We start from the raw sequence: 114,189 nt of genomic DNA, 5'->3' as shown, positions 1-114,189 counted from the left end.
GCGCAGGGCGAGGATGAAGTCCGGGGTGGGCATGGCCTCGACCCTAACCACCGGGAACCCGTGCTCCGCACCCCTGCTAGCGTCGTGCACAGCTGTCCCACCCCACCGACGTGAAGGGCCCACCGTGAGCACTACCCCCGTCAAGGTCGCCGTCACCGGCGCCGCAGGCCAGATCGGCTACAGCCTCCTCTTCCGCATCGCGAGCGGCTCTCTGTTCGGCCCGGACACCCCGGTCGAGCTCCGACTGCTCGAGATCACCCCCGCGCTCAAGGCGCTCGAGGGTGTCGTCATGGAGCTCGACGACTGCGCGTTCCCGACGCTCGCCAAGGTCGAGATCGGTGACGACGCCGAGAAGATCTTCGACGGCGTCAACCACGCCCTCCTCGTCGGCGCCCGCCCGCGCGGCCCCGGTATGGAGCGTGGTGACCTCCTCGAGGCCAACGGCGGCATCTTCGCCCCGCAGGGCAAGGCCCTGAACAAGGTGGCCGCGGACGACATCCGTGTCACCGTGACCGGCAACCCGGCCAACACCAACGCCCTCATCGCGATGAGCAACGCGCCCGACATCGGTAGGGAGCGCTTCTCCGCGCTGACCCGTCTGGACCACAACCGCGCCATCTCGCAGCTGTCGGCCAAGCTCGGCGTGCCGGTGACCGAGATCAGGAAGATGACGATCTGGGGCAACCACTCCGCGACCCAGTACCCCGACCTGTTCCACGCCGAGGTCTCCGGCCGGAACGCCGCCGAGGCCGTGGGCGACCAGGAGTGGCTGGCCGGCACGTTCATCCCGACCGTCGCCAAGCGCGGCGCCGCGATCATCGAGGCCCGGGGCGCGTCCTCGGCCGCCTCCGCCGCGAGCGCCACCGTCGACCACGCCCGCGACTGGACGCTCGGCACCCCGGACGGCGACTGGGTGTCGATGTCGGTCTGCTCCGACGGCTCCTACGGGGTCCCGGAGGGCCTGATCTCCTCGTTCCCCGTGACCGTCAAGGACGGCCAGTGGTCGATCGTCCAGGGCCTGGAGATCGACGAGTTCTCCCGCGGCAAGATCGATGCGTCGGTCAAGGAGCTCGAGGAGGAGCGCGAGGCCGTCAAGGGCCTGGGCCTCATCGGCTGACGCACTCCCCTCACAGCACGGCGAACGGCCGGTCCCGGGTCACCCGGGACCGGCCGCTGCGTGTCTGCGCACGCGGCACCTGGACACGGTGACCGGACGGCCACGGCCCGATCAGCCGCGGGGGCGAAGGTCCAGGCTCGCGGTGATCACGGCCAGGGTCACCCCGAGCAGCGCCATCGTCGCGACGTCGACGACGCGGGAGCGCACGACCAGGCCGCCGCTGAGCGCGGTCGGCAGGACCGCCCGGATCAGGGCAGCCATCAGCAGCCCCCCGGCGAGCACGAACCCGGCCAGTCGGACGTGACCTGCTGCGAAGGCCACCACCCCCAGCGCGAGGACCGGCGTGGCGACCCACCACCAGCCCAACCGGGGGATGACCACGAGGTCAGGCCGTGGCCGTGGCCGCGAGCCGGCGTTCGGCCGCACCCACGATGTTGGACAGCAGCAGGGCTCGCGTCATCGGACCGACACCACCGGGGTTGGGGCTGATCCAGCCGGCCACCTCCGCGACGTCGGGGGCGACGTCCCCGGCGATCTTCCCGTCGACCCGGCTGACGCCGACGTCGAGCACCGCGGCACCGGGCTTGACCATGTCCTTGGTGACGATTCCGGGCACACCGGCCGCGGCGATGACGATGTCGGCCCGGATGACCTCGGCGGCGAGGTCACGGGTGCCGGTGTGGCAGAGCGTGACGGTGGCGTTCTCGCTCTTGCGGGTGAGGATGAGCCCGAGCGGTCGCCCGACGGTGAGCCCGCGGCCGATGACCACGACGTTGGCACCGGCGATGGTCACGTCGTGGCGGCGCAGCAGCTCGATGCAGCCCATCGGCGTGCAGGGCAGCGGGGCCGGCTTGCCCAGGGCGAGCCAGCCGAGGTTGGTCGGGTGCAGCCCGTCCACGTCCTTCTCGGGCGACACCCGCGACAGCAGGGCCATCTCGTCCAGGCCCGTGGGCTGCTGCACGAGGAACCCCGTGCAGTCGGGGTCGGCGTTGAGCTCGTCGATGACCGCCTCGACCTCGACCTGCGTCGCGGTGGCGGGGAGGTCGCGACGGATGCTCGTGATGCCGATCTCGGCGCAGTCCTTGTGCTTGGCGTTGACGTACCAGTGGCTGCCGGGGTCGTCGCCGACGAGCACGGTGCCCAGTCCGGGGACCACTCCGTGCTCGCGCAGGACGTCCACCCTGCCGCGCAGCTCCTCCTTGATCGTCGCGAGTACTGCCTTGCCGTCCAGGATGCGCGCGCTCACGGTCCCGTATCCTGCCACGCCGGTCCGAGCGGTCCCCGGACCACCCACGGCTCAGCCCGCGGCCGGGGTGGGCAGCGCGTCGGCGAGGGCGTCGAGCGCCTGCGTGAAGCACTGCGCGGGCGGGGTGACCAGCCCGGCCCCGACCTGACCCGTCCCGGCGACCCGGCCCGCCATACCGGTGTTGATCTGCGGGAGGATCCCGGTCCGCACCACCGCGGTGACGTCGATGGCGGTGGGAGTTCCGCGGAACTCCAGGATCGGCACCTGGTATGCCGTGTGCTCACCGACCGTGATGTCGTACATGGTGCGCGTGGTCCTGAGGGCGAACGGGACGTCGCCGCCCACGAACTTCACGATGGCCGGGGCTGCCGCCATCGCGAACCCCCCGATCCCCGCGGTCTCGGTGATCGCGGAGTCGCCGATATCGGGGTTTGCGTCGTCCGGGCCGTACGAGCCGAGGAACAGCCCTTCCGGGGTGTTCGCCGGACCGGTGAACCAGCGGTCGCCGGTCCCGGCCGTGCGGATGCCGAAGTCGGTGCCGTTGCGCGCCATCGTCGTCACCACGGTCGACCCCGGGATTCCTTCCGCCGCAAGGGTCGACAGCTTGCACGCCGGCATGCCGAGGTTGAGGAAGAAGTGCTCGTTGGCACCGGAGAACCGCACCGCCTCCGCGATGTCGGTGGACGACCCGTCGGCCGTGATGAGGGACGGCAGGAGCTCACGCAGCAGCATGAGCGAGCCGGCACGGTTGCGGTTGTGCCCCTCGTCGCCCATCTGGAGCATCTGGGCGATGATCGCCTTGATGTCGATCGGCCCGGCAGCCCGCACGGCCTGCTGGAGCAGCGGGCCGAGGACGGAGTTCATCCAGTGCAGGCGGTCGACGACCTCCGGGCCGTACGCGCCGTACCGGAGGACCTTGCCGAGGCCTTCGTTGAGCGAGCACCAGGACGTGTGGTCGTGCACCTCGTCGCGCAGCTCGTACAGCCACATCGACGGTGAGATGACTCCGGCCATCGGGCCCACCGCATCGCGGTGGTGGCAGGGCTCGAGCGCCACGTGGCCGGCGGCGAGGGCCGTCTCCGCGGCTTCCGGGGTGTCGGCCATCCCCTCGAAGAGCATCGCCCCGATCAGGGCACCGCGCATCGGGCCCGAGGCACGTTCCCACTCCAGCGGCGGGCCGGCGTGCAGGAAGGTGCCGCGCTCCAGCCCGAGCACCTCGTGGGCCGGTCGGACGTCGACGAGGTCGGCACCCGCTGCGATCATCCGTTGCAGGGCAAGGGCATTCGCATCACGTCGGCGGCGGTCAGCCATCACTCGGATGAGGGGGTCGACGGAGCCGTCCGGCGGTGGCTGCCACTGCGCCTCCCCCACGACGACGGCCTGGTCGCGCAAGGCGTCGCTGAGCAACCCCGCGCCGGCGGTCGCGACGACCGGGTCGGTGGTCAGCAACCCGTGCAGGTCGACGTGCCCGGCCATGTCAGGCCTCCTCGGTGGTCGGCAGGAGGGACACGGCGCGCCTCGTGGCAGCCGCGTTGGAGAGGAACACCGCCGCACCGGCCGACCGCAGCGCCTCGGCGCAGCGGGTCAGCCCCTGCGGGTCGCCGTCGGTGCCGGTGAGCGACACGACGACCGGGAGGTCGCGGCCCGAGGCTGCGGCCGAGGCGCGGGCCGAGCGCACGGCCTCGGCGAGCTCCTCCGCAGGGTCGGGGTGGGCCCCGTGCCCCAGGACGAGGTCGAGCAGCAGCACGCCGCAACCCGCGTCAGCGGCCTCGGTGTGGATGCGTTCGAGCCGCAGGCTGGGATCGATCATCGGGTGGGCGCGCCCGCGCGTCAGCCCGTCGTCACCGAAGTCGAGCACGACGTGCCCGTCGGCGCGCAGGTCGTCACCCACCGCGAGCTCGGGTCGCAGGGGGATGTTGGAACGGATGTCGCCCCGGCCGTCCCCCAGCTCCTCCCCCGCGACGAGCATCGCCTCGTCGGCGAGCGTGCCGCCGCAGAACAGCCCGCGCAGGGACCCCCGGGCCACGGGCTGTTGCGGGACGTCCCACACCGGCCACGTGGGTACCGACCTGCCAAGGGCGGCGAGCACGTTCTCGACCGAGGTGGTGAGGTCGGGCCGACCGGCCCCCAGCGTCGCCCAGTGGACCTGGGTGCCGAGCCCGGCGGCATAGGCCTCGAGGTCGGCGAGCACCTCCGGGGCCGGCGGCTTGGAGACGACGACGATGGTGTCCGTCCCCTCGTCGGCGGCGAGGGCGGCGAGCGCCTGCCGGGTGGACCGCCCGGCGACGCGGGACGACAGGTCGCGCCCTCCGACGCCCAGGCAGTGGCTCACCCCGACACCGGCGGCGTCGAGGAGGGCCATCACCTGCTGGGCGCCTGTCCCGGAGGCGGCGACCAGCCCGACCCGTTCGGGCGAGACGACGTTGGCGAACCCGAGGGCCACGCCACCGACCACGGCGGTGCCGCAGTCCGGACCCATCACGAGCACGCCACGGTCGGCCGCTGCGTCCTTGAGGAGCACCTCCGTGTCGACGTCGACGTTGTCGGAGAACAGCATCACGCTCACCCCGCGGTCGATGGCGTCGAACGCCTCCACCGCCGCGTGACGACCGGGGACGGAGACGAGGGCGAGGTTCGCACCGACCGCGTCGATGGCGCGACCCAGGGTCCGTGGTGGCGGGGCGTCGCCGAACCCTCCTGCCGACGTCCCGGCCGACCGGAGGGCTGCGAGGGCGTCGTCGACGGCGGCCCGCCCGGTGGCCACCCCCGTCTCGTCGGCAGCGCGCAGGGCGACGACGAGGTCGTTCGGTGAGGCGGTCGGGACGTCGAAACCCATGCCGCGCAGCACCTCGAGGTTCAGCTCGGTCGCCATCGCGACCTGGGCCGCGTCGACGCCCGGGGCCGCCGCCGCCGTGCGCGAGACCTGCATGAGGCTGACCGAGTCGACGTAAACCCCGGTCCTCAGCTCGACGTGATCGGTCACGAGGTCACTCCTGGGGTCGTCGGAAGGTGGTGGGCGCCCACCGTGGGCAGCCCCAGCACGCGACTGCTCCGGTCACCTCCGCAAGTGCTGTCCGCCGCCGCCAGCGCCCCCGCGAGCCCGGCGAGCAGGTCGGCACCCGAGCTGTGGCCGATGGCCCGCACCTCCAGGGCTGCGGGAACGACGTCGGGTTCGCTCTCGCGGCCACCGGCGAGCGCCGCGGCGAGGCGGACGACGGCCGGCACGGCATACCCGTCGGCGGCTTCGGTGAGCAGGGCGGCGGAGACGGCGGTCGTGGCGCCGAGACGGGGTCGGACCGTCGTCCACAGGTGCCGGCGCGCGTCCTCGGCGCCCGCGAGGCGCAGGGCGAGGAGCACGCCGCACAGGACGTCGTCACCGCTGGGGGTCAACCCCTGCCCCACTCCCACCGTGTGACCGACGACGTCGACCAACGACTCGCCCCTCAGGGCCGTCGCGGCGAGGTGCCTCGCCGGCACCGCCCACCCGGGGGAGGCGAGCCGCCCGAGGGAGCCGGTCGCCGCAACCCCCGGGAGGTGGCCGGACGTCGGCACGCGGACCGGCCGCCAGACGCGGGCTCGTCGGATCGTCGCGCCGGGAAGGCGGATCTCCCCGTCGCCCACACCCACCCGGTCGCCGGGCTGGACCCCCCAGCCGAGCCGGGACGACCCGGGGGCGAGCACCACGGCGTTGGGCAGGCGCAGCCCCGACTGGGCCACCACGGGCAGGATCCCCTCGATGGTGCCGTCGGGCCGGCTGCGGTCGAACCGCAGGTAGAACGCGAGCGGGTGGACCGCGACGACGGTGGCACTCCTCGGACACCGGGCCAGCATCCCCACGGACCGTTCGGAGACCGCGGCCGGCCAGGTGGGGGCTCCCCCCTCGGCGGGCGCACGGCTGCTCCTGGTGGCACGGTCCATCGTGCCGGCGAGAGGCGTCCCGGAGGGCGTCACGGGTGCTGCACCTCCTCGGCGTCGGGTCACGCAGGACTGACGAGAGAGCCGCGCGGGTTCCGTGGACAGGGGACCACGAGCCCCGCGCGGCTTCGAGCAGCGACGCTACCCAGTGGGACTACAGTCCCCTCATGGTGAATGTTGCCAATGATCCCGGCGTCCTTGACGCGGAGTTGCCAGCCGCCCAGGCGCTGGCGGCAACACCCCTGCCCACCCGCGAGCTCGTCACTGGTGTGCCGCTCAGCAGGGTCCTGCTCCTGCCGGCGCTGGCCGGGGCCAGGGTGCACGCGACGGCCGACCAGCTGGGGACCGTCGTCACACGGGCGTCGGTGCACGACACGCAGGCGGGCTCGCGACCCGGCTCCCGACCCGACTCCGGGCGCGAGCTCAGTCCCGACCACCACGTGGTCTGCCTCGACCCCGCCAAGCTCGCGCCCGGCACCGACGTCCGGGGCCTGGTCGACACCCTGGTCGCCGGTGGCGCAGCCGCCCTCGTCGTGACCCGCACCGGCGGCACGGACGGCACCGACTGGCGCAGCACCGGGGCTGCGGCCGGCCTCCCCGTCGTGCTGGTCCGCGGTGCCAGCCCCGAGCTCGTCGTCACCGAGGTCCTCGGGGCGCTGCTCGACCAGCAGTCCGGAATCCTCGCCCGGGTCGACGAGGCCCACCAGATCCTCGTCGGGATCGTGCTCGCGGGAGGCGGCCTCGAGGACCTGTGCGAGCGCCTGGCCGGGTTCCTCGGTGGGGCCACGATGGTGACGACGACCGACGGGCGGGTGCTCGCCCGCGCCGGTTCGGAGGCCGACCTCGAGGCGGCTGTGGCGCTGGACTGCTTCGACCGGACGGGGCGGCTGGTCACCGAACGCGAACCCGTCGGCATCCGCGACCCCCGCGCCGACAACGCCGGCCGCGCCCTCGTCCGGATCGTGGCGGGACAGCTCGACCACGGGCTGCTCTCGGCGTTCGTCGTGGACCGGGCCCTGACCGCCGACGACGTCCACCTGCTCGAGCGCGCCGCCACCGTGGCGGCCCTGGCCATCACCAAGGACCAGGCGGTGTCGGCGGTCGAGGGCAAGTACCGCGCGGAGTTCCTCCGCGACGCGCTCTCCGGACGAGCGGGCGCGCCCGCCGAGGCGATCGCGCACGCAGCAGCCCTCGGGTGGGACATCGACCGCCGGCTCGTCGTCGTCGTGGCCGAGACCGACGAGGACGACGCCCACACGACGCGCTCCCCCGAGGAGGTGAGCTCGCTGCAGCAACGCTTCGCCCGGGCCTGGAGCCAGGCGATGGCGGTGCGCGACCCGCGCGCCCCGGTGGTGGGGTTCAGCCAGGAGGTCGTCGCCCTGCACGCCGTCCCGGCAGACGCCGACACCGATGCCGTCATGCGCGCCGTGGGCGAGGTCGTCCGGATCGTGCGCGGCGACGGCGGAGGGGGGCGTCGCACGTTCTCGACCGGGGTGTCGCGGCCGATCGACTCCCTCGCCGGTCTCCCCGCGGCATACGACGAGGCGCTCAGTGCCGTGAGCGTGGGGCGGCAGCTGCACGGAGCCTCCGCCCTGACCCACTTCGACGGGCTCGGCGTGTTCCGGCTGCTGTCGCTGATCCCGGACAGCGCGGACCTGCGCCGGTTCGTCGAGGAGTCGCTGGGGCCGCTCGCGAACGACGACCTCCCCGAGCACGCGGACCTGCGCACCACCCTGAGCGTGCTGATCGACACGAACATGAACGTCGCCGAGACCGCCCGCATGCTGTTCTTCCACTACAACACGTTGCGCTACCGCATCGCCAAGCTCGAGAAGATGCTCGGCCCGTTCACCTCCGACCCGCAGCTGCGACTCAAGCTGGCCCTGGCCCTGAAGGTCCACCAGATGCGCGGCATCTGAGCGCTGGAGGCGAGTGCACGACCTGCCGAACCCGTGCCCGCCCCCGATGGCAACTGTTGCCCAATGCACGGCCCGCGCGTCCCGCTAGTTTTCGCATGTCCCGGGGTGCCCGGGTCGTAGGGTCGCCGCACCGCGTGACGTTCGACCTGGGGCAGCGCTGCTCCCTCCCCCCACCCGGCGCGGCAGTCGACAAGGAGTCCTCATGGCATTGGGCTGGAAACTTCACGGTGACGGTCGCACGATGGGGCCCGACGACGTCGTCGCCCCCGACGAGCGGCTCTCCTGGGGCAAGACCATCGGGCTCGGCGCCCAGCACGTCGTCGCGATGTTCGGGGCGACGTTCGTCTTCCCCCTGATCATGGGCCTCAACGCCCAGCTGGCGATCATGATGAGCGGCATCGCGACGATCGCGTTCCTGCTCATCGTCCAGGGCAAGGTGCCGTCCTACCTCGGCACCTCGGCGTCCTTCGTCGGCGGTGTCGCGGCGATCCGCGCGCAGGGCGGCGACTCGGCCGAGGTGACCGGGGCGATCCTCGTCGCCGGTGTCGTCCTCGCCCTCGTCGGCGTGCTCATCCACTTCGCCGGCTCACGGGTGGTGCACAAGGTGCTGCCACCGGTCGTCACCGGTGCGGTGGTCATGCTCATCGGGTTCAACCTCGCCCCGGTGGTGGCCACGATCTACTGGCCCCAGGACCAGTGGGTCGCCCTGCTCGTCATGGTGTTCACCATCGTGTGCGCGGTGGCCGTCCGTGGCTTCGTCGGCCGCATCGCCATCTTCCTCGCACTGATCTTCGGCTACGTCCTCTCGTGGATCTTCGACAAGGCCTTCGGCCAGATCACCGCCTACGACGCGGGCGCCGGCAAGATCACGACCCACTTCCGCACCAACTTCGACGGCGTCAAGGCTGCCGACTGGATCGGGTTCCCGCCCCACACCGAGCTCGTCGCCGGCAAGGAGGTCGTCGGCTGGCACGCGCCGAGCTTCTCGGTCGCCGCGATCCTGCTCGTCCTCCCGGCCGTCATCGCCCTGATCGCGGAGAACACCGGCCACGTCAAGGCGGTCGCCGAGATGACCAAGACCGACCTCGACCCCGTCATGGGTCGCGCCATCGCCGCGGACGGCATCGGCACGGTGCTCGCCTCCTCGGTCGGCGGCTCCCCCACGACGACGTACGCCGAGAACATCGGTGTCATGGCCGCCACGCGCGTCTACTCGACAGCGGCCTACTACGTCGCCGCGGTCGTGGCCATCCTGTTCGGTCTCTCACCGAAGTTCGGCGCCCTCGTCGCCTCCACCCCCGGTGGCGTCCTCGGCGGGATCACCGTGGTCCTCTACGGCATGATCGGCCTGCTCGGCGCCAAGATCTGGAAGGAGAACGGTGTCGACTTCGGCAACCCGATCAACCTCGTCCCGGTCGCGGCCGGCATCGTCATCGGCATCGGCAACGTCTCGCTGAAGTTCACCGACGACTTCTCGCTCAGCGGCATCGCCCTCGGCACGATCGTCGCCGTCGGCGCGTACCACCTCGCCAAGTCCCTGGCCCCCTCCGACCTGCGAGCGAAGGCAGAGGGCTCTGTGCTCACCGTGGGCAGGGAGACGTATGGCGACGGTGAGGACGACCTCCGACCTCGCCGCTGACCCGTCCTTCCCACCCGCCCACCGAACAGGCAGGATCAGTCCGTGAAGCCCGCTCCGTTCGTGCACCACGCACCTCGCACCGTCGAGGAGGCCGTCGCGGTGCTCGGGCGGGTGGGCCACGACGGGAAGGTCCTCGCCGGTGGGCAGAGCCTGATCCCGATCCTCAACATGCGGCTGGCCTCCCCGGCCCACCTCGTCGACATCAACCGCGTGACCGGCCTCGACGCCGTCACCGTCACCGACGAGGTGGTCCGGGTCGGGGCCCTGGTGCGGCACGCAGGACTCGAGGCCCACGAGGGCGCATATGCCGCGTCGCCGCTGCTGCGCCGCGCCCTGCGGCACGTGGCCCACCCGGCCATCCGCAACCGCGGGACCACGGTGGGATCCATCGCCCACGCGGACGCTGCAGGCGAGATGCCGGCCATCCTCGCGCTGACCGGTGGCGTGGTCGAGGCCGTCGGGCCTGCCGGGGCGCGCGAGATCCCTTGGCACGACTTCTTCCTCGGCGCGCTCGAGACGTCCCTGGAACCCGACGAGCTGGCAGTGGCCGTGCGCTTCCCGAGACTGCCTGCTGCCACTGGGACGGCGTTCGCCGAACGCGCCCGTCGGCACGGCGACTACGCCATCGCCGGAGCGGCCGCCTCGGTCGCCGTGGCGGACGGGGTGGTCACGTCGGCGAGGCTGTCGTTCGTGTCCGTCACCGAGGTGCCCGGGGTGGTCGACGTGACAGAGGCCGTCCAGGGCCAGTCCCCCGAGGGGATCGACTGGTCCCTGTGCGACGACCTGATCCGCGACCACCTCTCACCGGAGGCCGACATCCACGCCACGGCGGAGTACCGCACCATGCTCGCCACCCGACTCGCCCACCTCACCCTGGCCGAGGCCGCCAGCGACTCGATCGCTTCCAGCGCAGGAGGATCCGCCGCATGAGCGAGCCCGTCCCCGAGGAGCTGCTCGACGTCACCGTCACGGTCAACGACGTCCCGCGTCACGCCCGGGTGCCGGCCCGACGGTTGCTGTCCGACTTCCTGCGGCACGACCTCGGCCTCACCGGCACCCACGTCGGGTGCGAGCACGGGGTCTGCGGCGCCTGCACCGTCCTGGTCGACGGCGCCCCGGTGCGCGCGTGCCTGATGTTCGCGGTGAGCGCCCAGGCCCATGCGGTCACCACCATCGAAGGCCTCGGCACCATCGACGCCATGGGCCCGGTGCAGCAGGCGTTCACCGAGTGCCACGGCCTGCAGTGCGGCTTCTGCACCCCCGGCTTCGTCACGACGATCACGGCCTACCTCGAGGAGAACCCCGACCCGACGCAGGACGAGGCCCGCGAGGCGATCTCGGGCAACCTGTGCCGCTGCACCGGCTACCAGAACATCGTCAAGTCCGTCCTGCGCGCTGCCGAGATCAAGGCGGCCGGTTCGTGACCACCCAGATGTTCGGCGCCCCGGTCAGGCGTCGGGAGGACCCGCGCCTGGTGACCGGCGGTGGCAAGTTCCTCGACGACCTCGGACGCGGCGCCCTCGCGGCTGCCTTCGTCCGCAGTCCGCACGCCCACGCCAAGGTCGTCGACATCGACGTCACCGATGCCCTCGACGTCGAGGGGCTGGTCGCGATCTACACGCACGAGGACCTCCCCGGCCGGGTCGGCGAACCCCTGCCGCTGCTCATCCCCCACCCCACGCTGACCCACGGCCGCACCCAGCACGCCCTGGCCAGGGACGAGGTCAACCACGTCGGCGAACCAGTCGTCATGGTCGTCGCCCGCGACCGCTACCTCGCCGAGGACGCCTGCGCCCGGATCCGCGTCGACTACGAGCCGCTCCCCCCTGTCGTCGGCATCGAGGCCGCCCGCACCGCCGACCTGCTCGTCCACGACGACGTCCCCGGCAACATCGCGGCCCACATGCTCCAGGAGGTCGGTGACGTCGAGGCCGCCATCGCCGGCGCGCCGCACGTGCTCGAGCTGGACCTCGCCATCGAGCGCAGCGCCTGCATGCCCATGGAGGGCAAGGGGGTCTACGCCCGCTGGGACGCCGACCGCGACGAGCTGCGCATCTACTCCTCCACCCAGACCTCCACCGGGGTGCGCGCAGCCGTCGCCGCCAAGCTCGGTATGCCGCTCGCCAAGGTCGAGTGCATCGCCCCCGACGTGGGTGGTGGGTTCGGGGTCAAGATCAACCACCCGTGGCCCGAGGAGGTCCTCGTCCCCTGGGTCGCGAAGACCCTCGGGGTCGAGGTGAAGTGGGTCGAGGACCGCCGCGAGCACTTCATCTCCTCGGCGCACGAACGAGGCCAGCTCCAGCAGGTGCGGGTCGGCTTCGACGACGACGGCCGGCTCCTCGGACTGGACGTGAAGTTCTGGCACGACAACGGGGCGTACACGCCATACGGGATCATCGTCCCGATCATCACCTCCACCCAGCTGCTCGGCCCCTACAAGCCGGGGACGTACCGCTGCGAGTTCTGGTCGCTCTACACGAACACCGTCCTCGTCACGCCGTACCGCGGCGCCGGCCGGCCGCAGGGGTGCTTCGCCATGGAGCGCACCATGGACGCGATCGCCGACGAGCTCGGGCTGGACCGGGCCGAGGTGCGGTCGCGCAACTTCATCCAGCCGAGCGAGATGCCGTTCGACCACGGTTTGCTGTTCCAGGACGGCCGTCCGCTGAAGTACGACTCCGGCGACTTCCCCGCGTCGCTGGACAAGCTCAAGGCGCTCGTCGGGTGGGACGACTTCGCCGAGTACCGCGAGCGGGCGCAGGTCGAGGGCCGCAAGGTGGGCCTCGGGATCGGTTGCTACGTCGAGGGAACCGGCGTCGGCCCCTACGAGGGCGGCCACATCCAGATCGAGACCAGCGGCCGGGTCAACGTGTCCACCGGACTCACGTCGCAGGGCCAGGGACACGAGACGGCATTCGCGCAGGTGGTGGCGCAGGAGCTCGGGGTGCCGATCGAGGACGTGTTCGTCACGACGGGTGACACGCGCCGGATGCCCTACGCCGTCGGCACTTTCGCGTCCCGGGCGGCGGTGATGAGCGGCAACGCGATCGCCCTCGCTGCCCGCAACGTGCGGGCGAAGGCGCTGCGGATCGCGGCCGACGCGCTCGAGGTGTCGGCCGACGACCTCGAGATCGTCGACGGCATCATCCGCGTCAAGGGCGCGCCCGACACCGCGATGTCGCTCGGCACGGTGTCGGTGATGAGCAACCCGCTGCGCTACGCCTTCGACGAGGCGGCGAAGGCGGCGACCCAGTTCGCCGGCAGCAACGACCCCGACAAGCCTCCCGTGGCGGACGACGACGAACCCGGCCTGGAGGGTCGCGACTTCTACTCCCCGACGCAGGCGACGTTCGCCAACGGCATGCACGCGGCGATCGTCGAGACCGACCCGGTCACCGCCGAGATCCGCATCCTGCGCTACTGCGTCATCCACGACTGCGGCACGATGATCAACCCGATGATCGTCGAGGGACAGGTCCACGGCGGTGTCGCCCAGGGCGTGGGCGGCGCGCTCTACGAACGGATGGTCTACGACGAGTCGGGGCAGCTGCTCAACGCGTCGTTCATGGACTTCCTCATGCCGTACGCCTCCGAGATCCCCCACATCGAGACCGACCACCTCGAGACGCCGTCGCCGCTGAACCCGTTGGGGATCAAGGGTGCCGGCGAGGCCGGCTGCATCCCGGTCAGCGCCGTGATCGCGTCGGCCGTCTCCGACGCCGAGGGCTTCGCGATCACCTCGATGCCGATCTCACCGGTCGAGCTCTGGGAGCTGCGCCAGCGCCACGCGGCCGGCGAGATCCCCTCCCTGCGCGACCACGCGCCATACCCCTCCGGTGGCTCCGCGCAGCCCGACGACCTGACCGGCCCCACGACGAGGAAGTCCTGATGAAGATCTCCGGCACGGCCGCCCTGACCTCCAGCCCGCAGCAGGTGTGGGACGCCTTCCACGACCCGGCCGTCCTGGCCAGGTGCCTCCCCGGGTGCGAGTCGCTGACCCAGGTCGGCGAGGACGAGTACGCCATGACCGTCACGGCAGGGGTCGCGGCGATCAAGGGCACGTACGACGGTCGCGTCGCGCTCAAGGACCCGCAGCCTCCGGGCCAGTTCACGATGAAGGCGACCGGTGCCGGCGGACCGGGCACGGTCGACGCCGACGTGGTCGTGCGGCTCGTCGCCGCAGCCGGAGGAGGCACCGACCTCTCGTACGACGCGGACGCGGCCGTGGGCGGTGTGATCGGCGGGGTGGGTCAGCGGATGCTCGCCGGTGTGACCCGCAAGATGGCCGGGCAGTTCTTCGCCGCCGTCGACGCCGACATCGCCGGGGTCCGCCCCGAGCCCATCGAGTCCCCCGTGCTCACCCGCGCGCCCGGCGCACCGGCCGGTTCGCCGGTCTACGCGGGCGTCGCTGCGACCCCCGCCGCCTCCCTGGGCCGGCCCGGCTCATCGGTGGCCGGCAACCGCGACTGGGCGTATGGCGTGCTCGCGGGTGGGGCGGCGGCCCTCGCCGGGGTTATCGTCGGGTGGAACCTAGGGAGGCGACACTGATGCGCGCATTCACCGCCGCGGCCGTCCAGATCGCACCGGTCGCCGGGCCGCTGTCACCGGAGGTCGTCCGCAAGAACCTCGACAAGTGCGTCGACTTCACCCGCCGCTGCGTCGACGCCACCGGTGCCGAGCTCGTCGTGCTGCCCGAGACGGCGACGACCGGGTTCACGCCCGACTGCTCGACCGAGGAGCTGTGGGACCTGGTCTCCGAGGTCCCCGGACCCGTGACCGAACCCGTGCAGCAGGTCGCCCGCGACCTCGGCGCGCACGTCTGCCTGGGCACCTACGAACGCGGCCCCGAGCGCGGGACCGTCTACAACGCCTCGGTGCTCATCGACCCGAGTGGCGACGTGGTCGGCGTCTACCGCAAGACCCACCCGTTCTGCACCGAGCACGTCGACGGCGGCGGCTGGGTCACGCCCGGCGACACGGTCACGGTCGTCGACACCCCGCTCGGGAAGATCGGCATGATCGTCTGCTTCGACGGCGACTACCCGGAGCTCTCGCGGATCCAGGCCGTCCAGGGCGCCGAGGTCATCCTGCGTCCCTCCGCCCTGCTCCGGTCCGCCGACATCTGGGAGCTCACGTCGCGGGCCCGGGCCTACGACAACCACGTCTTCGTCGTCGGGGCCAACGCCACCGGCGTCGACGCGGCCGGCGTCCTCTACTTCGGCAACTCCCACATCGTCACGCCCGTCGGCCACATCGTCGCCAAGGCCGCCTCCCACGAGGGCTGGGTGTCGGCCCTGCTCGACCCGTCGACGGCGCTCGGGTCGTTGACGCCGGGCTCGAACATCGGCCAGGGGTTCGACCACCTGCGCGACCGCAACCTCGACCTCATCCGCAACCACCGCGACGACCTCGAACGCCCCGCGCAGTCCTCGTTCCCCCACTGACGGCGAGCGTCCGCCACCGCCACCCCTACCCCGCCCGCCACCCCTACCCCGCCCGCCACCCCCGCACTCCACCCCGCCCGCCACCCCGGCCCTCCACCCCGCCTTTGGGTGCCCAGACGGTCGGAATTCCGCCCGTCTGGGCACCCAAAGCTCCGCGGGCCAGATCCTTTCGCCTGCCGCTGACTCGCGGCAGACTGCCCGGCATGGACTGGACCCTGGAAGTCGTCATCCTGCCCGTGAGAGACCTCGACTCGGCGGTGGAGTTCTACCGCGACAAGGTCGGCTTCGACCTCGACCACCGCACCACGAACGAGCACATGGACGTCGCCCAGCTGACGCCTCGCGGGTCTGGCTGCTCGATCGTCGTCGGCACCCTTCCCTCCCAGCAGGAGATGGCGGCGGGCTCGATGCGCGGCCTGCAGCTCGTCGTCGCGGATGCGGACGCCGCGCGCGAGGAGCTCGTCAGCCGTGGTGTCGAGTGCAGCGAGGTGACGGTGTTCGACGAGCGTGACGGCGGGACGTTCTTCGGGTTCGCCGACCCGGACGGCAACACCTGGGCGGTGCAACAGCTCAAGGTCCGCGGCGAGAAGCCGTTGATCCCGCTCGACCACCGGGGCCGGTTCGGCGCCGACGCCTGACCCACCTCTCGCTTTGGGTGCCCCGACGGTCGGAAATCCGTCCGCCTGGGCACCCACAGCGCGCGCGGCGTCCGCGGGTTAGCCTCGGTGGGTGCCCCTGCCGACCAGCTCGCCCTCTGCCCAGCACGTCGACGCCCGCGGCGTCCTCGCCCTCGTCGACGCCCTCGAGGCCGGTGGGCACGACCCGCACAGCCTCCTCATCGCTAGGCACGGCCACGTCATCGCCCGCGGCTGGTGGGCGCCCTACGCCGCCGAGCGCAACCAGCTCGTCTACTCCCTGAGCAAGTCGTTCACGGCCGCCACCGTCGGGCTGCTCGTCGACGCCGGTCGGGTCTCGTTGGACGACAAGGTGTTCGACCTCATCCCGGCGTCCGAGATCCCGGCCGGGGCGGAGGTCCACGAACGCTTCGCGCGCCTCACCCTCGGCCACTGCCTGACCATGGCGACGGGCCACGAGGTCGACGCCTGGACCCCCGCCGTCCTCCGAGGGGCCCACACCCCCGCCGGGGACGGCACCGACCCCACCCTCGGCGCCATCCTGGCCAACCCCCCGGAGCAGGAGCCCGGCACGGTGTGGGCCTACAACCAGGTCGCGACCTACCTCGCCGGTGCCGTGGTCCGGGCGGTCACCGGCGAAGGGCTCCTGGAGTTCGCGCGGCCGCGCCTGCTGGACCCGCTCGGCGCCCGCGGCGTCCGCTGGCACCGCACCGCCACGGGTCGCGAGCTCGCCTTCTCCGGCATCCACGTCGGCACCGAGGCGATCCTCGCCCTGGCCCAGACCCACCTCGACCACGGTGCGTGGCTGGGCGAGCCGCTCCTCGCCCCCGAGTGGGTCGCGCGGGCCACCGCGCCGACCGGCCTGCCGAACACGGAGGCCGACCCCAACCCCGACTGGGCCCAGGGCTACGGCTGCTCCTTCTGGATCGCCCGCCACGGCTACCGCGGCGACGGCGCCTACGGCCAGTACGCGATCGTCCTCCCCGAGCAGGACATCGCCATCGCCATCACCTCCGAGGCCGTCGACATGCAGGCCGTCCTCGACGTCGTCTGGGAGCACCTGCTGCCGGCGGTCGACCGCCGAGGCGACGCCGCTGCCGACGCCGAGCTCGTCGAGCGGCTCGGGGGCCTACGCGTCCCCACCCTCGCGTCGACGGGCACCGGTCCGGAGGAGGCGTCCTGGACCAGGTCCCCCGACAGCACCCTCCCCGAGGCGTATGCCGCGGTGAGCCTCACGCGCGCCGGCGCGGCATACGAGCTGGTCCTGGAGCACGACGGCACCAAGGTGCCGTTGGCGGTGGGCGACGGTGAGTGGGTCGAGTCGTTGCTTGCGGTCCAGGGGGCCGAGCTGCCGGTCATGGCCGCCGGCGGGTGGCAGGAGGACGGGACGTTCGCCGCCGACCTGCGGCTCATCGAGACCCCCCACTCGGTGCAGGTCCGCACGCGCCCCGACGGCACCGTGGTGCTGGGCTGGCGCGAGGTGCCGCTGCACGGACCGGACCCGGTTCACACCGCCGTGCGCGGTCCCGCCCTGCCTGCACAGTCCTGAGCACGGTGGTTGGCAACTTGTGCCAACGCATCGACTCCCACGGCTCGGTTGAATCGTCCCGTGACGACACAGCCCACTCGACGCATCCGGATCGGCATCGACACAGGCGGCACGTTCACCGACGTCGTGGCCTTCGACGAGGACTCCGGCGAGCTCGTCACCACCAAGACACCGTCGACCCCGGCGAACCCCGCTGACGGGTTCATCACCGGCGTCCACAAGGTGCTCGGCCTCATGGGGGCGAGCGGGAGCGACATCACCGCGGTCTGCCACGGCACGACCGTCGCGACCAACCAGCTGCTCGAGGGCAAGGTCGAGTCGCTGGGGTTCATCACGACCGAGGGCTACGAGTTCATCCTCGAGATCGCCCGGCAGGCCGTCCCCGACGGCTACGGCAACTCCTACTTCTGGGTGAAGCCCCCACGCATCGTCCCGGTCGACCTCGTCCGGACGGTCGACGGTCGGATCGACTTCGAGGGCAACGAGATCCGTCCCTTCGACGAGGAGTCTGCGGTCGCGGCTGCCCGTTGGTTCAGGGACCGCGGAATCACGACCATCGGCGTCTGCCTGCTGCACTCGTACGCCGACGACAGCCACGAGCTGGCCGTCCGTGAGGTGCTGCGCCGCGAGCACCCCGACGCGGTCGTCTCCATCTCGAGCGAGGTGCTGCGCGAGTACCGCGAGTACGAGCGCTCCATGACCACGCTCGTCGACGCGGCGGTGAAGCCGAAGGTGTCGCGCTACGTCGCCAACATCCACTCCAGGCTCGACCAGATCGCGCCCGGCGTGGCCTTCTCCATCATGAAGTCCAACGGCGGCGTGCTGTCGGCCGACGAGGTCGTCAACCAGCCGATCACGACGGTGCTCTCGGGACCGGCTGCAGGCGCGCTCGGCGCCGGGCTCATCGCCCAGCGGGCCGGGTTCCCGAAGGTGCTGACCTGCGACGGCGGTGGCACGTCCACCGACGTGAGCGTCGTCCTCGACGGCGAGCCCACCCTCACGACCGAGGGCACGATCGGCGCGTACCCCAGCAAGATCCCCATGATCGACGTCGTCACCGTCGGTGCCGGCGGCGGCTCCATCGCCTGGGTCACCCCGGAGGGAACGCTCAAGGTGGGGCCCCAGTCGGCCGGCGCCGACCCGGGTCCCCTCTGCTACGCCAAGGGGGGCACCGAGCCGACGATCACGGACGCCCACGTCGTCCTGGGCCGGATCCCCCCGCACCTGCTCGGGGGCGAGATCGCACTGGACGTCGACGCCGCCCGCCGGGGGATCGACGAGCTGGCCGGACGCCTGGGGCTGGACCCGGTTCGGTGCGCCACCGGCATCCTGGAGATCTCCGCGTGGAACCAGGCCAACGCGCTGCGCCAGGTGTCGGTCAAGCGCGGTCTCGACGTGCGCGACTTCATGCTGACGACGTTCGGGGGTTCGGGCTCGCTGCTGGCCTGCCGGCTCGTCGACATCCTCGACCTCGCAGGGGTCGTTGTCCCGCAGAATCCCGGCAACGTCTCGGCGTTCGGCCTGCTCACCGTCGACGTGAAGAACGACTACGTGCAGACCGCTGTAGCCCGGCACGACGCCCTCGACCACGCAGCGGTCCAGAAGACGTTCGACTCGCTCACCGACCGGGCCGCGAACGCCCTTGACGGAGAAGGCTTCCCGCGTTCGGCGCACCGGTACACCCGCACCGTCGACCTGCGCTACTTCGGCCAGGCGTTCGAGGTCCGCGTGACCGCACCGGACGGCACTGTCGACGCCGCGTATGCCGCCGCGGTCGCCGACCGCTTCCACGCCGAGCACCGTGCGTTGTACGGCTACGACTTCCGCGACGACCCGACCCAGCAGGTCGAGTGGGTGAACCTGCGCGTGACGGGCGTCGGCCCGATCACCCGACCGGAGCTGCGCGACCTCCCCACCCGCTCAGCCGAGGATGACGCGGCCAGGCAACGCCCGCAACGACCGGTCTGCTTCGACGCGGACGAAGGCCATGTCGACACCCCGGTCATCTGGCGACCGGACCTGCGGGCCGGCGACACGTTCGACGGACCCGCGATCGTCGAGGAGTTCGGCTCCACGGTCCCGGTCCACCCCGGCTTCACCGTCCGTGTCGACGCGATCGGCAACCTCGTGATCACCCGTGCCACCACCGGAGGCGACCGATGAACCCTGCTGGCCTGCCCACGGCATACGAGCACGGTGGGCGGCTCACCCCGCTCGGAAGCACCGTCGACCCCATCCTGGTCGAGATCGTCCAGGGCACCCTGGCCAGCGTCGAGATGGAGGTGGAGACCTCGATCGCGCGCACCAGCCGTTCCCCCATGATCCGCGACGCGCACGACTTCCGAGCCGGCATCCACGACCGGCAGCTGCGCAAGCTCACCGGCCGCTCGTACTCCGCGCTGGTGCACCCGATCGTCCGTGACTTCCCCTTGGCCGAGATGGCCGAGGGTGATGTCTTCTTCCACAACGACGTCTACGAGTCCGAGGGGGGCATCGGCCACCTGCCGGACCTCTGCGTGACGGTGCCGGTGTTCGCTGACGGCGAGGTCGTGGCGTTCGTCCAGGCGTTCGGCCACCACGACGACATCGGTGGCGCGGTGCCCGGCTCGATGCCGAGCAACGCCACGAGCGTGCACGAGGAAGGCCTCGCAGTTCCGCCGATCAAGCTGTGGGACAAGGGAGTTCCGAACAAGGCAGCTCTGCGGATCATGACCCGCAACTCGCGGATGCCCGACTCCCTCGCGGCCGACCTCGACGCCGAGTGCTCGGCCTGCCTCATGGGCGCGCGACGTCTCGGCGAGCTGTTCGCGCGGTACGGGCGGGCCGACGTGGAGGCGGCGTTCGACGCCATCCTCGACGCGACGACGGAGACGTACCGTCGCGAGATCCTGTCGAAGATCCCCGACGGCACCTACGTCTGGGAGGACTACGCCGAGCACGACGGCGTCGACGAGCCCCGGCTGCACACCCAGCGGATCACGCTGACCAAGGTGAGCGATGCGCCCGCCGACCCCGAGAACGGTCGCCCTGCCGGCCCGCGCCTCATCATCGACTTCACCGGCACCGCACCCCAGGCCAAGGGACCGATCAACCACTGCGGCGACTACGTCGGCGGCAACTTCCTGAAGAAGTGGCTCGCTCCGATCCTGCGCAACCTCGCCGACACCCCGGAGCGGATGGCCGAGCTCGACGTGAACGAGGGCGTGGTGCCGCTGATCGAGATGCGCTTCCCCGACAAGGGCACGTTGCTGACACCCATCTTCCCGGCCCCCACCAACGCCCGGACGTTCGTCATCCTGCGGCTGCTCGGGGTGCTGGCCGGTGTGGTCGCCAAGGCCGTGGACGGCAAGATGCCCGCCGACCAGGAGACGATCCGCTACACCGGCGTCTACGGCAAGGACCGCGACGGCAACGACTACCTCATGCGCGAGGTCCTCGGTGGCGGCTCGGGTGGGCGCTACTACGCCGACGGCGAGGACACGATCCACGTCGTCCCCGACTCGCGCAACCTCCCGACCGAGTTCACCGAGAGCCGGTTCCCCTTCATCGTCGAGCGGCTCGGCCTCGCCGTCGACTCCGGCGGCGCCGGGCGCTACCGCGGCGGCCTCGGGTACGAGAAGCAGATCCGGCTGCTCAAGGACGCCCACTTCATGTCCATCGCCGACCGCTCGATCCTCGCCTGCTGGGGGGTCAAGGGCGGCAAGGCCGGTATGTCGTTCAACGTCACCGTCGACCTCGGCGGCCCCGACGAGCGCGAGGTCGACGCGCTGGCCGATGCCGAGCCGATCAGGGCAGGGCAGGTGGTCCGCATCCGCACCACCGGCGGCGGTGGCTGGGGCGACCCGCTGGAGCGCCCCTACGAGGACGTCGAGCGCGACCTGCGGTGGGGGAAGGTCTCGTTCGAGGGCGCGCGTCGTGACTACGGCGTGGTCGCGACGGGTTCGAAGGACGAGCCGGTGGTCGACGCGGCCTCGTCCGACGCGCTGCGCGCGGAGCTGAGGGCGGCCCGCCCCGAGGCGGAGGCGTTCTTCGACCGGGGACCGGGGTACGCGCGGCTGGCCGACGGCCGGACCACCGCTGAGGTCGACTGGCTCTGAGTCCCACCCCGGACGGGGTGCCGTGACCCGCTCGGCGGAGTTGGCCGAATCCCTTGCGACATCGAGGCATCGGCCATTACCTTGTGTCGCATGGTACCCGGCGACGATGGGATCCTGACGCACCTACGACGGGGTGCGTTGGAGTACTGCGTGCTCGCCATGCTCGCCGAGCAGGAGCTCTACGGCCTCGACATCGCCCGCCGTCTCACGGCCGACGGGGTCCTGCTGGCCAGCGAGGGAACGCTCTACCCACTGCTAGCCCGGCTGCGCAAGGCAGGCCTGGTCGACACCAGCTGGCAGGAGTCCGTCGAAGGACCTCCGCGCCGCTACTACGCGCTGACGGCCGACGGCACCGAGTCCCTCGCCGCCTTCAAGCGCACCTGGAAACCGTTCAGGGACGCGGTCGACACCGCACTCCAAGGGGGCGTCACATGAGCTCGTCCACGACCCACCCGTTGACCGAGGCGTGGCTGCGCGACCTCGAGCTGTTGCTGCACGGCATCGATCCCGGCGAGCGCGCCGAGGTCCTCGCCGGGGTCCGTGAGCACCTCGACGGCTCCCTGCCACCCGGTGCCAGCGACGACGACGTACGGCGCGTGCTCACCGACCTCGGCAGCCCCCAGTCCGTCGCCGACGAGGCATGGGCCGGCCGCGCCATACCGAGGCCGGGGGCATCCATCCGATCGACCTGGCTGGGCATCGCCGCTTCGTGCGTCAACGGACTGGGTATCGCCCTGGTGACCCTCTGGTCGTGGAGCCTCGCGGCACCCTTCGAGATCATCGCGCTGGGCACGCTCCTCGTCATCCCTTGGGGCATCGCTGTCGTCCTGTCGATGCTCGCGCCGGGATGGACCACGCGGCAGCGAGTGACCTCTGCACTCCTCTTCCCAGCCACGACTGTCGGCTACGCCGCTGTCGGCGAGGTGGCCGTGAGGATCTTCGGTCCCAGCCGGTTGAACCTCATCCCCATGGTCGTCGTGCTGGGTGTCGCCGTCTGGGTCCTCGTCGGTCTGGTGAGGGCCGTCACCCGAGTCGCTCGGTGAGGGAGACGACGATGCCCTCCGGGCCTCGGACGTACGCCATCAGCCAGGTGTCCTCGTAGCGTCCGACACCTCCGACCAGTCCGTACCCCTCCGCGGCCAACCGGTCGACGATCGACTGGAGGTCCTCGACGACGAAGCAGACGTTGCGCAGGCCGAGCTCGGTGGCCATCGCGTTCGGCGAGCCGGGCGTGTGGTCGGGCCGGACGAACCGCGCGAGCTCGAGGGCGGTGCCACCCCCGGGCGGCCTCAGCATCGCGACCTCGGTGCGCGAGCCAGGGATCCCGCACACGGTGTCGAGGAACTCGCCCTCGACGAACGTGCGCCCCTCGAGCTCGAGCCCCAGGCCGACGAAGAAGTCCACTGCGGTGTCGAGGTCGGCGACGGTGACACCGACGTGGTCGAAGCTCTTGAGCTGGGTCATGACGATCATCCTCCAACGGACTGGTGGTCGACGGCGGGTGCCGCCGCGCACCCCTGGAACGGAGCGGGCACGTCGTTCTCGACATCCCACCGGGCCGCACGTCCACGTCCGGTGTGGCAACCTGCAGAGGTGACTCTTCCCCGCCCCGAGATCGACCCCGACGGCCTGCTCGAGTACTCGGTGGTCTTCACCGACCGATCCCTGAACCACATGTCGAAGCGGTTCGTCGGCGTGATGCAGGACATCATCGACGTGCTGCGCACGACCTACTCCGCGCACACCGTGGCCGTGGTCCCGGGCGGCGGCACCTACGCGATGGAGGCCGTCGCACGCCAGCTGGCCACGGGCCGCCGGTGCCTCGTCGTGCGCAACGGCCTGTTCTCGTACCGGTGGTCACAGATCCTCGACGCCGGCTCCGTCGCCAGCGAGACGACCGTGTGCCGCGCGCGTCCGGCCTCGGACGAACCGCAGGCCCCGTGGACGCCGGCCCCCGTCGCCGAGGTGGTGGCCGCCATCGAGCGGGACCGACCCGAGGTGGTCTTTGCGGCGCACGTCGAGACCGCGGCCGGCATCCTGTTGCCCGACGAGTACGTCCGGGCCGTCGCGGACGCGACCCACGCGGTGGGCGGGCTGTTCGTGCTCGACTGCATCGCCTCCGGCGCGCTCTGGGCCGACATGACCGACCTGCACGTCGACGTGCTGCTCAGCGCGCCGCAGAAGGGGTGGAGCGGTTCGCCGTGCGCGGGGTTCGTCATGCTGTCGGAGGCCGGGCGTGAACGGGTGATGGCGACGACGTCGACCAGCTTCGCGGTCGACCTCCAGAAGTGGCTCACGATCAGCGAGGCGTACCTGCAGGGACAGACGCCGTACCACGCGACCATGCCCACCGACTCCCTCGCGCGCGACGCCGCCATCATGCTCGAGACCCGGTCGCTGGGGCTGGACTCCCTCAAGCAGGCGCAGAGATCGCTCGGCAGCAGAGTGCGTGCGCTGATGACCGAGCGCGGGTTCCCTTCTGTCGCAGCAGAAGGCTTCGCCGCGTCGAGCGTCGTGGTGTCGTTCACGGACGATCCCGAGGTCAAGACCGGGGCGAAGTTCAAGCAGGGCGGCATGCAGGTCGCGGCGGGCGTGCCGCTGATGTGTGGCGAACGCGACGACTTCTCGACGTTCCGCCTCGGGTTGTTCGGCCTCGACAAGCTGACCGACGTCGAGGGCGCCGTCGCCCGCCTCGAGGCCCACCTGGGGGCCTGAACGGGTGGTCCGGTCCCGGGTCACCCCTTGCGCGTGAAGGTGAGGTGGGTGACGCCGCTCGGGCTGGAGACGGACTCGATGGCGAAGGTGTCCTCGAGCGACTCCAGGCCGTCCCAGAGACGTACCCCGCGACCCAGGAGGACCGGCACCTGCACGACGTGCATGTGGTCGACCAGCCCCGCCGCGAGGAACTCGCGGACCACGGTCGGACCGCCACCGATGCGGACGTCGGACTCCCCGGCGGCCTTCCGCGCGACTGCCAGCGCCTCCGCCGGTGTGGCCTCCAGGAAGTGGAAGGTGGTCCCACCCTCCATCTCGAGCGATGGACGCGGGCGGTGGGTCAGGACGTAGGTGGGCGTGTGGAACGGCGGGTGGGGGCCCCACCAGCCCGTCCAGTCAGGATCGTCCTGCCAACCGGGCGGGCCGAACTTGTTGGCACCCATGATCTCCGCCCCGATGCCGGGGCCGTGGAGCTGCGCGAAGGCGTTGTCCACGCCCTCACCGCCGCTCTCGTCCCACCACCTGGTCGCGAACATCCACGCGTGGAGGCGTTGCCCCGCATGACCGAAGGGCGACTCGAGCGTCTGGGGCTCACCGGTGGCGAAGCCATCGAGGGAGATGGCAAAGTTGTGGATGCGAGTGCGTGACATCGGAACCTCCTCGTTGTGCGCCAACTCTAGGGAGCCGCTGTCGGTCAGGCCCACCCTTCGGGTCCTCGGCGCATGACCCGGCAGCGAGCGATGAGTTCGATGTCACCGCGCGGTCATAGTGTGCAGAGCACGGTGCCGGCCGCACCCTGACCCCGAGGAGCTGAAGGGCATGGTGACATCCACGGACACCGGTGACCAGGGAACGTCCGCACCGTCGCCGGTGACGGTCGCGCCGGTCCTGGCGGCCGAGCTGCTCGCCGAGGACGGACGCATGCCGGTCTACGTCCACGTCATCGACCACCCCGAGGGGCGCGTGCTGGTCGACACCGGGATGACCCGGCTGCACCCTGCGGTGGCCGACATGGATCCGCGTGTCTTCCCCCTGGACAGCCAGCCCGACTTCGACGTCGCGGGCATCGACATGGTCGTCAACACGCACCTGCACTTCGACCACTGTGGTGGCAACCACCTCTTCCCCGACCGGCCGACCTACGTCCAGAGGCGCGAGCTCGACGACGCCCTGGGTCAGGACGACTACACGATCCGGGACTGGGTCCAGGCGCCGGGCGTCCAGTACGTCCCCGTCGACGGACCGCACGAGCTGCTCCCCGGGATCCGGCTCGTCCCGGCGCCCGGCCACACCCCCGGTTCGCAGGTCGTCGTCGTCGAGGCGGGCGGTCGCTCGGTCGTCATCGCCGGTGACACGGCCGTCTTCTTCTCCGAGCTCGACGAGCCGCGCACCGAGGGCCAACGGCTGATCCGCGACCTCGACCCCGACGAGGTCTGGCTCTCGCACGAGCACGAGCCGTGGCGGCCCCCGACCGAGTGACCTCCCACGACGGCTGGGGCCCTGACAGGATGGCGCGGTGAGCGCACCACTGGAGGACATCACCGTCGTCGACCTGTCCCGCGCCCTGGCCGGCCCGCACGCGGCGATGATGCTGGGAGACATGGGAGCCCGCGTCATCAAGGTCGAGTCACCGGGCAGCGGTGACGACACCCGCGGCTGGGGACCACCCTTCGTCGGGCCGGAGGACGACCCGGTCTCGACCTACTACCTCAGCGCCAACCGCAACAAGGAGTCGATCACCCTCGACCTCAAGTCCGACGACGGCCGCGACGTGCTCACCCGCCTGGTCAGGGCGTCGGACGTCCTCGTGGAGAACTTCCGCCCCGGCGTCCTCGACCGCCTCGGCTTCACCGTCGAACGCCTGCACGAGCTCAACCCCCGCCTCGTCGTGCTGTCGATCAGCGGCTTCGGCCACGACGGTCCGCAGGGCGGCCGCGCCGGGTACGACCAGATCGCCCAGGGCGAGGCCGGTCTCATGTCCGTCACAGGTCCCGACGCCGACACCCCGCAGCGGGTCGGCGTGCCGATCGGTGACCTGCTCGCGGGCATGTACGGCGCGTACGGCGTCGTCGCAGCCCTGCACGAGCGCGACCGGACCGGCCGCGGCCGGGTGGTCCGAACCAGCCTGCTCGCCGCGGTCGTCGGCGCGCACGCCTTCCACGGCTCGGCCTACACGGTCGCCGGCCACGTGGGCCGCGCGCAGGGCAACCACCACCCGAGCCTGTCCCCCTACGGCCTCTTCCACTGCAAGGACGGCGACATCCAGGTCGCGTGCGGCAGCGAGTCGTTGTGGGTCAAGCTGGCCCGGGCGTTCGACATCGACCCGGCCGCTCCCGGCATGAGCACCAACCGCGAGCGCACGGTCAACCGCGACCAGGTCACCGCCACCCTCAACGCAGCGTTCGCCGACCACCCACTCGACGAGCTGCTCCCCCGGCTCGCGTCGCTCGGCATCCCCGCCGGCGAGGTGCGCACGATCGACCGCGTGTACGACTGGGACCAGACCCGCTCGCAGGGACTGGTCATCGAGGTCGACCACCCCGTCCTCGGCCCCATCGAGCTCCCCGGTCCGCCGATCCGCTTCGACGACAACGGGTATGCCGGTGGGCGGGCCGAGCACCTCCCCCCGCCGACGTTGGGCCAGCACGACGAATCCATCCGGAACTGGCTCGACGAGCTCGGCTGACGCGCCATACTCCCGCCATGGGGGCAACGATCCACGAGCCCGTGGGGACTGCGGCGAGGGCACCGCGTGCTCCTCGCCGATGGGGCCTTGCGGCCCTCGGGCTGCTGACGGTCGCGAGCATCGGCTTGTCGGCGCTGGGGATCGGGACCGGTGACGGACCACTCGGGCCCCCGCCGGGGTACGGCGTGGGGGTCTCGCGCGACGTCGGCTCGGAGGTGACGGAGGGTTCGACGTTCCTCGTGAACCACGGCTGGTTCACCGCTCACCTCGAGAGCGCCCGTCCCGTCTCCGTGGGGGACGAGGCCGCCGGGCTGACGGTCACCGCGGTCGAGGTCGCGCCGGCACCCCCCTCGGGAATCGGCATGGTCGATGGCGACGGGTACGAGTACGTGGCGAAGGGTGTGCGCAGCAGCCCCGCGGGGTACGCCGTGCTGCCTGAGCGACGGGTGGGCAAGGACGCCGGGTACGTCGAGGTGCTCGTCCGTGCCAAGGTGACCAGGCCAGGAACGTGGCACTACCGGGGTTACGAGATCGTCTACCGATCCGGATTCGTCAAGCACCGCATGACCGTCGGCGCAGACTTCTGGGTGTGCACGCCGTCCGGCACGCAGTGCCCACCGGGGTCGGACTGAACCGATCGCCAACCTCCGCGACACGGCGGGGCACCGATGAGTTCCGGGCTGCCCGCGGGTCTGTAGTCAGCACCGGCAGTCAACACACCACGGAGGCAGTATGAAGCTCTTGCTCACCTCGGGTGGGGTCACCAACCCCAGCATCCGCGCGGCCCTGCTGGACCAGCTCGGCAAGCCGATCGAGGAGTGCCACGCCCTCTGCGTACCGACGGCGCAGTGGGGCCACCCGATGTGCGGACCCGGGTCCGTGCAGGGCTTCATCGCTGCCGGCCCCACGTGGCGCAGCCACACCGGTCTCGGCTGGGCCTCGCTCGGGGTCCTCGAGCTCACCGCCCTCCCCAGCATCGGCCGCGAGCGATGGGAACCCTGGGTCCGCGGGGCCGATGTCCTCCTCGTCGACGGTGGGGACGCGACGTACCTCGCCCACTGGATGCGCGAGTCCGGCCTCGCCGACCTGCTCCCGTCGCTGACCGACACGGTCTGGGTCGGGGTGAGCGCGGGCAGCATGGTCATGACGCCACGCATCGGCGACTACTTCGTCGAGTGGGCAGGGGCACCCGACGACAGTGCGCTCGGCGTCGTCGACTTCTCGATCTTCCCGCACCTCAACCTCTTCGCGACCAACACCCCGGCTCACGCCGACCGCTGGGCGGCCGACCTCGGCGCCCCCGCCTACGCGATCGACGAGCAGACCGCCATCGCGGTCGTTGACGGCCGGGTCGAGGTCGTCTCCGAGGGTGACTGGACGGGTTACGGGCTCTAGCTGGACTCGAGGTACCGCTCGTGCCAGCCGGCGGTCAGCGACTGCGCGACCTCGTCGACGGTGGGCACCTGCCGCCAAGGCTTCCCGTGGGCGCGGAGGGTCGCCACGCTCTCGTCCAGCCGGTCCCGGCAGCGCTGCACGGCCTCCACCCGCTCCTCCTCGGGCCCACCCACGGCCCCGGTCCAGATCGCGCGCCCGGCCATGAAGCCGCACGCCCCTGCGCGGGCGACGATCTCGAGCTGCCGCCGGAAGACGTCATACGTGCCCGATCCGGACAGCATGACCCACGGGGTCCCGGCGCAGGCGGCATCGATCGCCCGCGCCGCGTCGGTGCCGGACTGCTCCCCCGTCACGCCCTCGGGTCCGATGACGAGGTCGCCCGGGAACTCCGACTTCAGCACGTCGATGCCGAGGCCGACGAACTCGCGCGCAGCGTCCACGAGGGTCTCCTGCCGCTCTGCCCTGGCGGCTTCACTCGCGGGGTCCTGACCTTCGGCGGGGTACCACAGCGGCTCGACCACCAGCGGGATCTGGTGGCGTTCGCAGTCAGCAACCAGACGGGACACCACCGCGCGGATCTCGTCGGCGTCGTCCGCATCGGGACGCCACCAGACGACCATCTTCACCGCGTCCGCGCCGAGGGTCTTGATCTTCTCGACGGTCCACCGGTCACGGACCGCCGTGGCGGTCCCGAACCCCCCATCGGGCTGGTAGCTGAGCGACTCGATGCCGGTGATGATCCCCGTGCCGGCCGGGATCACTCCCGTCGCGATGCCCTGCGCCAGGGACCAGAGCGGGTCGACGAGGAAGGCGCTCGCGTGCGGCGCCAGGGCCGCGATCAGCTCGAGCTTGCTCCGTGTCGCCTGGGCCGACGTCACCCGGCGCCAGTCGGGGTCGAGCATGGCGAGGTAGTTCTCGGGGTGGTCGATGGCCAGGGTCGCGATGAAACCGTCGTCCGTCGAGATCCGGGTCAGCGACCGGACCTTGCCGAGGCTTGCGGGGCCGCTCAACCAGTCAGTCATGCTCGCAGCGTAGTGACAACGGCCGGGCCTCAAGGGACGATGGGCGACCCGGTCATGGTTCGGCCGGGCCGACTCAGAGGGGAGGGCGCTGTGGCCCGTGTCGCCGTCGCCGGGCACCTGTGCCTCGACCTGACACCCGAGCTGCTCGGGGGCGAGGTCATCGACCCGGGCCACCTGCTCGAGGTGGGCGCCCTCTCGGTGCGGCTGGGAGGCAGCGTCGCCAACACCGGTGGCGACCTCGCCGACCTCGGGACACCCGTCGACGTCTTCGCCACCGTCGGCGACGACGACCTCGGCGTCCTGCTTCGCCGGATGGTGGCCGAACGGCCGGGCATGACGCCACGGCTGCGTCAGGTCGACGGCGCAGCCTCCTCCTACAGCCTGGTGTTCGAGTCCCCGGGAACCGACCGGACCTTCTGGCACCACGTCGGCACCAACGCCCACTTCGACGGCAGCGAGGTCACCCTCGACGACGACCTCGACCTGCTCCACCTCGGCTATCCCAACCTCCTGCCCGCCCTCCTCACCGACGGTGCGACCCCCATGCGTGAGCTCCTGGCTCGCGTGCGGCGGACCGGCGTCACGACCTCGGTGGACCTCGCGGTCATCGACCCCCGTTCCCCCACCGGCGCCCTGGACTGGGAGGAGATCCTGCGCCGGACCGTCGGCGAGGTCGACGTCATCACCCCGAGCATCGACGACCTGACCTCCGCGCTGCCCGGGCTCGCGGGGTCGGCGGCCCCGGACGACGCGTGCGTCGAACGCCTGGCGCTGACGCTGCTCGACTGGGGGGCCGCGGTCGTGGCCGTGTCCGCGGGCGCCCGCGGCGTGTTCCTGTGCACCGGGGACACGGCTCGCCTGCACGCCGCCGGCCGGGCCCTGCCCGATCCTGACCGCTGGGTGGGCGTGCGCGAGTGGGTCGCCCCGTATGCCGTGACCCGCCTCGCCACGACCACGGGCGCCGGGGACGCAGCGACCGCAGGCCTGCTCCACGGGCTGCTGACCGGTCTGGCGCCCCGGCAGGCGGGAGGCCTCGCCATGGCGTGCGCTGCCGCGGTGGTGTCCGGACGGCGGCCGACCCCGGAGGCCCTCGCCGACATCGACCCCGCACTCGTCGGGGGCACCGATGACTTCCGGGCGGAGCGCCGGTCAGCACCGGCATGACAGCCACCTACACCTTCGACATCTTCACGAGCCTCGACGGCAACGCCTCCTACGGACCACCCGGCGACTGGGGCGGCTACTGGGGCAAGCAGGGTCCCGAGTTCCTCGAGCACCGTTTCCAGACCTACGCGGCCGCGCAGCGCATGGTCTTCGGCGCCACCACCTTCGGCCAGTTCCAGCAGATGCTGCCGATCATGGGCGACGAGCGCGATCCCTGGCTCGACCGGATGGTCGCGCTGCCCACGACCGTGATCTCCTCGACGATGCAGGACCCCTCGACTGGCCGGACGCCTCGGTCGCCGGCGGGGACGCCGTGGACACCGTGCGGCGCCTCAAGGAGGAGTCGGACGTGCCGCTCCGTTCGCACGGCAGCGTCTCCCTGAACCGCGCCCTGATGGCGGCCGGGCTCGTCGACATGGTCCAGGTGACCGTCTTCCCCGTCGTGGCAGCCCAGACGGGGGACGAGCCGGTCTTCGCCGGCGCCGGGGACTTCGACCTCGAGCTGCTCAGCACCCGCACGCTCGACGGCCGGACCCAGGAGCTGGTCTACCGGCCCACGCTGCGCACCTGGCCGACCGGATGACCGGACGGAGACAGACCGACGGCCCACGTCCTGGCGAGAGGAGGTGGGCCGTCGGCGTCCTGAGCGTACCGCCGAGGTGGACTCAGGCGGTGCGGCGGGGGGTCGCGTGACGCAGCTTGCGGCGCAGGCGCTTGCCCACGGCCTCGGCAGCGATGCCGACGCGGGTGCGGCCCTCCTGCTTGTTCGGCAGGGACAGCACGACGACCTGCTTCCACGCGGAGGCGACCTGCTTCGGCAGCGGACCCGTGGTGTAGGTCAGGCCGTAGCGCTCGCAGATCTCCTGGATGCGCGGGGCGATCTCGATGTAGCGGTTGCTCGGCAGGTCCGGGAACAGGTGGTGCTCGATCTGGTGCGACAGGTTGCCGGTCATGAGGTGCATGGCCTTGCTGCCGCTGATGTTGGCGGAGCCGAGCATCTGGCGCAGGTACCACTCGCCGCGGGTCTCACCCTCGATGGAGGACTTGGCGAAGGTCTCGACGCCCTCGGGGAAGTGGCCGCACATGATGACCGAGTGGGTCCAGACGTTACGGACCGTGTTGGCGACGAAGTTCGCACCGATGGTGTGGAAGAACGACGGGCCCGACAGCAGCGGGTGGATCAGGTAGTCGCGACGGGCCTGGCGGCCGATCTTCTTGAGCACCTTGGCGCCGTCGTTGCGGAAGTCCTCCTTGGACTTGCCCCGACCCTTGACGTACGCGCCGACCTCGAGGTCGTACGCGGCGATGCCGTACTCGAAGAACAGCATGTTCGTGAAGTTGTAGATCGGCTGGCCGAGGTAGGCGGGGACCCACTTCTGGTCCTCGTCGACGCGCATGATGCCGTAGCCGAGGTCGTTGTCACGGCCGATGACGTTGGTGAAGGTGTGGTGGAGCTGGTTGTGCGAGTGCTTCCAGAACTCCGACGGGGAGGCGTTGTCCCACTCCCACTCCTGGCTGTGGATCCGCGGGTCGCGCATCCAGTCCCACTGGCCGTGCATGATGTTGTGGCCGAGCTCCATGTTCTCGAGGATCTTCGCCACGGACAGGCCGGCGGTGCCGACGAACCACGCCGGCGGGAAGATCGAGAACAGCAGGACCGCGCGGCTGCTCATCTCCAGCCCGCGCTGCCACTTGAGGACCTTGCGGATGTATGCCGCGTCGCGGGTGCCGCGCGAGTCGAGGATCTCCTGGCGCAGGGCGTCGAGCTCGTTGCCGAGGGCCTCGATGTCCTCCGGCGTCAGGTGCGCGGCCGGGTCCGGCTTCCCGGACGGCTTCGGCGCGTGGGTGCGCTCGGTGGTGACGACGTTGAGGCGGCTGTTCACCGCCTTGGTCTGCTTCGGGGCGCTGGGCGTCCCGGCGAGCGACCCGTCGATGGTCAGGTCGAAGTTGTCGGTCTCACGGTTCTGGGCAATGGCAGCCACTGTTCGCTCCTAGAGGTCGATCTCGCAGGCGCCGGCGGCTGCCGACACGCAGGTCTGGATGCGGACGTCGTCGTCCGGTGTGGCCACGGTGAGCTCGCCGTTGCGCAGGTCGCGCACGGCTCCCTCACGCAGCGGGAGTACGCAGCCGAAGCAGATGCCCATGCGGCACCCGGAAGGCATGAGGACGCCGGCTTCCTCGCCGGCGTCGAGGATCGGGGTGGCGCCGTCGGACTCGATGACGGTGCCGTTCCTGCGGAAGGTGACCGTGCCACCTTCGCCCTCGGAGATGATCACGGGGCGGAAGCGCTCGGTGTGGATGCGGTCGGCGAGGCCGGCCTCGGCCCAGTGGGCCTCCATCGCGTCGAGCATGCCGGTGGGGCCGCAGCACCAGGTCTCGCGCTCGCGCCAGTCCGGGACGAGGCGGTCGAGGTCGGTGGGGCTGAGCAGGCCGTCGGTGTCGGTGTGCAGCTCGACGAGCTGCAGCGACTCGGCGTCGGCCCACGCGCGCAGCTCGTCACCGAAGATGACGTCGTCGCGGGTCGGGGCCGAGTGGACCATGACCGCGTCGGGCAGCTCCGCGAGGTGGTTGCGCAGCATGCCCATCACCGGGGTGATGCCGCTACCGGCGGTGAGGAACAGTGCCTTGCGCGGCGTCTGGGCCGGCAGCGTGAACTCGCCGGTCGCCTGGTCGAGGTGGATGAGCGTCCCGGGCACGAGCTCGCGGACGACGTGGTTGCTGACCTTGCCGCCGTCGATCGCCTTGACCGTGATCGCCACGGCACCGTCGGGGTCGCCGACGAGCGAGGTGAGCGAGTACGCGCGCCAGTTGCGGACGCCGTTCACGTCGACGCCGATGCGGATGTACTGGCCGGGCACGTGGCCCTTCCAGCCGCGACCGGGCTTGATCCGCACCGTGGCGGCGTCGCGGGTCTCGGCCGTGACGGACAGGACGCGTCCGCGCAGGTCGGCGCCGCTGCGCATCGGGGCGATGAGGTCGAGGTACTCGGCGGGCACGACAGGCGTCGTCACAGCCTGGGCCACCCGGGTCAGGGTGTCGCGCAGCGAGCGCCGGGGTGGGGCGCCCTGAGCCGTGCGGGGAGGGAGGACTGCGGTCATGGTTCCATCATGGCGTCATGAGGGTCTAAAATCCTGACCCAGAAGCGTGAGTTCTCCGATGAGAGTTGTTCGCAGATGACAAAGATTGACGAAAATCCCCACGAATCGCCCACGGTGACTGCCGATCGAGCGGCAGCCCTCACACTGTCACCCGAGGTGCAGACCGCGTTGCGGTCGCACCTGCCCTCCGTGGCCGAGCACGCCGTCGCCGCCATCATCGTCGAGGTTCCTGTGTATGCCGCGGCGCGCAGCTTCATGGTCGACAACATCGAGGCGGCCGTACAGATGGCCCTGGGCAGCTTCCTCACGCTGGCCGCCCGGTCCGGGGACGCCTCCACGCCGCTTCGCCCCGCCCAGCGTGGCTCCTACGAGCTCGGTCGGGGCGAGGCCCGCAGCGGCCGCAGCGTGGACGCGCTGCTGTCCGCCTACCGCGTCGGCGCCCGCGTCTCGTGGCGCCAGCTGTCCGCCGTCGCGGTCGAGGCGGGGATGGACGCCGGCCAGCTCGCGCAGTTCGCCGAGCTCGTCTTCGCCTACATCGACGAGCTGTCGGCGGCCAGCGTCGCCGGCCACGCGGACGAGCTCGAGACCTCCGAACGCCTCCAGCGCCAGCACCGCGACCGGCTCGCCCTCGAGCTGCTGCGGGGCGCGTCCGAGGAGGTCCTCCTGCGCCGGGTCGACCGTGCGCGCTGGGACAAGCCGGCCACGATCACCGCCGTGCTGACCCGCGAGACCGACCTGCACGGCATACGCGGGCTCGTGGACCCACGCTCCCTCGTCCTGGCCGAGGACCTGCCCGACGTCGCCGCCGAGGAGAACGTCGCCGTCGTCCTGGTCCCGGACCTCTCCCCCGGCGGCCGGACCAAGCTGCTGCGGTCGATCGGCACGAGGGACGCTGTTGTCGGGCCGACCCGGCCGTGGCTGCAGACGGTCGGCTCCTACCAGCGCGCCCTGCGGGCCCACCGGCTCGTGCGGGGGCACGACCGCGCTGAGCGTGCGGCCTACGACACCGAGGCGCACCTGGCCGACCTCGTGCGGGCCGCGGACCCCGAGGCCCTCGCCGACCTCCGGCGCACGGCGCTCGCCCCGCTCGACGACCTCACCCCCGTGGCCCGCGAGAAGCTCGAGGAGACCTTGCGGTTGTGGCTGCTGCACCGCGGCCGGCGCGAGGCCGTGGCGGAGGCCTTGTTCGTGCACCAGCAGACCGTGCGGTACCGCGTGGGCCAGCTGCGCGACCTGTTCGGCGACGACCTCGACGATCCCGAGGTGGTGCGCGACCTCGTCGTGGCGCTCGGATGAGGAGGCGGTCGCGGGGAGGCACGGCGAGCAGATCTGCCAACCGCACCCCGGCTGTTGGGCAGGTCCTGCCAACGTCAGCGCGCACTCCGCCTCCCTAGGCTCACCGCACGACGACTGTGGGGAGGTGGCATGCGGGTCCTGATCGCGCTGGGTGGCAACGCCATGACCGGCCCCGACGGCAGCGCCACGCCGCAGGCCCAGCGCGAGGCGATCGCCCTCGCGATGGCACGGGTCGCCGAGGTCGTGGCCGACGGCCACGAGGTCGTCGTCACCCACGGCAACGGCCCCCAGGTCGGCAACCTCCTCGTCAAGAACGAGCTCGCGGCCCACGTAGTCCCGCCCGTCCCGCTCGACTGGTGCGGCGCCCAGACGCAGGGAACCATCGGGTTCACCGCGCTCGACACCCTCGAGGCCGCGTTCGCCGCGCGAGGGCTCTCGCGCCGGGCAGCCGCCGTCGTCTCCCGCACGCTCGTGGACCCCGACGACCCCGGGTTCACCACACCCACCAAGCCGGTGGGCCGGTTCCTCCCCCACGACCAGGCCCTGCCGCTGATCGAGCACGGCGAGACCTGGCAGGACCGCGGCGACAAGGGGTGGCGCCGCATGGTCGCCTCCCCCGAACCCCTCGAGGTCCTCGACACCCACACCGTCCTCACCCTCCTCGCCGCGGGCTACGTCGTCGTCGCGGCCGGTGGCGGCGGCATACCGGTCGTCCGGCAACCCGACGGATCGGTCCACGGCGTCGAGGCCGTCGTCGACAAGGACCTCACCGCCGCGGTCCTCGCCCGGGCGATCGGCGCGGACGTGCTCGTCATCGCCACCGACGTCGAGCACGCCGTCCTCGGGTACGGCTCGGCGTCCGCCCGCGAGCTCGGTCGGGTGCAGCTCGCCGAGATGGAGGGGTATGCCGCGGCGGGCGAGTTCGCTTCCGGCTCGATGGGTCCCAAGGTGGAGGCGGCGCTCCGGTTCGTCCGGGGCGGTGGTCGTCGCAGCGTCATCACCGCCCTCGACCGGATCGCCAAGGCCGTCTCCGGCGAGGTCGGCACCGTCATCGAACCCGCGCCAGCCGCAACGTCCCCAGCTGCTCCCCCTGCAACCCCCGCAACTCCAACCGGAAGGTGAGTCACGTGCCCGAAGCCATCGAGGTCCGCAAGGTGCCGCTCCACAGCGTCTCCGACGCCAGCGAGCTGGCGAAGCTCATCGACGACGGCGTCATCGAGGCCGGTCGCGTCGTCGCCGTCATCGGCAAGACCGAGGGGAACGGTGGCGTCAACGACTACACGCGGATCATCGCCGACCGGGCGTTCCGCGAGGTGCTGGTGGCGAAGGGCGCCGATCCGGCCAAGGTCAAGGAGGTGCCGATCGTCTGGTCCGGTGGCACCGACGGCGTCATCAGCCCGCACGCGACGATCTTCGCCACGGTCCCGGCCGACCGGGCCGAGCAGTCCGACGAGCCGCGGCTCACGGTCGGGTTCGCGATGAGCGAGGTGCTGCTCCCCGAGGACATCGGCCGCACCGCCATGGTCACCAAGGTCGCCGACGCGGTGAAGGTCGCCATGGAGCGCGCCGGCATCACCGACACGGCCGACGTCCACTACGTGCAGACCAAGACGCCGTTGCTGACGATCGACACCATCCGCGACGCCAAGAGCCGCGGCCACGACGTCTTCACCGAGGACACGCTGACGTCCATGGACGTGTCGAACGGCGGCACGGCCCTCGGGATCGCGGTCGCCCTCGGCGAGATCGAGATGCCCCGTGACGAGGACGTGCTCCGCGACCGGAGCCTGTTCTCCTCCGTCGCCTCCTGCTCCTCCGGCGTCGAGCTCGACCGCGCCCAGGTCGTGGTCGTGGGGAACACCCGGGGCATCGGCGGCCGCTACCGCATCGGCCACTCGGTGATGCGCGACGCCCTCGACGCCGACGGCATCTGGGAGGCGATCAAGGACGCAGGCCTCGACCTGCCGGACCGACCGCACTCGACGGACCTGCAGGGCCGCCTGGTCAACGTGTTCCTCAAGTGCGAGACCAGCCAGGACGGGGCGGTCCGCGGTCGCCGCAACGCCATGCTCGACGACTCCGACGTGCACTGGCACCGCCAGATCAAGGCCGCCGTCGGTGGCGTCACCGCGTCGGTGACCGGTGACCCGGCCGTGTTCGTGTCCGTCTCGGCCGCCCACCAGGGCCCCGACGGTGGTGGTCCCGTGGCCGCGATCGTCGACCTCGGGTCAGGCGACCCGACCGGCTACCGCGGGCCGCAGCCCGCCTGACGGTCAGAAGCCGCTGTTGCCGTACCCACCACCGTTGAACCCGGTGGCCGCCTGGTCCGACTCCGCCTGGGCCCGCCCCGGGGTATGGCGCGGGGTCGGGTCACCGCCCCACTTCCGGTCGTAGAGCCACGCCAGTCCCAGGACGACGACGAGCACTGACCCGATCACGATCCACATCATCATGACGCCACCCCTCCGGTGCCCGGGCGGCGTGCCCGGTGCGCCAACGGTCCCACGCCGGACCGCCGGAACGCCAGAGAAGTCGACAACCGCACACCGCGGGCCGTGGGGCCCGCGGTGTGCCGGTGTCAGTGGGCGAAGTGACGGGTGCCGGTGAAGTACATCGTCACGCCGGCGGCCTTGGCGGCCTCGACGACCTCGGCGTCCCGCATGGAACCACCCGGGGCGACCACCGCGCGGACCCCCGCGTCGAGCAGCACCTGGAGGCCGTCGGCGAACGGGAAGAAGGCGTCCGACGAGGCCACGGCTCCGCGCGCCCGATCTGACCCGGCCCGCGACACCGCGAGGTGGCAGGAGTCGACGCGGTTGACCTGGCCCATGCCGATGCCGACTGCCGCGCCGTCCTTGGCGAGCAGGATCGCGTTGGACTTCACCGCGCGCACCGAGCGCCACGCGAACGCCAGGTCGGCCAGCATCGCCTCGTCGGCAGCGTCACCGGAGACGAGGGTCCAGCGCGACGGGTCGTCGCCGCCGGGCTTGTCGCCCTCGACGACGGCGTCGACCTTGTCGACGGTCTGCAGGAGCAGGCCGCCGCTGATCGGCCGCATCTCGATGGCGTCGGCGTTGCGCGAGGCCTCGGCGGGCAGGCGCAGGATGCGGATGTTCTTCTTGCCCTGGAGCACCTCGAGCGCGTCGGCGTCGAAGTCGGGCGCGATGATGACCTCGGTGAACACGTCCTTCACCTGGTCGGCCATCGCGAGGTTCACGGTGCGGTTGGCGGCGATGATGCCCCCGAAGGCGGACACGGGGTCGGTGGCGTGCGCGGCGGCATACGCGGCCTCGATGGAGGAACCCACGGCGATGCCGCAGGGGTTGGCGTGCTTGACGATCGCCACGGTCGGCTGGTCGCCGTGGTCGTGCGCGGCGCGCACGGCGGCGTCGGTGTCGACGTAGTTGTTGTAGGACATCTCCTTGCCGTGCAGCTGCTCGGCGGAGGCGACGCCGCCGCGCCAGTGGCGGTAGATCGCGGCCTTCTGGTGCGGGTTCTCGCCGTAGCGCAGCACGGCTGCGCGCGTGAAGGTCGCACCGGTCCACGCGGGGAAGCCGGTGCCGTCGGAGGTGTCGGTGTAGACGTTGCCCATCCAGTTGGCGACGGCGTTGTCGTAGTCGGCGGTGTGCACGAAGGCCTGTGCTGCCAACAGCTTCCGCTCACCCAGCGTGAAGCCGCCGGCCTCGACGGCAGCCAGCACCGCGCCATACGCGGCGGGGTCGGTGACCACGGCGACGCTCGGGTGGTTCTTGGCCGCGGCGCGCACCATCGACGGTCCGCCGATGTCGATCTGCTCGATGACCTCGTCCGGGGAGGCGCCCGAGGCGACGGTCTCGCGGAACGGGTAGAGGTTCACGACGACGAGCTCGAACGGCTCGACCCCGAGCTCCTCGAGCTGACGGACGTGGTCGTCCTTGCGCGTGTCGGCGAGGATGCCGGCGTGCACGCGCGGGTGCAGGGTCTTGACCCGACCCTCGAGGCACTCTGGGAACCCGGTCAGGTCGGCGACCTCCGTCACGGGGATGCCGAGCGACTCGATGAGCTTGGCCGAACCACCCGTCGAGACGAGGGCGACGCCGGCAGCGTGCAGACCGCGGGCCAGCTCCTCCAGCCCGGTCTTGTCGTAGACGGAGACGAGCGCCCGGCGGACCGGGCGGCGTCCTGCGTCGTCAGCGGGCTTCGGGCTGGACTGCTGGGTCACGGAATGCTGACCTTCCCATCGGTGACGGTGATTCCCTCGCGGGCCGCGCGGCCCACGATGTTGACGAGCAACGGGTGCTCGACGGCTTTGATGCGTTCGTGCAGGGTGTCCTCGGTGTCGCCGGGCTGCACCTCGACGGTGGACTGCGCGATCACCGGACCGGTGTCGACGCCGGCGTCGACGACGTGGACCGTGCAGCCGGTGACCGTGGCCCCGGCGGCGAGCGCGTCACGCACGGCGTGGGCCCCCGGGAACGCCGGCAGCAGCGCCGGGTGGGTGTTGAGGACGACGTGGTCGCCCAGCACCCGCGGCCCGAGGATCTTCATGAACCCCGCCGAGACGACGAAGGCCGGTTCGTGGTCGGCGATCCGCTCGGCCAGGGCTGCGTCCCAGTCGGCGCGATCGTCGTGGTCCTCGACGCGGACGACGAACGTCGGGATGCCCGCGGCGGCAGCCTTGTGCAGGCCCGAGATCCCCGCCCGGTCGGCCCCCACCGCCAGGATGCGGACCCCGTAGGCCGGGTCGGCCGTGGCGTCGATGAGCGCCTGGAGGTTCGTGCCCGACCCGGAGATGAGGACGACGATGCCCGTGGGCTGCGTCGTCCCGTCCGCGGTCACGCGGGAGACGATACCGACCGTCGCGCGGACCCAGGCACCCGCGTCCACGCGCCGGGTCAGGGGGCGGCGGACCGCCGGGTCAGGGGGCGGCGGAGCGCAGCTTCTCCAGCAGCGGGCCGGCTGCCTCGTCGAGGAACCTCTGCTGCCCCTCGTCCCCCACCTGCACCAGCGCGATGTCGGTGAACCCGGCGTCCCAGTAGGCGGAGACTGCTTCGACGATGGCGTCGAGGTCCGGCCCGCACGGGATGTTCTCGGCGACCTGCTCGGGGGTGATGAACTGCGACGCCCCCGCGAAGCCGGCCGGCGTCGGCAGGTCCGCGTTCACCGACCAGCCGCCGGCGAACCAGCGGAACTGCTCGTGTGCCCGAGCCTTGGCCCGCTCGGCGTCGGTGTCCCACGAGATGGGGATCTGCCCGATGGCGCGGGCCGAGGACGAACGGGCGCCCTCGGCGTCGCCGCTGCTCTCGGCCGCACCCCGTGCGTCGAGGAACCCCTTGACGAGGTCGGCGTCCGGCTCCACGGCGATGACGTGGTCGGCCAGCGGGCCGAACCGGGCGAACGACTTCTCGCCGGAGACGGCCACACCGATCGGGACACCCCCGTCGGGGCAGTCCCAGATGCGGGCCGAGTCGACCCGGAAGTACTCGCCCTGCCAGGTCACGAGCTTCCCGGTGTGCAGCTCCCGGATGATGTGGATGGCCTCCTCGAGCATGTCCTGACGGACACCCACCATGGGCCACCCCTCACCGACGACGTGCTCGTTGAGGTTCTCGCCGCTGCCGAGACCGAGGGTGAACCGCCCCTCGCTGAGGAGCTGCAGGGTGGCCGCCTTCTGGGCGACCACCGCGGGCTCGTAGCGGATCGTGGGGCAGGTCACGTAGGTCATCAGCTCGAGCCGCTTCGTCGCCTGTGCGACCGCGCCGAGCACCGTCCAGGCGTAGGGCGCATGCCCCTGCTCGGTGAGCCACGGGGAGTAGTGGTCGCTGCTCACGGCGAAGTCGAATCCGCTGCGCTCGGCGTCGACGGCGTAGCCGACCAGCTCGCGCGGGCCGGACTGCTCGGTCATCAGGGTGTAGCCGAATCGGGTCATGCCACCACCGTCACACGGGTCGGCGAGGGCCACCACCCGGGCGGAGGGCTCGGCTCGCAAAGCGGGTGTCCTACGTCAACCCGGGTCATATTTCTGCTGGTGTCACCGAACGACACCGCTTTGCGGGACAGGCGGGGACGGGCGCGGACGGGCGCGGACGGGACAGGCGCGGGCGAGGAGGTATGCGGTGCGGCCGGGCGCTGCTGGTCAGCGCCGGAGCTTCCAGCGGTCCCAGGCCAGCACCACGGCAGCGCCGGCGACGAGCTCGACGAGCAGCGCCAGGGTCATCGCCCCGGCCGGGGCGCCGATCGCGGACAACCGCTGCTGGCCTAGGGAGGCGCCCCCGACGACGTCGAGCAGGCCGATCAGGCCCGCCGCGAGGACGACGGCGACACCGGCGACCGTGAGCTTGGTGCGTTCGGTGGACAACCGGGCCACGGAACGCAGCGCGCGCCACCCCACGAACGCCCCGATGGCGACCGGTACGAGCACGATCGCCGGCAGCCAGCCGGGGAACGCGCCGGGCGCCGGCAGCGCCCCGAACACCGGGACCATCGGCAGCAACGACGTGCGGGACCCGGTCCAGGTCGCCGAGGCCCCGTCGACCGCCGAGAAGCCGGTGCCCGCCATGAAGGACAGGGCCCAGAGGCCGAGGTTGGGCAGGACGAACAGCTGTGCCAGGGCGAGCACGGCCCCGCCGATCAGCCCGGGGGCCAGGGCACCCTGGAGGTTGCCGACGCTCGCGTGGTGCACGGCGACCGAGCCGATGCAGACGGCGACACCTGCGCCGAGGAGGGCGCCAGCGCCCTCGACACCCGGGCGCAGGGCGCGGCGGACCGCCTCGGGCAGCCAGGTCGGGCGCCGCAGGCGGTCCCCCGCGAGCTCGGGTCGCCGGCGGAGCAGCCTGGTCAGGGCCAGCGCGGCCGAGGCCAGCGGGACGACGACGACGGGCACGACCAGCGTCCAGAGCACCGGGCGTGGCCCCGCAGCGAGGGCGACGAGGGACCACAGGGCCGCGGCGACGGCATACCCGAGGGCCCACGCCCCCAGCCCGAACGCGAGGGGACGGTGCAGGAGGTCCCCGGCGAGGGCGACCGTGCGGTCCTCCGCGCTGTCACGGACCGCGCGGACGGCGGCCCAGGCCCCGCCGACCACGGCGAGGGCCAGGAAGAGGAGGGGGACGACCGTCACGGTCGTGGCCCCGAGGTCGAGGTGGGCGCCGGTGCCGAGGAGCCACAGGCTCGCCCCCACCCCCAGCGAGGTGGTCCAGGCGACGGTGCTCTCCGAGGCGGCCACCCACACCAGCAGGGCCGGGAGCACGAACACCAGGGCCGAGGCGGAGGCGGCGCCCGCTCCGGCGAGCAGGGTGCGCTGGTGCGCCCTCGGGTCGGGCTCGCCCGATGTCGACGTCGCCCCGCGCAGCAGTTCCATCACAGTCATGTCCGACCCATCGTCGCTGACCGGCCCTCCCCCGGGCCGCAGGCAACGCCGACGCCGGACCAGAAATGTCCGAACGCGCCGCAACCAGGGTCGCCGGGGTCGCGTCTGCTGGGGTGTGATGGCACTGAGGAACGGCAGCGTCGGGACGGCGCCGGACGAGGGGGACGTGGTGGTGGGGACGCAGTCCGCCGAGGCGGAGTTCGACGCGTTCTACCGCGACACCGCCCGCCGGGTCGTCCACCTCGTCTACGGCTTCACGGGTGACCTCACCGTCGCCCAGGACAGCACCCAGGAGGCGTACGCGCGGGCCTGGCAGCAGTGGTCCACCGTGCGGACCCACGACGACCCCCTCGCCTGGGTGCGGACCGTCGCCCGTCGGGTGGCCATCTCCGGGTGGCGCAAGAAGACCACGCAGGACCGGGCGTACGAGCGGCACGGGGTCCGCGACACGACCGGCCCACCCACCGAGGACAGGGTGGCCGTCGTCGCAGCACTGCGGACGTTGTCCGAGCCGCTGCGTGAGGCCGTGACGCTGCACTACATCGGCGACCTGTCCATCGAGCAGATCGCCCACGAGACCAACACCCCCGCAGGCACCGTCAAGGCACGCCTGCACCGGGGCCGCGCCCAGCTGGCGCAGGCCCTCCGGCACGAGGAGACCACCCATGGCTGACCACGAGGACTGGACGGCGCAGGACGACGCCCAGCTGCGCGGCGCCCTCGCCACCCTGCGCCAGGACGTCGACCTGCTGCCCCTGCCGGACGTGCGGTTCGTCCGGGCCCGCGGGGTGAGGCGCCGCCGCCAGCGGGCGCTCGCCCTCACCGCCGCGGCGGCCGCAGCGGCAGTCGTGATCGGGGCGGTGGGGTACGGCCAGCTCGGCCGCGACAGCACCCTGCCCGCCACGCCGGCCACGCAGTCGACGGCGCCGGTGCCCACGGCGGCGCCGACCGCAGCGCCCACGAACAGCACCAGCGACCCCATCGCCGAACCCGACGCCCTCCCATTGGTCACCGACTGGACCAGCAGCCTCGGCCTGACCGGAAGCACCCTGCTGACCCCGGTGAAGCCGTTCGAGGCGGTCGAGTGCCTCGACGTAGAGCCGCGCACCAAGGTCCAGCAGGCGATTCTGACCCAGCGGACCGGCAGCCTCTCCGGTGGACAGGTGCGGTTTTCCCTCGATGCTGGCACGGACGCCGGGACCGCGGCCTCCGGGGTGGCCAACGACATCTCGGACTGCACCCTGGCCCCGGGCTTCCACGTCGACGCACTGACCGAGACGGCCGCGGGATCGCTGTTCGCCTACACAGCGGGCGACGCCGGTTCGGGGTGGTTCGCCGTCGTCCACGGGAAGCGGGACGTGGCCGTGCTGCAGGTCGTCGACCCCGACCATGCGAAGTCCGTCGTCACCGGGCAGCAGGTGGAGGCCTTGGCGACGATCGCCCAGGAACGGCTCACGCGCTACGGCACCGGCACGGCCGGCTCCGGGAGCCCGTCGGCCACCAGCACGACGCCGCAGATCGGACCGACCGGCAGCACGTGGGCGCTGTCCCAGGACATGCCGGTCGCCGGCCCCCAGCCGGTCCCGGAGTCACCCCTGTTCGTCGCCGCCTCGCAGTGGCGGTCCCCGGCGCTGAGCGGGGACGTCGCGACCACGGCCGGTCCCGGAGCCCTCGAGGGCTCCACCGCCATCGCCTCCTGTGAGACCACCGAGCAGCAGGCAGGCATCGGTGGCCGGGTCGGCGTCGTGTCGGTGAGGGCCGGCACCAGCGCCACCAGCTACGTCGGCCACCAGCGCGTGCAGCTCGACGAGTCGACCGGGGCGGCCGTGCAGCAGACCTACGTCGCCGCGCGCCTGGACGAGGCAAAGGCGTTGTACGGCAGGGGCTGCAAGTTCGGCAACGGCACCGTGAAGTCCACCGCCGGGCCGTCGCAGGGCACCTACCGCCTCGACACCGTCTTCACCGATGGGAGCCCCACCCTCTCCGAGTGGGTCGGGGTCACCGCTCAGAAGACCTCCGGCGCGGTCTCGACGATCGTCATCACCAAGCTGAAGGACCCGAAGCAGGGCTTCGCCGAGCTGGACCGGCTCCTCATGCTCGCCCGCCAGAAGTAGCAGGCTGCGGCCGTCGAGGGCTGTCGAGGGTGGCGCCCTACTGGATGACGACCTCCTGGAGGGTCTCGCCCTGGGGGACGAACAGCTGGTTGCCGCGGACGACGAGCGCCGCGGGGGTGATGCCCGAGGCGACCGGGGTGCTCACCCGGAGGGTGGCGGGGTCGACGGCATACGCACGTCCCGCCGCGACGAGGTAGATCAGGCCGTTGACGCTCGCCAGGGCGGTGTTGCGGAACACCGGGGTGGCCTGCGCCTGCTGGGTCTGGATCATGATCGAGCGCAGCGTGGCCCCGGTGGCCGGGTCCAGCTCGTAGAGCGTGGTGCTGCCGGCGGCCCACAGGGTGCCCGTCGGCCCCATGACCACGGCGCCGTACGCCTCCATGCCCGCGGCGGGGGTGACCTGCCACAGGAGCTTGCCGGTGGCGGCGTTGTAGGCGAACACCTTCGCCGAGGACTGCGTGGGCGTGGCGCCCAGGCCACCCCAGCGGGACGTCCCGCCGTAGACCACGTCACCTGCCGCCGCGAGCGACACGATGCTCTGGTCGGCCACCGGCTCGGAGACGATCCTCGGGGTTCCGCTGTCACCGTCGAAGATGCCGAGCACGCCACCGAGGACGCCGTACTTCGGGATGGTGCCGAAGAAGGTCCGGGTGCCGGACGTGGCCCAGGCGATGGGTCGGTCCTGGCGGTACGTCGGGCCGAGCGTCGTGACCAGTGCGGGGTTGGTGCCGTCCACCCAGGGCTGCGTGCTGTCGTAGCGGAAGACCCGGCCGTCGGTGTAGGTGCCGATGTACTGGTACTTCCCGTGCTCGACCGACCCCTCGACCTCACCGATGACGGCGGCGCCGTAGGGCACGGCGGGGTACTGCGAGCGCTGGCTCAGGTCGAGGTCGACCATGGCCAGGCTCGAGCCGCCGAAGCCGCCGACCATCAGGCGCCCGCTGCCGAAGCCGAGGGACTTGATCTTCAGCTTGGTCGGTGCGAACTCCACGCGGTAGGTGCGCTGCTGCAGGGTGGTGGTCTCCAGGGCGGTCACGGTCCCGGCCGGGTCGTAGGCCAGCAGCCATCCGCCGGCGTCGCCGGAGAGCGTGGCCCGCAGGACCATCCGGTCGCGACCGGCGCCCATCGTCACGGCTCCGCGGTCGTCGGTGGCACCGGTCGCCGAGTTCACGGCGCGCAGCTGGTTGTACCGCAGGAAGTAGAAGTTGCCGGTGCCGTCGACCGGCGAGGGCCGCTGCACGGGGTAGTTGGCGTCCACGGACCACGAGCCCGACTGGGTGTCGTAGAGGCGACGCTCGCTGGCGATAACCGTCCCGCCCGACGACGTGCCGCTGGGCGTCTTGACGGACAGGTAGCGCCCGAGCAGGTCGACCTCGGAGACCTGGCCGCTGGTCACGGGCTGGGGCACGGCGATGGTGGTCTTGCTCGCGGGGTTCGACAGCGACACCCGCACGATGACGGGGTTGGTCGAACCGAGGCCGACGTAGGCGTAGCTGCTGTTGACGGCCAGGCTCCGCGCGTAGTCGTGGGCGGCGCTCACGGTCCCGAGGTTGGAGAAGGTGCCGGTGCCGGGCTGGTAGCTCCACAGCTCGGACTTCGGGTAGGAGGCGCCCCAGATGCGTCCGTCCGGACCCTCCTCGAGGTCGAAGACGGTCGCACTGCTGGCCGTGGCCCGGCCGAGGTCGGAGATCGCGGCGTCACCGTAGGTCCAGCGCCACAGGTGCCCGTCGTTGCCTCCGACGTAGACCGCGTTGTCGGTGGTCGCCATCGCCCAGACGGACTCCATGCTGCCGAGGGTGAAACGCTCCTCGACGGTGTTGGACTCGATGTCGACGACCTGGAGCTCGGCCGGGCTGCCCGAGACGACACCCATCAGCTTGGCCCGGCCCGCCACGACGGCCGTCCGGACGACGTTGGTGTTGGCGAAGGCGTCGACCGGCTGCATCGTCCGGCCCTGGGTGAAGCCGAGGGTGGAGGAGCCGACGGTCGGACGGAGGTCCACCACGTCGAAGTCGCCAGAGGCCTTGGTCGACGAACCGGTGGACAGCTCGACGGTGGCCCAGTGCCCGTTGGTCGGCGCCACGAGCTGCTTCGCCACGAGGCTCCACGTCCCGGCGGGCTTGCTCACGGCGATCGGCACGGTCTTGATGACGGCGAGGTTGGTGTCGAGGAACCGCACGGTCACCGTGAAGGTGCCCGAGGTCGGCCGGACCCAGGCGCGCAGGTCATGCGCGACGCCGGCGAAGACTGGGGTGCGGGCACTCGTGGCCTTGACGAGGCCAGAGGTGCTGGCGTCACTGAGGAACAGGCTCTTGGTCCCGAGCTTCGCGTACCCCGTCCGCACCTTGGCCGACGTCCCGGCCGCGGCGGACGTGGTCCACGAGGGCACCGCAGCGGTGGAGGAGACGGACTCGAATCCGTTGTTGGTCACGCCGGGCTGGATCACCTCGACCGCGTCCCACCAGACCCTCGACACGGACGCCGGGGTGGACGAGATCTCGACGACCACGCGGGAGGCCTTCGGCGGGGCGACCGCCTTCACCGCGATGCGCGACCAGAGCATCGTCGCCCCGGTCGACGGCGACGCGACGCGGGAGATCACCGCGCCCGCGGCGTCGTAGAACCGCAGGGCGAGGGTCTGGGTCCCGTTGTAGGTGTAGGCGTAGCCCTGGGCCTGGTACTCCACTCCGGGCGTCACGGTCCGTACCGAACGCAGGGCCGAGGCGCCGGCCGTCGCCGAGGGGTCGTCCACGCAGAGCGACCGCTTACCGGACAGGGCGACGGTGCCGGAGGCGTAGACCCGTGCAGGCGACGTGGCCGAGAGGGTCCACCCGGCGGGGGCCAGCGTGGTGCCCTCGAAGTCTCCGTACGAGTAGTTCGACGTGACCGACGTCAGGGCCGTGGCCGTGGAGGCCTGCCAGAAGAGCCCGGCCACGACGACGGCGATCACGGCCAGGGCTGCGGTGGCACGGGGGCGGAGCGCGCGGCGGCGTGGGGAAAAACGGGTCGACGACATGGCTGGGTCTCTCATCTGAGGGCGGGGGGAATCCCTCTCCCGCGTCGACACGGCTCGCCGCCAGGGGGTGCGGGTCACGGCCTTGGTCGTGCGGGAGGATCACAGGGAACCATCAGGACCCGCCCCGGTAAACAGACTTGACCAACTGCTTACCCAAACACACCACGACCTCCCCCGGACGGCTGATGGGCCACCGTCGAAAGGNCGGGCGACCACCGTCCCCGGTGGTCGCCCGCTCGTCGTCTGCCGTGCGTGTTGCTTAGTGCTGCAAGCGCTCAGGCGCCCAGCCCGCGCATGATCTCGCGCATCAGGTCGGCGGTGGCGGACGGCGTCTTTCCGACCTTGACCCCGGCGGCCTCGAGGGCCTCCTGCTTGGCTGCAGCGGTGCCCGCGGAGCCGGACACGATGGCGCCGGCGTGGCCCATGGTCTTGCCCTCGGGGGCGGTGAAGCCCGCGACGTAGCCGACGACCGGCTTGGTCACGTGCTCCTTGATGTATGCCGCGGCGCGCTCCTCGGCGTCGCCGCCGATCTCGCCGATCATGACGATCGCGTCGGTGTCGGGGTCGTTCTCGAACGCCTCGAGGCAGTCGATGTGCGTCGTCCCGATGATCGGGTCACCACCGATGCCGACGGCCGAGGAGAAACCGAACTCCCGCAGCTCGTACATCATCTGGTAGGTCAGCGTGCCCGACTTGGAGACCAGGCCGATGCGACCCGGGCCGGCGATGTTGGCGGGGATGATGCCGGCGTTGGACTTTCCGGGGCTGATCAGGCCGGGACAGTTCGGGCCGACGATGCGCGTCGTGCCCTTGTCCTTGCTGTAGGCGTAGAACTCAGCGGAGTCCTTGACCGCGATGCCCTCGGTGATGACGACCGCGAGCGGGATGGCCGCGTCGATCGCCTCGACCACCGCGGACTTCGCGAAGGCCGGGGGGACGAAGATGACCGACACGTTCGCGCCGGTGGCCTCGATGGCCTCGGCCACCGTGCCGTACACCGGCACCGAGACGCCGCCGTCGAACTCGACCGTGGTGCCGGCCTTGCGCGGGTTGACGCCGCCGACGATCGAGGTGCCCGAGGCGAGCATGCGCTGCGTGTGCTTCATGCCCTCGGAGCCGGTCATGCCCTGGACGATGACCTTGGAGTTCTCGTCGAGAAAGATTGCCATTGTTGTGTTCTCCCGGCCCTTGTCAGTTCGTCGCGGCCGAAGCCAGCTCGGCGGCCTTGCGGGCCGCGCCGTCCATGGTCTCTTCGATGCTCACCAGTGGGTGGTTGGCCTCGGCGAGGATGCGCCGGCCCTCCTCCACGTTGTTGCCGTCGAGCCGCACGACGAGCGGCTTGGTCGCCTCGTCACCCAGCGCGTTCAGCGCACCGACGATGCCGTTGGCCACCGCGTCGCAGGAGGTGATGCCACCGAACACGTTGACGAACACCGACTTCACCTGCTCGTCGCCGAGGATGATGTGCAGTCCGTTGGCCATGACCTCGGCCGAGGCGCCGCCACCGATGTCGAGGAAGTTGGCGGGCTTGGGCGACCCGGCGAACTCCTCACCGGCGTAGGCGACGACGTCGAGGGTCGACATGACCAGGCCGGCACCGTTGCCGATGATGCCGACGGAGCCGTCGAGCTTGACGTAGTTGAGGCCCTTCTCCTTGGCCGCGGCCTCGAGCGGGTCGGCCGCGTCCTTGTCCTCGAGCGCCTCGTGGTCGGGGTGGCGGAAGTCCGCGTTGGCGTCCAGCGTGACCTTGCCGTCGAGGGCGACGATGTCGCCGTCCTCGGTCTTCACGAGCGGGTTGACCTCCACGAGCGTGGCGTCCTCGTCGCGGTAGACCGCCCACAGCTTCTCGAGGACGGGCGCGATCTTGGCGCCGGTCTCGGCGTCGAACCCGGCAGCCTCGACGATCTCGGCGGCCTTGGCCGCGTCGATGCCGGTGTTGGGGTCGACCGCGATGCGCGCGAGGGCCTCGGGACGTTCGACCGCGAGCTGCTCGATCTCCATACCGCCCTCCTTGCTGCACATCGCAAGGTAGGTGCGGTTGGCCCGGTCCAGCAGCACGGAGAAGTAGTACTCCTCGGCGATGCGTGCGCCCTGGGCGATCATCACGGTGCCCACGGTGTGGCCCTTGATGTCCATGCCGAGGATCGCCTCGGCGAACTCCTCGGCCTCGTCGGCGCTCTTGGCGACCTTGACGCCGCCGGCCTTGCCGCGGCCGCCGGTCTTCACCTGGGCCTTGACGACGGTGACTCCGCCGCTCTTGGGGCCGATGGCCTCCGCGGCCTCGCGCGCCTGCGCGGGTGTGGTGGCGGTGGCACCGGCGAGCACGGGCACACCGTGCTTCTCGAACATGTCTCGAGCCTGGTATTCGAACAGATCCACGTCTGACGTCCTCGTCTGCAGATGGGTGAGGTTCGGCCCCGAGACTAGTCCTGTCCGAGCACGGCAGGACCCGCGGGTGCTGCGGGTGGGAGCAATCTCACGACGAGCGGTCCCCGGGCCCGGCCCAGGCCTCAGGCGGCCGGGGTCCGGCCGGCGAGGACCTCGGTCAGGATCGGGGTGTCACAGTTGCCGCCGGACAGGATCACCCCGACCCGCTGTCCGATGACGGACCCACGCTCGGCGAGCAGGCCTGCGAGCGCGATCGCCCCGGCCGGCTCCGGGAGCTGGTGCGTGGTGCGCAGGAGCACGCGCATCGCCTCGGCGGTCTCGTCCTCCCGCACCGTGACGATGTGGTCGGCACCAGCGACGATCAGGGCGATCGCGTCCGCGTCCGGGGTGCGGCACGCGACGCCGTCGACGAACGTCGCCGCCCGCTCGGTGGTCACGACCTCCCCCGCCGCGAACGACAGCGCCGTCGCGGGCGCCTCCCGGGACACGACGCCCACGATCCGCGTGGGCAGGCCCAGCAGGTCGCGCACGCCGACGAGCCCGGCGATGCCCGAGCCCATCCCGACGGGCACGTAGACCGCGTCGAGCGGTCCGGCCGCGTCGAAGAGCTCCTTGGCGTACGTCGCGACACCGGCCACGAGGTCCGCGTGGAACGACGGCACGGTCTCGAGGCCGAGCTCCTCCCCCAGCCGGGCCGCGTGCTCGCGCGACTCCTGGAAGTCGGCGCCGTGCACGACGAGCTCGGCCCCGAACCCCTCCATCGCCGCGTTCTTGTCCGGGCTGTTGCCCTCCGGCACGACGATGACCACCCGCAGCCCGGCAGCGGTCCCGGCGTAGGCCAGCGACTGGCCGTGGTTTCCCCTCGTCGCTGCCACGATCCCGGTCACGTGCGGACGCTCGCGCGTCAGGCGGTCGGTGTAGACCAGGCCGCCACGCACCTTGAACGCACCCGTCGGGGTCTGGTTCTCGTGCTTGACCCAGACGGTGGCCCCGACCTCCTGCGCCAGGAGCGGCCAGGCGAACTGCGGGGTCGCCGGGAAGTGCCGTCGCACGACCGCGGTGGCTGCGTCCAGGTCTGCCAGGGAGAGGGTCATGCGCGCATCCTCCCCGAGCCGCGGGGGCCGTGGGAGGGTGTCCGGTATGTCGCGACCCACCACCGTGCCCGCGCTCGCCCTCGTCTGCGCCTCCGCCGCCCTCATCGGGGGGCTGCTCAGCGGCTGCACGCAGAGGGCGCCGGAGCTGCCGAAGGCTCCCGCCGGCGGAGCATCCTCGACGACCGCGACCGTCGACTACCCGATCGCGATCCAGCGCTTCGGAGGAGTCGCCGGGTTCGGCGACACCGTGAACCTCCAGGACGACCGGACCGTGCTGGCGAAGGTCAACAACGGCCAGGTCACGTGCACGCTCGACCCCGCGGCCTTCTCGGCCATCAGTGCCGCCGCCCTCGCCATCGGCGACAGCGGTGCCAACAGCACCCCGACGATGGCCCACGCCGACGACCTGCTCGTGCTCCTCAACGGGGTCCCCACGGACGACGCCCGGCTCAAGGACGTCGCGCCCGTCGTCACGACCCTGTTCGAGGACCTGGCCAGGCCGAAGGCGCAGCGCACCACCTGCCGCTGACCGCGCCGGAGTCGGTGCGGCCGCCGGCTCCAGACACGAGGGTGCGCCGCCGACCAGCCGGTCGGCGACGCACCCTCGTCGAGGTGTCTGTCAATCAGCAGGTCTGCGAACCCGCCGGCACGGCGATGGCGTCGAACGCGGACTTCACCGCGACGCACTGCGGCGAGCCCGCGCCGTACAGCTCCTTGGCGGAGGCGATGGCGCCGTTGCGGGCGTCCGCGTAGGTGCTGGTCGACGTGAGCTTGGTCGACAGGGTGCGATACCAGACCTTGGTGGCCGCGTCGCGGCCCGCGCCGTTCACGGGAGCCGCGCTCCCACAGACCGGGCTGTCGTACGCGACACCGTTGACGGTCTTGGCGCCCGACCCCTCGGACGCGAGGTAGAACCAGTGGTTCAACGGACCCGAGGAGTAGTGCGGGTCGAGGTCCTTGGTCCCCGTCGTCCAGCAGTCCTGGCTGCTGCCGTCCCGGCTCGGACGGTCCATGTAGCGCAACGGGGCGCCGTTGCCACGGATGTCGATCTTCTCGCCGATGAGGTAGTCCCCCGGGTCGGCGGCGTTGGCGAGCCAGAACTCCGCCGACGTCGCCATGATGTCGCTGGTGGCCTCGTTGAGGCCGCCGGCGTCACCGGAGTAGTCGAGGTTGGCGGTGTTCTCGGTGACGCCGTGGCTCATCTCGTGCGCCGCGACGTCGAGCTGGGTGAGCGGCTTGGCGTTCCCCGCACCGTCGCCGTAGGTCATCATCGAGCCGTTCCAGAACGCGTTGACGTAGCCGTTGCCGTAGTGCACACGGCTGCGTGCGCCCTTGCCGTCGTTCTTGATCCCGTTGCGCCCCAACACGTTCTTGTAGAACTCGAAGGTCTTCTGGGCCCCGTACATCGCATCCACGCCAGCGGTCGCGCGATCGCTGGTGGCACCGTTGCCCCACACGTCGTCGGCGTCCGTGAAGATGGTGCCGCTGCGAGGGAACACGGGCAGCAGGTCGGTCTTGCCGTTGAGGTCCTCGGCCGAGTTGCCGATGGAGTCCTTCAGCTGGAACGTCGAGCCGCTCTTGAGGGTGGGCATGGCGACCGTGCCGGAGTACTGCGAGCGGCCCGTCCCGGTCTTGACCTCGTCCCAGCTGCGCAGCGTCGCACCGGACTTCGCGTCCACGACCGTGTGGAGGCGACTCGGGGTCTGGTCCGCCCTCACTCCCTCCGTGACGACGTCGTAGGCGAGCCTCGAGCCGGTGCCGGTCAGCTGCACCACCAGCTCGTGGTGCGAGCTGTCGACGCTGAAGCCCGAGGCCTTGCGGCCCAACGACTCTGCCCGCGCGCCCGACAGGGTCGCCGTCGTGGCAGGCATGGCCGCGCGGCCGGAGGCGTTCCAGTGCACGGACTTCGCGGCTCCCCCGGGTGCCTGCTCGACGACGAGGTCGCCCCCGAGGACCCGCAGGCCCCGATAGGTGCGCTCGTACCGGACGTGCCGCGTGCCGTCGGTGTCCACGACCACGTCGCGGACGACGAGCTTCTGGTCGGCTCCGAGACCCAGGGTCCTGCCGGCGTCGGCGACCTTCGCCTGCTCGGCACCGATCGCCTGGGCAGCGGTGGGGGCCGGGGTGGATCCGGACGGGACGGCTTGGGCTGCGCTGAGGGGGGTCGCGACTGCGGCTGCGACGACCACGCCGAATGCGAGGCCTGCTGACATCTTCTTCACGAGATCTCCTTCTGGGTGGGCGCCGGGAGTGGCGCCGGTGGTGGTGGCGGGTCCGGGCTGGAGGTCCCGATCCCGCCACCACCTGTTCTGGGGTGACACGGACGTGGGCCGGCGCTCGCACGGGCGGCGGCCCACGTCCCCTCGTCAGCTGGTGGCGAGCGAGGTGTCGTCCACGACGAACGACGTCTGCAGGGAGGAGTCCTCGTTCATGAGGAACTTCACCGAGATCGTCTTGCCCTTGTAGGCCGTCACGTTGAACGACTTCAGGGTGTACGCCGCGTTGGCGCCGACGTTGGAGTACGTCGCCAGGGTGGTGGTCGTCGCACCATCGACGACCTGCACCTTCATCGTGTCGTACGCCGTGCTGCCGGACTCAGCGGTGTCGCTGGACAGGTAGAACGACAGGGTGGCAGTGGTCGCCGTGGACGGGATGGTGACGCTCTGCTGGATCGTCTCCGTCGTGGTGGCTCCGTTGCCGCCGAGCCAGGCCTTCCACGAGCCCGTGCGGGCTGCACGGCCGTTGTTGTTGGTGATCGGGCCGGCAGTGCCGGTCCAGCTCACCGCACCGGACTCGAAGCCCGGGTTCTGGAGGAGGTTGCCGGTGGGCGGGGGCGTGGTGCCGCCGCAGGACTGGGAACCGGCCGGGACCGCGATGGCCGTGAAGGCCTTCTCGACGGCGGTGCAGGTGGCGCTGCCCGCGCCGTACAGCTCGATGGCCGAGGCGATCGCACCCTCGCGGGCGTTGAGGTAGGTGCTGTTCGAGGTGAGCTTGGTCGACAGCGTGCGGTACCAGACCTTCTCGATGTTGCTGCGGCCACCGCCGGTGACGGTCGAACCGTCACAGGTGGGGCTGTTGTAGGCGACACCGTTGACGGTCTTGGCGCCCGAGCCCTCGGAGGCCAGGTAGAACCAGTGGTTCAACGGGCCGGAGGAGTAGTGCGGGTCGAGGCCACCCAGGCTGGAGGACCAGCAGTCCTTGGAGGCGCCGTCCTTGCTGGGCTTGTCCATGTAGCGCAGCGGGGTGCCGTTGCCGTTGATGTTGATCTTCTCGCCGATGAGGTAGTCACCCGGGTCGGCCGCGCTGTTGGCGTAGAACTCGACCGCGGTCCCGAAGATGTCGGACGTCGCCTCGTTGAGGCCGCCCGCGTCACCCGAGTAGGCGAGGCCGGCGGTGTTCTCGGTGACCCCGTGGCTCATCTCGTGCGCCGCGACGTCGATCGAGGTGAGCGGCTTGGTGTTGCCCGCCCCGTCGCCGTACGTCATCTGGGTGCCGTCCCAGAACGCGTTGTTGTAGGCGTTGCCGTAGTGGACCCGGCTGCGGGCGCCCACGCCGTTGTTGAAGATGCCGTTCCGGCCGAGGACGTTCTTGTAGTAGGCGAACGTCTTCTCCGCGCCGTACTCGGCGTCGACCCCTGCGGTCTGCCGCGACGTGGTCGCGCCGTTGCCCCACACGTCGTCGGCGTCGGTGAACTGCGTGCCGGTACCGGTCGTCGCGCCGTTGAGGTCGGTCGTGTAGTTCCCGACCGAGTCCTTCAGCTGGTACGTGCTGCCCGAGAGGGTCGTGTTGAGGGTGACCGTGCCGGAGTACATCGAGTTGCCGGTGCCGTTGACGACCTCGTCCCACGAGGTGAGGACGGCGCCGCTCCTCGCGTCGACGATGGTGTGCAGGCGGCTGGGCGTCTGGTCCGCCTTGACGCCCTCGGTCAGGACGTCGTAGGCGAGGCGCGGCGTGCCGTGGCCCGCCCACACGACGAGCTCGCCGTCGTTCTTCTTCGGCGCGTAGCCGGCGCGCTTGGCACCGGACTTCTCGGCGCTCGTCTCGGCGACCGCAGGCGTGGTCGAGGCGACAGCGACCCTGCCACCGTCGTTGCCGTTCCAGCGAACCTTGCGGACCGTGCCGGAGGAGGCCTTGTCGACGACCAGGTCGCCACCGACGACGCGCAGGCCCTTGTAGGTGCGGTCGTACCGGACGTGCTGGGTGCCGTCACGGTCGGTGACGACGTTGCGCACGACGAGCTTCTCGTCGTTGGAGAGCCCCAGGGCGCTGTGGTCCCGGTCGGCTCCTGCCTGGGCGGTGGCGACGGCCACGGACTGGCTGGGGGCCTGGCTCGGTGCCGCGGCGGGAGCGGCTGAGGCAGCAGACAGTGGGGTGGCCACTGCTGCGGCGACTGCGACGCCGAGGGCGGCGCCGGTGGACAGTCGGATCACGAGTGTTCCTCTTCTCGGACAGGGCACGGATGGGGTCCCGCACCACGAAGCGACGTCGATCCCCCTCCGAGACGGCACAAGGTGACCGTGGGCGTCGGCGCCGTGCCGACCTAACCTTTCGTGCGGACACAGGGTCAATGAATCTTGCGAAGACTTTGCCAAATGCGTGGGAACCTGCGGTTCAAGGGGATTCGTCACCATGTTTCTTCTGCTCTTGGCCAAGTTCGTGCCATCGCGGGGGCCGACGGCAGGCCCCGCGGTCCACGCCTCGGTACGCGAGATCCACGATGTGGCTACTTCACCGGGGGCGACCCTGGCGGCACGGTGAAGGCCGCGAGCTCGGTGAACGTAACCGCGCGAGCGGTGTCGTCGTTGTCAGTCCACCGAGGCGTCGCCACCCGGCTCGCCCGCACTCCCGTGGAGGCTCGATGTCGCGCCCGTCCCCGTCCCCAGCCCGCCGGCTCACCGCCCTCGCGCTCGCACCCCTCGCCGCGGTCGCCGTCGGCGGCACCGTCGCATCGACGCCTGCCTCCGGCGCGACACCGTCCGCCACCTCCCTCGGCGCCGTCGACACGTACACGGGACTGAAGTTCACGGTCCCGGCCGGCAACGACGACCTCGGGCGGCCGCAGACGTGCACCATCGACGCGGACCTCTACAAGCCCCACTCGGCCAGCAGGTCGGCCCGGGTGCCCACCATCCTCACGACCAACGGCTTCGGCGGGAGCAAGGACGACCAGGCCGGGCTCGGACGGGCGTTCGCCGCGCGGGGCTACACCGTCCTGTCGTACACCGGTCTCGGCTTCCCGGACAGCGGCTGCAAGATCTCGCTCGACGACCCCGGCGTCGACGGGGTGGCCGCGTCCTCCCTCGTGACGTTCCTCGGTGGCGGTGGCAGCGCGCCATACGCCTCCGCGCAGGTGGGCGGCACCACCAGGGCCGCCGGCACGCTCACGGTGGACTGGACCGTCCTCGACGACCCGGCCAAGCACGACCCACGACTGGGCATGCTGGGTGGTTCGTACGGTGGTCAGATCCAGTTCGCCACTGCCGCAACGGATCCACGCGTCGACACGCTCGTTCCCCTCATCACCTGGAACGACCTGCGCTACTCGCTGGCCCCGAACAACACCAGCCTCCGCGGGGTGACCTACGCGAACTCGAACCCCGGCACCGAGAAGATCGGCTGGTCCGGGTTGTTCTTCGGCATCGGCATCCTCGACGGCCTCCAGGGGACGGCGATCGACCCGAAGCGCAACGTCGGCTGCCCCAACTTCGTCCTCGAGGCCTGCCAGGCGAAGGCGACGCTCGACACGCTCGGCCATCCCACCTCGGACACGTACCGCCTCACCGACCGCGTCTCGGTGGCGCACTACATCGACAAGGTGAAGGTGCCCACGTTCCTCATCCAGGGCGAGAACGACACCTTGTTCAACCTCCAGGAGTCGGTTGCGACCTACCGCTCCCTGAAGTCCCGCGGCGTCCCGGTGACGATGGCCTGGCAGTCGTGGGGCCACTCGGGCGGCAGCAACGGCAACACGGGCGCGGCCCCCGGCGAGCTGGACCTGACCGGCCAGCACATCGAGGACACCTACCTGGGGCTGCGTGTGAAGAACTGGTTCGACCACCACCTCAAGGGCTCGACCGTGTCGACCGGCCCCGAGTTCGCCTACTTCCGCGACTGGGTCCCCTACACCGGCAGCGCCGCACCGGCCTACGCCAGCGCCGCCGCCTTCCCCGTCGGCGCCCGCCGCACGTGGTACCTCTCCGCTGCCGACGAGCTGGTTGCCTCGAGGAGCCAGGTGCAGCCCGGCTCGACGACCTGGTCCAACCCGGGCCTCGGAGTCCCCGCCTCCTACAGCGAGGTCTCCGGACTGGAGGGACAGGTGTCGCTGCCGCCCGGCGTGACCGCTCCGTTCGACACCCCGGGCACGGTCGGTGCGTGGTCGACCGCGCCGCTGGCCTCGGCGGTGGACGTCGTCGGCTCGCCGACACTCGACGTCAGGCTCGAGTCACCGGCGGCCGCACTGACCCAGGCAGCCGGCCCCACCGGCCAGCTGCAGGCCTTCGCCAAGCTCTACGACGTCGCACCCGACGGCTCGAAGACGTTGGTGCACAAGCTGATCAGCCCGGTGAGGGTCGCCGACGTCACCCAGCCCGTGCACATCGAGCTCCCGGCGATCGTCCACCGGGTGCAGGCGGGGCACCGGCTGCAGCTCGTGCTCGCGAGCACCGACGCCGCCTACAAGAACGCCTATGCCGTGCAGCCGGTCACCGTGCACGCCTCGCCCACGGCCCCGGCCGCCTTCAGCGTCCCCGTCGCTCCCTAGGTTCTGCTCACAGCAGCGAACGCTGGGCGTGCCGACGACGGTGCGCCCAGCGTGGGGCCATGCGCGACACCACCGCCCCAGCCCAGCCCCCAGACGCCCACCTCTCCAGCCGGCTGCTCGAGCAGCGGATCATCGTCCTCGACGGCGAGCTCGACGACCACGGAGGCACTCGCCTCTGCTCCCAGCTGTTCCTCCTGTCCGCCGAGGACCCGCGCGCCGACATCAGCCTCTGGATCAACTCCCCCGGCGGATCCGTCCCGGCCATGCTGGCGATCCACGACGCGATGCGCCTCGTGCCCAACGACGTCTCGACGCTCGCCCTCGGGCTGGCGTGCAGCGCGGGCCAGTTCCTCCTCACGGCCGGCACGCACGGCAAGCGGTACGCGCTTCGGCACTCCCGCATCCTCATGCACCAGGGCTCGGCCGGGATCGGCGGGACGGCCGTGGACATCGAGCTCCAGGCCGAGGACCTGCGCTCGACCGTCGAGACCGTCCTCGGACTGATCGCGGAGCACACCGGCCAACCCCTGGAGAAGGTCCGGGAGGACTCGGCACGAGACCGGTGGTACTCGGCCGACCAGGCGCTGGAGTACGGCTTCGTCGACCACGTCCTCGAGTCGCTCGACAGCGTCCGTCCCCGGCGGGCCACGCGGACCGGGCTGGGAGGCGCCCGATGAGCACCTACACGATCCCCAACGTGATCCGCACCCACCCGCGGGGCGACCGGGTGATGGACGTCTACAGCCACCTGCTGAGCGAACGCATCGTCTACCTCGGCACCGAGATCGACGACGGGGTCTCAAACGCCCTCATCGCGCAGATCCTGCACCTCGAGTCCGAGGACCCCGAGCGCCCCATCGACCTCTACATCAACTCGCCCGGCGGATCGCTCACGGCCACCTTCGCCGTCTACGACGCGATGCAGTTCGTCCACGCACCGGTCGCCACGACCTGCATCGGCCAGGCGTGCTCGACAGCGGCGATCCTGCTCGCGGCGGGAGCCCCCGGGCAGCGCAGCATCCTGCCGCACGCACGGGTCCTCCTGCACCAGCCCTCGGCGCGCAGCCAGGGCGCCATACCCGACCTGATCCTCGAGGCGGACGAGGTGATCAGGCTGCGTTCCGAGGCGGAGCAGGTCCTGTCCCGGCACACCGGGCAGGCCCTGGACGTGCTGCGTCGGGACACCGACCGCGACCGGATCTTCACGCCCGCGGCGGCCGTGGACTACGGGCTGGTCGACCGGCTGGTGGCCGCGCGACCGGCGCCGGACTGACGCGGCGCCCGGGTCAGGCGGAGAGCCTGATCTCCCCGGGTGGCGGCGACGTCACGGAGAGGTGCTGGCGGCGCAGGTCCAGCGAGGCGAGGTGGGTGACCTCGACGAGGTCGCTCCCGAGCGCACCGGTCACCGCGGCCAGCACCTCCGAGGACGGGTCCTTGCGACCCCGTTCGACCTCGGACAGGTACTGCGGCGAGATCCCGGCGCGCCGGGCCGTCTCGACGAGTGTGAGCCCGCGGCGTCGGCGCAGGTGGCGCAGCCGGGCGCCGACGACCTCCCGCCACAGGGGCTCGGGGCGCAGGGGTGCCGGTCGACCGTGGCCCACCAGCGTCAGGCTCGGCGCGCTGCTCATCTGCCCACGCTAGGCGAGGTGCTGACCACCGGGAAGGCGCGTTCGCCGACGGCAGAACGACCCGGACACCGGAGCCAGGGGGGGTGGTCAGCCAGGGGGTTACTGCTGGGTGACGTTGCCCCGGACCCACTCCACGATCTCGGTCGTGGTGGCACCGGGGGTGAAGACCTTGGCGACGCCGATCTTCGTGAGCTCGGGGATGTCGCCCTCCGGGATGATCCCGCCACCGAACACGACGATGTCCGCGGCGTCACGCTGCTTCAGCAGGTCCATGACCTTGGCGAACAGCGTCATGTGCGCGCCGGAGAGGACCGACAGGCCCACGGCGTCGGCGTCCTCCTGGATGGCCGCCTCGACGATCTGCTCGGGCGTCTGGTGCAGGCCGGTGTAGACGACCTCCATGCCGGCGTCCCGCAGGGCCCGGGCCACGACCTTGGCGCCACGGTCGTGCCCGTCGAGTCCGGGCTTGGCCACGACCACGCGCAACGGTGAGCTAGTCATAGCCGCACACTATCCACTCCGTGGACACATCCGGGCATCGCCTCGGGGCGACGCACGCCACACCGGCTCCGCCCGGCCCGTTGCGCGCGCGAGGGGGCACCCGCTCGGCTAGGTTCGGGGGGTCATGTCGCAGAGCAGCCCGCGTCCGCGCCGACGCCCCGCAGCGCTGCGGTCGCCGTCGGGTGACGTCCCGCGCCAGGCGCGGGCGATCGGACGGCTGGCCGGTGGGGCGGCCGGTCGGGTCACCGGGACCGTCGTCGCCGCCACCACCGCGGCCCAGGACGTGGTCGGCGGAGCTGCCAAGGCCCTCGCCACCCCCACCGGGTTGCTCGGCGCCGCAGTCGAGGCGGCCTGGCTCACGACGCACCTGGCGCTGTACCCCTGGGGCCTGGTCGGACGACACGGTCGGGACAGCCAGCTGGAGTACCGCGTCGAGCACCTGCCCCCGACGCAGCGCGGGCTCGTCATCTCCGACGTGGAGGCTGCGGGGACGCCGATCCTGCTGGTCCACGGCATGGTCGACAACCGCTCGATCTTCACCCTCCTGCGGCTCGGCCTGCGCCGCCGCGGGTTCGGCCGGGTCGTGAGCATGAACTACTCGATGTTCACCGCCGACGTCCGCGTGGCCGCCGCGCAGCTGGCGGAGGAGGTCGAGGCCCTCGTGGCCGAGACGGGGTACGAGCGCATCCACGTGGTCGGGCACTCGATGGGCGGCCTGATCGCCCGGTACTACATCACCCGCCTGGGCGGCGACGCCCGCGTCCACACGCTCGTGACGCTGGGGACCCCGCACCAGGGCACCTACACGGCCTACGGCTGGCACAACCAGCTGACCCGCCAGCTGCGACCGCACAGCGGCCTGATGCGCGAGCTCGACCAACCCGTGCCGCAGTGCCGCACGCGCTTCGTCGTCTACTGGTCGGACCTGGACCAGATGGTCTTCCCGCAGCGCAACGCCGCCCTCGAGCACCCCGACCTGAGCGTGCGGAACATCGACCTCCACGGGGTCGGCCACATGTCACTGCCCATCATCGGCAGCGTGGTGCACGGCATCTCCTCGACCCTGGCGCACCTCGACTCCGAGGGGCACACGGTCACCCCCGGCGTGACCGAGCTCCCCCGTCGGACGTCCCGCGCAACCTCCTGACCTGCGAGGACGTCGCGGTCCGGCCGAGCAGACCCATTCGGCGGTAGAGGATAACGTCCCGACCGTGGACGCGCATTTTGGATAACGAACTGGTCACGCTACGGTATTGGCTTCCGTGTCCCCGCACGCAAGGCAACTTTTCTCCGTGAGCTCCTCCCCCTCCTACCAGGGCCGTCACCGCGTCCCGGGCCGCCACCGTGCGCCCCGGCGTGGGCCGCGCATCCCCGCAGGATTCCGTGGCGGCTTCGTCCTCCCGACGGCGGCAGCCGCTGCCCTCGTCGTGACGACGACCGGGGCCACGGTGGCCGAGTCGTCCCCGGTCCACCTCGACCTCGCGGGCACCCAGGCCAAGAGCCGGGCCCAGAGCGCCGCCCTCGCGGAGTTCGACCGCGTCGAGGCCACCCAGCAGCGTGAGCTCCAGGTGACCACCGCCGAGAGCCGGGCCGTCGAGGCCCAGCGGATCGCGCGCAGCGCCGAGCGCGCGGCGGTCGCGAAGAAGAAGGTCGCCGCCGCTGCGATCGCCAAGGCCGAGGCCAAGCGCAAGAACGCCGAGAAGTGGCTCATGCCGATCAAGGGCGCGGTCTTCACCTCCGGCTTCGGCTGGCGCTGGGGCCGGATGCACCAGGGCGACGACTTCGGCACGCCCGTAGGCACCCCGCTGCACGCCATGTCGACGGGCACCATCGTCTTCGCCGGCGTCCAGGGCGGCTACGGCAACAAGGTCGAGATCGAGTACTGGGACGGCACCGTGTCGGTGTACGGCCACATGAACTCGATCAGCGTCAAGGAGGGCGACAAGGTGGCCCCCGGCGACCTGGTCGGCACCTCCGGCAACACCGGGCACTCGACCGGCCCCCACCTGCACCTCGAGATCCACCCCGAGGGCGGCGCGGCGATCGACCCGGCCCCCTGGCTCAAGGACCACGGCCTCCAGTAGGCCCCATGCGCACCGACGAAGGCGCCCCGCGGACTCCCGCGGGGCGCCTTCGTCGTCCGGCCACGCCCCATACCCGGGTATGGCGCCGGGCCGACCGAGCCCTGCGGGCCAGAGCCCGCGGGCTGGAGCCTGCGGGCTGGAGCCTGCGGGCTAGAGCTTCTCGAGCGGGGCGTAGCGCAGCAGGAACCGCTTGACACCGGTGTCGCCGCCGAAGTCGACGTGCGCCTGCGTCTTGTCGCCCTCGCCCTCGGTCTTGACGACCGTCCCCATGCCGTAGCTGTCGTGGGTGACCTTGTCACCGGCGTGCAACGAGATGAGCGGGCGGTTGCCGGGCGAGCGGACACCGGGACGCTCGGCGAGGCGGGCGACCGCCGGGGTCGAGGAGCGCCGGTAGCTGGTCGCGGCCTCCGCACGCTGCCAGTCGACGAGGTGGGCCGGGATCTCGTCGAGGAACCGGCTCGCCGGGTTGTACTGCGGGGCTCCCCACGCAGAGCGCACCGCGGCGCGCGAGAGGTGCAGTCGCTCGCGGGCCCGGGTGATGCCGACGTAGGCCAGCCGCCGCTCCTCCTCGAGCTCCTTGGGGTCGCCCAGGGACCGCAGGTGCGGGAAGGTCCCGTCCTCGAGCCCGGTGAGGAACACGACGGGGAACTCCAGGCCCTTCGCGGTGTGCAGCGTCATCAGCGTCACGACCCCGAGGTCCTCGGCCTCCTCGCCGTCGGGGATCTCGTCGGCGTCTGCGACGAGCGACACCTGCTCGAGGAAGTCCTCGAGGGTGGCGACCTCGCCGGTCTGTGCGCGGGTCTCGTCGAACTCCTGGGCGACCGCCACGAGCTCGGCGAGGTTCTCGACCCGGGTCTCGTCCTGCGGGTCGTGGGACGCACGCAGCTCGGCGAGGTACCCGGACTTCTCGATGACGGCCTCGAGCAGCGCACCGATGCCCTGCTCGTCGTCGGCGTGGACGCGGCCGAGCTCCTCGAGCAGGCCGGTGAAGCCCTTGATGGCTGCGACCGAGCGGGTGGCGATGCCGGGAGCGTCCTCGGGTCGGCCGAGGGCGGCGACGAACGGGATGCGCTCGCGCTCGGCCAGGGCCGCCACGCAGGCCTCGGCGCGGTCACCGATCCCGCGCTTGGGCACGTTGAGGATGCGGCGGAGGTTCACCGTGTCGGTGGGGTTGGAGATGACGCGCAGGTAGGCCAGGGCGTCCTTGACCTCGCGCCGCTCGTAGAACCGCGTGCCACCCACCACCTTGTAGGGCAGGCCGACCCGCACGAAGACCTCTTCCAGCGCCCGGGACTGGGCGTTGGTGCGGTAGAAGACCGCGACGTCCTTGGGCTTCACGCCGGCCGAGTCGCCGAGCTCGTCGATCGTCTTGGCCACGAAGGCGGCCTCGTCGTGCTCGTTGTCGCCGACGTAGCCGACGATGAGGGCGCCGTCGCCGCTGTCGGTCCAGAGGTTCTTCTTGCGACGCTCGGGGTTCTTTGCGATGACCGAGTTGGCGGCCTGGAGGATCGTCTGGGTCGAGCGGTAGTTCTGCTCGAGCAGGATGGTCCGCGCGTCGGGGTAGTCCTGCTCGAACTCCACGATGTTGCGGATCGTCGCGCCGCGGAAGGCGTAGATCGACTGGTCGGCGTCGCCGACCACCACGAGCTCGGCGGGCGGCACCTCGGGTCCGTCACCCAGCGGCATACCGGCCGTGCCGGCGGCACCACCGACCAGCTCACGCACGAGCTGGTACTGCGCGTGGTTGGTGTCCTGGTACTCGTCGACGAGGACGTGGCGGAACCGGCGGCGGTAGTGCTCGGCGACGTCGGGGAACGCCTGGAGGATGTTGACCGTGGTCATGATCAGGTCGTCGAAGTCGAGGGCGTTGGCCTGGCGCAGGCGCCGCTGGTAGCCGGTGTAGGCCTCGGCGAGCATCCGCTCCTGGTGGGTGCCCTCGGCGACCTGGGACGAGAAGGTCTCCTCGTCGACGAGCTCGTTCTTGAGGTTGGACACCTGGTGGCTGAACGACCGCGGCGGGTAGCGCTTCGGGTCGAGGTCGAGGTCGCGCATGACCATCGCCATGAGCCGCTGGCTGTCGGCGGCGTCGTAGATGGAGAACGTCGACTTCAGCCCCACCTTGGTCGCCTCGCGGCGCAGGATCCGCACGCAGGCCGAGTGGAAGGTCATGACCCACATCGCCTTGGCGCGAGGGCCCACCAGGGCGGCGACGCGCTCGCGCATCTCGGCCGCGGCCTTGTTGGTGAAGGTGATGGCCAGGACCTGGCCGGGCTGCACCCCACGGGCGCCGAGGAGGTAGGCGATCCGGTTGGTGAGGACACGGGTCTTGCCCGACCCGGCACCGGCGACGATGAGCAGGGGCGAACCCTCGTGCAGCACGGCCTCACGCTGCTGGGTGTTGAGTCCCTCGAGCAGGCTCTCGGGGTCGGCGTGACGGGCGGCGGCGTCGTCGGGCCCATGGCCCTCGGCGGCGGCCTGGGCCCACGTGGGCACACCACGCTCGTCCACGGCGGTCGCTCGGGCAGCCGCTGCCGAAGGTCGGGAGTCGGGAGACGGGTGACCGTCGAAGGGCAGGTCGTCGAACAGCGTGCTCATGTTGGCCCCAGCCTACGTGCCCGTGCCGACAGGTAGCGTCGCCGCATGACCCGTCTCGTCGCCCCGCACCTGCGCCACCAGGAGTCCTACCTGACGGCGTCCGACGAGTTCCTCGCGTCGCGGGAGCAGCGTGACGGCGACGGCGACTGGGTGCACGAGCCCGAGCCCGGGTACGCCGGCTTCAGCTTCACCCGCGAGAGCCTGCGCGACCCGGAGGAGTTCGCCCGGTTCGTCGCCCTGCGGCGGCGCGCCCGGGACGACGACGCCCCGCGCCGGCACGCCTGGACGCCCGTGACGTTCCTGTGGATGGTCGTCGGCGACGAGTACGTGGGGTCGATGGCGATCCGGCACCGGCTCACCGACCGGCTGCTCGAGGAGGGCGGCCACATCGGCTACAGCGTCCGCCCCACGGCGCGTCGCCGCGGGCACGCCAGCCGGGCCCTGGCCCGCGCGCTGGTGCTCGCCCACGGGGTGGTCGACGGCCCGAGCGTGCTCGTCACCTGCCTGGAGGAGAACGTCGGGTCGCGGGCCGTCATCGAGGGCAACGGGGGCGAGTACGAGGACAGCCGCAACGGGGTGCGCCGCTACTGGATCCCGACCCGGCCCGCCTGAGGCCTGCGCCGGGCGGGCGCGGGTTCGGGCGGAAAACCCGGTTGCCCTGCTGCGTATCGTGAGGACGTGGCCACCGACACCCGGGTGAGGGACCTGCTGCGCGAACGCCCGTTCGCGCTGCTCGTCAGTGCCCGGACCCTGTCGATGCTCGCCGTGGCGTTCGCGCCCGTCGCGCTGGCCTTCGGCATCCTCGACCTCCCGGGCGCCACCCCCACCACGCTGTCGGTGGTCCTCGCCTCCGAGGCGGTCGCCGTGGTCGTGTTCATCCTCGCGGGCGGCGTGGTCGCCGACCGCTACCCGCGCCACCGCGTGCTCCAGGCTGCGGAGTGGGCCAACGCGCTGGCCCACGCCGCGCTGGCCCTGATGATCGGTATGGAGCGCGCGCCGCTGTGGGGGCTGGTGGCCGCCGCGGTCCTGTCGGGCACGGCCACGGCCACCGTCTGGCCGGCGCTCACGGGGATCATCCCGGAGGTGGTGCCGCCCGAGCACCTCCAGCAGGGGAACGCGCTGCTCGCCCTGGGCACCAACATCGCCCGGGTCTCCGGGCTCGTCGCCGGTGGTCTCGTGGTCGCGGCCGTGGGAGGCGGGTGGGCGCTGGCGCTGGCGAGCGCCTCGTTCGCCGCGGCGGGGGTGATGGTGGCCCTCATCCGCCTGCCCTCGGGGGCCGCCGAGCCAGCCTCCGGGGAGCCCGACGGGGACGTGGCCGTCGGGCAGGGCGCCGACGGGGCCGGGCTCGTCGGGGACGCGGTCGTCGACGGGACCCCGGTGGCCGACGGGTCGGGCTCGGTGCTCGCGGACCTGCGCGACGGATGGGACGAGTTCCGGTCGCGGCAGTGGCTGTGGGTCGTCGTCGTGCAGTTCTCCCTGCTCGTCATGGTGTTCCAGGCGGCGCACCTCGTCCTGGGGCCGGTGGTCGCCCGGAACGAGCTCGGTGGGCCCACCGCCTGGACCGCCGTCCTGACCGGTGAGGCGGTCGGGCTGATCGTCGGCGTCCTGGTGGCCCTGCGCCTGCGTCCTCGTCGCCCGATCCTGCTCGGCGTCGTCCTCACCCTGGGCGCGGCGCCGCCCTACCTCCTGCTCGGCGCCAGCGCCCCGCTCTGGGTCGTGGTGCTCTCGGCCTTCGTCATGGGTGTCTGCTTCGACCTGTTCGGCATCCTGTGGCAGACCACGATGCAGCGGGTCATCCCGGCGGCCGCGCTGTCCCGGGTGAGCTCGTACGACGCGCTCGGCTCGCTCATGCTGGGTCCGCTCGGCCTGGTCCTGGCCGGACCGGCGGCCGAGCGCTTCGGCGCCCACCGCGCGCTGCTCGTCTGCGGTGTCGTCATGGTCGTGTCGACGGCGCTCGCACTGCTGTCGCCGGGCGTCCGCAACCTCTTCGCCCCCGGTCCGGCAGGCACGCAGCCGCTCGCGGCCGACCCCGACCCGGTGCACCCGCTCCCCTGACGCTCGGCCGCCCACCCGGCAGCGGGGACTACCAGCGCCGGATCCGGCACGAATGGCCCTCGGCGTCGCCGGCCAGCGGCGATTCGCGCCGGAAACAGCACCGGTGGACCGCCGGGATCCGCACATCAGGGGAGGTCAGGGCAGGTCAGCGCGGGTCGGCGCGGAGTCTTCGCGGGTCAGCGCGGCTGATGGGTGGTGCTCGTGCCCGAGACCGCGTCGGGCGCGCCCGACCAGCTGCCGTGGCGCCGCGTGCGTGCGCCGGGCAGGGCGTCGCGCACCAGTGGGGCGACCACCGAGATGGGTGCCGGCCGCTGCCACGCGGCCCGCAGCCGGGCCCGTCGCTCGAGGTCGAGCTGCACGAGCACCTGCTCCACCGCGGCCAGCACCGAACCCCTCAGCAGCCACAGCTCGACCCGCCCCTCCGGCCGGCTCGTGAGGAGCTCGGTGAGGATGGCGCGGGTCTCCCGCAGGATCTCCAGGCTCTCCGCGAGCGCCTCCTCGGCACGCTCCTGCGCCCCACCGGCCTCGGCGTGCACGAGCCGCCCGTAGGCGCGCAGGCAGTCGGCCACGTCGGCCAGGACCACCGAGAGCGCCTGGCGGGCGTCCTCGTCGAACGCGTCGTCCGCGGCCGCGCCGGCAGCCTCGTCCCCGTCGGCGTCGGGCGGGAGCTCGGCGAGGATCACCGTGAACAGCGCCCGGATCGCCAGCAGGCTCGCCTCGAGCCGGTCCAGGCCCTCCCGCAGCCCCGGCTCGACGTCGGTCGTCGTCAGGGCCCGCGGGTTGAACCGGCGCCCCTCCTTGACCTGCGTCACGACCGCCGACGCCTCTGCCACCCGGGCGGCCACCCCGCGCGTCTCGTCGGCCCACCTCTCGACCTCGCTGCGGCGCAGCCGGTCGGTGGCCATCGACCGGGAGGCCCGGTCCAGGCAGTCCGCCATGGCGTACGCGACGCGCAGCACCGCCAAACCCGCGCGGCCGCTCGGCACGGCCGACGGCAGCAGCAGGTTGAACACGACCCCCACGGCCGCCCCGACGAGGGTCAGGGCGACCCGTGCCTCGGCCGCCACGTCCGGCGACCCGACAGCCAGGATGAGCATGGCGCTGATCGGGACCTCCAGCGCCTGCTCCCCGAGCCGGAAGACCTTGGCGAGCACCAGCGACGCAGCGATCACGGCCGCCAGGCTCCACCACGACAACCCCGCCAGCGCCGAGAACGCCACGGCCACCAGCACCCCGGTGAGGACGGCACCGACGCGCAGCACGCTCATCCGCAGCGTGGAGAACGCCGACGCCTGGACCACCAGGAGAGCCGTCAGCGGCGCCGTCAGGTCGGTCGAGATGCCCGTGACCCGGCCCGCGATGAGCCACGCGATGACGGCGGCCGAGGTCAGCCGCAGCACCCACGCGAGGGTCGGTCGCAGGCGGGTGGGCAGGTCGGTCCAGCGGGTGGGCCGCCCCGGCCAGGCCCGGTCGGCGACCACCGCCAGCCACCCGCGTTCGTCTCTCGCCTCGGCCACGCCCCGAGGGTGGCACGACCCGGGCGCGGGCGACAGGCGAGCGCCCGGGCACCTGCGCGTCTACCGTGGCCGCGTGGGCGACTCGCACCCCGTCACCGGGCAGCCGTTCGACTCCCCGGTGCCGCCCGGCACGGGGTGGCCCGGGGACCCCGCCACCGGTCATACCCCCGTGGCGTCGTCACCCGAGGAGGTGGCGGAGCTCGCCACGGGTGCGCCCGACGTCGCCGAGCTCGACGCGCGGGTGAGCGTGTGCCGCGCGTGCCCGCGCCTCGTGCAGTGGCGGGAGTCGGTGGCCACGACCGGCCGGCGCGCGTCGTTCGCGGACCAGCCCTACTGGGGCCGTCCGGGACCCGGCTTCGGGGACCCCGACGCGCAGGTCCTCGTCGTGGGTCTCGCCCCTGCGGCCAACGGCACCAACCGCACCGGCCGCATGTTCACCGGCGACCGGTCCGGGGACTGGCTGTATGCCGCGTTGCACCGCGGTGGGTACGCCAACCAGCCGACGTCGTGGGCCTCCGGCGACGGACTGGTCCTGACGAACCTGCGCATCGTCGCGGCGGTCCGCTGCGCACCACCCGACAACAAGCCGACCACCGTCGAGAAGGCGACCTGTGCCCCGTGGCTGGACCGCGACCTGGCCCTGGCAGCGCCGCGGCTGCGTGCCGTCCTCGCGCTGGGGGCGATCGGGTGGGACGCGTTCCTGGGGAGCGCCCGGCGGTCGGGGTGGGAGGTGCCCCGGCCCAAGCCGCGGTTCGGCCACGGCGCCGAGGCGCTGCTCAGGACGCCGGCCGGGCGCGAGGTGCGGCTCGTCGGGAGCTACCACGTGAGCCAGCAGAACACCTTCACCGGCAAGCTCACCGAGCCGATGCTGGACGCCGTCATCAACCGGTTGGGAGAGTAGGCGGATGGTGCGGCTGGCGACCCCGCACGTCCGGTTCCACCGCTCGTTCCTCGAGGCGGCTGACGAGTTCCGCGCCGCCGGGGAGGCGACCTACGACGGGATCGTCAACTGGCCCGCCGAAGGCGACTTCCCCGGGGTGGTGTTCACCCGCGAGGCACTGGACGACCCGGCAGAGTTCGAGCGCCTGGTCGCCAACCGCGTCGGGGACGCCGACGAGGCGAGCCTGCGCCCTCCGGGCTGGTCGACTGCGACCTACTGGTGGATGGAGGACCCCGAGCGGCCGGACGAGTACGTCGGGTCGATCTCGCTGCGGCACCGGATCGACCACCCCCTGCTCGCGAGCATCGGCGGCCACATCGGCTACGGCGTGCGGCCCGGAGCACGGCGGCGAGGATTCGCCAGCGACGCGTTGCGGCAGGTCATCCCGATCGCAGCCACCCGCGGGATCGACCGGCTGCTCGTCACCTGCGACCTCGACAACACCGCCTCGGCGCGCACGATCGAGGCCAACAGGGGACGCTTCGAGCGCGAGCAGAGCGGGAAGCGGCGCTACTGGATCGAGACCGGCGCCTGAGGCTGTGCCGCCCCGGGTTCGAGCGGCAGCAGGACCCGCAAGGCTCCGGTCAAGGCCCTGGTCGCCTACCAGAAGGCGCTCGCCTAGCGTAGGGAGCATGGCTTCCACCACTCCCGCCCTCGTGGTCCCCCGGCACGGCGACTCCTCGGTCCTCGAGGTGCGGGAGTGGGACGTCCCACCGCCCGGCGGGGGTGAGGTGCAGGTCGAGGTGGCAGCGGTCGGCGTCAACTTCATCGACGTCTACCAGCGCCAGGGCGTCTACCCCATGGACACCCCGTACGTCGCCTGCTCCGAGGGCGCCGGCACGGTGACCGCGCTGGGCGAGGGGGTGACCGGAGTCGCCGTCGGCGACCGCGTCGCCTGGGGCTCCGGCCTCGGGTCCGCCGCGAAGGTCGCCAACCGGGCGGTCGACTCGCTCGTGCCCGTCCCCGACGGGGTCGACCTCCACGTCGCCGCAGCCGCCATGCTCCAGGGCATGACGGCGCACTACCTCGTCAACTCCACGTATGCCGTGGGGCCGGGCACCGTGGCCCTGGTGCACGCAGCAGCGGGCGGGGTCGGCCAGCTGCTCGTGCAGATGGTCAAGGCCAAGGGTGGCCGGGTGGTTGCGACGGCGGGTTCGGCCGACAAGCTGGAGATCGCGAAGGCTCTCGGCGCCGACGCCACGATCAACTACAGCGACGTCGACGACCTCGCCGCCGAGGTGCGAAAGGCCAACGGGGACAACGGGGTCGACGTCGCCTACGACGGCGTCGGCAAGTCCACGTTCGACGCCTCGCTCGCCTCGCTGCGCCCGCGCGGGATGATGGTGCTCTTCGGCGGCGCCAGCGGTCAGGTGCCGCCGTTCGACCTCCAGCGGCTCAACACGGGTGGCTCGCTGTTCGTCACCCGACCGACCCTGGGCAGCTACCTCCAGACGCGTGAGGAGCTGCTCGAGCGAGGCACCTCCGTGCTCGGCGACATCGCGGCCGGACGCCTCGCCATCGACGTCGGCGGCCGCTACGCCCTCTCCGACGCCGCCACCGCCTACGACGACCTCGAGGCCCGCCGCACCAGGGGCAAGCTGCTGCTGGTCCCCTGACACCGTCACCCCTGCCGGGCAGGATGGGCCCATGGCACCCGAGGTCCAGCCCGCCGCCCGGCCCTGGGTCCTGCACGTCGACCTCGACCAGTTCATCGCGGCGGTGGAGATCCTGCGCCGCCCTGAGCTCGCAGGCCTGCCCGTCATCGTCGGCGGACGCGGCGACCCCACCGAGCGGGCCGTGGTGTCCACCGCCTCCTACGAGGCGCGCGCCTTCGGCGTCCACTCCGGCATGCCGCTCAAGCTCGCCGTCCGCAAGTGCCCGGAGGCCGTCGTGCTCGCCGTCGACGGACCCGCCTACGACGCCGCGTCAGCCGAGGTGATGGCCACCCTCAAGGCCGTTCCCGGGGCGGTCGTCCAGGTGCTCGGGTGGGATGAGGCGTTCGTCGGCATCGAGACCGACGACCCGTGGGCGGTGGCCCGGTCGATCCAGGCCGCGGTGCTCGAACGGACCGACCTGCACTGCTCGGTCGGGGTCGGCGACACGACGGTGCGCGCCAAGATCGCCACCGACTTCGGCAAGCCGCGCGGGGTGTTCGAGCTGACGCGTGACAACTGGTTCGAGGTGATGGGGGCGCGCCCGACGGATGCCCTGTGGGGCGTCGGGTCCCGCATCGCCGCCAGGCTTGCTGCCCACGGCATCGCGACGGTGCACGACCTGGCCACGGCCGACGAGGCGGTGCTGGCGAGCGAGTTCGGCCCGTCGATGGGACCGCACTACCGCCGGCTCGGCCAGGGCGCCGGCACGACCACCGTCGACGACACTCCGTGGATCGCCCGGGCCCACGGACGCGAGACGACCTACCAGACCAACCTCGTGGAGCCGCAGGAGATCTCGGACGCCGTGCACGCCCTTGCCGAGCAGGTCGTCGAGGACATCCGCCGCGAGGACCGCGCGTGCGTGCGGGTGCACCTCAAGGTGCGCTTCGCGCCGTTCTTCACGACGACCCGGATCCGCAAGCTCGCCGAGCCGACGTTCGACGCCACGGTCATCGCCACGACCGCGCTCGAGCTGTTGCGGGGCCTGGGCGACGACCGGCCGATCAGGCTGCTCGGGGTGAGGGCGGAGATGGTGCCGCCCGAGGGTGGCTACGACCCACCGCGCACCGTCGGTCGCGGCGGCCCGCCCGCCCGCTGAGGGGCGTCAGCTCCAGACGGCCGCGACGACGACGTTGAGGGCGCCGAGGGCCCCGGCGGCGGGCACGAGCCCCGCGCCGTCCTGTCCGCGCTTGGTCCGGGCCCGACCGATCTCCACGAGGGCGAGGGCCGCGATCGCGATGAGCAGCTTGACGCCGATCTTGGTGTGGTTGAGGTTCTCGTCGAGCGAGCTCACGGCCTCGGCGAGCCCCACGAGGACGAGCCCGGTGACGAGCTGCGCTCGGGCACCCCACGCCATGACGCTCGTGGAGCCGGCGCCGGCCAGCAGCACCAGCCAACCACCGACGAGGGCGGCCATGCCGAGGAGGTGGGCAACGACGACGAGGTCGTACACGAGCTGCATACGTGGATCCTATCGGCGGCCACGGTGGACCGGCCGGACCGCGGTCTGCGCTGCGACGGCTGCAGGAGGTGCCGCCTCGCGGCCCGCGGGTTAGCGTCGAAGCACAGGCCCCTGAGCAGGGCAGATGCCGACGAAGGACGTACCCGTGACCCAATCGCAGCACACCCCGAAGCACGACCCCGACTCCGTCGCCAAGGTGCGCGACCTCGTCAAGGACGAGCGCACGTGCATGTTCACGACGATCGGGCCCGACGGCGCCATCGTCAGTCGCCCGATGGCCACGCAGGAGGTCGAGTTCGACGGCGACCTGTGGTTCTTCGCCTCGGCCGCCTCCCCCAAGGTGTCCGAGGTGCAGGCCGACCCGCGCGTGAACATCGGGTACGCCGGTTCGTCCTCGTGGGTGTCCGTCTCCGGCACCGCCGAGGTCGTCCGCGACGTCGCGAAAAACAAGGAGCTGTGGAACCCGTTCGCCGAGGCGTGGTTCGCCAACGGCCCGGAGGACCCCGACGTGGTCCTGCTCAAGGTCAGCACCGAGACCGCGGAGTACTGGGACACCCCCGGCGGCAAGGTGGCCAGCGTCATCGCCCTCGTGAAGAGCAAGGTGACGGGCGACCGTCCGGACGTGGGCGACAACGAGACCGTCCAGCTCTAGCCCCCAGATGGGTCGCCGTCAGAGCAGGCGGCGGCCCATCGCCCAAGCCGTGAGCTCGTGGCGCGAGGACAGCTGGAGCTTGCGCAGCACCGAGGAGACGTGGGTCTCGACGGTCTTGACGGAGATGAAGAGCTCCTTGGCCACCTCCTTGTACTGGTAGCCGCGGGCGATGAGCCGCATCACCTCGCGCTCACGGGCCGAGAGGCGGTCGAGCTCCTCGTCGACCTCGGCGATCTCGCCCGCGGCCGCCCCGAACGCGTCGAGCACGAAGCCCGCCAGCCGCGGCGAGAAGACCGCGTCCCCGTCGGCCACCCGCTGGATCGCGCGAGTGAGGTCGGTGGCGCTGATCGTCTTGGTCACGTACCCGCGCGCACCGGCGCGGATCACCGCGATGACGTCCTCGGCGGCGTCGGAGACCGACAGGGCGAGGAACCGCACTGGCTGGCCGGCGGTGGTCTCGAGCCCGCGGCACCCGTGCAGGACGTCCACCCCACCGTTGCCGTTGCCCCCGGGCAGGTGGACGTCCAGGAGGACCACGGGCGGCTTGGCCAGACGGATCACGGCGATGGCGGTGTCGACGTCGGGCGCCTCGCCCACGATGGACACCGCGTCGCCCAGCTCGGCCTTGACCCCGGAACGGAACATCCGGTGGTCGTCGACGAGCACGACCTCGACGGGCTTGCGGTCAGGCGTGTTCACGGGTCTCCTCGGGGACGGGCTGGGACGGCGGCGTGGCCGGTGGCGGTGCGGTGGCCGGTGGCGGTGCGGTGGGCGGCGGGGTCGCGGGCACCGGAGGGAGGGTGAGCACGACCTCGGTGCCGTGCTCGAGCCGGCGGACCCGGGCGGTGCCGCCGTGCCGGTCCATCCGGCCGAGGATCGACTGGCGGACGCCGAGGCGGTCGTCGGGCACCTCCTCGAGCTCAAACCCGGGTCCGTGGTCGCGGACGAACGCCTCGACGCCGGACGGACCCACCTCGAGGTAGAGGGACACCGGCGCCGCACCGTGCCGGACGGCGTTGAGCAGCGCCTCGCGCACCGCCCGGGACAGGGCCAGGCCGCCGTCGTCGAGCGGCCGGTCGCCGGTGGCAACCAGGTCGATGGGTGTGCCGTGCAGGTCCTCGACCTCGTGGGCCACCTCGGCCACGGCGGCGGCGAGCGTCGCATCGCTGTCGGTGGGTCCGGCATACAGCCACGACCGCAGCTCACGCTCCTGCGCGCGGGCGAGCTGGGTGACGGCGGCGGGGTCGTCGGCCTTGCGCTGGATCAGGGCCAGCGTCTGCAGGACGGAGTCGTGCAGGTGGGCGGCGATGTCTGCGCGCTCGGTGGCGCGAGCGCGTTCGGCCTGCTCGTGCCGCAGGTCCGACCAGAGGCTCAGGCCCCAGGGTGCGGCGATGAGCGCCACTCCGGCGAGCACGGCGACCACGGCGGCACCGATGTCCCAGATGGCCTCGAGCGACCGACCACGGGTGGCCATGATGACCAGGCCCGCAAGCGCCAGCACCCCACCGAAGACGAGTCGTGCCGCACTGAACCGGCCGGTCCCGGAACCGTCCCCGAGCCACCGCCCCCGCTGTCGCTCGTCGAGCTGCGACCACGCCAGCACCGCACCGGCCGCGACGACGAGCAGGGGCAGCAGGATGCCGAGACGCGCGTTGAGGCCGGCGTTCTGGGCCACGACGACGAGACCGACGGCCAGCATGAGGCCACCGACGAGCAGCACCCGCGTGGCGTCTCGCTCGGCCTCGGGCAGGGCCCCCACCGGAGCACCCACGGGGGCACCGCCACCGGGACCTCCCGTCTCGCCCACCGGGTCGGCCGGGTCCATGGTGGGGCGCTGGCCGTTGACCAACCCGCCCCGGGACAGCGGCGTCAGGGCCCACAGGAACACGTAGGCCACCAGCCCGGCGCCCGTGGGGATCGACAGCACGACGAACAGCACGCGGATCCAGCGCACGGACCAGCCCAGGTGCTCGGCCAGTCCGGCGCTCACGCCGGCGATCACCTTGCCCTCACCGGGGCGGGTGAGGACGCGGCGGGCGGCGCGGCGTTCTGCGGCCCTCGCCTCCTGTGGGGGGACGGGCCGCTCGTAAGGAGTCGGCATGCCCTCATCCTGACCTACTCCGGGGCGGAAAGAGACCCTCCTCAGGGTGCAGAGCGGGGCTCTCGGGGTCCGTTCAGGGTCGACCCTCATGGTTCCGGGGCCTGCGCGTCGACACCATGGATGACATGACGCAGACCTCTGGGCCCACGACGGGCCCGACGAACGACACCAACGCCTCGGGCCTCGACCGCTTCTTCGGCTGGCTCCGGTCCATCGACCTGCGCCGCGACGGCGACGACAAGTGGCTGGCGGGCGTGTGCTCCGGCATCGCCACCCGGCTCGGGGTGGACCCCATCGTCATCCGCGCGGTGCTGGTGCTGCTCGTCGTCATGGGAGGGCTCGGCATCACCGTCTACCTCATCGCCTGGGCGTTCCTGCCCAACGACAAGGAGGACATCGTCGCCGAGCGCGCCCTGCGCGACGGTGACGTGCTCGGCATCATCCTGCTGATCGTCATCGGCCTGTCGCTGGTCGGCGGCACCGGGTTCGCCGGCGACGTGCCCGGCATGGGCTGGATCTGGTGGGTGGTCATCCCGGTCGGCCTCGTCTTCTGGCTCGTCACCCGCAAGCGCGACTCGGGCCCCTCCTTCCAGCCGGCAACCGCACCGGCTGCCATGCAGGGAGCCACGCAGGCACCCACCTGGACCACCGACACGAGCACCCGCTCGGCAGACGCCGACGTCGAGCAGGCCGAGCGGTCGCAGCCCGGCACCTGGGCGAGCGTGGCCACCCCCACCTCGGCGGCCACCTCCTCGACGACGACCGCGCCCACCGCCCCGTATGGCGCTGCCACCCCCCCCGGTGGCGGCTGGCCCCCGGCTCCTCCGGCTGCCCGGCAGCCGCGTCCCCCCAGGCCTCCGCGTGCACCGAAGCCGCCGCGTCGGCGCTCGGGCGGGTTCGGCGCCACCCTGCTCGTCGGCGGACTGGCCGTCGCGGCCTACGGCCTGACCTCGTGGGCCCACCAGGCCAACCACTGGGCCGGCAGCGACCAGACGGTCGCCCTGTGCGCCGCCCTCGGGGTGGTGGGCCTGGGCGTCCTCGGCCTCGGTCTCGCGGGCCGCCGAGCCGGCTTCACCGGGTTCCTCGCGGTCGTGCTGGCCCTGGTCACCTGGACCTCGTCGGTCGTGCCGGACGTGACGTTCGGTGGCGGCATCGGCGAGCGGGTCTGGCGCCCGTCGGTCACGGACACCACCGAGAGCTACCGGCTCAGCATCGGCTCGGCCGACCTGGACCTCTCGCAGCTGCCCGACAACCCGGACACCGCGCGTCACCTCGAGGCGAGGGTCGGCATGGGCGAGCTGAGGATCCACATCCCGAAGAACCTGACGGTCGAGGTGCACAGCTCGGTCGCCGCGGGCGACATCACCCGCGCGGACTTCGGGTCGTTCGACCCGCTGCCCCCGTCGCTCGACTCCGACCCGATCGTCCACGACGACACCAATGACAACGGACGCAACATCAGCACGGTCCAGACCTTCGGCACCGGCGACGCCGACGTCGTCATCGACGCCCACGTCGGCCTCGGCCAGATCCTGATCGGCAAGGAGTGAACCCCATGAACGAGACCAACGACCCGACGAGCACCCCCCAGGACGAGGACACCGAGGCCACCGTGGACGACCGCACCCAGCAGCTCCCCCGCACCGAGGCGACGCAGCAGCTGCCCGTGGAGGACGAGGCGGAGTCGACGCAGATCCGAGAGCCGATCGAGACGGCGGTGTTCGGCGCCGTTCCGGCCGCCGAGGCTCCGCCCGCCGACGACCCGACCGCACCGACCGCACCGATCGCACCGATCGCCACGGCCGGCGTCGCCGCGGACGCGGCGGGCCCGGACACCACCGCTCCCACCGCCACCGCGTCGCAGCAGTGGCCGCCCCCGGTGCCCCCGCGACCGACCGGTCCGCACACCCCGGCGATCATCCTGGGCCTGGTCGTGCTCGCCATCGCGGGCATCGTCCTGGCGCAGGAGCTGGGCAACCTCACCGTCGACTGGGGCGATGTCGGCCCGCTCGGGTTCGTCGCCGTCGGCGCGGTGCTGGTCGTGCTCGGCGCCGTCGGGTTGATCAGCTCGAACCGCCGCAGCGCCCGCTCCTGACCGACCGCCCGGTCAGGTGCGGTTGAGCCACCGGGACATGTGCGGGGCGAACGACCGCCCCAGGTGGTAGCGCCCGAGGTCCTCGACCTGCACCCACCGCACCGACTCCGTCGACCCACCCACGTCGTGGACGACGGGGTCGGTCGGCGCGGGGCACCACGCGGCATACACGATCCGGACGGCGTGGAAGTCCTCCAACCGGCCGCTCGGGGCACGCCCGATCCAGTGCGAGGTGTGCGCCTCCAGGAGGCGGACGTCCTGCACCTGCTGGCCGCTCTCCTCCCACACCTCGCGGTGCAGGGCGGCGACCGGCTCCTCGCCGGGGTCGAGGCCGCCACCGGGGAGCGTCCAGCGACCGGGCGAGGACGTGAGGGCCGACAGCTCGGTGAGGAGGACGCCGCGTTCGCTGGTGACCACTCCGTAGGCGGCGGTGCGCTGGTAGGGCTCCGCGACCTCGCCGGGTTCGAGGACGAGGCCGGGGTCGGTCGGCACGTGCGGCGCCGGGGGTTCGACGACGCCGGCCGGCTCCAGGGCGTACCGCAGCGCCAGCGAGCCGTCGGGCTCCCGGACGGCGTCGAGCAGGCCGGTCACGGCCCAGCCCCGGCCGGCGAGCTCGCGGACCGGGTCGGCACCGTGCTCGAGGACGAACGCCACCTCGCGACCGTCCGCTGCCCGGCCCTGAACGTGCAGCGGGGTGCTCACCCGGCACCGGCCCGGCGGTACTCGGACTCGGCGAGGTCAACCACGGCGGGCCAGGACTGCTCGGGCGCGACGGAGGCGTTGTGCGCGGCGATGCGGTGGCGCAGCGCGTCGTCGGTGACGAGCTGCACGAGGCCGGCGACGAGCGCGTTGTCGTCGGCGCCCAGGACGCCGTCGACCCCGTCCACGACGAAGTCACCGACCCCGGTGTCGGCGCGGGCCAGCACGGGGAGACCGGCCGTGCGCGCCTCGAGGGCAGCGATCCCGAACGCCTCCAGCCGAGCCGGGGTGAGGTAGAGGTGGCTGCGCCAGTAGTTCTCCCGCAGCTCGTCGCGGGTGACCCGGCCGGGCAGGTGCACCCAGTCCCCCATCGCGTTGGTGGCGACGAACTTCTCCAGCCGCCGACGCTCCGGCCCCTCGCCGAAGATGGTCAGGCGCATCTCGTGGTCGGCAGGGAGCAGGGCCCGCGCCCGGGAGGCCACCTCCAGCACCGCCAGCGGTCGCTTGCGCGCCGCGAACCGCATCGAGGCGACGACCTCGACCGGGCCGCCGTGGTCGCGGACGCCGCCGTCCGGCGGGGTCCAGCGGGCGGGGTCGATGCCGTTGGGGAACACCCGCACCTCGTGGTCGCCCACGACCGTCCGCACCGAGGCCGCGGCCACGCCCGACACGGCCGACAGGGCGGCGCCCTGCTCGGCCCACCGGCGTGCGTGGCCGAGGAGCCGGAAGACGGGTCGCGAGCGCTCCATCAGGCAGTGCCAGGTGACGGCCGTCGGGAGGCCGAGGCCGAGCGCGACGCCGGCGAGGTCGGTGGCGAACGGGCTCACCACCCCCATGTGGACGTGGGCCACGTCGAACCCGCCGGACCGCAGCCGGCGGCGCACCTCGGGAGGCGCGAGGGGGTTCACCGGAAGCTCCCACGGCAGGCGCAGGGCCATCCGGTGCACCGGCACGTCGTCGACCACCTCGACGACACCGTGGCGCTCGCCGAGGGCTCCCGAGGTCGCGGTGAACACCTCGACCTCGTGCCCGCGAGCCTGCAGCTGGGCCGCGAGGTCATGCGTCTGGACCTCGATACCGCCCAGCCGGGGCAGGTAACAGTCCGTCAGCAGGGCCACCTTCACAGCCCAGAGCCTGCCATGCGACAGGATGGCTCGTGATGACCCACACCCTCGTGGCCTTCCACGCCCACCCCGACGACGAGGCCCTGCTCACCTCGGGGACGCTGGCACGCGCCGCCGCGGAGGGTCACCGGGTGGTCGTCGTGGTCGCGACGGACGGCGACCTGGGCCTGGCCTCGGGCGAGTTCGCCGCCGACGGCCGGCTCGGCGACCGGCGCCTCGCGGAGCTCCACGAGAGTGCGCGCGCGCTCGGGGTCGCCCGCGTCGAGTGGCTGGGGTACGCCGACAGCGGCATGGTCGGCGAGCTCGACCCCGACCCCGACGGTCGGGTGCGGTTCGTGCGCGCCGACGTCGACGAGGCTGCCGAGCGCCTCGCCACGATCCTGCGTGAGGAGGACGCCGACGTGCTGCTCTCCTACGACCGCAACGGCGGGTACGGCCACCGCGACCACGTCCGCGTCCACGAGGTGGGTGCCCGTGCCGCGGAGCTCGCCGGGACCCCGCGCGTCCTGCAGGCGACCGTCCCGCGCGACACCATGACCCGGGCCATCGACCTGGCCGCGAAGGTCTACCGCTTCCCGCCGGAGTTCGACCGCGAGGGTTTCGACCGCGCCTTCAGCGCGCGCGACGAGATCACCCACCGCATCAACGTCCGCCGGTATGCCGCCGCGAAGCGGGCTTCCATGCGTGCCCACGCCTCCCAGGCCAGCGCGGACGCCGGCGCGGACCGCACGCTCGCGGCGTTCCTGCGCATCCCGCGCCCGCTCTACGACCTGGTGTTCGGCCGGGAGTGGTTCGTGGACCCGGCTCGTCCGGCGGGGTCACCCATCGCCACCGACGTCTTCGAGGGACTGCCGTGAGCGCCTCCACGCGGGCGGGCGGCGTCGACGAGTCGACGGACCGCCCGCGGTCCTGGTCCCGGACCTTCCTGCAGGGGGCGCTGGGGCTCGGGCTGGCCGCGGTGCTGCTGGTCTGGGGCCTGCCCCGCGTCGCCCACGTGACCTGGCCGGAGATCTGGAAGGTGCTCAGCGGGGTCCCGGTGTCGACGGCGCTGCTGCTGCTCGTCGGGGTCGTCATCGGCCTCTACTGCTACACGTTCACGCTGACCGGATCGCTGCACGGCCTGCGGCACTGGCAGGCCCTCATCGTCAACGTCGCGGGGTCGTCGGTGGGCAACCTCCTCCCCGGCGGTGGCGCGGCTGGTCTCGCCGCGACCTACACGATCTGTCGGTCGTGGGGCTTCTCTCGACGGGACATCTCCACGTCGGCCATCGTCACGGGGGTGTGGAACGTCCTCGCACGAATCGCCCTGCCCCTCATAGCGATCGCCGCTCTGCTGGCCGGCGCTGACTCCGACGTGCCCAGGGCCCTCAAGGACGCCGCGGTGGCCGGGGCGGTGAGCGGCGCGCTCATCCTGGGCACGTTCGTGGCGATCCTCGTGTCGGAGCGGGCAGCGGTCGGGATCGGGCAGGGGTTCGACAAGGTGCTGGGACGGTTGTTCCGGCGGCGCAACATGAGCGTCAAGGCCCTCGTCATCGACCTGCGGGCGCGCATCAACGACATCGTCCGCACGGGCTGGCTGAGCATGTCGCTCGGGCTGGTCGGGTTCTTCGGGGTCTACTACCTGCTGTTCCTGGTGTGCATGCACACCACCGGCGTGAACCTGTTCTACGGGCAGCTGTTCGCGGCGTACGCCCTCGGTCGTCTCCTCACCGCGGTCGGGGTCACCCCCGGCGGCCTGGGCGTCACCGAGGCCGCGACCTCGGCCGCCCTCATCGCGTGGGGCGCCGACCCGGCCCAGGCCGTGGCCGGGGCCGTGCTCTTCTCGGTCTACACGCACCTCATGGAGATCCCGCTCGGCGCCCTGGGCTGGTTGGCGTGGTCGGTCAGCCCGAAGAAGGCGCCGATCGAGGACGTGGCGCACGCGGAGCCGTCCCATGGCTGAGGACGAGGCGGCCCGGCGGCGCGCGGAACGGGCCGAACGTGCCGACTACCACGTCGAGGCCGACCGCAAGCGGCGCGAACGCGAGTCGGTCAAGGCGCAGGCGATGGTCGACGAGTTCGTCGAGCAGGTCACCGCGGCCGGCTTCCCGACGCAGGAGCTGACCGCACGGCCGTGGTCGGGGAAGGGGCGCTACAAGACCGGCATCACCGGCTGGTACCTGCGCCGCGACCAGTCGATCGGCATCGGCACGGACGGGTCGTACTACGTGCTCGTCGTGCCGTCCGAACGGTTCGGACGGTGGCGCACCGTCGCCGTCGAGCCCACGCCTCCCCCGCTGCAGGTCGGGGCCGGTGCGCGCGACGGCGAGTCCGCGACCCTCGAGGAGCTGCTGCGACTGCGGCTCGCCTGGGGCAGCGACCCCGACGCCTGAGTCGTCCGCCTCAGGCGACCGCGCGCACGACGTCGGCAACCAGTGCGCTGCCCGGGTCCTCGCTCAGCACGCGGAACAACGCGGCCCGCAGCACCGCTTGCCGTCGAGCTCCGTGACGCCAACCCTCCAGCGCGGACGGGTCCGCGCCGTGCCAGACCACGGCGTCGAGGACGCAGACCGCTTCGGCCCACAGGGCCGGTCTCCAGTACGGCGCAAGGTCGATGACCACCGGGGTGCCGTGCCCGTCGAGCAGGACGTTCCCGGCGAGGTCGCCGTGGACGAGCTGGTCCGGGCCCGGCCCGAGGCCGCCCTGCTCGTCGCCGCAGAGCTCGGCCACCCAGCGGTCCGCGACCGCAGAGCCGTACGCCGCCACGGCAGTGTCCAGCGCCTGCACCGGCCCCCAGACGAGCCGGTCGGCCACGGCCCACCGGTCGTCGCGGTCGCCGAGCCCGGCCGGGCGCTCGGTCACCGCCACGGCGAGGCGTGCGTGCAGCACCCGACCGGTGGCGACGAGGACGTCGAGGTCGGTGCAGGCCGTGGTGTCCGGCTCGTACCGGCTGGCCGCCCAGCCGTCGACGACCCACGACCCGTCCCGGGCGGGGATCGGCATCGCGATCCGCACCGCACCACCGCGGGCCGCCCGGGCCACCAGTCCACCGGGGCGCGCCGCGGCGGCAACACCCGGCGCACCGGTCGCACCGGTCGCACCGGCGAGCTCGAGGTCCAGGGCCACGGCCTGTCGAGCCAGCACCGGGCTGAGCCAGTCCTGGGTCACCCCATCACGGCCGGGAGAGAGGACGAGGTCGCCGGCGACCACGCTGCGACCCTGCCCTCCCGGCAACGGTCGGACGTCGTCGGGGACGGCGAACAGGTCGAGGACGCGCGCCGGCACCGGTGACGACGACGTCACTGTGGTCTCCGACGCGGGGTGGGCCTGCGGCATACCGGGTCGGTCCCTCAGCGCTTGACGAGCCGGCGCACCTGACGGCCACGGGCCTCGTCGGCGAACGCGTCGTCCTGCTGCTCGGGTTCGAAGGGCCGTCCGGTGGCACGTTCGGCCGCGAGCCCGATGAGGGCGTCGGCGAGCGCAGGGTTGGCCGGGAGGATCGGGCCGTGCAGGTAGGAGCCGAACACGTTGCCGGTGCGCGCGCCCTCGGTCTGGTCGGTGCCGTTGTTGCCGAACCCCGACCTCACGGTGCCGAACGGCGCCTGGCCGGCACCCAGAGTCGTTGAGCCGGAATGGTTCTCGTAACCCACGACGTCACCGAACTCGGTGTCGAGCACCACCGGCCCGATCATCCGCTTGGCGTTGCCCTGGGTCGTCACGTCGAGGATGCCGAGACCGGGAAGCCGCTTGCCCTCGACGGTGATGAAGGCGTTGCCGAAGAGCTGGTACATCCCGCAGATCATGAGCATCGGCGTCCCGTCGGCGGCGAGGTCGCGGAGCCGGTCGGCGATCTGCTCGAGGTCGTCCTCGACACGGACCTGCCCCGAGTCCTGCCCACCGCCACCGAGGACCAGATGCACGGTCTCGGGGAACGCGCTGCCCGGGTGGTGCTGGTGGACGACGGGGCTGTACCCGTGGCGACGGATGCGGGCGGCCAGGGCGCGGGTGTTGCCGAGGTCGCCGTAGATGCTCATCTCGCGCGGGTAGAGGTGAACGAGGTGGATCGCGCCCTTGCCGACGCGGTCGCCGTCGGGAACCACCGCGGAGTCACTCGGCTCGCCGGGGATGAAGACGTCCTGCGGGTATGCCGCGGACTCACCGGGCACGGTCATGAGGCCTCCTCGCCGATGTCGGGCAGGTCGTACCGCGCGGCCAGCACGCGGCGCAGCGCCATCATCGCCGTGTACGTGCAGAAGATCCGCTTGGGCTCGTCCGGGTGGGCGGCCAGGAAGGCGTCGAGCGCGGGTTCGAGGGCGGGCTCGACGCGCTCGACGGCCACGTCGTCGTACTGCAGCCGCAGCGCCATGTCGTAGCCGCGGACCCCGCTGGTCACGGCGACCCCGCGGTCGCGCAGGCTCTCGAAGCTCACGTCGTAGAGCCACGAGACGTCACGGCCGTCGGCGTAGTTGTCGTTGATCGCGACCATCGTCGCGACGGGGGTGCTGCCGTAGGTGCCCAGCGCGACGGTGAAGCCGGCGGGGTTCTTGACGAGCACCAGCTCGAGCGGCTGGCCGTCGACGTCGACGACCTCGCCACGGCCGAACGGCGGCGTGACCGCGCGCAGGGCCGACGCCGCACGAGCCGGGTCGAACGCGTCGCTGAGCAGCATCCGGGCCGTGGCCGTCGCAGCGGTGGCGTTGATCATGGCGGCCAGTCCGCGCTGCTGGAGCTCGAGCGGGCCGACGGTGCCGGACCCCGGCCCACCGCCACCGAAGAGGACCTCGAACGACCGCTCGTCGCTGGGCTTGAGCAGACCGTCGTCGGGCCCGGCGACCGGCGGGACGAAGTCGTCCTCGAACCGCACGTCCTGCTCCTGCAGCTCGGGCAGCCGGTCGGCGATCGAGCCGTCGACCCCGAAGTAGTGGACGGCCACCCCGTCGGCGACGCGGTCGCGGATCCGGGAGACGAACGAGTCGTCGAGGTTGAGCACGACACCACTAGTGGTCTGCTCGGCGAGGCTGGCGAGCAGCTGGGCGGTGTGGTCGATCTCGGCGAACCGGTCGAGCTGGTCGCGGGCGACGTTGAGCAGCAGGGCGTGCGTCGGCTTCACCGCGGCGGCGAACTTCAGGGCGTGCGCCTCGTCGAGCTCGAGCACCGCCATGTCGGCCCTGAGTCGGCCGCGCAGCGGCAGCTCGCCCAGCATGGAGGAGATGACGCCGCGGGTGAAGTTGCTGCCCGTCGGGTTGGTGAAGACCGTGCGACCGTGGGCGCGCAGCACCGCGACCAGCATCTTCGTGGTCGTCGTCTTGCCGTTGGTCCCGGTCACCACGAGGATCCCGCCCCGGACGTCGGCCAGCGCGTGGGCGAGGAACCCGGGGTCGACCTTCTCGGCCACCAGCCCCGGGAGGGCGGAGCCACCACCACGCAGGCGTGATGCCGCCCGCGCCGCCTTGCCTGCGACCACTGCCGCCGTCGTCCTCAGCACCTTGCAAACCCTAACGGTCGCGGTGCCACCGGATCGCACGCGACCCGGCGACCGGCAGGACCCGGCTGCATCGTCCGATCGGTCAACCCTGTCCAGAACCTCCGTCGAGGACGGCACCGGGCGCCATACCGTGTGCCACGGCAGGGGTGCCGTTGTGAAGCTGGAGTGAGGAACGAACAACCGTGCACTATCGCGCTGCCCCGTGGCTGATCGACCACGCCCACCACCCCGAGCTCGTCGAGGAGCTCGAAGGTCTCGGGCTGCTCCCCGCGGGCTGTCTCGTCCTGGACAACGGCAAGGACACGTCGCTGGCCTGGACGGAGCCGTATGACGAGGGCGCGAGCCGCTACTTCCTGGAGAACGCGGAGCGGCCCGAGCCGATCCTCGTCACCCCTGACGCCACGGTCACCGTCGAGGTCAGCGACTGGCACGGGGGCCCGAGCATGCGGGTGCGGACGGTGATGGCCGACGGCGCCCTCGTCGAGACCAAGCTCCGCTGGCCCTGCATGCCGCCGTGGCCCCGCACGATGCAGCGTGCCGTCCGCCTCACCTCACTCGAGACCGAGATGACCCGGCACGCCGCGGACGGCCGCAGCATCGTCATCGCGGACGGCTCCCCCGCCCAGGTCCTCGCGCGGCACCGCGACCACGTGCGCCGCGTCGAGCGCGAACGCACCACGGTCGCCGTCCCCCTCGGCTCGCTCGACGACGTCGTCGACATGGCGAACACGGCGTTCAAGCACGCGGAGCAGGTGGAGACCGCCAGCATCCTCGTCGTCGGGATGGCCCACATGGTCGCCGGGGTGGTCGCGCTGGCCCTGGTCGGGCTGGCCCTGTGGCAGCGCTCGTTCTGGCTGTTGGGGTTGGTGCTCCCCGTCGCCGCACTGGCCTGGTGGGGCAGCGTGCCGCTCGTGGTCCTCGCCCGCAGGTGGCGCAGGATCAGGCCGCCGTTCCCGTGGACGAAGGACCCGCGGTCCAGGGTGCTCACCCCGGGGGCCTGAACCCTCCTGTCAGTGGATCATCACCGTGGGTGCCCCCTCGGCGCTCTCGGCGTCGAGCAGGTGCGACTCCTCGCGCTTGCGCGGAAGGAACAGCGCCGGCACGAGGGTGAGCGCCACGAGCACGGCTGCGACCCAGAAGGTGTGCGAGAACGCGTCGGCCGCCTGGGTGGCGATCTCTGCGCCCAGCTTCTGGCCGGCGGCTGACGGGTTGCCGGCTGCCTGGAGGAACTGGTCGACGAGCGGCAGCCTGGCCGCTGCGGCCTGCGCGGCGTCGGGGCCCTGCGACTGAAGTGCCTCGAAGTACTGGCCGCCCTGGCCGATGAGGGGCCGGTCCTTGAACTGGTTGGTCAGGACGACCGACAGGGTCGCCACGCCGACCGAGCTCGCGATCTGCTGGGTGATGTTGAGCAGGGTCGAGCCACGGGCGACCTCGTGCGCGGTCAGCGTCTTGAGCGCCGTGGTGAAGATCGGCATCATCGTGCCGCCCATGCCGAGGCCCATGACGAACAGCGTCGGGATGATGAAGCCCCAGTGGGAGGAGTCGGCCTCGATCTGGGTCAGGGTGAACATGCCGCCGATGATGAGCAGCAGGCCGAACGGCACGATCCGGCCCACGGGGATGCGGTCCACCAACGAGCCCGCGATCGGCATGGTCAACATGGCGCCGAGGCCCTGCGGAGCCACCAGCCAACCGGCCGAGAGCGGGGTCTCGCCCTGGACCTGCTGGAGGAACTGCGGCACGAGCAGCAGTCCTCCGAAGAACGCCGCGGCGAAGATGAACATCGTGATGATCGAGACCGTGAGGTTGCGGTTGTGGAACAGCCGCAGGTCCAGCAGCGGGTGCTTCGGCCGGAAGCTGTAGAAGACGAACGCCACCATCAGCGCGAGCCCGATGAGCCCGGGGGCCAGGACCTTGGTGTGCCCGATGCCTCCCTCACCCGGGATGGACGAGACGCCATACAGGAACAGCGCGAGGCCGGGGCTCATCATGAGCATGCCGACGAAGTCGAAGGACTCGGACGGGGACGGGTTGTCCTTCTCCAGCGCGAACCACGCGTAGGTCAGGGCCACGACGCCGATCGGGACGTTGATGAGGAAGATCCAGTGCCAGCTGAAGTGGTCGATCAGCCAGCCGCCGAGGATCGGCCCGAAGATCGGGCCGAGCAGCATCGGCACACCGAGGATCGCCATCAGTCGGCCCATCCGCTTCGGGCCGGCGGCGCGGGTCATGATCGTCATGCCGAGCGGCATCAGCATGCCGCCGCCGAGGCCCTGCAGGACGCGGAAGCCGATCAGCATGCCGATCGTGCTGGCCATGGAGCACAGCGCCGAGCCGAGGGTGAAGAGCAGGATCGCCATCATGTAGAGGCGTTTGGTGCCGAACCGGTCGGCGGCCCAACCGGACAACGGGATGACCGTGGCCAGGGCGAGCGTGTACCCGGTGACCGTCCACGCCACGGCGGAGTAGTCGAGCGGGGCGCCGCCGTCGGCGAACACGGTCTGGAACGTGCGGAGGGCGACATTCACGACGGTGATGTCGAGGATGGACATGATCGCCCCGAGCACCACGACGCCGGCCACCTTGAGGACGGCAGCGTCGATGTTGTCGGGGTACTCCACGGGAGTGGTGGACGGTGCAGACACGGGTACCTCTTCGACTCGAAGGGCGGCGGCGTCAGTGCGGCGCTGCGAATGCACGTTCAAGGCTAGCCCCGGCCACGGACAGTGGATCCAGTCATTTTCCGGACGCCGGGCGCTACGTCCGTTACGTCACGAAAGACCGTCCGCGGCGCGAGATCGACGGCCGGTCCTCGGAGTTCCCCGCATGGCCGGACGGTCGTCAGGACACCCTGGTCAGTCCACCAGGTCGATCAGCCGGCGCAGGGCGGCGACGTGCTCACGCAGGGCCTTGCGGCCGGTTCTGGTGAGGGCGACCCAGGTCGTTCGCCGCCCCGCCAGGACGCCCTTGCGGAGGCGCACGTAGCCGGCCTCGGACAGGGCTGAGAGGTGCTTGGAGAGGACCGAGTCACTGACCTCGAGAGCGGAGCGCAGCGTGGCGAACTCCGCCTCGGACACCGCCGACAGGGTCGTCATCACCTGGAGCCGAGCGGGTGCGTGGATCAACGGGTCGAGCTCGGGCATCAGCTGCCGACCATGAGCACGGCGAAACCCACGCAGGCCGCGAGGGCGAGCAGAGCGAGGGTTCGCGAGGAGACACCACCCGCCCGCTCGACCGGGTTGAGGCGGTAGGCGCGCCACCAGAGAAAAGCGTTGAGGGAGTAAGCAGCCCCACCCATCACGGCCGCGATCACCACGAGCCACCAACGCGACTCGAAGGCGGCCCAGGTCGCGGCTGCGAACGTGCCCATGTAGACGAGCGTCGACATCGTGCCCGTTCCGAGGACGATCGTGCTGGCCAGTCCGTCCAGCCTGACGCCGTTCGCGCGCCGGAACTGCACGAGTACGAGCGCCGCAACTCCCAGGAAGACCGCCGCGCCGGCCAGAACCACGGCCAGGCCAGCGGTGGTCTGCGCCGCGATCCCGTAGGCACCGGCCCCGACCTGGACCGCGACGGCCAGTGCCACGCCGGGAAAGAGCCCCCTCGGTAGCCGAAGGCCATCAGCCAGGCGGTCGCGAGCGCGGCCGGCCGCAGCGAGGACAGAGCTCGGATCCTCTGGCTGCTGGGCCAACGGCATGCTTTCCATGTTGGAAAGCATGCAGCGAACTTTCCAGTTTGGCAAGTACGGCAATGAACAACCCTCATGCAGGCACGGGACTCGCGGTCGGCATGATGGTGGGGGCTCAGGTGCGGCATTCGGAGAGGTCATGGACTCGACTACTCACGTGGTGATCGGTGCGGGGTTGGCGGGCGCCTCGACGGCCTGGCACCTGGCACGGCGGGGCGTGGACGTGCTGGTCCTCGAGCGCGACCGTCCCGCGTCTCCACGTGGCAGCTCCCACGGCTCGGCGCGCATCTTCCGCTATGCCTATCCGGACGCCCTCTATACGGCACTGGTCCAGCGGGCCGAGCCGTGGTGGGAGGAGCTGGCCCGCGAGTCCGGCCGCGACATGATGGTGCGGACCGGCGGGATCGACCACGGGACAGGGGCCACGACGCGGGAGCTCGCCGCGGTCCTCGAGGCCCGCGGAGTTCCGCACACCGTGCTGAGCGCTTCCGAGGCGGCCGACCGTTGGCCACAGTTCGGGTTCGAGTCCGAGGCTCTCTTCCAACCCGGCGCGGGCGTCCTCGACGCGGAGTCAACGGTGACGGGCATGCTGGACCTGGCACGACGCCAGGGCGCAGACGTCCGCATCGGGTGGACGGTGACCGCGGTCGAGCCCGACGCCGGCGGCTACGTCCTTCGCAGTGCTGAGGGCGACGAGCTCCGCGCAGAGCAGGTCATCGTCGCTGCGGGTGGCTGGCTGCCCCAGCTGCTGCCGGTGCTGCCGCTCTCGCAGGCCTTCCGCAGCGCGCTCCCCCCGTTCGAGGTGACCCAGGAGCAGGCCTTCCACTTCCCCTACGCCGCGGGTTTCCCAGCGGAGACCTGGCCCACCGTGATCCACAGGACGACCGACTCACTGTCCTACGCGTTGCCCGGCGGTCGGGACGCGGGGTTCCAGGGGCTGAAGATCGCCGAGTTCCGGGCCGGGAAGCCACTGCTCTCAGCGGCGGACCAGGACGGGGTCGTCACCGACTCGGGTCGGGCCCTGATGATCGACAAGGTCCGCGCGCTGTATCCGGGCCTGCGGCCGGAGCCGTACGCCGAGACCACCTGCCTGTTCACGATGACGCCCACCGAGGACTTCGTCATCGACAGCTTCGAGGGGATCACCATCCTCTCGGCATGCTCGGGGCACGGAGCGAAGTTCGCGCCCCTGCTCGGCGAGCTCGTGGCCCAGGCGCTCATCGACCGCGTCCCGCTCCCCCGCCAGTTCCAGGTCCGCTGACGGTCTCAGGGACAACGCGGCTGGGCGCGACGATCCAGAGGGCCGGGGCCAAGGTCTCCCACCGTGCGTTCTGCTCGAGAACGCCTGGAGGACCAGGCGCTTCACAGCTCGGCGATCACCCCTCGTTCGCCCGCGACGCGAGCCGCGCGGCCAGGTATGGCGCGGTGGCGCTGTCCTCGGCGCGGGCGACCTGTTCCGGCGTGCCCGTGGCCACCACCCGGCCGCCCTCGTCCCCGCCACGCGGGCCCAGGTCGATGACCCAGTCGGCACTGATGACCGTGTCGAGGTCGTGCTCGACCAGCACCACGGTGTTGCCGGCGTCCACCAGCCGGTGCAGCTGGCGCAGGAGCAGCGCGATGTCGGCGGGGTGCAGTCCTGCCGTCGGCTCGTCGAGCAGGTAGAGCGCATGGCCCCGACGGGCTCGCTGCAGCTCCGTGGCCAGCTTGATCCGTTGCGCCTCCCCGCCGCTGAGCTCGGTGGCGGGCTGGCCCAGGTGCAGGTACCCCAGCCCGACCTCGGCCAGCGTGGTGAGGCTGCGAGCAGCCGCCGGCACGTCGGCCAGGAAGTCGGACGCCTCGTCGACAGACAGGGCCAGCACCTCGGCGACGTTCTTGCCGCGGTACTCGATCTCCAGCGTCTCCGGGTTGTAGCGCGCGCCGTGGCAGGCCGGGCAGGGCGCGTAGGTGCCGGGCAGGAAGAGCAGCTCGACCGTGACGAACCCCTCCCCCTGGCACGTCTCGCACCGTCCCTCGGCGACGTTGAACGAGAAGCGACCCGCGCCGTACCCCCGATCGCGGGCCGCCGGCGTCGCGGCATACACCTTGCGCACGGCGTCGAACAGGCCCGTGTAGGTGGCGAGGTTGGAGCGCGGGGTGCGGCCGATCGGTCGCTGGTCCACGCGCACGAGCCGGTCGAACGACTCCAGGCCCGTGGCGTCGTCGACGTCGATCTCGAGCTCGGTGTCCTCGGCGTCGTCGGGGGCTTGCCCGAGGTGACGGCGCACCAGCTCGGCCAGCACCTGGGTGACCAGGGTCGACTTGCCCGATCCCGACACCCCGGTCACCGCAGTCATGACGCACAGGGGCACGTCCACGGAGAGGTCCTCGAGGTTGTGCCGGCTGACCCCGCGCAGGTGCAGCCATCCCTGCGGCGCTCGCCCGGGACGGGGCGCTGCCTCGACGCGACCGAAGAGGTGCGCGCCGGTCACCGAGTCCGCCACGTCCTCGAGACCCGCGACCGGTCCGGAGTAGAGGACCTGGCCACCCCCCTCTCCAGCGCCGGGGCCGATGTCGACGACCCAGTCGGCCCGCCGGACGATGTCGAGGTCGTGCTCGACGACGAACAGCGAGTTGCCCGAATCCTTGAGCGTCTGCAGGACCTCGAGCAACGGCTCCGCGTCTGCGGGGTGCAGACCGGCCGACGGCTCGTCGAGGACGTACACCACCCCGAACAGCCCCGACCGCAGCTGCGTGGCGATGCGCAGCCGTTGGGCCTCGCCGGGTGACAGCGTCGTGGAGCTGCGGCCCAGCGAGAGGTAACCGAGCCCGAGGTCGAGCAGGACCCCCACGCGGGCGACGAGGTCGGCGCACAGCCGCACGGCCACCTCGGTCCCCTCGCCCGAGCCCGCCGAGGACGTCGCCGCGGCGGCCTCGGACAGCTCGGCCACCGGACGGAGGAGGGCGACCAGCTCGGCGAACGACAGTGCGTTCACCTCGGCGATGCTGAGGCCGCGGAAGGTCACCTCCAAGGCGTCGGGGCGCAGCCCGGTCCCTGCGCAGTCCGGGCAGGGGATGCTGCGCACGAAACGCATCGCCTTGTCCCGCATCATCTGGCTCTTGGAGGTGGCCAGGACGTGGTGGACGTGCGCGCGGGCACTCCAGAACAGGCCGTGGTACCCGTGGTCGACGCGGTCGCGCTCCGGTTTGATGAACACCTTCGGCTGCTCGTCGGTGAAGAGCAGCCACCTGCGGTCCTTGGCCTTGAGCGACCGCCAGGGGGTGTCGACGTCGATGCCGAGACCGGTCACGATGCTGCGCAGGTTCGCGCCCTGCCAGGCGCCTGGCCAGGCGGCGATCGCGCCCTCGCGGATGCTCAGGGAGGGGTCCGGGACCATCAGCTCCTCGCTGACGTCGTGCTCCTCCCCCAGGCCGTGGCACCGCGGGCAGGCACCGGCGACCGTGTTGGGCGAGAACGCCTCTGCCGCGAGGCGAGGCGCCCCGGCCGGGTAGGTGCCGGCGCGCGAGTAGAGCATCCTCAGGAGGTTCGACAAGGTGGTGAGGGTGCCCACGCTGGAGCGTGAGCTCGGGGCACCGCGACGCTGCTGCAGCGCCACCGCGGGTGGCAGCCCGGTGATCTCCTGGACGTGCGGGGCGCCCATCTGCTGCACCAACCGGCGTGCGTATGGCGCGACCGACTCGAAGTAGCGCCGCTGCGCCTCCGCATACAGCGTGCCGAAGGCGAGCGACGACTTGCCGGAGCCGCTCACGCCGGTGAAGGCGACCATCGCCTCCCGTGGGAGGTCCACGTCGATGTTCTTGAGGTTGTGCTCGCTGGCTCCGCGGACATGGACGTAGGGGTCGTTCGGGTCGTGGGGCACACTCCTGTCTAGTCGCTCACCGGCCGGCCCGCACTGTGACCGCGGGGTGGTGGATCACGCAGAGGGCTGCACCGATGGATCAGGAATCGAGAAGCGCCGGTCACCGGGTCGCTCGTAGCCTTGTTCCTCGTCGATGACGCGACGGTCAGCGAGGCGACCGTCCTGACCCGGAGGTGCCGAAGATGAGTCCCACGATCAGCAGTCTGGTGATCCCGGTATCCGATCTGGAAGCCACCAAGGCCGTGTACACGGCCTTGTTCGGCGCACCGCACACCGACGAGCCGTACTACGTCGGGTACAACGTCAACGGCTTCGAGGTCGCCCTCAACCCGGCAGGTGCAGGCGGCGGCCCGGTGGCGTTCGCCGATGTCGACGACCTCGATGCGACCCGCGCAACGCTGCTCGCGGCTGGAGCCACCGAGCGCGACGAGCCGCGCCAGGTCGCACCCGGTGCGCGCGTCTGCGTCCTCGCAGACGCCGACGGCAATCCGATCGGCCTGCGCGGCAAGTAGCACCGCACTTCGCGGTACCGCACGCCCCCGCGCCGCGAGTAGCGCGTGCCGCGACCCGTTGCCCGCGCCCGCGCCCGCGCCCGGTCAGTAGATGTTCGAGCCGCCGTTGCAGACCATCCGGTTGTTGGCGTTGTACACGGCGTTGGCGACGATGACCGTGGAGGCCACCTTGGTGTTGCTGCTGCTCATCCAGCTCAGGCTGAGCCGGATCGCGACGTCCTCGTTGGGGAGCTCGGCCCCGGTGAAGCCGCTCTCGCCTGCTCCGCCGGCGTCGTGCACGGTCGTCTGGTTCGTGGCACCGGTGGCGTACGAGGTCCACGTGCGCGTCCAGACCCCGGCCCTGGCGTAGGTGTAGAACCAGCCGGAGCGGTACGTGCTCGGTCCGGTCGGGCTCGGGTGGACGAACTCGACGTACACCCAGACCAGCTGCGCCGCGGTGGTCGTGCCGGTCACGTACGGCAGCCCGGTCGTGGACACCTTGAGGTCGGCGAACCCGCCGGGGGCGTGGGGCTGCAGGTACCAACCGCAGTTGACGTTGGTGTACTGGGCCGTGGCCGCCGAGGCGGGGCCGACCCCGGTGAGGGTGAGGCCGAGGCCGGCGCCGGCCGCCACCAGGCCGCAGACCAGTCGGCGGCGCAGACCGGGGCGGACCTTGGTGGCCCGGGTGGGGGCGTGGGTCCCGGCGTCGGTCCCGGCGTCGGTCCCGGCGTCGGTCCCGGCGGTGGTGGCAGTCGTGGTGTTCATCGGGATCTCCCTGGTCGGTGCGGTTGTTCGGCTGACCCCAACTGTCGTCGCCCCGTCGGGATCCGACTGTTCGCCGGGACACCGCTGCTGTGTCGTCCCGGCGACACCCGTACCCGACCGCGCGCGTCGGAGTCCCCACAACCCCGGGCGCGCCCCGGACGTCACAGAGGGTGGCGGGCAACCGCCCGCCGGAACCGACCAGGGGGTCCTTCCCATGAGCAAGAAACTGATCCTCACCATGACGAGCACCGCGGGGCTTGCGCTCGCGACGCTGGTCGCGGCACCGACGTCCGCGCAAGCCGCCGTGCCGCACTGCACCAACTCCGCCCTGGCTGCGAGCCTCGTCCACCTCCAGGGCGCCGCAGGGAGCCAGGTCGGCGACCTGCGCCTGACCAACGTCTCCCGTGGCCACTGCTGGACGCGGGGCTACCCGGGTGTCTCCTACGTGGGTTTCGGCAACGGCACCCAGATCGGACGTGCAGCGACCTGGGACGCCGGAGCCGTCACGACGATCACGCTGTCACCCGGGCAGCATGCGGACGCACCCATACGCCTGGTGAACGTGCAGAACTACCCCGCATCGACGTGTCGGCCCACACCGGTGGACGGACTGCGCGTGTACGTGCCCGGCTCCACCCTGGCCAAGTTCGTCCCCCACCGGACGACAGGCTGCAGGTCCACGACCATCACGACGATCTTCGTCAGGCCGTTGGCCCGCTAGACCGACCGCGCCAGGCAGGGGGCGCGGCCCGGCCGCAGCGCGAGCCACGAGAACGCTTCACGGCGGCTGCCCCGACGGTGGGCGTTCGGTGCAGGTTCACCGGGTGAACGTCGCGCGGTAGTCCGACGGCGTGGTCCCGGTGAGCTCACGGAACGCGGCGTTGAACGCCGACAGCGAGCCGTAGCCCACCTCGTGCGCGATCGTCGTCACCGGGGTGTCGTCGGCTGCGAGTCGCTCCACCGCCCGCAGGACCCGCATCCGCCGGAGGGTGGCGCGCCACGTCATACCGATCTCGGCCTCGAACCTGCGAGCCAGGGAGCGCGGCACCAACCCGACCTTCGCCGCGACGTCCGCGAAACTGACCTCGTCGGCGAGCTGCTCCTCGGTGAGCCGCAACGCCGTCCGCACCTCGGCCGAGCGCCCGGCCGGCATCCTGACGGGGCTGGGTCGCTCGGCGAGCCGCCACACCACTGCGGCCAGCGCCGCGAAGATGGCGCTGGCGTACGGCGGCAGCGGCTCCTCCGACTCCTGCCACCCGCCGCACTCGGCGACGAGGGCACGAGCCAGGGGGTCGAGGTCGACGACTGCCAGCCCCTCCCGCGGTGGGGGGACGAAGTCGACGTGGAAAAGTACCGAGGCGGTCGTCGCCGGGGCCGGGATGGTGACGGTGGCGGGCCGCCCCGCGCTCAGGAGGGCGGCCCGGGCCGGAGGCAGCAGCCAGCGCTGCCCCTCGGCTTCCAGGCGCAGGGCGCCCCGGGAGGCGCAGAGCAGGTAGTGGCGGTCGACGAGCAGCTCGGTCGCCGGGGTCGGCGCGAAGGACCGGGTGAAGGCGAACGCTTCACGGGTCACGGGAGGTCTCCCACGGGCCGATCGTAGGGACGCCGTTCCCGTCAGGCCACGGACTCGACGAGATCGGCCCGAAACCGTCGGCTCACCGGCCCTTCGGTGACCAACGCTCGCAGGACGGCGTTGGACCGGGCGAACGCCTCGGAGGCGAGGTATGCGGTGAATGAGGGCTGGTCGGTCCACTCGTGGACGACGGTCACGGTGCGGTCGTCCTCACGCGACTCGTACACGCGGAAGGCAAGGTTGCCCGGCATCGAGCGGACGACAGGCCTCTCGCACTCGAGCTGGCTCAGGGCACGGGCGCGGTCTGCTGCAGAGGTCCCGAAATCGACGATGGCGATGAACATCATGTCTCCTTGGTGCTGCTGGTTCTGATGGCCGTTCCAGACTCACGCCAAGGGGCCTTCGTGCGCCTCCGTGCAACGGACCCTTACCGGCGGCCAACGGACACACAACTGGGAGACTGTGCGCATGACAGGACCTGATCGTGACCGGGACACCGGTGGACGTGCTCGCCAGGCAAGACCGCGCGACGCGTTGGGCCGTCCTCTGCCGTACGGGGCCGAGGGTGTGGAGCCGGTGTCCGAGGAGCCCCTGCCACCGGAGGACACGCTCGAGGCCGCTCGAGGGCTCGTCGAGGCTGGACGCCCCTTCGCCGCCCACGAGGTGCTGGAGGCCCGTTGGAAGGCTGGGCCGAACGAAGAACGGGACCTGTGGCAGGGGCTCGCGCAGGTGTGTGTTGCCATCACGCACGCTGCACGTGGAAATCAGGTCGGGGCCGATCGGCTCTTCGACCGCGCCGCCCAGAGACTGGAGGCGTTCGCAGCCACAGGACGGTGGGCCTACGGTCTTGACCTCCCGGTGGTGGCGGAGCGAGCGCGAACGCACGTCGGCTCGTTCTGACGATGCGCCTCACGCGGCAAGGACACGGCCCTGGATCGCGGCGGCTGCGAGCCACGGAGGGGTCCCCTCAACCGGGACCGTCCGGGTGGGTGAGGTCGTAGGCCCGGGACACCTTCTGGGGCACGACCATGCGCCAGGCATCGACCACCAGCTCTCGAGCCTCGCTCGGGTCGAGGGCGGCCAGGTTGGCGTGGACCCAGTTGAATCGCAGGTCCGACGCCGATGGCATGGAGAAGGTGTGCGGATCGCCCGCGACGAGGGCGGCGCGTTCGTCCCTGGGGAAGGCGAATCCCATGATGGTCTCGTCGAGGGAGAAGGCGACGTAGACGATCTGCCCGACCCGGAACTTGAGCCTGCCCCGGACATGGACCGGGTAGGAGCGTTCCAGCTCGGTACCCAACCTCAGGACGTCCTCGATGCCGGTCATGCTGGCCTCCCTGGTGGCGATGCGTGCACGAGATCGACTCCGCACGCTCACTGCAGCGGCAGGGGTGGCTCCACCCACCACGGGCGGTCGTCGTGGCTGATCCGAACGACCCACTTGACCCAGTGGTACCCGCGTCGACCGGGAACCACCAGGCGGACCGGCGCCCCGTGCGCCCCGGAGAGACTCGCACCGTCGATCGCCGTGGCCAGGAGCAGGTGGTCGGTGAGCGGCAGCCGTCTGGTGTAACCCGTCGCGCTCGTCACCTCCACGGTTCCCCCGGCCCCTGGGGGCAGCAGCCTGCTCAAGCGCACGCCTGACCACTCCTGCTCGGTCCACCACCCGCCGGTGCAGTCCAGGACAGCCACCTGCCGGTCGTGCCACCGGCCGAGCTCGACCAGCGACCAGTCGCGCGAGGTCGCGCCCGTCGTCACCGTCAAGCGCCACGAGGCCGGGTCGAGCTCGGGGACCTGGTCGAACAGCCACGACGTGGCAGGGATCGCCGCGACCGAGGAGGACGCGAGCTGGAACGACCCGGTCGACCGGCGTATGCCGCGCCGTGCCGTGAGTGCGCCCGTCGCCTGGACGCCCGCCTCGAGCACGAGGGCGACGGCGGTGAGCCCCACGAGACGGACGAACGACCGCCGCGACAGGTCACCTCGGCGCGCGCGGATGCGACGTTGCAGTGCGTGCGCAACCGTCAGGACCACGGCGACGATGCCGGCGCCCACGTGCAGCTGCATGGTCGTCACCCTCGAGTCGGCGAACAACACACCGAGGACGTGGGCGACGCCCGTGAGCAGGGCCAGCACCACACACAGGCCCAGCAGCAACGACACGGCCCGACCCCGCTGCCGTGTCTGTCCGGGACGGCGTAGCCCCCTGCGCACGACCGTCGACTTCCACGGCACCAGGACGACCACCAGGAGGGCGACGACCCCGTGGAGGATGGCGACCGGCCAGACCGGTCCGCTGCCCAGCAGGAACATCATGAACCCGGTCACCGCCGCCAGCGGGACCACGAACAGCAGGGCGAGGTTTGCCAGTCGACCGTTCATCGGCGTCGGGACGAAGCCCTGCACCCGAGATCGGCGACGACTCGACCGTGGTGGTCCACGTCCTGGTCGACCCGGTGACCCACGGCGCGGTCGATGCCCGCGCACCGGGTGTGGGTGTCGTGCGGGTCCCGCGAAGGCTTCACGACCCCATCCTGCACCCGGCTGGCGCCAGGCCTGAGAAGCACGGTGTTCGCGGCCCCGGCCGCGCGTGACCCGAGGGCGTCACAGCTGCAGGATCCTCAGGACGTTCTCGTACGCCAGGGCAACTCCTTCCGGGTCGTGCAGGCCCGTGGGCTGGTCGGTGGCCCCGTAGAACCGGGTCAGCAGGGCGGTTGCCACGTCCGCATCGACGAGGGCGACACACAGCTCCGAGATGACGATGTCGGCGTCGTGGTCATCCAGGTGGTCGAGGGCAAGTCCGTTGTGCAGCAGCGTCGCCGCCTCGTCGAAGATCTCCTCGACCATGGCCGGATCCACCTGAGGACGCGCCTGCACCACAGCGACGGCGGTCTCCCCGAACTGTCTGGAGAGCTTGTCGGCGATGCTGGTGGACATCTCGCGAGCGTGACACGGCCACTGTTGCCGGGCAACCGATTTGGGTCCTGCCTCACCTCACGAAATCCCCCCCGACGTCGCTCCAGCTGCACTCCACCGGGCGCCGGCACTCTCAGGCGAGCGAGGAGTGGTGCTGCTCCCACACCGACGCAAGATCCGATGACTCACCTGAGTGCAGGGCCGCGACGAGGGCGTCGACCTCGGGGCTCATGATGACGAGGATGCGCGCACCGGTGTCACCCACGGTGGCGAACGTGTGGGGCGAACCCGCGGTCACCACGTGCAGGGACCCCGGCTCCAGCCGGTGCCGGGTCGTACCGTCCTGCACGTCGAGCAGTCCGTCGAGCACGTAGAAGGCCTCGTCGCCACGATGGTGGACGTGCAGCGGGGCCTGGTCCCCGGGGAACGGGTCGAGCCGCCATTCACGGATCACGAAGTCGGCCACCGGACCAGCCTACGACGGCACCTCGAACCGGTCGGGTCCAACCGCGCGCCCAGGTCACAGCCCTCGCCGACGACATTCACGAGCCCGACCTGTACGTGCACCGCGCTCGGTGGCGACGAGCGCGCGCCGCGGTTCGGGGTGAGCCGTCAGCCCTGGAGGTCGGAGGTCATGGCGGCCTTGACGTCGGAGGCGTAGAGCCCCGACCGCTCCTGCCCCGACAGCGCGCCGATCGCATCCATCGTGGCGTCGGTGACAGCCCTCAGCAGCGCGGCCTTCTGGTACTTCTCGCCCAGCCCGGCCACGTCGATCGGCTCGCCGAAGCGCACGGTCACCTTCCCCGGACGGAACCCGTTCGACCCCGCAGGCTGGACCTTGTCGGTCCCGGTGACAGCGCAGGGAAGGAGCGTCGCACCCGTGCTGAGCGCCATACGGGCGACGCCGGTGCGACCGCGGTGGAGGCGACCGTCGGGCGAGCGGGTGCCCTCGGGGTAGACGCCGAACGCCTCACCTCGGCGCAGGACCTCCTCCGCCAGCGTGAGCGAACCCGCGGCGGCGCGGGGGTCGTTGCGGTCGACCGGGATGGTTCCGGCGGTCGAGTGGAACCAGCGGGCGGCAGCGCCGCGGACGCCGGTCCCCTGGAAGTACTCCGCCTTGCCGAGGAAGTGCACCTGCCGGGCGCAGGCGAGCGGGATGACGATCGAGTCGATGAACGACAGGTGGTTCGAGGCGACGATCAGCGCGCCCTCGCGCGGGACGTTCGAGCGCCCCTCGACCCGCAGTCCGGTGAGCAGCTTGAGCGGCGGCCCGATGAGGATGTGCCGCATGACCCAGCGACTCGCCTTGTCCTCGACCGCCGCCAGCGCGTCGCCCCTCAGCGCCACGACCGGGTCACTCCCACTCGATGGTGCCCGGCGGCTTGCTCGTCACGTCGAGCACGACACGGTTGATCTCACGCACCTCGTTGGTGATCCGCGTCGAGATCTTGGCCAGCACCTCGTAGGGCACCCGCGTCCAGTCGGCCGTCATGGCGTCCTCGGACGAGACCGGGCGAAGGACGACAGGGTGGCCGTACGTCCGGCCGTCGCCCTGCACCCCCACCGAACGCACGTCGCCGAGCAGCACCACCGGGCACTGCCAGATGTCGCGGTCCAGCCCGGCGGCCGACAGCTCGTGGCGGGCGATCGCGTCGGCGGCCCGGAGGATCTCGAGCCGCTCGGCGGTCACCTCGCCCACGATGCGGATGCCGAGGCCGGGGCCCGGGAACGGTTGGCGCCAGACGATCGCCTCGGGCACACCGAGCTCGAGCCCGACCTGGCGGACCTCGTCCTTGAACAGTGACCGCAGCGGCTCGACGAGCTTGAACTGCAGGTCGTCGGGGAGGCCGCCGACGTTGTGGTGCGACTTGATGTTGGCCGCACCGGTGCCGCCACCGGACTCGACGACGTCGGGGTAGAGCGTGCCCTGGACGAGGAACTCGACCGGGTGGTCGGAGTCGCCGCGCGAACCGACGACGTCGCGCGCTGCCTGCTCGAACACGCGGATGAACTCGCGCCCGATGATCTTGCGCTTCTCCTCGGGGTCGGACACCCCGGCGAGCGCGGACAGGAACTGCTCGCGAGCGTCCACGACGACGAGGTCCACCCCGGTGGCCGCGACGAACTCCTTCTCGACCTGCTCGGCCTCGCCGGAGCGCAGCAGACCGTGGTCGACGAACACGCACGTGAGCTGGTCGCCGACAGCCTTCTGCACCAGGGCGGCAGCGACGGAGGAGTCGACACCGCCGGAGAGCGCGCAGAGGACCCGCGACTCCCCCACCTTCGAGCGGATCGCGTCGACGAGCTCGTCGACGACGTTCGCCGCGGTCCAGTCGCCCTCGAGCCTGGCGCCGCGGTAGAGGAAGTTCTCGAGCACGCGCTGGCCGAAGGTCGAGTGCATGACCTCCGGGTGCCACTGCACGCCATACAGCTGGCGCTCGTCGTCCTCGAACGCGGCGACGGGCGCACCCGCGGTGGCCGCCGTGACCCGCATGCCCGCGGGGGCCTCGGTGACGGAGTCGCCGTGGCTCATCCAGACCGACTGGTCGGCCGGCTGGCCGTTGAACAACGTCGACTCGGAGTCGGAGATCGAGGCAGGTGTCGAGCCGAACTCGCTCAGCCCCGTGTGGGCGACCGTGCCACCCATCGCCTGGGCCATCGCCTGGAAGCCGTAGCACATGCCGAAGACCGGGACCCCGGCCTCGAGCAGGGCCGGGTCGAGCGACGGGGCACCCTCGGCGTAGACCGACGACGGGCCACCGGAGAGCACGATCGCGGCCGGGCCCTTGGCGAGCATCTCGTCGACCGCCATGGTGTGCGGGACGACCTCGCTGTAGATGTTGGCCTCGCGCACGCGCCGCGCGATCAGCTGCGCGTACTGCGCGCCGAAGTCGACGACGAGCACCGGCTTCGCCTGGAGCGGGGTGGAGTCCACCTCCACCCGGTCGCCGTGGGGCGCCTCGACGCGGTCGTCGTCCTGGGCCTGGGTGATGTCGGCGGTGTCGCCGGCGGGGGTTTCACTCACGGGGCAAGGCTACCGGCGAGCGTCGGCTCCACCTCCGCGGCCACCCTGCGCTCGATCACGAACGCGACGAACGGGATGCAGGCACCCAGCACGATGGCGACCATCCGGCCGAACGACCAGCGCAACATCGTCCCCAGGTTCCACACCGTGAACACGAACCCCATGAAGATGAAGCCGTGCACCGGGCTCCACCACGAGAGCACCTCGTTGTCGAAGCCGTACTTGAGGACCATCTCGGCGATGAGCACGAACATGGCCGCACCGGCCGTGAACGCCATCACCTTGAACCACTTCAGGGCACGCTCGGTGCGCGCGGGGTCCTTGGTCCCCTTGGCCTCAGTCGCCTTGCTCGTTCGCTCGCTCATGCTGAGCATCATCGCGCACCATCCTGAACCACATGAACGCGGCAAAGCCCGCGAACACCCACCACTGCAGCGCGTATGCCGCGTTGCGCCACTTCAGGCCGCCCGTCACCTCGGGTGGGGGCACCCGCTCGAGGCCTGCCGACGCAGCGATCGCGGTGCCGCTGGCGGCCCGCTCGGTCTGGGCGAAGACGAAGGCGTTGTAGATGTCACCGGGCCAGCGGTTCACGAGGATCGACAGGTCGATCGACCCGAGGACCTCGGGTGCCGTCCCGCCGGAGCCGCCCGAGCCGGTTCCCCCGGTGGCGGCGGCAGGTGTCGGCGCGACGGCCGGCGACTCCCCCGGCGCGAGCGACCCGTCGACCGTGACCTTGCCGGACGGGGCGGTGCCGGCAGCCGCGGGGTCGGTGACGAACCCGCGGACCACCGCGAGGCGGGCCCCGGTCTCGGCCACGACGATCGGCGCCACGACCCAGTACCCCTGGACGCCGTCGAGCCGACGCGGCCCCACGAGGAACTGGTCCTTCGCGACATACTCGCCGATCGCGGTCACCGCCCGGTTGGACTGGGGGTTCGGGAAGTCCTGGTGCGGCCGGACGACGGAGTCGATCAGGGCCGGCCGGGCCTCGTGGGCCTTGCGCAGCGCATCCGCGAGGCCCTTGTCCTGGGCGACGTGCAGCTGCCAGAAACCGAGCTGCGTGAACGTCACGAGGACGACGACGAGGAGGGCGAACAGTCCCAGCCAACGGGGCTTGAGGGCGGTTCGCAGCACCTCGTCAGGTTACGGGACGCCTCGAGTCGTCGAAGACGAGGATGCTCCCGCCGTAGCAGGCGACCCACACGGCCTTGCGCGTCGGCTCGTAGGTGATGCCGATCGGGTGGTAGTCCGTCGCGACCTGCCCGAGCAGCGACAGGTCGCTCGTGCGCAGCTTGCTCACCGTCGACGACTCGTAGTTCACGGAGTAGATCGCGGTGCCGTCGGTGGAGATGGTCAGCGAGCGCGGCTGGTCACCCACGCGCCTCGAGGCGAGCACCCGACCGGTCGCGCGGTCCAGCTTGGTCACGGTGCCCGAGCCGTTGTTGGTGACGTAGAGGTACTTGGCATCGGGGCTCAGGACGATGTGGCGAGGACCGTCGCCGGTGGTCGCGAAGCGGGAGACCGCCCTGGTGCGCAGGTCGACCGTGACGATGCGGTCGGAGCCCATCAGCGCGACGTACGCGGTGCGGCTGTCGGGGGCGACGACGATGCCGCGCGGGTACCTGCCACCGAGCGGGATCCGGGCCACCTCCTTGTTCTTCGCGATGTCGATGACGGACAGGTCCCACGTGCACCAGTTGGTGACGAGGACCGTCTTGTCGTCGGGCGTCACGGCGACGTACTTGGGGACCGCGCCCACCTGGACCACCCGGTCGATCGCGAACGTCGTGGTGTCGACCCGGTAGACGGTGCTCGGCGACGTCCCGTCCCCTGCGCGACAGCTGTCGAGGCCCTCGGGGCCGTACCCCGCGCCATACATGGAGTAGTTGGACACCCAGGCGTGCTTGCCGTCCTTGGTGAAGGCGGCCTCGACGGGGGCTCCCTTGGTCGTGCCGGGGTGCCCCTCGATGCCGAACCGCGCCAGGTCGACCGAGTCCTTGACCGTCGCGAGGAGGGCGCCGTCGGCACCGAACGCCGAGATCGAGTGGCGGTACATCATGTTCTGGGCGACGACGACGCCGGCGGGTGAGGCGACCACCGACTTCGGCGTCAGGTCGCCGGTGAGCCGCATGGTGCGGACCAGCGCGGTCTCGGCGGCCGTCCCTCCGACCCCGCCCTGCTTCGCCACCGGGCTCGGCACCGGGGCCGGAACCTTGGGCGTGACCTTCGTGGTGGGGGGAGCCTTCGTGACGACCTTCGCGACCGGGGCGGCTGCGGGCGAGGCCTCGGCGCCGCCGGCGAACAGGCCCGCGAGCTGGCTCACGCCGAACGAGGTCACCGCGAGGAACCCGACTGCGGCCGAGGCCGCCACGACGCGCCGCCGGATGAACTTCGTCTCCAGGCGGGCTCTGCGCGTGGGCCCCGCGGGTGGCACGAGCCCATGGTAGGCAGACCCCACCGACAGCGACCGCAGGCGCACCGGGCCCCGGCGTCGAAAACCAGTGTCGGGCCGTCGGTGCGCACGCCTACGGTGGGGACCCTGATGCGCGAGATCCCCTACCCCGATCCCGGCCGTCCCGACACCCGCAGCACGCTGCGGTTCATGCTGTGGATCGGTCGTGAGCAGTGGCGCACCCAGGCGCTCGGCGCGGTGACCGGCATGGTGTGGATGGTCTCCATCGCCCTCATCCCGGCCGCCCTCGGCAAGGGGGTCGACGAGGGCATCGTCCCCGGCGACGTCGACGGCCTCGTGAAGTGGGCCCTGGCCCTCCTCGGCCTCGGCGCCATCGCGGCGTCGACGGCCGCGGCGCGACACTGGTTCGCCGTCCACAACTGGCTCTACGCCTCCTACCGCAGCGCGCAGCTCACCGCCGAGGGCGCCGAGAAGGCCGGCCCGGCGCTCACCCGTGCGATGCCCTCGGGTGAGGTCGTGACCGTGTTCGCCAACGACGTGATGCGCCTCGGTGGTCTGTACGACGCGATGGGCCGGTTCGCCGGTGCGGTCGCGAGCTACGTCGTGGTGGGGACGATCCTGCTCGCCGCCTCGCCCCCGCTCGGACTGCTGGTCCTGGCCGGTGGCCCGATCATGCTCGCCAGCCTGAGCCTCATCGTCCGCCCGCTGCAGCGTCGTCAGGCGCTCCAGCGCGAGGAGGCCGGTCGCCTCACGACGCTCGGCGCCGACACCGTGGCCGGGCTGCGCGTGCTGCGCGGCATCGGCGGCGAGCAGACGTTCCTGCGTCGCTACGAGGCGCAGTCGCAGAAGGTCCGTCACCGCGGCGTGCACGTGGCCGGCATCCAGGCCGCCCTCGACTCCGCCCAGGTCCTGCTGCCCGGCGTGTTCGTCGTGCTCGTCACGTGGCTCGGTGCCCGGATGGCCCTCCAGGGCGAGATCAGTGCCGGGCAGCTCGTGGCGTTCTACGGGTACACCGCCTTCCTCACCATGCCCCTGCAGACGGCGATCGAGATCGTCGACCGCGGCATCCGCGCGCACATCGCCGCGGGCAAGGTGCTGCGGGTGCTGGCGGTCCCGCCGGACCACGACGCGTCCCGCCCCGGCTCCGTCGCGGCGCCGCGCGACGACGACGACCTCGTCGACCCGCTCTCCGGCACGGTCGTCCGTGGTGGCCTGCTGACCGCGATCGTCTCCGCCCGCCCCGAGGACTCCGCGGCCGTCGCCGACCGGCTGGGGCGCCACGGGCCCGGACCGCACCAGACGACGTGGGGTGGCACGAGGCTGGACGACCTGGCGATCGCCGACGTGCGCCGGCGGGTGGTCGTCAGCGAGCCCGATCCCCGCCTGTTCACCGGTGTCCTGCGCGACCAGCTGCTCGGCGCCGCCGCCACGGCCGGGGCCGGTGGCCGCGACCACCTGCCCGACCACGCCGACGCCCGGGTCCTGCGGGCCCTCGAGGCCGCCAGCGGCACCGATGTCCTCGAGGCCCTGCCCGACGGGCTCGACGGCACGGTCGAGGAGCGCGGCCGGTCCTACTCCGGCGGCCAGCGCCAGCGCCTCGCCCTGGCCCGCGCGCTCCTCACCGACGCCCCGGTGCTGGTCCTCGTGGAGCCGACCAGCGCCGTGGACGCCCACACCGAGGCCCGCATCGCGTCCCGGCTCGCCGACCACCGGCGCGGCCGCACGACGGTCGTGACGACGGTGAGCCCGCTGCTGCTCGGGCAGGCCGACGAGGTCGTCCTGCTCGAGGACGGGCTCGTGGCCGCCCGCGGCACCCACCGCGAGCTGTTGGAGCACGCGGCATACCGGCACGTCGTGCTGCGCACCGAGGAGGACGAGACGTGAGCGCCCAGACGCACCCCGACGAGGTGCGCACCGACCACACCCGCCGCACGCTGCCCGTCGCCGACTCCCGGGCGGTGTGGGAGCACACCCGCGAGCTGATGGGGAACCACCGCGGCCTGCTGGGCCGCGTCCTGGGCCTGCACGCCCTCGCGGCCCTGGCCGCGCTCGCCGCCCCGTGGCTCGTCGGCCGGCTGGTCGACGAGGTGAGCGGTCGGGGCAGCCTCGGCGCCGTCGACCGGATAGCCGTGGGCCTGGCCGTCGCGGTCGTCGCGCAGACCGGGCTGACGTGGGCGGCGCGCCGGCTGTCGTTCATCCTGGGCGAGACGGTGTTCGCCGAGCTGCGCGAACAGTTCGTCGCCCGCGCGGTCAACCTGCCGCTGTCGACCGTCGAGCGGGCCGGCACCGGCGACCTCGTCGCCCGGACGACCAACGACGTCGAGGCCCTGTCGCACGTGGTGCGGTTCGGGATCCCGTCCCTGTTCGTGGCCACCATGACCGTGGCGATGACCGTCGTCGCAGCGCTGTTCACCTCACCCCTGGCGAGCCTGGCCATCCTCGCCGGCCTGCCCTTCTACTGGTTCTCGACCCGCCGCTACCTCCGGTATGCCGCGAACGGCTACCTGTGGGAGCGCGCCACCTACGCCTCGCTCAACGGCGTCGTGACCGAGAGCGTCGACGGGGCGCGGACCATCGACGCCCTGTCGCTCGCGGGCGTACGTCGGCACCGGTTCCACGAGGCCCTGCGCGAGTGCTACCGCGCCGAGCGGTACACCCTGGGGCTGCGGCTGCGGTGGTTCCCGTCGGTGGTGTTCGGCTACTACGTGCCGACCGCCGCTGCCGTCCTCTGGGGTGGCTGGCTCGCGATGAACGGCCACATCACGGCCGGCGCCGCGACCGCGGTGGCGCTCTACGTGCAGCAGATGGTCGGACCGCTCGACGAGGTGCTGAGCTGGCTCGACGAGATCCAGGTCGGCGCGACCTCGCTCGCCCGCGTCATCGGCGTCGGGTCCGTCCCGCCGGACCGCACGGCCACCGGTGAGCACCCCGAGGGCTCGGACCTGACCGTCGACGACGTCCGCTACGCCTACCGCCCCGGCCACGACGTGCTGCACGGCGTGAGCCTCGACCTGCGCCCCGGCGAACGCCTGGCCATCGTGGGGCCGTCCGGAGCGGGCAAGTCCACCCTCGGGCGCCTGATGGCCGGCATCGACGGCCCCCGCGAGGGGCGGATCGACGTCGGTGGCGTGCCGCTGGTCGACCTCGAGCTGGGCGAGCTGCGCGGCGAGGTGGCCCTGGTGACCCAGGAGCACCACGTCTTCGTGGGTTCGCTCGGCGACAACCTCCTGCTCGCCCGGCCGCAGGCCACCCGCGAGGAGCTGGCGGACGCCCTGCGCGCGGTCGACGCGTGGGCCTGGGCCTCGGGGCTCCCCGACGGCCTGGACACCGTCGTCGGCAGCGGAGGGCACGCGCTCACCGAGGCGCAGTCGCAGCAGCTCGCCCTCGCCCGGCTGGTTCTCGCCGACCCGCACACCCTCGTCCTCGACGAGGCCACGTCCCTGCTCGACCCGCGCGCCGCCCGCCACCTCGAGCGGTCGCTGGCCGCGGTGGTGCAGGGCCGCACCGTCGTCGCCATCGCCCACCGCCTGCACACGGCCCACGACGCCGACCGCGTCGCCGTCGTCGAGGACGGCCTGGTCAGCGAGATCGGCACCCACGACGAGCTGGTCGCCGCCGACGGCGCGTATGCCGCGTTGTGGGCGTCCTGGCGCGACGAAGCCCCCGCCGGACGAGGCACCGGGCGAGGCACCGGGGCCGGCGGACGGGGCGACTCGGAGAAATCGGGCGGGAGCGCGTAACCCGGGCGCCCAGCGCTCGTTGACCCTCATGTGTGGCTGGAGATCCCACCCCGGCTCATCTTGGGCCACACGATCAGAGGCGGCGGTTGCGGGGTGCAGGGACCCACCAACCGCCGCCTCCGAACGTCCGGGGTCAGGCCGCGCCGTACCTCGTCACCGCGGGGTTGGCCGCCTTGACCGGCTCCACCGCGCGGTAGCCCTCGTCCTGGGCCGGCCTCGGGTCCTGCTCACCCTTGTTGGGCCACAGCGACATGGCCCGCTCGGCCTGGGCGGTGATGCTCAGCGACGGGTTCACCCCGAGGTTCGCGGAGATCGCGGAGCCGTCGACGACGTGCAGGTCGGGGTAGTTCCAGACCCGCTGGTAGCCGTCGATGACCCCGCAGTCAGGGCTGGAGCCGATCGTCACGCCGCCGAGGAAGTGCGCGGTCATCGGGATGTTGACCACCTCGCCGATGCTCCCCCCGGCGAAGGCGCGCAGACCGGTCGCCTCGGAGAGCCTGGCGGCCACGGCCTTCATCGCCTCCTGCCCTGCGGGGATGTACGTGGGGTTCGGCTCGCCGTGGCCCTGGCGTGAGGTGAGGCCTCGTCCACCGAGGAGGCTCTTGGTCCCGGTGACGTTCAAGGAGTTGTCGCGGTTCTGCATGATCAGCCCGATGATCGTGCGCTCGCTCCAGCGGTACTGCGACAGGGAGCGCACGAAGACGACCGGGTGCTTCGCCGCCTCGACGAGGAACTGCAGCGGGCGGGGCAGCCGGTCGCCGGGGACGAGGATCGTCGCCATCGCGCCCATCAGGTTGGAGCCCGGGCCGTAGCGGCAGTTCTCGACGTGGGTGTCGGCCGTGGGGTGGAACGACGAGGTGATCGCCACACCCTTCGACAGGTTCTCCCCGCGCGGGACCTTCTCGACCATCACCCCGTTGAGCGCCTCGGAGTTGGTGCGGGTGAGGTGCCCGAGCCGCGAGGACAGCCGCGGCAGGGCACCATTCTGGCGCAGCGTGTGCAGCAGCTTCTGGGTGCCCCAGGTCCCGCCGGCGAACACCACCTGGTCGGCGGTCACGGACCGCCGGTCGCGCCGCAGCCATGCCCCCGTCGCCTCGTGCGACACGGCATACCCGCCGCCCCGGCGCGGGGCCACCCGCACGACGGTGCGCATCGGCTCGATGGTGGCACCGAGCTTCTCCGCCAGCGCGAGGTAGTTCTTGACGAGCGTGTTCTTGGCGCCCACCCGGCAGCCGACCATGCAGTTGCCGCACTGGGTGCAGCCCGTGCGCTCGGGCCCGGCACCGCCGAAGTACGGGTCGGGGACGGTCCGCCCCGGCATGCCGTAGAACACCCCGGTCGGCGTCTTGCGGAAGGTGTCGCCGACGCCCATGTCCTCGGCGGTGCGGCGCATGACGTCCTCGACGATGCCCTCGCACGGGTTCGTGACGACGCCGAGCATCGTCGACGCCGTCGCGTAGTGCTGCTCGAGCTCGGACTGCCAGTCGGTGATGTCGTTCCACTGCGGGTCACGGAAGAACGACTCCGGCGGGACGTAGAGGGTGTTGGCGTAGTTGAGCGAGCCACCGCCGACACCGGCACCAGCCAGGACCATGACATCCGGGAGACGGTGGATCCGTTGCACCCCAAAGCATTTCAGCTTCGGTGCCCACAGGTAGCTGCGCACGTCCCAGGACGTCCTGGCGAAGTCCTCGTCGCGGAACCGGCGGCCCGACTCGATGACGTGGACGCGGTACCCCTTCTCCACGAGGCGCAGCGCGGTGACCGACCCGCCGAAACCGGAGCCGACCACGATCACGTCGACGTGGCTGCCCGCGGGCAGGCTGGATGAGCTCTCGACCGGGGCGGTCATCGGCGGCCGACCGCCTTCAGGGTGCGCAGGGCCGCGGTCATCACCCGGGCGTACGCCTCCTCGGACAGGCCCAGGGAGGGGGCGATCGGCAGGACGTGCTGCGCTGTGACGTTCTGCGACTCGGTGTACTTGAGGATGCCCTCGGACCCGTGGCGGCGCCCGACACCGGACTGCTTCATGCCTCCCATCGGCGCGGCCACGCTCCCCCACGCGGCGGCATACCCCTCGTTGACGTTGACCGTGCCGACCGCGATGGCCGTCCCGATGCGGCGTCCGCGGGCGACGTCACGGGTCCAGACCGAGGCGTTCAGGCCGTAGTCGGTGTCGTTGGCGAGACGGATCGCCTCGTCGTCGCTGTGCACGCGGTAGATCGCCACGACGGGGCCGAACGTCTCGTCGTCGCGCACGTCCATCGCCGCGGAGACCCCCGCGAGGACGGTCGGCTCGTAGAAGAAGGGCCCCAGGTCGGGCCTGGCACGGCCACCGGTGAGCACACGCGCCCCCTTGGCGCGGGCGTCGTCGACGTGCGCGGTCACGCGGGCGAGCTGCGCCGCGGAGACCAGCGAACCCATGTCGGTGCCGAACTCCAGCGCCGGCCCCAGGCTCATCGCCCCCACCGCCTCGACGAACCGGCTCGTGAACTCGTCGGCGACGCTCTCGTGCACGATGAGCCGCTCCACCGAGATGCACAGCTGCCCGGCCGAGGAGAAGCACGCGCGGACCGCCCCTGCGACGGCCTTGTCGAGGTCGGCGTCGTCGGCGACGTACATCGCATTCTTGCCACCGAGCTCGAGGGAGTACCCGGCGAGGCGTCCCGCCACGGACGTCGCGACGCTGCGCCCGGTCGCCGTGGAACCGGTGAAGCAGACGTAGTCCGCGAGGTCGACGACGGCCTGCCCCACCGTCGGCCCGTCACCGAGCACGACCTGCAGCACCGACTCGGGCAGACCCGCCTCGGTGAGCAGCTGCACCGCCTGCAGCGCCGTGAGCGAGGCCTGGAGGTCGGGGCGAAGGACCACCGCGTTGCCCGCCATGATCGCCGGGATGGCGTCGGTGATGGCCAGGGACAGCGGGTAGTTCCACGGGCTGACGATCCCCACGACCCCGCGCGGGTGGTGGTGCTCGGTCGACTGGGTCAGCACCGGGAACAGTCCGGCCCGCCGCTTCGGACGCAGGTATGCCGCCGCCGAGCGGCCGTAGTGCCGCGCCACCAGTGCGACGTCGGCGACCTCCTCGAACGCCTGTCCCCGCGTCTTGCCCGACTCGAGCTGGACGACGTCGAGCAGCTCGACCTGCCGGTCGAGGACGAGGTCGTGGTAGCGCAGCATGATCCGCTCGCGGACCTCCATCGGCGTGCGCGACCACGCGCGCTGGGCCGCCCGCGCCGCGTCGACCGCCACGACGACGTCCTCACGGGTGGACAGCGGCAGCGATGCCAGGGGCGCGCCGGTCATCGGGGTGTGGCTCACGTGGTGCTCCGCGCGCGGCGCGGCGACCACCCTCCTGGCCAGCCGTCGGACGAGGGCCGGGTCCACGGCATACGTCGCAGTGGGGTCGGTCTCGGGGTCGGCGATGAGCTCGGGAGCCATAGGGGCAGCGTAGGTGGGCCCCACGGTTATTACCAGTAGTAAGTTAGCGGGATCTCGCGGTCCCGCGACGACGACGGCGGCCCTCGCGGAGGTCTCCGGTGGGGCCGCCGTCGTGGCGTCGGGCAGGGCTCAGGTGGCCTGGTAGGGGGCCACGACGACCTCGACGCGCTGGAACTCCTTGAGGTCGGAGTAGCCCGTCGTCGCCATCGCGCGGCGCAGGGCGCCGATGAGGTTCGTCTGGCCGGTGGCGGTGCGGCCGGGGCCGAACAGGATCTGCTCGAGCGGGGCCACGGCGCCCACCTCGACGCGCGACCCCCGCGGCAGCTCCTGGTGGTGCGCCTCGGGACCCCAGTGCAGCCCGCGACCGGGTGCGTCGGTCGCCCGCGCGAGCGCCGCACCGAGCATGACCGCGTCGGCGCCACAGGCCACGGCCTTGACGATGTCACCGCTGTCGCCCATGCCGCCGTCGGCGATGACGTGCACGTAGCGGCCGCCGGACTCGTCGAGGTAGTCACGACGCGCCGCGGCCACGTCGGCGATGGCGCTGGCCATCGGGGCGTGGATGCCCAGGGTGCGCCGCGTGGTGTGCGCCGCTCCCCCACCGAAGCCGACGAGGACCCCGGCGGCACCGGTGCGCATGAGGTGCAGCGCCGCCGTGTACGACGCGGCGCCGCCGACGATGACGGGCACGTCCAGCTCGTAGATGAAGCGCTTGAGGTTGAGCGGCTCGGCACGGCCGGAGACGTGCTCGGCGCTCACCGTGGTGCCACGGATGACGAACAGGTCGACCCCGGCGTCGACGACGTGCTTCCAGAACTGCTGCGTGCGCTGCGGGCTGAGCGCCCCCGCCACGGTCACGCCGGCCGCACGGACCTGCTTGAGCCGTTCGACGATGAGCTCGGGCTGGATCTCGGCCGCGTAGATCTCCTGCATCCGCGCGGTCGCGGTCGCGGGGTCCAGCGTCGCGATCTCGGCGAGCAGCGGCGTCGGGTCGTCGTACCGCGTCCACAGGCCCTCGAGGTCGAGCACCGGCAGGCCGCCGAGGTTGCCGAGCTTGATGGCCGACTCGGGACTCATCACCGAGTCCATCGGAGCGGCGATGACCGGGATGTCGAAGTGGTAGGCATCGATCTGCCAGCCCACCGACACCTCCTCGGGGTCGCGCGTGCGGCGGGACGGGACGACGGCGATGTCGTCGAAGGAGTAGGCCCGACGGCCGCGCTTGCCTCGGCCGATCTCGATCTCAGTCACCGCGCAAGGCTATCGGCCGCGGACGCAGGGGCGAAAAGGGCGATACCCCGCCGCCGGGTGAGGGGGGTGTCCGGCGACGGGGCATCTGGGATCGTCGGGCACGCGCAAGGCGTCGCCCGACGACGTCAGCACGGGCACAGCCCAGCTGCGACCGTGGGGGATGGGTCGTGGAAGCAGACTAGGAGCGCGGGCCGAGGCAGCGGCTCAGCCGGATGGCGTACCCCCGGCTGGACACCACCCTGGACACCACCAGCCCCAGCCGTACCAGGGTCAGCGGCCGCCGTAGTTGGGGGCCTCGACGGTCATCTGGATGTCGTGCGGGTGGCTCTCCTTGAGCCCGGCCGACGTGATCCGGACGAACTTCCCGCGGGACTGCAGCTCGGGGACGGTGTTGGCGCCGACGTAGAACATCGACTGGGCGAGGCCCCCGACGAGCTGGTGGACGACGTTGCCGAGCGGGCCGCGGTACGCCACCTGGCCCTCGATGCCCTCCGGGACGATCTTGTCGTCGCTGGCGACGTCGGCCTGGAAGTACCGGTCCTTGGAGTACGACTTCTTGCCACGGGAGGCCATCGCGCCCAGCGAGCCCATCCCGCGGTAGGACTTGAACTGCTTGCCGTTGACGAAGATCAGGTCGCCGGGCGACTCCTCGCAACCGGCGAGGAGGGAGCCCAGCATCACGGTGTCGGCGCCGGCCACGAGGGCCTTGGCGATGTCGCCGGAGAACTGCAGACCACCGTCACCGATGACCGGCACACCGGCCCTGCGACAGGCCAGCGACGCGTCGTGGATGGCCGTCACCTGGGGAACGCCCACGCCGGCGACGACGCGGGTGGTGCAGATGGAGCCCGGGCCGACCCCGACCTTGACGCCGTCGGCGCCGGCATCGACGAGGGCCTGCGCCCCAGCCCGGGTCGCGACGTTGCCGCCGATGACCTGGACGTGGCGCGTGGCCGGGTCGGCCTTGAGCCGGCGGATCATGTCGAGCAGGAGCCGTGCGTGGCCGTTCGCCGTGTCGGCGACGAGCACGTCCACCCCGGCCTCGACGAGGGTGGTGGCCCGCTCCCACGCGTCGCCGAAGAAGCCGATGGCGGCACCGACGAGGAGCCGGCCGTGGTCGTCCTTGCTGGCGTGCGGGAACTGCTCGGACTTCACGAAGTCCTTGACCGTGATGAGGCCGGCGAGGCGACCCTGGTCGTCCACCAGCGGCAGCCGCTCGCGCTTGTGCTGGCGCAACAGCGCGGTGGCGTCGTCCCGGGAGATGCCGACCGCGCCGCTGACCAGCGGCATCGGGGTCATCACGTCGCGGACGCGCGTGCCGGCCCACTCCGCCACCGGCGTGAAGCGCAGGTCGCGGTTGGTGATCATGCCGATCAGGGTGTTGTCCGGCTGCACGACCGGCAGGCCGGAGACGCGGTACTCACCGCAGATGCGGTCGAGCTCCTCCAGCGTCGCGTCGGGCCCGATCGTGATGGGGTTGCTGATCATCCCGGTCTGGGTCCGCTTCACGAGGTCGACCTGGTAGGCCTGGTCCTCGATGGAGAGGTTGCGGTGCAGCACGCCGAGGCCGCCCTGCCGGGCCATGGCGATGGCCATCCGCGACTCGGTGACCGTGTCCATGGCCGCCGAGACGAGCGGGATGCGCAGCGAGATCTCGCGGGTGAGGCGCGCGGTCGTGTCCACGTCGGACGGGATGACGTCGGTCTCGCCGGGCAGCAGCAGCACGTCGTCGTAGGTCAGCCCGAGCTTCGCAAAGGGGTCGTGGTCCTCGACGTCGGGGGCCTGCTGGGCGAGTTCGGGGAGGCGGTCGTCAAACCCAAGGCTCATTGCCCAATCGTAAGGCAGCGCTGCGGGTGCGACCGACGCGCCCGTCCGGCGTCCGCGTCGCGGACGGCTCCCGTCCGGCGACGGCTCGGGCCGAACGTGGCCAGCCCTTGAACAAGTCCATACGTTCTGCACAAGTTCCTGCAGGTCAGCGACGAGTAGCGTCCTGACCGAGCGGCACGGAGCCGTCGGAGAGCTGAGGGAAGACATGGCGGAGTTGTCACGACTTCCGGGACCGGTGGCCGACCTGTGGGACTGGCAGATGGAGGGGTCCTGTCGCCAGGTCAACCCCGAGGTCTTCTTCCACCCCGAGGGTGAGCGCGGTCCTGCTCGCCGATCGCGCGACTCGCAGGCCAAGGAGGTCTGCCTCGGCTGCCCCGTCCTGCAGCTGTGCCGCGAGCACGCCCTTCGGGTGCGCGAGCCCTACGGCGTGTGGGGTGCGATGACCGAGGACGACCGCGAGCGCCACTACTCGGGCCGGGCGGTCTCGGCTGCGAGCTGAGCGCTCGTAGACTCCCCTCGTGAATGCCGAGCACGAGGTCCCCATCCGCGACGAGTCGATCAGGCTGGGTCAGCTGCTCAAGCTCGCCGGCGTCGTCGACGACGGGGCGATGGCGCGGTCGGTGATCGAGCTCGGCGAGGTGTCGGTCGACGGCTCGCGCGAGACCCGTCGTGGCGCCCAGGTCCGTCCCGGGCAGAGCGTCACCTTCGCCGACCAGACGATCCGCGTGGTCGCCGGCGGCTGAGGCTCGCTAGTTCGCGACGAGCAGGGCCCGCAGCATGCTCGTCGTCTCACCGCTGACCCGCCAGGTGTCGCGCAGGTGCCCGTCGACCGCGAACTCGTGACCGCAGATGCTGCTGAGCTCGACCAGCCGCCCGGTGTCGGTGCGCGCCCTGATCACGTAGCGCTGCGGCCCCGAGGCGCAGTCGCCCTTGCCGGTGCGCCTCGACCCGGACCGGGCCAGGTCGGCGTTCAGCT

Annotated in this window: 109 protein-coding genes (2 of these 109 running past the window's edge); 54 read left to right on the top strand and 55 right to left on the bottom strand. The window is 71.8% G+C overall.

Annotated elements, in window-relative coordinates:
- Positions 1-33: the 5' portion of a GNAT family N-acetyltransferase gene (locus ASD62_RS21035; RefSeq protein WP_369818803.1), read on the bottom strand. Its footprint begins 1,023 nt before the window's first position; 33 of the gene's 1,056 nt are visible here — the first part of the coding sequence; it begins with the start codon at positions 31-33; the stop codon falls past the left edge of the window.
- A gap of 91 nt (positions 34-124) precedes the next feature.
- On the opposite strand from ASD62_RS21035, the gene ASD62_RS15500 reads away from it, so the two are divergent.
- Positions 125-1,117, top strand: a complete 993-nt coding sequence (locus ASD62_RS15500) for a malate dehydrogenase (RefSeq protein ID WP_056916719.1) — start codon at positions 125-127, stop codon at positions 1,115-1,117.
- 111 nt (positions 1,118-1,228) lie between these two features.
- Here the strand turns inward: ASD62_RS15500 and ASD62_RS15495 are convergent, their stop codons facing one another.
- From ASD62_RS15495 to ASD62_RS15475, 5 genes are read right to left on the bottom strand one after another with little or no spacing between them, the layout of a single operon-like run.
- Positions 1,229-1,498, bottom strand: a complete 270-nt coding sequence (locus ASD62_RS15495) for a DUF3017 domain-containing protein (protein WP_200947742.1) — start codon at positions 1,496-1,498, stop codon at positions 1,229-1,231.
- 4 nt (positions 1,499-1,502) lie between these two features.
- Entirely contained in the window at positions 1,503-2,363 is an 861-nt protein-coding gene (locus tag ASD62_RS15490; RefSeq protein WP_056916717.1) for a bifunctional methylenetetrahydrofolate dehydrogenase/methenyltetrahydrofolate cyclohydrolase, read from the bottom strand.
- A gap of 51 nt (positions 2,364-2,414) precedes the next feature.
- Positions 2,415-3,839: a DUF1116 domain-containing protein gene (locus tag ASD62_RS15485; protein ID WP_056916716.1), complete on the bottom strand. Its 1,425-nt coding sequence runs from the start codon at positions 3,837-3,839 to the stop codon at positions 2,415-2,417.
- A 1-nt stretch (position 3,840) separates the two neighbouring features.
- The gene (locus ASD62_RS15480; RefSeq protein ID WP_056916715.1) at positions 3,841-5,346 is read right to left on the bottom strand and encodes an FdrA family protein; all 1,506 of its coding nucleotides are present in this window, start codon (positions 5,344-5,346) and stop codon (positions 3,841-3,843) included.
- A complete protein-coding gene (locus ASD62_RS15475; protein WP_056916714.1) occupies positions 5,343-6,314 on the bottom strand; it encodes a DUF2877 domain-containing protein in 972 nt (323 codons plus the stop codon). Before ASD62_RS15475 ends, ASD62_RS15480 begins: the two co-directional genes overlap by 4 nt.
- A gap of 131 nt (positions 6,315-6,445) precedes the next feature.
- Between ASD62_RS15475 and ASD62_RS15470 the strand changes: the two genes are divergently transcribed.
- The 13 genes from ASD62_RS15470 (at position 6,446) to ASD62_RS15410 (ending at position 22,604) form a co-directional block, all read left to right on the top strand.
- Positions 6,446-8,197, top strand: coding sequence for a CdaR family transcriptional regulator (locus ASD62_RS15470; protein WP_082580865.1), 1,752 nt, complete (start codon positions 6,446-6,448; stop codon positions 8,195-8,197).
- Between the two features lie 241 nt (positions 8,198-8,438).
- Positions 8,439-9,836 (top strand): uracil-xanthine permease family protein, encoded by a 1,398-nt coding sequence (locus tag ASD62_RS15465; protein ID WP_235529114.1) that lies wholly within the window; start codon positions 8,439-8,441, stop codon positions 9,834-9,836.
- A gap of 42 nt (positions 9,837-9,878) precedes the next feature.
- A complete protein-coding gene (locus ASD62_RS15460; RefSeq protein WP_056916712.1) occupies positions 9,879-10,766 on the top strand; it encodes a xanthine dehydrogenase family protein subunit M in 888 nt (295 codons plus the stop codon).
- Positions 10,763-11,260, top strand: coding sequence for a (2Fe-2S)-binding protein (locus ASD62_RS15455; RefSeq protein ID WP_056916711.1), 498 nt, complete (start codon positions 10,763-10,765; stop codon positions 11,258-11,260). The genes ASD62_RS15460 and ASD62_RS15455 overlap by 4 nt, the downstream gene beginning before the upstream one ends.
- A complete protein-coding gene (gene cutA / locus ASD62_RS15450; RefSeq protein ID WP_056916710.1) occupies positions 11,257-13,725 on the top strand; it encodes an aerobic carbon-monoxide dehydrogenase large subunit in 2,469 nt (822 codons plus the stop codon). Before ASD62_RS15455 ends, cutA begins: the two co-directional genes overlap by 4 nt.
- Positions 13,725-14,384 carry a carbon monoxide dehydrogenase subunit G gene (locus ASD62_RS15445; RefSeq protein WP_056916709.1) on the top strand — a complete coding sequence of 220 codons (660 nt, stop codon included), beginning with the start codon at positions 13,725-13,727 and terminating at the stop codon, positions 14,382-14,384. The genes cutA and ASD62_RS15445 overlap by 1 nt, the downstream gene beginning before the upstream one ends.
- A complete protein-coding gene (locus tag ASD62_RS15440) occupies positions 14,384-15,280 on the top strand; it encodes a carbon-nitrogen hydrolase family protein (RefSeq protein WP_056916708.1) in 897 nt (298 codons plus the stop codon). Before ASD62_RS15445 ends, ASD62_RS15440 begins: the two co-directional genes overlap by 1 nt.
- A gap of 203 nt (positions 15,281-15,483) precedes the next feature.
- Positions 15,484-15,918: a VOC family protein gene (locus tag ASD62_RS15435; protein WP_056916707.1), complete on the top strand. Its 435-nt coding sequence runs from the start codon at positions 15,484-15,486 to the stop codon at positions 15,916-15,918.
- Between the two features lie 91 nt (positions 15,919-16,009).
- Complete coding sequence (locus ASD62_RS15430; protein WP_056916706.1) at positions 16,010-17,464, top strand: serine hydrolase; 1,455 nt, start codon at positions 16,010-16,012, stop codon at positions 17,462-17,464.
- 60 nt (positions 17,465-17,524) lie between these two features.
- Entirely contained in the window at positions 17,525-19,627 is a 2,103-nt protein-coding gene (locus ASD62_RS15425; protein WP_056916705.1) for a hydantoinase/oxoprolinase family protein, read from the top strand.
- Positions 19,624-21,561, top strand: coding sequence for a hydantoinase B/oxoprolinase family protein (locus ASD62_RS15420; protein WP_056916704.1), 1,938 nt, complete (start codon positions 19,624-19,626; stop codon positions 21,559-21,561). Before ASD62_RS15425 ends, ASD62_RS15420 begins: the two co-directional genes overlap by 4 nt.
- A gap of 159 nt (positions 21,562-21,720) precedes the next feature.
- On the top strand, positions 21,721-21,996 hold the full coding sequence (locus tag ASD62_RS15415) for a PadR family transcriptional regulator (RefSeq protein ID WP_235530782.1): 276 nt from the start codon (positions 21,721-21,723) through the stop codon (positions 21,994-21,996).
- Positions 21,993-22,604, top strand: coding sequence for a hypothetical protein (locus ASD62_RS15410; RefSeq protein ID WP_056916702.1), 612 nt, complete (start codon positions 21,993-21,995; stop codon positions 22,602-22,604). Before ASD62_RS15415 ends, ASD62_RS15410 begins: the two co-directional genes overlap by 4 nt.
- Here ASD62_RS15410 and ASD62_RS15405 read toward each other — a convergent pair.
- On the bottom strand, positions 22,585-23,025 hold the full coding sequence (locus ASD62_RS15405) for a VOC family protein (protein WP_056916701.1): 441 nt from the start codon (positions 23,023-23,025) through the stop codon (positions 22,585-22,587). The two genes, ASD62_RS15410 and ASD62_RS15405, sit on opposite strands and share 20 nt — an antisense overlap.
- A 129-nt stretch (positions 23,026-23,154) precedes the next feature.
- Between ASD62_RS15405 and ASD62_RS15400 the strand changes: the two genes are divergently transcribed.
- Positions 23,155-24,276, top strand: coding sequence for an aminotransferase class V-fold PLP-dependent enzyme (locus tag ASD62_RS15400; protein ID WP_056916700.1), 1,122 nt, complete (start codon positions 23,155-23,157; stop codon positions 24,274-24,276).
- 20 nt (positions 24,277-24,296) lie between these two features.
- On the opposite strand, the gene ASD62_RS15395 is transcribed toward ASD62_RS15400, so the two are convergent.
- Positions 24,297-24,926 (bottom strand): dihydrofolate reductase family protein, encoded by a 630-nt coding sequence (locus tag ASD62_RS15395; protein WP_056916699.1) that lies wholly within the window; start codon positions 24,924-24,926, stop codon positions 24,297-24,299.
- Positions 24,927-25,095: 169 nt separating this feature from the next.
- On the opposite strand from ASD62_RS15395, the gene ASD62_RS15390 reads away from it, so the two are divergent.
- The 4 genes from ASD62_RS15390 to ASD62_RS15375 all read left to right on the top strand — a co-directional run bounded on the left by ASD62_RS15390 (position 25,096) and on the right by ASD62_RS15375 (position 28,357).
- Positions 25,096-25,755 (top strand): N-acyl homoserine lactonase family protein, encoded by a 660-nt coding sequence (locus ASD62_RS15390; RefSeq protein ID WP_056916698.1) that lies wholly within the window; start codon positions 25,096-25,098, stop codon positions 25,753-25,755.
- A 37-nt stretch (positions 25,756-25,792) separates the two neighbouring features.
- Positions 25,793-26,962: a CaiB/BaiF CoA-transferase family protein gene (locus ASD62_RS15385; protein WP_056916697.1), complete on the top strand. Its 1,170-nt coding sequence runs from the start codon at positions 25,793-25,795 to the stop codon at positions 26,960-26,962.
- A gap of 17 nt (positions 26,963-26,979) precedes the next feature.
- The gene (locus ASD62_RS15380) at positions 26,980-27,594 is read left to right on the top strand and encodes a hypothetical protein (RefSeq protein WP_157581505.1); all 615 of its coding nucleotides are present in this window, start codon (positions 26,980-26,982) and stop codon (positions 27,592-27,594) included.
- Between the two features lie 100 nt (positions 27,595-27,694).
- Entirely contained in the window at positions 27,695-28,357 is a 663-nt protein-coding gene (locus ASD62_RS15375; RefSeq protein WP_056916695.1) for a Type 1 glutamine amidotransferase-like domain-containing protein, read from the top strand.
- Here ASD62_RS15375 and ASD62_RS15370 read toward each other — a convergent pair.
- Positions 28,354-29,379 carry a tagatose 1,6-diphosphate aldolase gene (locus ASD62_RS15370; protein ID WP_082580864.1) on the bottom strand — a complete coding sequence of 342 codons (1,026 nt, stop codon included), beginning with the start codon at positions 29,377-29,379 and terminating at the stop codon, positions 28,354-28,356. The two genes, ASD62_RS15375 and ASD62_RS15370, sit on opposite strands and share 4 nt — an antisense overlap.
- A 90-nt stretch (positions 29,380-29,469) precedes the next feature.
- On the opposite strand from ASD62_RS15370, the gene ASD62_RS15365 reads away from it, so the two are divergent.
- From ASD62_RS15365 to ASD62_RS20820, 3 genes are read left to right on the top strand one after another with little or no spacing between them, the layout of a single operon-like run.
- Positions 29,470-30,543 carry a carbohydrate kinase family protein gene (locus ASD62_RS15365; protein WP_056916693.1) on the top strand — a complete coding sequence of 358 codons (1,074 nt, stop codon included), beginning with the start codon at positions 29,470-29,472 and terminating at the stop codon, positions 30,541-30,543.
- Positions 30,540-30,926 carry a hypothetical protein gene (locus ASD62_RS15360; RefSeq protein WP_235530727.1) on the top strand — a complete coding sequence of 129 codons (387 nt, stop codon included), beginning with the start codon at positions 30,540-30,542 and terminating at the stop codon, positions 30,924-30,926. Before ASD62_RS15365 ends, ASD62_RS15360 begins: the two co-directional genes overlap by 4 nt.
- Entirely contained in the window at positions 30,893-31,126 is a 234-nt protein-coding gene (locus tag ASD62_RS20820) for a dihydrofolate reductase family protein (protein ID WP_235530726.1), read from the top strand. Before ASD62_RS15360 ends, ASD62_RS20820 begins: the two co-directional genes overlap by 34 nt.
- A gap of 82 nt (positions 31,127-31,208) precedes the next feature.
- On the opposite strand, the gene ASD62_RS15355 is transcribed toward ASD62_RS20820, so the two are convergent.
- A complete protein-coding gene (locus tag ASD62_RS15355) occupies positions 31,209-32,516 on the bottom strand; it encodes a fatty acid desaturase (protein WP_369818824.1) in 1,308 nt (435 codons plus the stop codon).
- A gap of 18 nt (positions 32,517-32,534) precedes the next feature.
- On the bottom strand, positions 32,535-33,641 hold the full coding sequence (locus ASD62_RS15350) for a ferredoxin reductase (RefSeq protein WP_056916692.1): 1,107 nt from the start codon (positions 33,639-33,641) through the stop codon (positions 32,535-32,537).
- A gap of 114 nt (positions 33,642-33,755) precedes the next feature.
- Between ASD62_RS15350 and ASD62_RS15345 the strand changes: the two genes are divergently transcribed.
- From ASD62_RS15345 to ASD62_RS15335, 3 genes are all read left to right on the top strand, one after another.
- A complete protein-coding gene (locus tag ASD62_RS15345; protein WP_235530725.1) occupies positions 33,756-34,937 on the top strand; it encodes a CdaR family transcriptional regulator in 1,182 nt (393 codons plus the stop codon).
- A gap of 129 nt (positions 34,938-35,066) precedes the next feature.
- On the top strand, positions 35,067-36,059 hold the full coding sequence (locus ASD62_RS15340) for a carbamate kinase (protein WP_056916690.1): 993 nt from the start codon (positions 35,067-35,069) through the stop codon (positions 36,057-36,059).
- Positions 36,060-36,064: 5 nt separating this feature from the next.
- Positions 36,065-37,207 (top strand): ring-opening amidohydrolase, encoded by a 1,143-nt coding sequence (locus ASD62_RS15335; RefSeq protein WP_056916689.1) that lies wholly within the window; start codon positions 36,065-36,067, stop codon positions 37,205-37,207.
- Positions 37,208-37,210: 3 nt separating this feature from the next.
- Here the strand turns inward: ASD62_RS15335 and ASD62_RS15330 are convergent, their stop codons facing one another.
- The 5 genes from ASD62_RS15330 to ASD62_RS15310 all read right to left on the bottom strand — a co-directional run bounded on the left by ASD62_RS15330 (position 37,211) and on the right by ASD62_RS15310 (position 42,285).
- Entirely contained in the window at positions 37,211-37,390 is a 180-nt protein-coding gene (locus ASD62_RS15330) for a hypothetical protein (protein WP_056916688.1), read from the bottom strand.
- A gap of 125 nt (positions 37,391-37,515) precedes the next feature.
- Positions 37,516-39,138: a bifunctional phosphoribosylaminoimidazolecarboxamide formyltransferase/IMP cyclohydrolase gene (gene purH / locus ASD62_RS15325; protein ID WP_056916687.1), complete on the bottom strand. Its 1,623-nt coding sequence runs from the start codon at positions 39,136-39,138 to the stop codon at positions 37,516-37,518.
- Positions 39,135-39,755, bottom strand: coding sequence for a phosphoribosylglycinamide formyltransferase (gene purN, locus ASD62_RS15320; protein ID WP_056917445.1), 621 nt, complete (start codon positions 39,753-39,755; stop codon positions 39,135-39,137). The genes purH and purN overlap by 4 nt, the downstream gene beginning before the upstream one ends.
- A gap of 79 nt (positions 39,756-39,834) precedes the next feature.
- A complete protein-coding gene (locus tag ASD62_RS15315; protein WP_056917444.1) occupies positions 39,835-40,845 on the bottom strand; it encodes a TIGR03557 family F420-dependent LLM class oxidoreductase in 1,011 nt (336 codons plus the stop codon).
- Positions 40,846-41,052: 207 nt separating this feature from the next.
- The gene (locus tag ASD62_RS15310) at positions 41,053-42,285 is read right to left on the bottom strand and encodes a DUF6350 family protein (RefSeq protein WP_157581504.1); all 1,233 of its coding nucleotides are present in this window, start codon (positions 42,283-42,285) and stop codon (positions 41,053-41,055) included.
- Positions 42,286-42,403: 118 nt separating this feature from the next.
- On the opposite strand from ASD62_RS15310, the gene ASD62_RS15305 reads away from it, so the two are divergent.
- The gene (locus ASD62_RS15305; protein WP_082552989.1) at positions 42,404-42,958 is read left to right on the top strand and encodes an RNA polymerase sigma factor; all 555 of its coding nucleotides are present in this window, start codon (positions 42,404-42,406) and stop codon (positions 42,956-42,958) included.
- Positions 42,951-44,399, top strand: a complete 1,449-nt coding sequence (locus ASD62_RS15300; RefSeq protein WP_056916685.1) for a hypothetical protein — start codon at positions 42,951-42,953, stop codon at positions 44,397-44,399. The genes ASD62_RS15305 and ASD62_RS15300 overlap by 8 nt, the downstream gene beginning before the upstream one ends.
- 37 nt (positions 44,400-44,436) lie before the next feature.
- On the opposite strand, the gene ASD62_RS15295 is transcribed toward ASD62_RS15300, so the two are convergent.
- The 4 genes from ASD62_RS15295 to ASD62_RS15280 form a co-directional block, all read right to left on the bottom strand.
- On the bottom strand, positions 44,437-47,415 hold the full coding sequence (locus ASD62_RS15295; RefSeq protein WP_056916684.1) for a hypothetical protein: 2,979 nt from the start codon (positions 47,413-47,415) through the stop codon (positions 44,437-44,439).
- A 275-nt stretch (positions 47,416-47,690) separates the two neighbouring features.
- Positions 47,691-48,584, bottom strand: coding sequence for a succinate--CoA ligase subunit alpha (sucD, locus tag ASD62_RS15290; protein WP_056916683.1), 894 nt, complete (start codon positions 48,582-48,584; stop codon positions 47,691-47,693).
- A gap of 22 nt (positions 48,585-48,606) precedes the next feature.
- Positions 48,607-49,794, bottom strand: a complete 1,188-nt coding sequence (gene sucC, locus ASD62_RS15285; protein WP_056916682.1) for an ADP-forming succinate--CoA ligase subunit beta — start codon at positions 49,792-49,794, stop codon at positions 48,607-48,609.
- 131 nt (positions 49,795-49,925) lie between these two features.
- Positions 49,926-50,897 (bottom strand): threonine dehydratase, encoded by a 972-nt coding sequence (locus ASD62_RS15280; RefSeq protein WP_056916681.1) that lies wholly within the window; start codon positions 50,895-50,897, stop codon positions 49,926-49,928.
- Between the two features lie 46 nt (positions 50,898-50,943).
- Here ASD62_RS15280 and ASD62_RS20195 point away from each other — a divergent pair, with 46 nt between their 5' ends.
- Positions 50,944-51,426, top strand: coding sequence for a hypothetical protein (locus tag ASD62_RS20195; protein WP_056916680.1), 483 nt, complete (start codon positions 50,944-50,946; stop codon positions 51,424-51,426).
- A gap of 94 nt (positions 51,427-51,520) precedes the next feature.
- Here the strand turns inward: ASD62_RS20195 and ASD62_RS15270 are convergent, their stop codons facing one another.
- Together ASD62_RS15270 and ASD62_RS15265 are read right to left on the bottom strand one after the other, a co-directional pair.
- Complete coding sequence (locus tag ASD62_RS15270) at positions 51,521-53,110, bottom strand: M4 family metallopeptidase (protein ID WP_082581026.1); 1,590 nt, start codon at positions 53,108-53,110, stop codon at positions 51,521-51,523.
- A 153-nt stretch (positions 53,111-53,263) separates the two neighbouring features.
- Positions 53,264-55,327, bottom strand: a complete 2,064-nt coding sequence (locus ASD62_RS15265) for a M4 family metallopeptidase (RefSeq protein ID WP_056916678.1) — start codon at positions 55,325-55,327, stop codon at positions 53,264-53,266.
- A gap of 428 nt (positions 55,328-55,755) precedes the next feature.
- Here ASD62_RS15265 and ASD62_RS15260 point away from each other — a divergent pair, with 428 nt between their 5' ends.
- From ASD62_RS15260 to ASD62_RS15250, 3 genes are read left to right on the top strand one after another with little or no spacing between them, the layout of a single operon-like run.
- Complete coding sequence (locus tag ASD62_RS15260; protein ID WP_082580859.1) at positions 55,756-57,657, top strand: CocE/NonD family hydrolase; 1,902 nt, start codon at positions 55,756-55,758, stop codon at positions 57,655-57,657.
- A 59-nt stretch (positions 57,658-57,716) separates the two neighbouring features.
- The gene (locus ASD62_RS15255) at positions 57,717-58,334 is read left to right on the top strand and encodes a ClpP family protease (protein WP_082580858.1); all 618 of its coding nucleotides are present in this window, start codon (positions 57,717-57,719) and stop codon (positions 58,332-58,334) included.
- A complete protein-coding gene (locus ASD62_RS15250) occupies positions 58,331-58,930 on the top strand; it encodes a ClpP family protease (RefSeq protein ID WP_056916677.1) in 600 nt (199 codons plus the stop codon). Before ASD62_RS15255 ends, ASD62_RS15250 begins: the two co-directional genes overlap by 4 nt.
- 13 nt (positions 58,931-58,943) lie before the next feature.
- Here ASD62_RS15250 and ASD62_RS15245 read toward each other — a convergent pair whose 3' ends face one another.
- Both ASD62_RS15245 and ASD62_RS15240 read right to left on the bottom strand, forming a co-directional pair.
- Entirely contained in the window at positions 58,944-59,285 is a 342-nt protein-coding gene (locus ASD62_RS15245) for a helix-turn-helix transcriptional regulator (RefSeq protein ID WP_056916676.1), read from the bottom strand.
- Between the two features lie 99 nt (positions 59,286-59,384).
- Positions 59,385-59,786: a cobalamin B12-binding domain-containing protein gene (locus tag ASD62_RS15240; protein ID WP_056916675.1), complete on the bottom strand. Its 402-nt coding sequence runs from the start codon at positions 59,784-59,786 to the stop codon at positions 59,385-59,387.
- Positions 59,787-59,910: 124 nt separating this feature from the next.
- Here ASD62_RS15240 and ASD62_RS15235 point away from each other — a divergent pair, with 124 nt between their 5' ends.
- Both ASD62_RS15235 and ASD62_RS15230 read left to right on the top strand, forming a co-directional pair.
- On the top strand, positions 59,911-60,933 hold the full coding sequence (locus tag ASD62_RS15235; protein ID WP_082580857.1) for an alpha/beta fold hydrolase: 1,023 nt from the start codon (positions 59,911-59,913) through the stop codon (positions 60,931-60,933).
- Between the two features lie 145 nt (positions 60,934-61,078).
- The gene (locus tag ASD62_RS15230; RefSeq protein WP_157581503.1) at positions 61,079-61,870 is read left to right on the top strand and encodes a M23 family metallopeptidase; all 792 of its coding nucleotides are present in this window, start codon (positions 61,079-61,081) and stop codon (positions 61,868-61,870) included.
- Between the two features lie 150 nt (positions 61,871-62,020).
- Here ASD62_RS15230 and pcrA read toward each other — a convergent pair whose 3' ends face one another.
- Positions 62,021-64,465 (bottom strand): DNA helicase PcrA, encoded by a 2,445-nt coding sequence (gene pcrA / locus ASD62_RS15225; RefSeq protein WP_056916673.1) that lies wholly within the window; start codon positions 64,463-64,465, stop codon positions 62,021-62,023.
- 45 nt (positions 64,466-64,510) lie between these two features.
- Here pcrA and ASD62_RS15220 point away from each other — a divergent pair, with 45 nt between their 5' ends.
- Positions 64,511-65,077 (top strand): GNAT family N-acetyltransferase, encoded by a 567-nt coding sequence (locus ASD62_RS15220; protein WP_056916672.1) that lies wholly within the window; start codon positions 64,511-64,513, stop codon positions 65,075-65,077.
- A 66-nt stretch (positions 65,078-65,143) separates the two neighbouring features.
- Positions 65,144-66,520, top strand: a complete 1,377-nt coding sequence (locus ASD62_RS15215) for an MFS transporter (protein ID WP_056916671.1) — start codon at positions 65,144-65,146, stop codon at positions 66,518-66,520.
- Positions 66,521-66,696: 176 nt separating this feature from the next.
- Here the strand turns inward: ASD62_RS15215 and ASD62_RS15210 are convergent, their stop codons facing one another.
- Entirely contained in the window at positions 66,697-68,037 is a 1,341-nt protein-coding gene (locus tag ASD62_RS15210) for an FUSC family protein (RefSeq protein WP_157581502.1), read from the bottom strand.
- Between the two features lie 73 nt (positions 68,038-68,110).
- Between ASD62_RS15210 and ASD62_RS15205 the strand changes: the two genes are divergently transcribed.
- The 4 genes from ASD62_RS15205 (at position 68,111) to ASD62_RS15190 (ending at position 71,731) form a co-directional block, all read left to right on the top strand.
- On the top strand, positions 68,111-68,938 hold the full coding sequence (locus ASD62_RS15205; protein ID WP_056917439.1) for a uracil-DNA glycosylase: 828 nt from the start codon (positions 68,111-68,113) through the stop codon (positions 68,936-68,938).
- A gap of 4 nt (positions 68,939-68,942) precedes the next feature.
- The gene (locus ASD62_RS15200) at positions 68,943-69,512 is read left to right on the top strand and encodes a GNAT family N-acetyltransferase (RefSeq protein WP_056916669.1); all 570 of its coding nucleotides are present in this window, start codon (positions 68,943-68,945) and stop codon (positions 69,510-69,512) included.
- Between the two features lie 97 nt (positions 69,513-69,609).
- Positions 69,610-70,593, top strand: coding sequence for a quinone oxidoreductase (locus tag ASD62_RS15195; protein WP_056916668.1), 984 nt, complete (start codon positions 69,610-69,612; stop codon positions 70,591-70,593).
- Positions 70,594-70,624: 31 nt separating this feature from the next.
- Positions 70,625-71,731, top strand: coding sequence for a DNA polymerase IV (locus ASD62_RS15190; protein WP_056916667.1), 1,107 nt, complete (start codon positions 70,625-70,627; stop codon positions 71,729-71,731).
- Positions 71,732-71,737: 6 nt separating this feature from the next.
- Here ASD62_RS15190 and ASD62_RS15185 read toward each other — a convergent pair whose 3' ends face one another.
- Entirely contained in the window at positions 71,738-72,094 is a 357-nt protein-coding gene (locus ASD62_RS15185) for a hypothetical protein (RefSeq protein ID WP_056916666.1), read from the bottom strand.
- 145 nt (positions 72,095-72,239) lie between these two features.
- Here ASD62_RS15185 and ASD62_RS15180 point away from each other — a divergent pair, with 145 nt between their 5' ends.
- On the top strand, positions 72,240-72,746 hold the full coding sequence (locus tag ASD62_RS15180; protein WP_255354144.1) for a pyridoxamine 5'-phosphate oxidase family protein: 507 nt from the start codon (positions 72,240-72,242) through the stop codon (positions 72,744-72,746).
- Between the two features lie 18 nt (positions 72,747-72,764).
- Here ASD62_RS15180 and ASD62_RS15175 read toward each other — a convergent pair whose 3' ends face one another.
- Both ASD62_RS15175 and ASD62_RS15170 read right to left on the bottom strand, forming a co-directional pair.
- Positions 72,765-73,445 carry a response regulator transcription factor gene (locus ASD62_RS15175; protein WP_056916665.1) on the bottom strand — a complete coding sequence of 227 codons (681 nt, stop codon included), beginning with the start codon at positions 73,443-73,445 and terminating at the stop codon, positions 72,765-72,767.
- Positions 73,432-74,847 carry an ATP-binding protein gene (locus ASD62_RS15170; RefSeq protein ID WP_082580854.1) on the bottom strand — a complete coding sequence of 472 codons (1,416 nt, stop codon included), beginning with the start codon at positions 74,845-74,847 and terminating at the stop codon, positions 73,432-73,434. Before ASD62_RS15170 ends, ASD62_RS15175 begins: the two co-directional genes overlap by 14 nt.
- A 125-nt stretch (positions 74,848-74,972) precedes the next feature.
- Between ASD62_RS15170 and ASD62_RS15165 the strand changes: the two genes are divergently transcribed.
- The gene (locus ASD62_RS15165; RefSeq protein WP_056916664.1) at positions 74,973-76,397 is read left to right on the top strand and encodes a PspC domain-containing protein; all 1,425 of its coding nucleotides are present in this window, start codon (positions 74,973-74,975) and stop codon (positions 76,395-76,397) included.
- A gap of 5 nt (positions 76,398-76,402) precedes the next feature.
- Positions 76,403-76,942, top strand: a complete 540-nt coding sequence (locus ASD62_RS15160; RefSeq protein ID WP_056916663.1) for a hypothetical protein — start codon at positions 76,403-76,405, stop codon at positions 76,940-76,942.
- A 12-nt stretch (positions 76,943-76,954) separates the two neighbouring features.
- Here ASD62_RS15160 and ASD62_RS15155 read toward each other — a convergent pair whose 3' ends face one another.
- A complete protein-coding gene (locus tag ASD62_RS15155) occupies positions 76,955-77,644 on the bottom strand; it encodes an NUDIX hydrolase (RefSeq protein WP_056916662.1) in 690 nt (229 codons plus the stop codon).
- Positions 77,641-78,765, bottom strand: coding sequence for a glycosyltransferase family 4 protein (locus ASD62_RS15150; protein ID WP_056916661.1), 1,125 nt, complete (start codon positions 78,763-78,765; stop codon positions 77,641-77,643). The genes ASD62_RS15155 and ASD62_RS15150 overlap by 4 nt, the downstream gene beginning before the upstream one ends.
- 35 nt (positions 78,766-78,800) lie before the next feature.
- Here ASD62_RS15150 and ASD62_RS15145 point away from each other — a divergent pair, with 35 nt between their 5' ends.
- From ASD62_RS15145 to ASD62_RS15135, 3 genes are read left to right on the top strand one after another with little or no spacing between them, the layout of a single operon-like run.
- Positions 78,801-79,622 (top strand): PIG-L family deacetylase, encoded by an 822-nt coding sequence (locus ASD62_RS15145; protein WP_056916660.1) that lies wholly within the window; start codon positions 78,801-78,803, stop codon positions 79,620-79,622.
- Positions 79,619-80,707 carry a lysylphosphatidylglycerol synthase domain-containing protein gene (locus tag ASD62_RS15140; protein ID WP_056916659.1) on the top strand — a complete coding sequence of 363 codons (1,089 nt, stop codon included), beginning with the start codon at positions 79,619-79,621 and terminating at the stop codon, positions 80,705-80,707. The genes ASD62_RS15145 and ASD62_RS15140 overlap by 4 nt, the downstream gene beginning before the upstream one ends.
- Positions 80,700-81,137, top strand: coding sequence for a hypothetical protein (locus ASD62_RS15135; RefSeq protein WP_056916658.1), 438 nt, complete (start codon positions 80,700-80,702; stop codon positions 81,135-81,137). Before ASD62_RS15140 ends, ASD62_RS15135 begins: the two co-directional genes overlap by 8 nt.
- A gap of 10 nt (positions 81,138-81,147) precedes the next feature.
- Here the strand turns inward: ASD62_RS15135 and ASD62_RS15130 are convergent, their stop codons facing one another.
- The 3 genes from ASD62_RS15130 to ASD62_RS15120 are packed head-to-tail and all read right to left on the bottom strand — an operon-like array spanning position 81,148 to position 84,229.
- The gene (locus ASD62_RS15130; protein WP_235530724.1) at positions 81,148-82,047 is read right to left on the bottom strand and encodes an aminoglycoside phosphotransferase; all 900 of its coding nucleotides are present in this window, start codon (positions 82,045-82,047) and stop codon (positions 81,148-81,150) included.
- 47 nt (positions 82,048-82,094) lie between these two features.
- Positions 82,095-82,916 carry a type 1 glutamine amidotransferase gene (locus tag ASD62_RS15125; RefSeq protein WP_056916657.1) on the bottom strand — a complete coding sequence of 274 codons (822 nt, stop codon included), beginning with the start codon at positions 82,914-82,916 and terminating at the stop codon, positions 82,095-82,097.
- Entirely contained in the window at positions 82,913-84,229 is a 1,317-nt protein-coding gene (locus ASD62_RS15120) for a Mur ligase family protein (RefSeq protein WP_056916656.1), read from the bottom strand. Before ASD62_RS15120 ends, ASD62_RS15125 begins: the two co-directional genes overlap by 4 nt.
- 182 nt (positions 84,230-84,411) lie before the next feature.
- Here ASD62_RS15120 and ASD62_RS15115 point away from each other — a divergent pair, with 182 nt between their 5' ends.
- Positions 84,412-85,230, top strand: a complete 819-nt coding sequence (locus ASD62_RS15115; protein WP_056916655.1) for a hypothetical protein — start codon at positions 84,412-84,414, stop codon at positions 85,228-85,230.
- 9 nt (positions 85,231-85,239) lie between these two features.
- Here ASD62_RS15115 and ASD62_RS15110 read toward each other — a convergent pair whose 3' ends face one another.
- From ASD62_RS15110 to ASD62_RS15100, 3 genes are all read right to left on the bottom strand, one after another.
- Positions 85,240-86,874 carry a DHA2 family efflux MFS transporter permease subunit gene (locus ASD62_RS15110; RefSeq protein WP_056916654.1) on the bottom strand — a complete coding sequence of 545 codons (1,635 nt, stop codon included), beginning with the start codon at positions 86,872-86,874 and terminating at the stop codon, positions 85,240-85,242.
- A gap of 210 nt (positions 86,875-87,084) precedes the next feature.
- Complete coding sequence (locus tag ASD62_RS15105; protein ID WP_056916653.1) at positions 87,085-87,372, bottom strand: transcriptional regulator; 288 nt, start codon at positions 87,370-87,372, stop codon at positions 87,085-87,087.
- Positions 87,372-87,815 (bottom strand): hypothetical protein, encoded by a 444-nt coding sequence (locus ASD62_RS15100; RefSeq protein WP_056916652.1) that lies wholly within the window; start codon positions 87,813-87,815, stop codon positions 87,372-87,374. Before ASD62_RS15100 ends, ASD62_RS15105 begins: the two co-directional genes overlap by 1 nt.
- A gap of 241 nt (positions 87,816-88,056) precedes the next feature.
- Here ASD62_RS15100 and ASD62_RS15095 point away from each other — a divergent pair, with 241 nt between their 5' ends.
- On the top strand, positions 88,057-89,178 hold the full coding sequence (locus ASD62_RS15095; RefSeq protein ID WP_056916651.1) for an FAD-dependent oxidoreductase: 1,122 nt from the start codon (positions 88,057-88,059) through the stop codon (positions 89,176-89,178).
- 115 nt (positions 89,179-89,293) lie between these two features.
- Here ASD62_RS15095 and uvrA read toward each other — a convergent pair whose 3' ends face one another.
- Positions 89,294-91,774 carry an excinuclease ABC subunit UvrA gene (gene uvrA / locus ASD62_RS15090; protein WP_056916650.1) on the bottom strand — a complete coding sequence of 827 codons (2,481 nt, stop codon included), beginning with the start codon at positions 91,772-91,774 and terminating at the stop codon, positions 89,294-89,296.
- Between the two features lie 182 nt (positions 91,775-91,956).
- Here uvrA and ASD62_RS15085 point away from each other — a divergent pair, with 182 nt between their 5' ends.
- Positions 91,957-92,286 carry a VOC family protein gene (locus tag ASD62_RS15085; protein ID WP_056916649.1) on the top strand — a complete coding sequence of 110 codons (330 nt, stop codon included), beginning with the start codon at positions 91,957-91,959 and terminating at the stop codon, positions 92,284-92,286.
- Between the two features lie 84 nt (positions 92,287-92,370).
- Here ASD62_RS15085 and ASD62_RS15080 read toward each other — a convergent pair whose 3' ends face one another.
- Positions 92,371-93,030: a hypothetical protein gene (locus ASD62_RS15080; protein WP_056916648.1), complete on the bottom strand. Its 660-nt coding sequence runs from the start codon at positions 93,028-93,030 to the stop codon at positions 92,371-92,373.
- 214 nt (positions 93,031-93,244) lie between these two features.
- Here ASD62_RS15080 and ASD62_RS15075 point away from each other — a divergent pair, with 214 nt between their 5' ends.
- A complete protein-coding gene (locus tag ASD62_RS15075; RefSeq protein ID WP_056916647.1) occupies positions 93,245-93,751 on the top strand; it encodes a DUF4232 domain-containing protein in 507 nt (168 codons plus the stop codon).
- 96 nt (positions 93,752-93,847) lie between these two features.
- Here the strand turns inward: ASD62_RS15075 and ASD62_RS15070 are convergent, their stop codons facing one another.
- A complete protein-coding gene (locus ASD62_RS15070; protein ID WP_056916646.1) occupies positions 93,848-94,600 on the bottom strand; it encodes an AraC family transcriptional regulator in 753 nt (250 codons plus the stop codon).
- 41 nt (positions 94,601-94,641) lie between these two features.
- Entirely contained in the window at positions 94,642-94,944 is a 303-nt protein-coding gene (locus ASD62_RS15065) for a putative quinol monooxygenase (RefSeq protein ID WP_056917436.1), read from the bottom strand.
- A 232-nt stretch (positions 94,945-95,176) separates the two neighbouring features.
- Between ASD62_RS15065 and ASD62_RS15060 the strand changes: the two genes are divergently transcribed.
- Positions 95,177-95,500, top strand: a complete 324-nt coding sequence (locus ASD62_RS15060) for a DUF309 domain-containing protein (RefSeq protein WP_235530723.1) — start codon at positions 95,177-95,179, stop codon at positions 95,498-95,500.
- 67 nt (positions 95,501-95,567) lie between these two features.
- On the opposite strand, the gene ASD62_RS15055 is transcribed toward ASD62_RS15060, so the two are convergent.
- From ASD62_RS15055 to ASD62_RS15015, 9 genes are all read right to left on the bottom strand, one after another.
- Positions 95,568-95,927, bottom strand: a complete 360-nt coding sequence (locus ASD62_RS15055; RefSeq protein ID WP_056916644.1) for an MmcQ/YjbR family DNA-binding protein — start codon at positions 95,925-95,927, stop codon at positions 95,568-95,570.
- A gap of 47 nt (positions 95,928-95,974) precedes the next feature.
- On the bottom strand, positions 95,975-97,006 hold the full coding sequence (locus tag ASD62_RS15050) for a molybdopterin-dependent oxidoreductase (RefSeq protein ID WP_056916643.1): 1,032 nt from the start codon (positions 97,004-97,006) through the stop codon (positions 95,975-95,977).
- 198 nt (positions 97,007-97,204) lie between these two features.
- Positions 97,205-97,537: a hypothetical protein gene (locus ASD62_RS15045; protein WP_056916642.1), complete on the bottom strand. Its 333-nt coding sequence runs from the start codon at positions 97,535-97,537 to the stop codon at positions 97,205-97,207.
- A gap of 112 nt (positions 97,538-97,649) precedes the next feature.
- Positions 97,650-97,982: a cupin domain-containing protein gene (locus ASD62_RS15040; RefSeq protein ID WP_056916641.1), complete on the bottom strand. Its 333-nt coding sequence runs from the start codon at positions 97,980-97,982 to the stop codon at positions 97,650-97,652.
- A 146-nt stretch (positions 97,983-98,128) separates the two neighbouring features.
- A complete protein-coding gene (locus ASD62_RS15035) occupies positions 98,129-98,863 on the bottom strand; it encodes a 1-acyl-sn-glycerol-3-phosphate acyltransferase (RefSeq protein ID WP_235530722.1) in 735 nt (244 codons plus the stop codon).
- 7 nt (positions 98,864-98,870) lie between these two features.
- On the bottom strand, positions 98,871-100,451 hold the full coding sequence (gene guaA, locus ASD62_RS15030; RefSeq protein WP_157581614.1) for a glutamine-hydrolyzing GMP synthase: 1,581 nt from the start codon (positions 100,449-100,451) through the stop codon (positions 98,871-98,873).
- A gap of 86 nt (positions 100,452-100,537) precedes the next feature.
- A complete protein-coding gene (locus ASD62_RS15025) occupies positions 100,538-100,906 on the bottom strand; it encodes a DUF3817 domain-containing protein (protein WP_082553053.1) in 369 nt (122 codons plus the stop codon).
- Entirely contained in the window at positions 100,878-101,675 is a 798-nt protein-coding gene (locus tag ASD62_RS15020; RefSeq protein ID WP_056916640.1) for an SURF1 family protein, read from the bottom strand. Before ASD62_RS15020 ends, ASD62_RS15025 begins: the two co-directional genes overlap by 29 nt.
- A gap of 4 nt (positions 101,676-101,679) precedes the next feature.
- Positions 101,680-102,975, bottom strand: coding sequence for a beta-propeller fold lactonase family protein (locus ASD62_RS15015; protein WP_157581501.1), 1,296 nt, complete (start codon positions 102,973-102,975; stop codon positions 101,680-101,682).
- A 108-nt stretch (positions 102,976-103,083) separates the two neighbouring features.
- On the opposite strand from ASD62_RS15015, the gene ASD62_RS15010 reads away from it, so the two are divergent.
- A complete protein-coding gene (locus ASD62_RS15010) occupies positions 103,084-104,838 on the top strand; it encodes an ABC transporter ATP-binding protein (RefSeq protein ID WP_056916638.1) in 1,755 nt (584 codons plus the stop codon).
- A gap of 98 nt (positions 104,839-104,936) precedes the next feature.
- Positions 104,937-106,694: an ABC transporter ATP-binding protein gene (locus ASD62_RS15005; protein WP_082581024.1), complete on the top strand. Its 1,758-nt coding sequence runs from the start codon at positions 104,937-104,939 to the stop codon at positions 106,692-106,694.
- A 133-nt stretch (positions 106,695-106,827) separates the two neighbouring features.
- Here ASD62_RS15005 and ASD62_RS15000 read toward each other — a convergent pair whose 3' ends face one another.
- From ASD62_RS15000 to guaB, 4 genes are all read right to left on the bottom strand, one after another.
- Positions 106,828-108,546, bottom strand: a complete 1,719-nt coding sequence (locus tag ASD62_RS15000) for a GMC oxidoreductase (RefSeq protein WP_056916637.1) — start codon at positions 108,544-108,546, stop codon at positions 106,828-106,830.
- Positions 108,543-110,135, bottom strand: coding sequence for a succinic semialdehyde dehydrogenase (locus ASD62_RS14995; RefSeq protein WP_056916636.1), 1,593 nt, complete (start codon positions 110,133-110,135; stop codon positions 108,543-108,545). Before ASD62_RS14995 ends, ASD62_RS15000 begins: the two co-directional genes overlap by 4 nt.
- A gap of 129 nt (positions 110,136-110,264) precedes the next feature.
- Positions 110,265-111,386, bottom strand: coding sequence for a GuaB3 family IMP dehydrogenase-related protein (locus tag ASD62_RS14990; protein ID WP_056916635.1), 1,122 nt, complete (start codon positions 111,384-111,386; stop codon positions 110,265-110,267).
- 270 nt (positions 111,387-111,656) lie between these two features.
- Entirely contained in the window at positions 111,657-113,213 is a 1,557-nt protein-coding gene (gene guaB / locus ASD62_RS14985; protein WP_082580851.1) for an IMP dehydrogenase, read from the bottom strand.
- A gap of 205 nt (positions 113,214-113,418) precedes the next feature.
- Here guaB and ASD62_RS14980 point away from each other — a divergent pair, with 205 nt between their 5' ends.
- Both ASD62_RS14980 and ASD62_RS14975 read left to right on the top strand, forming a co-directional pair.
- Positions 113,419-113,712: a WhiB family transcriptional regulator gene (locus ASD62_RS14980; protein WP_056916634.1), complete on the top strand. Its 294-nt coding sequence runs from the start codon at positions 113,419-113,421 to the stop codon at positions 113,710-113,712.
- Positions 113,713-113,731: 19 nt separating this feature from the next.
- Positions 113,732-113,956 (top strand): RNA-binding S4 domain-containing protein, encoded by a 225-nt coding sequence (locus ASD62_RS14975; RefSeq protein WP_056916633.1) that lies wholly within the window; start codon positions 113,732-113,734, stop codon positions 113,954-113,956.
- 6 nt (positions 113,957-113,962) lie between these two features.
- On the opposite strand, the gene ASD62_RS14970 is transcribed toward ASD62_RS14975, so the two are convergent.
- On the bottom strand, positions 113,963-114,189 hold the end of the coding sequence (locus ASD62_RS14970; protein ID WP_157581500.1) for a hypothetical protein. Its footprint extends 1,345 nt past the window's final position; 227 of the gene's 1,572 nt are visible here — the last part of the coding sequence; its start codon lies off the right edge, out of view; the stop codon is at positions 113,963-113,965.

Origin of the sequence: Phycicoccus sp. Root563, assembly GCF_001427915.1 — a bacterium.
Taxonomy (GTDB): Bacteria; Actinomycetota; Actinomycetes; order Actinomycetales; family Dermatophilaceae; genus Pedococcus.
The sequence above is the reverse complement of the archived record's forward strand: the minus strand, read 5'-3'. Positions and strand labels throughout refer to the sequence as shown.

Excerpts from the sequence above, each read along its gene's own strand:
- ASD62_RS15165 (WP_056916664.1), top strand. The coding sequence starts at position 74,973 with ATGACGCAGACCTCTGGGCCCACGACGGGCCCGACGAACGACACCAAC.
- ASD62_RS15350 (WP_056916692.1), bottom strand. The coding sequence starts at position 33,641 with ATGACCGCAGTCCTCCCTCCCCGCACGGCTCAGGGCGCCCCACCCCGG.
- ASD62_RS15435 (WP_056916707.1), top strand. The coding sequence starts at position 15,484 with ATGGACTGGACCCTGGAAGTCGTCATCCTGCCCGTGAGAGACCTCGAC.
- ASD62_RS15200 (WP_056916669.1), top strand. The coding sequence starts at position 68,943 with ATGGTGCGGCTGGCGACCCCGCACGTCCGGTTCCACCGCTCGTTCCTC.
- ASD62_RS15255 (WP_082580858.1), top strand. The coding sequence starts at position 57,717 with ATGCGCGACACCACCGCCCCAGCCCAGCCCCCAGACGCCCACCTCTCC.
- ASD62_RS15195 (WP_056916668.1), top strand. The coding sequence starts at position 69,610 with ATGGCTTCCACCACTCCCGCCCTCGTGGTCCCCCGGCACGGCGACTCC.
- ASD62_RS15145 (WP_056916660.1), top strand. The coding sequence starts at position 78,801 with ATGACCCACACCCTCGTGGCCTTCCACGCCCACCCCGACGACGAGGCC.
- ASD62_RS15440 (WP_056916708.1), top strand. The coding sequence starts at position 14,384 with ATGCGCGCATTCACCGCCGCGGCCGTCCAGATCGCACCGGTCGCCGGG.
- ASD62_RS15340 (WP_056916690.1), top strand. The coding sequence starts at position 35,067 with ATGCGGGTCCTGATCGCGCTGGGTGGCAACGCCATGACCGGCCCCGAC.
- ASD62_RS15250 (WP_056916677.1), top strand. The coding sequence starts at position 58,331 with ATGAGCACCTACACGATCCCCAACGTGATCCGCACCCACCCGCGGGGC.
- ASD62_RS15075 (WP_056916647.1), top strand. The coding sequence starts at position 93,245 with ATGAGCAAGAAACTGATCCTCACCATGACGAGCACCGCGGGGCTTGCG.
- ASD62_RS15185 (WP_056916666.1), bottom strand. The coding sequence starts at position 72,094 with ATGCAGCTCGTGTACGACCTCGTCGTCGTTGCCCACCTCCTCGGCATG.
- ASD62_RS15240 (WP_056916675.1), bottom strand. The coding sequence starts at position 59,786 with ATGACTAGCTCACCGTTGCGCGTGGTCGTGGCCAAGCCCGGACTCGAC.
- ASD62_RS15260 (WP_082580859.1), top strand. The coding sequence starts at position 55,756 with ATGTCGCGCCCGTCCCCGTCCCCAGCCCGCCGGCTCACCGCCCTCGCG.
- ASD62_RS15080 (WP_056916648.1), bottom strand. The coding sequence starts at position 93,030 with ATGAACACCACGACTGCCACCACCGCCGGGACCGACGCCGGGACCGAC.
- ASD62_RS15125 (WP_056916657.1), bottom strand. The coding sequence starts at position 82,916 with ATGACCGTGCCCGGTGAGTCCGCGGCATACCCGCAGGACGTCTTCATC.
- ASD62_RS15420 (WP_056916704.1), top strand. The coding sequence starts at position 19,624 with ATGAACCCTGCTGGCCTGCCCACGGCATACGAGCACGGTGGGCGGCTC.
- ASD62_RS15245 (WP_056916676.1), bottom strand. The coding sequence starts at position 59,285 with ATGAGCAGCGCGCCGAGCCTGACGCTGGTGGGCCACGGTCGACCGGCA.
- ASD62_RS15160 (WP_056916663.1), top strand. The coding sequence starts at position 76,403 with ATGAACGAGACCAACGACCCGACGAGCACCCCCCAGGACGAGGACACC.
- ASD62_RS15055 (WP_056916644.1), bottom strand. The coding sequence starts at position 95,927 with ATGACCGGCATCGAGGACGTCCTGAGGTTGGGTACCGAGCTGGAACGC.
- ASD62_RS15010 (WP_056916638.1), top strand. The coding sequence starts at position 103,084 with ATGCGCGAGATCCCCTACCCCGATCCCGGCCGTCCCGACACCCGCAGC.
- ASD62_RS14995 (WP_056916636.1), bottom strand. The coding sequence starts at position 110,135 with ATGGCTCCCGAGCTCATCGCCGACCCCGAGACCGACCCCACTGCGACG.
- ASD62_RS15065 (WP_056917436.1), bottom strand. The coding sequence starts at position 94,944 with ATGTTCATCGCCATCGTCGATTTCGGGACCTCTGCAGCAGACCGCGCC.
- ASD62_RS15380 (WP_157581505.1), top strand. The coding sequence starts at position 26,980 with ATGGGGGCAACGATCCACGAGCCCGTGGGGACTGCGGCGAGGGCACCG.
- ASD62_RS15085 (WP_056916649.1), top strand. The coding sequence starts at position 91,957 with ATGAGTCCCACGATCAGCAGTCTGGTGATCCCGGTATCCGATCTGGAA.
- guaB (WP_082580851.1), bottom strand. The coding sequence starts at position 113,213 with ATGAGCCTTGGGTTTGACGACCGCCTCCCCGAACTCGCCCAGCAGGCC.
- ASD62_RS15470 (WP_082580865.1), top strand. The coding sequence starts at position 6,446 with ATGGTGAATGTTGCCAATGATCCCGGCGTCCTTGACGCGGAGTTGCCA.
- ASD62_RS15310 (WP_157581504.1), bottom strand. The coding sequence starts at position 42,285 with ATGACTGTGATGGAACTGCTGCGCGGGGCGACGTCGACATCGGGCGAG.
- ASD62_RS15300 (WP_056916685.1), top strand. The coding sequence starts at position 42,951 with ATGGCTGACCACGAGGACTGGACGGCGCAGGACGACGCCCAGCTGCGC.
- ASD62_RS15375 (WP_056916695.1), top strand. The coding sequence starts at position 27,695 with ATGAAGCTCTTGCTCACCTCGGGTGGGGTCACCAACCCCAGCATCCGC.
- sucD (WP_056916683.1), bottom strand. The coding sequence starts at position 48,584 with ATGGCAATCTTTCTCGACGAGAACTCCAAGGTCATCGTCCAGGGCATG.
- ASD62_RS15330 (WP_056916688.1), bottom strand. The coding sequence starts at position 37,390 with ATGATGATGTGGATCGTGATCGGGTCAGTGCTCGTCGTCGTCCTGGGA.
- ASD62_RS15485 (WP_056916716.1), bottom strand. The coding sequence starts at position 3,839 with ATGGCCGGGCACGTCGACCTGCACGGGTTGCTGACCACCGACCCGGTC.
- ASD62_RS15220 (WP_056916672.1), top strand. The coding sequence starts at position 64,511 with ATGACCCGTCTCGTCGCCCCGCACCTGCGCCACCAGGAGTCCTACCTG.
- ASD62_RS15170 (WP_082580854.1), bottom strand. The coding sequence starts at position 74,847 with ATGCCGACTCCTTACGAGCGGCCCGTCCCCCCACAGGAGGCGAGGGCC.
- pcrA (WP_056916673.1), bottom strand. The coding sequence starts at position 64,465 with ATGAGCACGCTGTTCGACGACCTGCCCTTCGACGGTCACCCGTCTCCC.
- ASD62_RS15415 (WP_235530782.1), top strand. The coding sequence starts at position 21,721 with ATGCTCGCCGAGCAGGAGCTCTACGGCCTCGACATCGCCCGCCGTCTC.
- ASD62_RS15395 (WP_056916699.1), bottom strand. The coding sequence starts at position 24,926 with ATGTCACGCACTCGCATCCACAACTTTGCCATCTCCCTCGATGGCTTC.
- ASD62_RS15135 (WP_056916658.1), top strand. The coding sequence starts at position 80,700 with ATGGCTGAGGACGAGGCGGCCCGGCGGCGCGCGGAACGGGCCGAACGT.
- ASD62_RS15405 (WP_056916701.1), bottom strand. The coding sequence starts at position 23,025 with ATGACCCAGCTCAAGAGCTTCGACCACGTCGGTGTCACCGTCGCCGAC.
- ASD62_RS15455 (WP_056916711.1), top strand. The coding sequence starts at position 10,763 with ATGAGCGAGCCCGTCCCCGAGGAGCTGCTCGACGTCACCGTCACGGTC.
- ASD62_RS15270 (WP_082581026.1), bottom strand. The coding sequence starts at position 53,110 with ATGTCAGCAGGCCTCGCATTCGGCGTGGTCGTCGCAGCCGCAGTCGCG.
- ASD62_RS15360 (WP_235530727.1), top strand. The coding sequence starts at position 30,540 with ATGACAGCCACCTACACCTTCGACATCTTCACGAGCCTCGACGGCAAC.
- ASD62_RS15315 (WP_056917444.1), bottom strand. The coding sequence starts at position 40,845 with ATGACCCGATTCGGCTACACCCTGATGACCGAGCAGTCCGGCCCGCGC.
- ASD62_RS15305 (WP_082552989.1), top strand. The coding sequence starts at position 42,404 with ATGGCACTGAGGAACGGCAGCGTCGGGACGGCGCCGGACGAGGGGGAC.
- ASD62_RS15280 (WP_056916681.1), bottom strand. The coding sequence starts at position 50,897 with ATGACCCTCTCCCTGGCAGACCTGGACGCAGCCACCGCGGTCGTGCGA.
- ASD62_RS15235 (WP_082580857.1), top strand. The coding sequence starts at position 59,911 with ATGTCGCAGAGCAGCCCGCGTCCGCGCCGACGCCCCGCAGCGCTGCGG.
- ASD62_RS15190 (WP_056916667.1), top strand. The coding sequence starts at position 70,625 with ATGGCACCCGAGGTCCAGCCCGCCGCCCGGCCCTGGGTCCTGCACGTC.
- ASD62_RS15445 (WP_056916709.1), top strand. The coding sequence starts at position 13,725 with ATGAAGATCTCCGGCACGGCCGCCCTGACCTCCAGCCCGCAGCAGGTG.
- ASD62_RS15465 (WP_235529114.1), top strand. The coding sequence starts at position 8,439 with ATGGGGCCCGACGACGTCGTCGCCCCCGACGAGCGGCTCTCCTGGGGC.
- ASD62_RS15295 (WP_056916684.1), bottom strand. The coding sequence starts at position 47,415 with ATGTCGTCGACCCGTTTTTCCCCACGCCGCCGCGCGCTCCGCCCCCGT.
- ASD62_RS15005 (WP_082581024.1), top strand. The coding sequence starts at position 104,937 with ATGGGGAACCACCGCGGCCTGCTGGGCCGCGTCCTGGGCCTGCACGCC.
- ASD62_RS15390 (WP_056916698.1), top strand. The coding sequence starts at position 25,096 with ATGGTGACATCCACGGACACCGGTGACCAGGGAACGTCCGCACCGTCG.
- ASD62_RS15410 (WP_056916702.1), top strand. The coding sequence starts at position 21,993 with ATGAGCTCGTCCACGACCCACCCGTTGACCGAGGCGTGGCTGCGCGAC.
- ASD62_RS15370 (WP_082580864.1), bottom strand. The coding sequence starts at position 29,379 with ATGACTGACTGGTTGAGCGGCCCCGCAAGCCTCGGCAAGGTCCGGTCG.
- ASD62_RS15095 (WP_056916651.1), top strand. The coding sequence starts at position 88,057 with ATGGACTCGACTACTCACGTGGTGATCGGTGCGGGGTTGGCGGGCGCC.
- ASD62_RS15025 (WP_082553053.1), bottom strand. The coding sequence starts at position 100,906 with ATGAGCGAGCGAACGAGCAAGGCGACTGAGGCCAAGGGGACCAAGGAC.
- ASD62_RS14980 (WP_056916634.1), top strand. The coding sequence starts at position 113,419 with ATGGCGGAGTTGTCACGACTTCCGGGACCGGTGGCCGACCTGTGGGAC.
- ASD62_RS15105 (WP_056916653.1), bottom strand. The coding sequence starts at position 87,372 with ATGCCCGAGCTCGACCCGTTGATCCACGCACCCGCTCGGCTCCAGGTG.
- ASD62_RS15045 (WP_056916642.1), bottom strand. The coding sequence starts at position 97,537 with ATGTCCACCAGCATCGCCGACAAGCTCTCCAGACAGTTCGGGGAGACC.
- ASD62_RS20195 (WP_056916680.1), top strand. The coding sequence starts at position 50,944 with ATGTCGCGACCCACCACCGTGCCCGCGCTCGCCCTCGTCTGCGCCTCC.
- ASD62_RS15000 (WP_056916637.1), bottom strand. The coding sequence starts at position 108,546 with ATGACCGCCCCGGTCGAGAGCTCATCCAGCCTGCCCGCGGGCAGCCAC.